94 protein-coding genes and 2 pseudogenes (1 of these 96 only partly in view) are annotated in these 113448 nt (G+C 70.5%); 49 read left to right on the top strand and 47 right to left on the bottom strand.

All coding sequences use genetic code 11. From position 1 onward, the window contains the following. The 9 genes from HNR28_RS11200 to HNR28_RS11160 form a co-directional block, all read left to right on the top strand. Positions 1-116, top strand: partial view of an FAD-dependent oxidoreductase gene (locus HNR28_RS11200; RefSeq protein WP_211369280.1) — the end only. 1018 nt of this gene lie to the left of the window's left edge; 116 of the gene's 1134 nt are visible here — the last part of the coding sequence; its start codon lies off the left edge, out of view; its stop codon occupies positions 114-116. 48 nt (positions 117-164) lie between these two features. Next, positions 165-974, top strand: a complete 810-nt coding sequence (locus HNR28_RS11195; protein WP_151024091.1) for a cyclase family protein — start codon at positions 165-167, stop codon at positions 972-974. Between the two features lie 263 nt (positions 975-1237). After that, positions 1238-2380 (top strand): WD40/YVTN/BNR-like repeat-containing protein, encoded by a 1143-nt coding sequence (locus HNR28_RS11190; RefSeq protein WP_151024092.1) that lies wholly within the window; start codon positions 1238-1240, stop codon positions 2378-2380. A 10-nt stretch (positions 2381-2390) separates the two neighbouring features. Next, positions 2391-4871 (top strand): efflux RND transporter permease subunit, encoded by a 2481-nt coding sequence (locus tag HNR28_RS11185; RefSeq protein WP_151024093.1) that lies wholly within the window; start codon positions 2391-2393, stop codon positions 4869-4871. Beyond that, positions 4868-6148 carry a histidinol dehydrogenase gene (gene hisD, locus HNR28_RS11180; protein WP_151024094.1) on the top strand — a complete coding sequence of 427 codons (1281 nt, stop codon included), beginning with the start codon at positions 4868-4870 and terminating at the stop codon, positions 6146-6148. Before HNR28_RS11185 ends, hisD begins: the two co-directional genes overlap by 4 nt. A gap of 1 nt (position 6149) precedes the next feature. Further along, entirely contained in the window at positions 6150-6905 is a 756-nt protein-coding gene (locus tag HNR28_RS11175) for an SDR family NAD(P)-dependent oxidoreductase (protein ID WP_249043881.1), read from the top strand. 29 nt (positions 6906-6934) lie between these two features. After that, positions 6935-7924 (top strand): fumarylacetoacetate hydrolase family protein, encoded by a 990-nt coding sequence (locus HNR28_RS11170; protein WP_151024095.1) that lies wholly within the window; start codon positions 6935-6937, stop codon positions 7922-7924. 329 nt (positions 7925-8253) lie between these two features. Continuing rightward, the gene (locus HNR28_RS11165) at positions 8254-9303 is read left to right on the top strand and encodes a fumarylacetoacetate hydrolase family protein (protein ID WP_151024096.1); all 1050 of its coding nucleotides are present in this window, start codon (positions 8254-8256) and stop codon (positions 9301-9303) included. Positions 9304-9447: 144 nt separating this feature from the next. Next, positions 9448-9996, top strand: a complete 549-nt coding sequence (locus tag HNR28_RS11160) for a YaeQ family protein (protein ID WP_151024097.1) — start codon at positions 9448-9450, stop codon at positions 9994-9996. Positions 9997-10035: 39 nt separating this feature from the next. Here the strand turns inward: HNR28_RS11160 and HNR28_RS11155 are convergent, their stop codons facing one another. The 12 genes from HNR28_RS11155 to HNR28_RS11100 form a co-directional block, all read right to left on the bottom strand. Further along, the gene (locus HNR28_RS11155) at positions 10036-10899 is read right to left on the bottom strand and encodes an aldo/keto reductase (RefSeq protein ID WP_151024098.1); all 864 of its coding nucleotides are present in this window, start codon (positions 10897-10899) and stop codon (positions 10036-10038) included. 96 nt (positions 10900-10995) lie between these two features. Then, the gene (locus HNR28_RS11150; protein WP_043679271.1) at positions 10996-11361 is read right to left on the bottom strand and encodes a cupin domain-containing protein; all 366 of its coding nucleotides are present in this window, start codon (positions 11359-11361) and stop codon (positions 10996-10998) included. Between the two features lie 35 nt (positions 11362-11396). Further along, on the bottom strand, positions 11397-12695 hold the full coding sequence (locus HNR28_RS11145) for an NAD(P)/FAD-dependent oxidoreductase (protein WP_151024099.1): 1299 nt from the start codon (positions 12693-12695) through the stop codon (positions 11397-11399). Between the two features lie 186 nt (positions 12696-12881). Beyond that, positions 12882-13817, bottom strand: coding sequence for a transcriptional regulator FeaR (gene feaR / locus HNR28_RS11140; protein WP_151024100.1), 936 nt, complete (start codon positions 13815-13817; stop codon positions 12882-12884). A 110-nt stretch (positions 13818-13927) separates the two neighbouring features. Further along, on the bottom strand, positions 13928-14512 hold the full coding sequence (locus HNR28_RS11135; protein ID WP_184142884.1) for a DUF3156 family protein: 585 nt from the start codon (positions 14510-14512) through the stop codon (positions 13928-13930). After that, positions 14487-15986, bottom strand: coding sequence for an APC family permease (locus HNR28_RS11130; RefSeq protein ID WP_151024358.1), 1500 nt, complete (start codon positions 15984-15986; stop codon positions 14487-14489). The genes HNR28_RS11135 and HNR28_RS11130 overlap by 26 nt, the downstream gene beginning before the upstream one ends. Before the next feature lie 252 nt (positions 15987-16238). Beyond that, complete coding sequence (locus tag HNR28_RS11125; protein ID WP_043679279.1) at positions 16239-16988, bottom strand: TSUP family transporter; 750 nt, start codon at positions 16986-16988, stop codon at positions 16239-16241. Between the two features lie 21 nt (positions 16989-17009). Further along, a complete protein-coding gene (locus tag HNR28_RS11120) occupies positions 17010-17807 on the bottom strand; it encodes an alpha/beta fold hydrolase (RefSeq protein WP_043679280.1) in 798 nt (265 codons plus the stop codon). 99 nt (positions 17808-17906) lie between these two features. After that, entirely contained in the window at positions 17907-18932 is a 1026-nt protein-coding gene (locus HNR28_RS11115) for a DctP family TRAP transporter solute-binding subunit (protein WP_043679283.1), read from the bottom strand. Positions 18933-19029: 97 nt separating this feature from the next. Then, positions 19030-20328, bottom strand: a complete 1299-nt coding sequence (locus tag HNR28_RS11110) for a TRAP transporter large permease (protein ID WP_043679285.1) — start codon at positions 20326-20328, stop codon at positions 19030-19032. Then, the gene (locus HNR28_RS11105) at positions 20325-20849 is read right to left on the bottom strand and encodes a TRAP transporter small permease (RefSeq protein ID WP_052355510.1); all 525 of its coding nucleotides are present in this window, start codon (positions 20847-20849) and stop codon (positions 20325-20327) included. The genes HNR28_RS11110 and HNR28_RS11105 overlap by 4 nt, the downstream gene beginning before the upstream one ends. Positions 20850-21018: 169 nt before the next feature. Continuing rightward, positions 21019-21489, bottom strand: coding sequence for an SET domain-containing protein (locus HNR28_RS11100; protein ID WP_043679288.1), 471 nt, complete (start codon positions 21487-21489; stop codon positions 21019-21021). 217 nt (positions 21490-21706) lie between these two features. On the opposite strand from HNR28_RS11100, the gene ilvB reads away from it, so the two are divergent. Continuing rightward, positions 21707-23476: a biosynthetic-type acetolactate synthase large subunit gene (gene ilvB, locus HNR28_RS11095; protein ID WP_052355511.1), complete on the top strand. Its 1770-nt coding sequence runs from the start codon at positions 21707-21709 to the stop codon at positions 23474-23476. 62 nt (positions 23477-23538) lie between these two features. Here the strand turns inward: ilvB and HNR28_RS11090 are convergent, their stop codons facing one another. The 3 genes from HNR28_RS11090 to HNR28_RS11080 form a co-directional block, all read right to left on the bottom strand. Further along, positions 23539-24297 (bottom strand): glucose 1-dehydrogenase, encoded by a 759-nt coding sequence (locus HNR28_RS11090; RefSeq protein WP_043679291.1) that lies wholly within the window; start codon positions 24295-24297, stop codon positions 23539-23541. Between the two features lie 25 nt (positions 24298-24322). After that, complete coding sequence (locus HNR28_RS11085; protein ID WP_043679294.1) at positions 24323-25786, bottom strand: aldehyde dehydrogenase family protein; 1464 nt, start codon at positions 25784-25786, stop codon at positions 24323-24325. Positions 25787-25877: 91 nt separating this feature from the next. Beyond that, a complete protein-coding gene (locus HNR28_RS11080) occupies positions 25878-26960 on the bottom strand; it encodes a tartrate dehydrogenase (protein WP_043679297.1) in 1083 nt (360 codons plus the stop codon). Between the two features lie 440 nt (positions 26961-27400). On the opposite strand from HNR28_RS11080, the gene HNR28_RS11075 reads away from it, so the two are divergent. From HNR28_RS11075 to HNR28_RS11065, 3 genes are read left to right on the top strand one after another with little or no spacing between them, the layout of a single operon-like run. Further along, complete coding sequence (locus HNR28_RS11075; RefSeq protein WP_052355512.1) at positions 27401-28327, top strand: TRAP transporter substrate-binding protein; 927 nt, start codon at positions 27401-27403, stop codon at positions 28325-28327. Between the two features lie 4 nt (positions 28328-28331). Then, a complete protein-coding gene (locus tag HNR28_RS11070; protein ID WP_151024357.1) occupies positions 28332-28820 on the top strand; it encodes a TRAP transporter small permease in 489 nt (162 codons plus the stop codon). 15 nt (positions 28821-28835) lie between these two features. Then, positions 28836-30113, top strand: a complete 1278-nt coding sequence (locus HNR28_RS11065; RefSeq protein WP_151024356.1) for a TRAP transporter large permease — start codon at positions 28836-28838, stop codon at positions 30111-30113. Between the two features lie 59 nt (positions 30114-30172). Here the strand turns inward: HNR28_RS11065 and HNR28_RS11060 are convergent, their stop codons facing one another. The 4 genes from HNR28_RS11060 to HNR28_RS11045 are packed head-to-tail and all read right to left on the bottom strand — an operon-like array spanning position 30173 to position 33562. Then, positions 30173-31201 carry a TRAP transporter substrate-binding protein gene (locus HNR28_RS11060; RefSeq protein WP_043679309.1) on the bottom strand — a complete coding sequence of 343 codons (1029 nt, stop codon included), beginning with the start codon at positions 31199-31201 and terminating at the stop codon, positions 30173-30175. A 52-nt stretch (positions 31202-31253) separates the two neighbouring features. Then, the gene (locus HNR28_RS11055; RefSeq protein ID WP_043679312.1) at positions 31254-32534 is read right to left on the bottom strand and encodes a TRAP transporter large permease; all 1281 of its coding nucleotides are present in this window, start codon (positions 32532-32534) and stop codon (positions 31254-31256) included. 10 nt (positions 32535-32544) lie between these two features. Next, positions 32545-33039, bottom strand: a complete 495-nt coding sequence (locus HNR28_RS11050) for a TRAP transporter small permease (RefSeq protein ID WP_043679315.1) — start codon at positions 33037-33039, stop codon at positions 32545-32547. Then, on the bottom strand, positions 33026-33562 hold the full coding sequence (locus HNR28_RS11045; RefSeq protein ID WP_244978273.1) for a gluconokinase: 537 nt from the start codon (positions 33560-33562) through the stop codon (positions 33026-33028). The genes HNR28_RS11050 and HNR28_RS11045 overlap by 14 nt, the downstream gene beginning before the upstream one ends. A gap of 165 nt (positions 33563-33727) precedes the next feature. On the opposite strand from HNR28_RS11045, the gene gntR reads away from it, so the two are divergent. Next, a complete protein-coding gene (gene gntR, locus HNR28_RS11040; protein WP_151024355.1) occupies positions 33728-34792 on the top strand; it encodes an HTH-type transcriptional regulator GntR in 1065 nt (354 codons plus the stop codon). Positions 34793-34854: 62 nt separating this feature from the next. Here gntR and HNR28_RS11035 read toward each other — a convergent pair whose 3' ends face one another. After that, a complete protein-coding gene (locus HNR28_RS11035; protein ID WP_151024354.1) occupies positions 34855-37575 on the bottom strand; it encodes a DNA topoisomerase III in 2721 nt (906 codons plus the stop codon). A 428-nt stretch (positions 37576-38003) separates the two neighbouring features. Between HNR28_RS11035 and HNR28_RS11030 the strand changes: the two genes are divergently transcribed. The 6 genes from HNR28_RS11030 to HNR28_RS11005 are packed head-to-tail and all read left to right on the top strand — an operon-like array spanning position 38004 to position 43976. Next, positions 38004-39248, top strand: a complete 1245-nt coding sequence (locus HNR28_RS11030) for a branched-chain amino acid ABC transporter substrate-binding protein (protein WP_043679324.1) — start codon at positions 38004-38006, stop codon at positions 39246-39248. A gap of 25 nt (positions 39249-39273) precedes the next feature. Next, entirely contained in the window at positions 39274-40215 is a 942-nt protein-coding gene (locus HNR28_RS11025; protein WP_043679326.1) for a branched-chain amino acid ABC transporter permease, read from the top strand. A gap of 4 nt (positions 40216-40219) precedes the next feature. Continuing rightward, the gene (locus HNR28_RS11020) at positions 40220-41515 is read left to right on the top strand and encodes a branched-chain amino acid ABC transporter permease (RefSeq protein WP_151024353.1); all 1296 of its coding nucleotides are present in this window, start codon (positions 40220-40222) and stop codon (positions 41513-41515) included. Then, on the top strand, positions 41512-42267 hold the full coding sequence (locus HNR28_RS11015) for an ABC transporter ATP-binding protein (RefSeq protein ID WP_151024352.1): 756 nt from the start codon (positions 41512-41514) through the stop codon (positions 42265-42267). Before HNR28_RS11020 ends, HNR28_RS11015 begins: the two co-directional genes overlap by 4 nt. A 2-nt stretch (positions 42268-42269) precedes the next feature. Further along, positions 42270-42989 carry an ABC transporter ATP-binding protein gene (locus HNR28_RS11010; RefSeq protein ID WP_043685443.1) on the top strand — a complete coding sequence of 240 codons (720 nt, stop codon included), beginning with the start codon at positions 42270-42272 and terminating at the stop codon, positions 42987-42989. Positions 42990-43034: 45 nt separating this feature from the next. Then, positions 43035-43976 carry a beta-keto acid cleavage family enzyme gene (locus HNR28_RS11005; protein ID WP_151024351.1) on the top strand — a complete coding sequence of 314 codons (942 nt, stop codon included), beginning with the start codon at positions 43035-43037 and terminating at the stop codon, positions 43974-43976. A gap of 132 nt (positions 43977-44108) precedes the next feature. Here the strand turns inward: HNR28_RS11005 and HNR28_RS11000 are convergent, their stop codons facing one another. Together HNR28_RS11000 and fabG are read right to left on the bottom strand one after the other, a co-directional pair. Next, complete coding sequence (locus HNR28_RS11000; protein WP_043679335.1) at positions 44109-44900, bottom strand: SDR family oxidoreductase; 792 nt, start codon at positions 44898-44900, stop codon at positions 44109-44111. Between the two features lies 1 nt (position 44901). Then, entirely contained in the window at positions 44902-45642 is a 741-nt protein-coding gene (gene fabG, locus HNR28_RS10995) for a 3-oxoacyl-ACP reductase FabG (RefSeq protein WP_151024350.1), read from the bottom strand. 182 nt (positions 45643-45824) lie between these two features. Here fabG and HNR28_RS10990 point away from each other — a divergent pair, with 182 nt between their 5' ends. Further along, the gene (locus HNR28_RS10990; protein WP_151024349.1) at positions 45825-46865 is read left to right on the top strand and encodes an AraC family transcriptional regulator; all 1041 of its coding nucleotides are present in this window, start codon (positions 45825-45827) and stop codon (positions 46863-46865) included. Positions 46866-46890: 25 nt separating this feature from the next. On the opposite strand, the gene HNR28_RS10985 is transcribed toward HNR28_RS10990, so the two are convergent. The 3 genes from HNR28_RS10985 to HNR28_RS10975 all read right to left on the bottom strand — a co-directional run bounded on the left by HNR28_RS10985 (position 46891) and on the right by HNR28_RS10975 (position 49500). Next, a complete protein-coding gene (locus HNR28_RS10985; protein ID WP_151024348.1) occupies positions 46891-47820 on the bottom strand; it encodes a 3-hydroxyacyl-CoA dehydrogenase family protein in 930 nt (309 codons plus the stop codon). 130 nt (positions 47821-47950) lie between these two features. Next, positions 47951-48952, bottom strand: a complete 1002-nt coding sequence (gene gluQRS, locus HNR28_RS10980; RefSeq protein WP_084330440.1) for a tRNA glutamyl-Q(34) synthetase GluQRS — start codon at positions 48950-48952, stop codon at positions 47951-47953. An 80-nt stretch (positions 48953-49032) separates the two neighbouring features. Further along, entirely contained in the window at positions 49033-49500 is a 468-nt protein-coding gene (locus HNR28_RS10975; RefSeq protein ID WP_043679343.1) for a Smg family protein, read from the bottom strand. A gap of 148 nt (positions 49501-49648) precedes the next feature. Here HNR28_RS10975 and HNR28_RS10970 point away from each other — a divergent pair. The 3 genes and pseudogenes from HNR28_RS10970 to HNR28_RS10960 form a co-directional block, all read left to right on the top strand. Beyond that, positions 49649-49960 (top strand): annotated as a pseudogene (locus tag HNR28_RS10970) (carbohydrate ABC transporter permease); the annotation flags it as partial. Between the two features lie 30 nt (positions 49961-49990). Beyond that, the gene (locus HNR28_RS10965) at positions 49991-51037 is read left to right on the top strand and encodes an ABC transporter ATP-binding protein (protein ID WP_151025538.1); all 1047 of its coding nucleotides are present in this window, start codon (positions 49991-49993) and stop codon (positions 51035-51037) included. 6 nt (positions 51038-51043) lie between these two features. Beyond that, positions 51044-53200, top strand: a complete 2157-nt coding sequence (locus HNR28_RS10960) for a glycoside hydrolase family 31 protein (protein WP_151025539.1) — start codon at positions 51044-51046, stop codon at positions 53198-53200. A 40-nt stretch (positions 53201-53240) separates the two neighbouring features. On the opposite strand, the gene HNR28_RS10955 is transcribed toward HNR28_RS10960, so the two are convergent. The 6 genes from HNR28_RS10955 to HNR28_RS10930 all read right to left on the bottom strand — a co-directional run bounded on the left by HNR28_RS10955 (position 53241) and on the right by HNR28_RS10930 (position 61731). Next, positions 53241-55259 carry an acetyl/propionyl/methylcrotonyl-CoA carboxylase subunit alpha gene (locus HNR28_RS10955; RefSeq protein ID WP_184142881.1) on the bottom strand — a complete coding sequence of 673 codons (2019 nt, stop codon included), beginning with the start codon at positions 55257-55259 and terminating at the stop codon, positions 53241-53243. Between the two features lie 10 nt (positions 55260-55269). Further along, entirely contained in the window at positions 55270-56871 is a 1602-nt protein-coding gene (locus HNR28_RS10950; RefSeq protein WP_043679358.1) for a carboxyl transferase domain-containing protein, read from the bottom strand. 186 nt (positions 56872-57057) lie between these two features. Next, on the bottom strand, positions 57058-58239 hold the full coding sequence (locus HNR28_RS10945) for an acetyl-CoA C-acyltransferase (RefSeq protein WP_043679362.1): 1182 nt from the start codon (positions 58237-58239) through the stop codon (positions 57058-57060). Positions 58240-58261: 22 nt separating this feature from the next. Further along, entirely contained in the window at positions 58262-60124 is a 1863-nt protein-coding gene (gene aceK / locus HNR28_RS10940) for a bifunctional isocitrate dehydrogenase kinase/phosphatase (RefSeq protein WP_151025096.1), read from the bottom strand. A 24-nt stretch (positions 60125-60148) separates the two neighbouring features. After that, positions 60149-61327 carry an isovaleryl-CoA dehydrogenase gene (locus tag HNR28_RS10935; RefSeq protein WP_151025095.1) on the bottom strand — a complete coding sequence of 393 codons (1179 nt, stop codon included), beginning with the start codon at positions 61325-61327 and terminating at the stop codon, positions 60149-60151. After that, on the bottom strand, positions 61324-61731 hold the full coding sequence (locus HNR28_RS10930; RefSeq protein ID WP_043679369.1) for a MerR family transcriptional regulator: 408 nt from the start codon (positions 61729-61731) through the stop codon (positions 61324-61326). Before HNR28_RS10930 ends, HNR28_RS10935 begins: the two co-directional genes overlap by 4 nt. A 174-nt stretch (positions 61732-61905) precedes the next feature. Between HNR28_RS10930 and HNR28_RS10925 the strand changes: the two genes are divergently transcribed. Together HNR28_RS10925 and HNR28_RS10920 are read left to right on the top strand one after the other, a co-directional pair. Continuing rightward, positions 61906-62982, top strand: a complete 1077-nt coding sequence (locus tag HNR28_RS10925; RefSeq protein ID WP_151025094.1) for an MBL fold metallo-hydrolase — start codon at positions 61906-61908, stop codon at positions 62980-62982. 4 nt (positions 62983-62986) lie between these two features. Next, positions 62987-64204 (top strand): trans-sulfuration enzyme family protein, encoded by a 1218-nt coding sequence (locus HNR28_RS10920; RefSeq protein WP_151025093.1) that lies wholly within the window; start codon positions 62987-62989, stop codon positions 64202-64204. Between the two features lie 35 nt (positions 64205-64239). Here HNR28_RS10920 and HNR28_RS10915 read toward each other — a convergent pair whose 3' ends face one another. Genes HNR28_RS10915 through HNR28_RS10900 form a run of 4 tightly spaced genes read right to left on the bottom strand, consistent with a single transcriptional unit; the run spans position 64240 to position 71396 of the window. After that, positions 64240-64866 (bottom strand): thiol:disulfide interchange protein DsbA/DsbL, encoded by a 627-nt coding sequence (locus HNR28_RS10915; protein ID WP_043679381.1) that lies wholly within the window; start codon positions 64864-64866, stop codon positions 64240-64242. A gap of 22 nt (positions 64867-64888) precedes the next feature. Beyond that, positions 64889-65590 carry an SPOR domain-containing protein gene (locus HNR28_RS10910; protein ID WP_043679383.1) on the bottom strand — a complete coding sequence of 234 codons (702 nt, stop codon included), beginning with the start codon at positions 65588-65590 and terminating at the stop codon, positions 64889-64891. 4 nt (positions 65591-65594) lie between these two features. Beyond that, a complete protein-coding gene (gene argS / locus HNR28_RS10905; RefSeq protein ID WP_151025092.1) occupies positions 65595-67277 on the bottom strand; it encodes an arginine--tRNA ligase in 1683 nt (560 codons plus the stop codon). A 57-nt stretch (positions 67278-67334) separates the two neighbouring features. Continuing rightward, positions 67335-71396, bottom strand: a complete 4062-nt coding sequence (locus HNR28_RS10900) for a DUF6531 domain-containing protein (protein WP_043679388.1) — start codon at positions 71394-71396, stop codon at positions 67335-67337. A gap of 92 nt (positions 71397-71488) precedes the next feature. On the opposite strand from HNR28_RS10900, the gene HNR28_RS10895 reads away from it, so the two are divergent. Together HNR28_RS10895 and HNR28_RS10890 are read left to right on the top strand one after the other, a co-directional pair. After that, positions 71489-71833 carry a DUF1840 domain-containing protein gene (locus tag HNR28_RS10895; protein WP_043679391.1) on the top strand — a complete coding sequence of 115 codons (345 nt, stop codon included), beginning with the start codon at positions 71489-71491 and terminating at the stop codon, positions 71831-71833. Positions 71834-71863: 30 nt separating this feature from the next. Further along, complete coding sequence (locus HNR28_RS10890) at positions 71864-72181, top strand: hypothetical protein (protein ID WP_043679394.1); 318 nt, start codon at positions 71864-71866, stop codon at positions 72179-72181. Positions 72182-72416: 235 nt separating this feature from the next. Here the strand turns inward: HNR28_RS10890 and leuA are convergent, their stop codons facing one another. The 3 genes from leuA to HNR28_RS10875 form a co-directional block, all read right to left on the bottom strand. Next, on the bottom strand, positions 72417-74120 hold the full coding sequence (gene leuA, locus HNR28_RS10885) for a 2-isopropylmalate synthase (protein WP_151025344.1): 1704 nt from the start codon (positions 74118-74120) through the stop codon (positions 72417-72419). A gap of 464 nt (positions 74121-74584) precedes the next feature. Continuing rightward, positions 74585-76759, bottom strand: a complete 2175-nt coding sequence (locus tag HNR28_RS10880; protein WP_151025343.1) for a TonB-dependent receptor plug domain-containing protein — start codon at positions 76757-76759, stop codon at positions 74585-74587. A gap of 354 nt (positions 76760-77113) precedes the next feature. After that, on the bottom strand, positions 77114-77656 hold the full coding sequence (locus HNR28_RS10875) for a hypothetical protein (RefSeq protein ID WP_043679403.1): 543 nt from the start codon (positions 77654-77656) through the stop codon (positions 77114-77116). Between the two features lie 37 nt (positions 77657-77693). On the opposite strand from HNR28_RS10875, the gene rpoN reads away from it, so the two are divergent. The 3 genes from rpoN to HNR28_RS10860 all read left to right on the top strand — a co-directional run bounded on the left by rpoN (position 77694) and on the right by HNR28_RS10860 (position 82022). Next, on the top strand, positions 77694-79046 hold the full coding sequence (gene rpoN, locus HNR28_RS10870; RefSeq protein WP_043679406.1) for an RNA polymerase factor sigma-54: 1353 nt from the start codon (positions 77694-77696) through the stop codon (positions 79044-79046). 62 nt (positions 79047-79108) lie between these two features. Further along, complete coding sequence (locus HNR28_RS10865; RefSeq protein ID WP_052355515.1) at positions 79109-80503, top strand: DUF2868 domain-containing protein; 1395 nt, start codon at positions 79109-79111, stop codon at positions 80501-80503. Then, on the top strand, positions 80496-82022 hold the full coding sequence (locus HNR28_RS10860; RefSeq protein ID WP_043679409.1) for a GTPase/DUF3482 domain-containing protein: 1527 nt from the start codon (positions 80496-80498) through the stop codon (positions 82020-82022). The genes HNR28_RS10865 and HNR28_RS10860 overlap by 8 nt, the downstream gene beginning before the upstream one ends. A gap of 96 nt (positions 82023-82118) precedes the next feature. Here the strand turns inward: HNR28_RS10860 and HNR28_RS10855 are convergent, their stop codons facing one another. Next, the gene (locus tag HNR28_RS10855) at positions 82119-83216 is read right to left on the bottom strand and encodes a TPM domain-containing protein (protein ID WP_162177834.1); all 1098 of its coding nucleotides are present in this window, start codon (positions 83214-83216) and stop codon (positions 82119-82121) included. A 55-nt stretch (positions 83217-83271) separates the two neighbouring features. After that, on the bottom strand, positions 83272-83886 hold the full coding sequence (locus tag HNR28_RS10850) for a LemA family protein (protein ID WP_043679412.1): 615 nt from the start codon (positions 83884-83886) through the stop codon (positions 83272-83274). Positions 83887-84196: 310 nt separating this feature from the next. Between HNR28_RS10850 and HNR28_RS10845 the strand changes: the two genes are divergently transcribed. The 4 genes from HNR28_RS10845 (at position 84197) to HNR28_RS10830 (ending at position 88751) form a co-directional block, all read left to right on the top strand. Further along, entirely contained in the window at positions 84197-85666 is a 1470-nt protein-coding gene (locus tag HNR28_RS10845; protein ID WP_043679415.1) for a DEAD/DEAH box helicase, read from the top strand. Between the two features lie 46 nt (positions 85667-85712). Beyond that, positions 85713-86345, top strand: a complete 633-nt coding sequence (locus HNR28_RS10840) for a LysE family transporter (RefSeq protein ID WP_043679418.1) — start codon at positions 85713-85715, stop codon at positions 86343-86345. A 36-nt stretch (positions 86346-86381) separates the two neighbouring features. Then, positions 86382-87980, top strand: coding sequence for a peptide chain release factor 3 (locus HNR28_RS10835; protein ID WP_043679421.1), 1599 nt, complete (start codon positions 86382-86384; stop codon positions 87978-87980). A gap of 141 nt (positions 87981-88121) precedes the next feature. Continuing rightward, positions 88122-88751: a hypothetical protein gene (locus HNR28_RS10830; RefSeq protein WP_043679424.1), complete on the top strand. Its 630-nt coding sequence runs from the start codon at positions 88122-88124 to the stop codon at positions 88749-88751. Between the two features lie 60 nt (positions 88752-88811). Here HNR28_RS10830 and bfr read toward each other — a convergent pair whose 3' ends face one another. Both bfr and HNR28_RS10820 read right to left on the bottom strand, forming a co-directional pair. After that, positions 88812-89276: a bacterioferritin gene (gene bfr, locus HNR28_RS10825; protein ID WP_043679427.1), complete on the bottom strand. Its 465-nt coding sequence runs from the start codon at positions 89274-89276 to the stop codon at positions 88812-88814. Between the two features lie 126 nt (positions 89277-89402). Beyond that, positions 89403-89654 carry a (2Fe-2S)-binding protein gene (locus tag HNR28_RS10820; RefSeq protein WP_043679430.1) on the bottom strand — a complete coding sequence of 84 codons (252 nt, stop codon included), beginning with the start codon at positions 89652-89654 and terminating at the stop codon, positions 89403-89405. A gap of 192 nt (positions 89655-89846) precedes the next feature. Between HNR28_RS10820 and cobN the strand changes: the two genes are divergently transcribed. From cobN to HNR28_RS10805, 3 genes are all read left to right on the top strand, one after another. After that, complete coding sequence (cobN, locus tag HNR28_RS10815; protein WP_249043904.1) at positions 89847-93860, top strand: cobaltochelatase subunit CobN; 4014 nt, start codon at positions 89847-89849, stop codon at positions 93858-93860. A 117-nt stretch (positions 93861-93977) separates the two neighbouring features. Continuing rightward, a complete protein-coding gene (locus HNR28_RS10810; RefSeq protein ID WP_151024995.1) occupies positions 93978-94574 on the top strand; it encodes a MotA/TolQ/ExbB proton channel family protein in 597 nt (198 codons plus the stop codon). Beyond that, complete coding sequence (locus HNR28_RS10805; protein WP_151024996.1) at positions 94571-94900, top strand: DUF2149 domain-containing protein; 330 nt, start codon at positions 94571-94573, stop codon at positions 94898-94900. Before HNR28_RS10810 ends, HNR28_RS10805 begins: the two co-directional genes overlap by 4 nt. On the opposite strand, the gene HNR28_RS10800 is transcribed toward HNR28_RS10805, so the two are convergent. The 4 genes from HNR28_RS10800 to HNR28_RS10785 all read right to left on the bottom strand — a co-directional run bounded on the left by HNR28_RS10800 (position 94864) and on the right by HNR28_RS10785 (position 99065). Next, positions 94864-95397 carry a DUF1850 domain-containing protein gene (locus HNR28_RS10800; RefSeq protein ID WP_151024994.1) on the bottom strand — a complete coding sequence of 178 codons (534 nt, stop codon included), beginning with the start codon at positions 95395-95397 and terminating at the stop codon, positions 94864-94866. The two genes, HNR28_RS10805 and HNR28_RS10800, sit on opposite strands and share 37 nt — an antisense overlap. Beyond that, positions 95397-97415 carry a TRAP transporter permease gene (locus HNR28_RS10795; RefSeq protein WP_043679439.1) on the bottom strand — a complete coding sequence of 673 codons (2019 nt, stop codon included), beginning with the start codon at positions 97413-97415 and terminating at the stop codon, positions 95397-95399. The genes HNR28_RS10800 and HNR28_RS10795 overlap by 1 nt, the downstream gene beginning before the upstream one ends. 119 nt (positions 97416-97534) lie before the next feature. Beyond that, the gene (locus HNR28_RS10790) at positions 97535-98494 is read right to left on the bottom strand and encodes a TAXI family TRAP transporter solute-binding subunit (protein ID WP_043679442.1); all 960 of its coding nucleotides are present in this window, start codon (positions 98492-98494) and stop codon (positions 97535-97537) included. A 172-nt stretch (positions 98495-98666) separates the two neighbouring features. Continuing rightward, positions 98667-99065 carry a RidA family protein gene (locus HNR28_RS10785; protein ID WP_043679445.1) on the bottom strand — a complete coding sequence of 133 codons (399 nt, stop codon included), beginning with the start codon at positions 99063-99065 and terminating at the stop codon, positions 98667-98669. A 112-nt stretch (positions 99066-99177) separates the two neighbouring features. Here HNR28_RS10785 and HNR28_RS10780 point away from each other — a divergent pair, with 112 nt between their 5' ends. The 11 genes from HNR28_RS10780 (at position 99178) to thpR (ending at position 112601) form a co-directional block, all read left to right on the top strand. After that, positions 99178-100761 (top strand): ABC transporter substrate-binding protein, encoded by a 1584-nt coding sequence (locus tag HNR28_RS10780; RefSeq protein WP_043679448.1) that lies wholly within the window; start codon positions 99178-99180, stop codon positions 100759-100761. 10 nt (positions 100762-100771) lie between these two features. Beyond that, the gene (locus tag HNR28_RS10775) at positions 100772-101728 is read left to right on the top strand and encodes an ABC transporter permease (RefSeq protein WP_043679451.1); all 957 of its coding nucleotides are present in this window, start codon (positions 100772-100774) and stop codon (positions 101726-101728) included. 95 nt (positions 101729-101823) lie between these two features. Next, positions 101824-102636 (top strand): ABC transporter permease, encoded by an 813-nt coding sequence (locus HNR28_RS10770; RefSeq protein WP_043685459.1) that lies wholly within the window; start codon positions 101824-101826, stop codon positions 102634-102636. After that, a complete protein-coding gene (locus HNR28_RS10765; RefSeq protein WP_043679454.1) occupies positions 102633-103709 on the top strand; it encodes an ABC transporter ATP-binding protein in 1077 nt (358 codons plus the stop codon). The genes HNR28_RS10770 and HNR28_RS10765 overlap by 4 nt, the downstream gene beginning before the upstream one ends. A 53-nt stretch (positions 103710-103762) precedes the next feature. Then, on the top strand, positions 103763-104752 hold the full coding sequence (locus tag HNR28_RS10760) for an ABC transporter ATP-binding protein (RefSeq protein ID WP_052355516.1): 990 nt from the start codon (positions 103763-103765) through the stop codon (positions 104750-104752). Between the two features lie 17 nt (positions 104753-104769). Then, the gene (locus HNR28_RS10755; RefSeq protein ID WP_244978271.1) at positions 104770-106059 is read left to right on the top strand and encodes an amino acid deaminase; all 1290 of its coding nucleotides are present in this window, start codon (positions 104770-104772) and stop codon (positions 106057-106059) included. Between the two features lie 11 nt (positions 106060-106070). Beyond that, positions 106071-106958: a MurR/RpiR family transcriptional regulator gene (locus HNR28_RS10750; RefSeq protein ID WP_043679460.1), complete on the top strand. Its 888-nt coding sequence runs from the start codon at positions 106071-106073 to the stop codon at positions 106956-106958. A gap of 6 nt (positions 106959-106964) precedes the next feature. After that, positions 106965-108464: an N-acyl-D-amino-acid deacylase family protein gene (locus HNR28_RS10745; protein ID WP_151025319.1), complete on the top strand. Its 1500-nt coding sequence runs from the start codon at positions 106965-106967 to the stop codon at positions 108462-108464. A gap of 90 nt (positions 108465-108554) precedes the next feature. After that, positions 108555-110015 (top strand): chloride channel protein, encoded by a 1461-nt coding sequence (locus tag HNR28_RS10740; protein WP_211369340.1) that lies wholly within the window; start codon positions 108555-108557, stop codon positions 110013-110015. Further along, positions 110002-111987 (top strand): cation:proton antiporter, encoded by a 1986-nt coding sequence (locus HNR28_RS10735; protein ID WP_184142879.1) that lies wholly within the window; start codon positions 110002-110004, stop codon positions 111985-111987. Before HNR28_RS10740 ends, HNR28_RS10735 begins: the two co-directional genes overlap by 14 nt. Then, a complete protein-coding gene (gene thpR, locus HNR28_RS10730; RefSeq protein WP_151025678.1) occupies positions 111984-112601 on the top strand; it encodes an RNA 2',3'-cyclic phosphodiesterase in 618 nt (205 codons plus the stop codon). The genes HNR28_RS10735 and thpR overlap by 4 nt, the downstream gene beginning before the upstream one ends. 244 nt (positions 112602-112845) lie before the next feature. Here the strand turns inward: thpR and HNR28_RS10720 are convergent. Further along, positions 112846-113079: pseudogene (locus tag HNR28_RS10720) on the bottom strand (DUF1016 domain-containing protein); the annotation flags it as partial. Positions 113080-113448 lie beyond the last annotated feature (369 nt).

Raw genomic sequence — 113448 nt, 5'->3', positions numbered from 1 at the left:
GGATGGTGATCCACAACTCCGAGCGCCTGTGCCGCATCGAGATGGAGGGCGGCGACAAGGAAGAGCATGGCCGCATCCTGCGGGAATCCATGCAGGCGCTGACGGCGTCCATCTGAGGCGATGGCGCCTTCCGATCGTATGTCCAACACACAGCAGGAGCTGCCATGAGCAGACGTTTCGTCGATCTTTCGATCTTTCTGGAAAACGATGTATTGTCCGATCCGCCGCCGTTGGCGCCCAAGATCACCTACATGACGCACAAGGATACTTTGCACGAATTCCTGGACATGATTCCGGGAACCGTCGCGGAGGACTACCCCGACGGAGAGGCCGCCGCCGCCGAATGGGTGACCCTGACGACGCACAGCGGCACGCACCTGGATGCGCCCTGGCATTTCCATTCGACCCAGGACGCCGCCCTGGGCGAGTGCAAGCCCTCCTGGACGATCGATCAGGTCCCTCTGGAATGGTGCTTTCAGCCGGGGGTCAAGCTGGATTTCCGCCATTTTCCTGATGGCTACGTGGCGACGGCGCAGGACGTGGCCGACGAGCTCGAACGGATCGGCCATGTGCTGCAGCCGCTCGATATCGTCCTGGTCAATACGCGCGCGGGAGAGCGCTATGGCCAGGGAGACTATGTGCAAAGCGGCTGCGGCATGGGCCGCGAGGCGACGATGTACCTGCTGGAGCGCGGCGTGCGCCTGACGGGCATCGACGCCTGGAGCTGGGATGCGCCGTTTTCCCATACGGCGCGCAAGGTGGCGCAGACCGGCGACAAATCGCTCATCTGGGAAGGCCACAAGGCCGGGCGCGACATCGGGTATTGCCACCTGGAAAAACTGCACAACCTCGAATCCTTGCCGCCGGATGGCTTTTTCGTCAGCTGCTTTCCGCACAAGGTGCGCGGCGGGTCCGCTGGCTGGACGCGGGCCGTGGCGATTTTCGACGATGCGCTGATGGCGTTGCCGCGCTAAGCCGGCCCGCCTCCAGTGGGGCAACCCTGCCGCCTTGCGTGGTGGGGTTGCTTTTTTTCGCCGGGCGCAGTGTCCCGCCCGGCATCTCAACCCCGGCACCTCATTGGGCAATCCATCGGTTTGGCGGATTCCTCGAATCTCAAGAAACGATTTTTCGGATACCTGGCAAGCCGCTATCTTGAGCGGGTGCGGCGTACGAAGCGAAAACAGTCTTCGGCGCCGCGGCAGTCCCGGACACGGCTGCCGATTTCTGGAGACAAGTAGTGAAAAGCGGAATATTTCGCGGCCGCAGGCCGGCCGCCCTCATCGCGGCCGGCGCCGCGGGCCGGCGGGTGCTGCCGGGACTGATCCTGATGGGCGCGGCGATTTTCGGCCTGGCTGCGCCGGGCGCTAGCCGGGCCATGCCCGAAGCCGATGAACGCCCCGCCCTGCGGGTCGAGCATCCCGAGCGCGCCGCCCTGCAGGCGATCGCGCGGGCGGGGTCGCGGGTGGTGGCGGTAGGCGAGCGCGGCCTGATCCTGTGGTCCGACGATGCCGGCCGCAGCTGGCGCCAGGCGCAGGTTCCCGTGAGCGTCACGCTGACCGCGGTCACGTTTCCCACACCGCAGGAAGGCTGGGCGGTAGGACATTTCGGTACGGTGCTGCATACCCGCGATGGCGGGCAGACCTGGGAGCGCCAGCTCGATGGCCGCACGGCGGCGCAGCGCATGCTGGATGCGGCACTGGCACTGGACGCGGCTTCCGAAGGGGCCGCGCGGCATCTCGCGGCGGCCCGCCGGATGGTGGCGGATGGGCCCGACAAGCCGTTCCTGGACGTGTATTTCAGCGATGCGCGGCATGGCCTGGTCGTCGGCGCCTACAACCTGATCCTGAGGACCGTGGACGGCGGACGGAGCTGGCACAGCCTGGCGGCGCAGGTGGAAAACCCGATGGCCTTGCACCTGTATGCCATCCAGTCCACGTCCGAGGGGCTTTACCTGGCGGGAGAGCAGGGGCTGGTGCTCCTGTCCCGCGATGGAGGCGCCCATTTCCGCCAGGTGACCACGCCGTATCAGGGCAGCTATTTCACCTTGCGGGCCAGTCCGCGCGGAGATCTGGTCGTCGCCGGGCTGAGGGGGCGGGCGTTTCGCCGGCCGGCGGGCGGCGAGCGCTGGGAGCCGGTGCCCGTGCCGGAGCATGCCTCCGTCATCGCCAGCGCCCTGGACGACCATGGCCGCCTGCTGCTGGCGACGCAGTCCGGGCAGGTATATGCCAGCACGGACATGGGCCGCAGCCTGAGCGCCCTGGATGCGGTCCGGCTGCCGCAGGTGACGAGCCTGACCCTGCTGCCGGAAGGCATCCTGCTGGCGACGACGCTGCAGGGCATCGTCAGGAAGTCCGCCGAATCCCTGATCCTGCGCGATTGAAGGAAACACCATGCATATTCATTCTTCCGCCGAGCAGCCGGTCGTCGCACGCCTGGCTGATTTCGACCGGGCGTCGGGCTCCGGGCTGGAGCGCGTGCTGTTCAATCACCGCCTGCTGGTGGTGGTGTCCTGCCTCCTGGTGTCGATCCTTCTGGGGTGGCAGGCGCTGGGCCTGCGCCTGAATGCCAGTTTTGAAAAGACGATTCCAACGGGACACCCTTACATCGTCAACTACCTGGCGCACAAGCAGGATCTCCAGGGCCTGGGCAATGCGGTGCGGATCGCCGTCGAGCACGAGGGCGCGAGCATCTACGACGCCGCCTACATGGAAACGCTGCGCCAGATCAACGATGCAGTGTTCCTGCTGCCCGGCGTGGACCGGGTTGGCATGAAGTCCCTCTGGACGCCCGGCACCCGCTGGGTCGGCGTCACCGAGGACGGCATGGAGGGCGGCCCGATCATCCCCGACGGCTACGATGGTTCCGCCGCCAGCCTGAGGCAGCTCGAGGCCAATGTGATGCGTTCGGGCGACGCGCAGCAGATCGTGGCCCGCGATCGGCGGTCCAGCGTGATCTTCGTGCCCCTGCTGAGCCGGCTGCCGGATGGCGCCGAGCTCGATTACGACCGCCTGTCGCAGCAGCTCGAGTCCATCCGCACGCGCTTCCAGGGCAATGGGATCGCCATCCACATCACCGGGTTCGCCAAGATCGTGGGCGATCTGATCGCCGGGCTGCAGGAAGTGCTGCTGTTCTTCGCCCTGGCGATACTCATCGCGACAGCAGTGGTCTACTGGTTCACGCGTTGTGTGCGTTCCACGGCGCTGGTGGTGCTCAGTTCGCTGGTGGCGGTGCTGTGGCAACTGGGCCTGGTGGCAGGCCTGGGCTACGACCTGGATCCTTATTCGATGCTGGTGCCGTTCCTGGTCTTCGCCATCGGCATGAGCCATGGTGCGCAGAAGATGAACGGCATCATGCAGGACATCGGCCGGGGGACGCACAAGTACGTCGCCGCGCGCTATACCTTCCGCCGGCTCTTCCTGGCGGGGCTGACCGCGCTGCTGGCCGACGTGGTCGGATTCGCCGTGCTGCTGGTCATCGATATCCGCGTCATCCAGGAACTGGCCATCGCCGCCAGCCTGGGGGTGGCCGTCCTCATCTTCACGAACCTGATCCTCCTGCCGATCCTGCTGTCCTACACCGGCGTGAGTCCGGCCGCCGCGGCCCGCAGCCTGCGGATCGAGCAGCGGGCGGAAATGGGAGAGCGGCACCCCTTCTGGCGGATGCTGGACCGGTTCACGCGCGGCCGCGGCGCGTGGCTGGCGGTATCCGCTGCCGTGGCGTTGGGCGTGCTGGGCGTGCTGGGCAGCCGGCAGCTCAAGATCGGCGACCTGGACCCCGGGGCGCCCGAACTGCGGGCCGATTCCCGCTACAACCGCGACGTGGCCTTCCTGAACGACCATTTCGGGGCCAGCAGCGACGTCTTCGCCATCATGGCGGAGACGCCGAAGGGCGGCAGCGCCAGCTGTGCGAACTATGAGGCCCTGCGCCGGGTGGACACGCTGGAGTGGGAACTGCGCCAGCTGCCGGGGGTGGAATCGACGCAATCGCTCGCGCGTCTGAACCGCTTCATGCTGATGGGGCTCAACGAGGGCCATCCGAAATGGCAGGCGCTGATCCGCAATCAGGAAATGCTCAATTTCGCGACGGCCAGCGCGCCCCGGGGCGTGTACAACGATGCGTGCGATCTGCTGACCGTGTACGTCTATCTGCGGGACCACAAGGCCGACACTTTGACGCGATTGGTGGATCACGTCGAGGCCTTTGCCGCCCGCAACGACGGCGAGGCGGTCCGGTTCAAGCTGGCCGCCGGGACTTCCGGCATCGACGCGGCGACCAATATCGTGGTCGAGCAAGCCTGGCGCCGGATGCTGCTGCTGGTCTATGGCGCGGTGGTCGTGCTGTGCTTCGTCACCTTCCGGTCCTGGCGCGCGGTGCTGGTGGCGGTCCTGCCGCTCATGCTGACCTCGGCCCTGGCCGAAGCCCTGATGGTGTGGCTGGGGATGGGGGTGAAGGTGGCGACCCTGCCGGTGATCGCCCTGGGCGTGGGGATCGGCGTGGACTATGCCCTGTACATCCTTTCGGTCACGCTGGCGCAGATTCGCGCGGGACGCAGCTTGTCGCAGGCGTACTACGAGGCCCTGGCCTTCACCGGCAAGGTTGTCCTGCTCACGGGGCTGACCCTGGCTGCCGGAGTGGCCACCTGGGCTTTCTCGGCCATCAAGTTCCAGGCCGACATGGGCATTCTGCTGGCCTTCATGTTCCTGTGGAACATGGTGGGCGCCCTGGTCCTGCTGCCGGCGCTGGCCTACTTCCTGCTGCCCGAGGCTTCGTCCCGGCAGGCATCCGGCGCGTGGGGACTTCGGGGCCGGCCAAGCTGGTTCCGGCGCAAAAGGCAAACGCATTCATTCAAGCAAGAACGGAGTGTTTCATGATTCATTACATCAAGCGGGGCAAGTCGAAGGCGGTCAAGGCCGAACTCGATGCCCGGGTCCGCGCCACGGTCGAAGCCATTCTGGCCGACGTCGAAGCCCGCGGCGACGCGGCCGTCCGCGAGTATTCCGAAAAATTCGACCAGTGGGCGCCGGAGTCGTTCCGCCTGAGCGAGGCCGAAATCCGGGCGTGCATCGACAGCCTGCCTGCCGGCACGCTGGAGGACATTCGCTTCGCCCAGGCGCAGATCCGCCGCTTCGCCCAGATCCAGCGCAATTCCATGCACGACGTCGAAGTGGAGACGCTGCCGGGGGTGGTGCTGGGGCATCGCAACATCCCGGTCAATTCCGTGGGGTGCTACATACCGGGCGGCAAATATCCGCTGATCGCATCGGCCCACATGAGCGTCCTGACGGCCAAGGTGGCCGGCGTCAAGCGCGTGATCGCCTGCGCGCCTCCGTTCCAGGGCCGGCCGTGCCCCGAAATCGTGGCGGCCATGCACCTGGCGGGGGCGGACGAAATCTACTGCCTGGGCGGGGTGCAGGCCGTTGCCGCCATGGCCCTGGGCACCGGCAGCATCCCGGCGGTGGACATGCTGGTCGGACCCGGCAATGCCTATGTGGCCGAAGCCAAGCGGCAGTTGTTCGGCCGGGTCGGCATCGACCTGCTGGCGGGGCCGACCGAGACGCTGGTCATCTGCGACGATTCGGTGGACGCTGAACTGGTGGCCGTCGACCTGATGGGCCAGGCCGAGCATGGGCCGACCTCGCCGGCGTATTGCATCACCACCAGTCGCAAGATCGCCGACGAATTGCCGGAGGCGATCGAACGGGTCCGCGCTCGCCTGCCGTCGGCCAGCGTGCTGGAAGTCTCCTGGCGGGATTACGGCGAGATCATTCTGTGCGATACCGATGGGGAAGCCCTGCAGGAAGCCGAGCGGCTGTGCTCCGAGCACGTGCAGGTGATGACCCGCGATCCCGACTGGTACTTGCGCAACATGACCTGCTATGGCGCCTTGTTCCTGGGGCATCGAACCAACGTGAGCTATGGCGACAAGGTCATCGGCACCAACCACACCCTGCCGACCCAGGGAGCCGGCCGCTACACCGGCGGGCTGTGGGTGGGCAAGTTCATCAAGACCCATACCTACCAGCGGGTGCTGACGGACGAGGCCAGCGTCATGATCGGCGAGTACTGTTCCCGTCTGTGCGGCTATGAGCAGTTGAGCGGGCACAAGGAGCAGGCGGACATCCGCGTGCGCCGGCTGAAGGCGGCCTGACGTGGCCGGGAGCCTGCTGGGCAAGGTAGCGGTGGTCACGGGCGGTGCCGGCGGCATCGGCGCCGCCATCTGCGAGGCGCTGGCCGCGGCCGGCGCCAGCGTCGTGGTCGGCTATCACCATGGCCGTGCGCGTGCCGATGCGCTGGCGGCCGCCTTGCCGCGCGCCGTTCCGGCGCACAGCGCGCGTCGCGCGCCCGTGACGGACAGCGCCGCCCTGGAGGATCTGGCGCGGCAGGTCCGGCAGCACTACGGACGCTGCGATGTGCTGGTCAATTGCGCAGGAACGACCCGGTTCGTGCCGCATGCGCATCTCGATGAACTGGACGACGCACTGATCGACGAGATACTTGCGACCAACGTGCGCGGCCCCTACGCGGCGATCCGTGCGTTCCGCTCCCTGCTGATGGCGCATGGTTACGGGCTGGTTGTGAACATCTCGTCGATTGCGGCGGTCAGCGCCATGGGCAGCAACGTCATGTACTGCGCCTCCAAGGCCGCGCTTGACAACATGACCCGCTCGCTGGCCCGGGCGCTGGCGCCGCATGTCCGCGTCGTGTCGGTATCGCCCGGCCTGGCGGAGACCGATTTCGTCCGGCAGATGGATCCTGGCTGGCATGCGGAACAGGCGGGACGCACCCCGCTGGGCCGGCTGGCCGAACCCCGGGAGGTCGGCGCCGCCGTGGTGGCGGCGGCCACCAGCCTCGCCTTCACCACGGGAGCCGTCATTCCTGTCGATGGCGGTCGCCAGCTGGGATGATCCGCGAAGAATTTTTCAGGAGTTGCAAGATGAAATTCGCAAGCATCAGAAATGGTGAGCGGGACGGCGCACTTGCGCTGGTTTCCCGGGATTTGAGCCGTGCGGTCATGGCGGTGGACATTGCGCCGACCCTGCAGGCGGCACTGGAGCGGTGGCAGGCGCTGGAACCCGTGTTGCGGCAGCGGTACGAGCTGCTCGATGCAGGGCGGGCTCCCGACAGCTTCGCCTTCGATCCGGCGCGTGCCCTGGCGCCGTTGCCGCGCGCCTACCAGTTCGTGGATGCCTCCGCCTTTCTCAACCATGGCAACATCATGGAGGAGGCCTACCGGCTGACGGTCAAGAAAACACCGGGCGTCCCCATCCTGGTTCAGCGCCAGAGCGATGATTTTCTGGGGGCGCAGGACGATTATCCTTTTCCGCAGGAATCGGACCAGGGCGATTTCGAGGGCGAGGTCGCCGTCGTGCTCGATGATGTTCCGATGGGGGTCGATCCCGGGCGGGCCTTGTCCCATGTTCGTCTGCTGATGCTGTTCAACGACATGAGCATGAGGGCGCACCTGTTCCGCGAGCTGTCCATGGGCTTCGGCTTCATCCAGGCCAAGCCATCCACGGCATTCGCTCCGGTCGCTGTCACGCCCGACGAGCTGGGTGCGGCCTGGTCGGGTGGACGGGTGGCGCTGGACCTGCACGTCAGCCGCAACGGCGAGCCATTCGGCCACCCCAACGGGCGCGAGATGGATTTCGGTTTCGGCGAATTGGTGGCTCACCTGGCGTACAACCGCAACCTGCGGGCGGGCACCATCCTCGGATCGGGCACCTTCTCGAACCGCAATCATCGCGCGGTGGGCTCCGCCTGCCTGGCCGAGCGGCGCGCGGTCGAAGTCATCGATCAGGGCGCGCCCCGGACACCCTTCCTCGCATTCGGGGAACGTTTGCGTTTCGAGATGTTCGGCGAGGATGGACGGAGCGTCTTCGGGGCGATCGACCACCGCATGGTGCCCGCGAAGGCCGCGGCCTGAAGGAGACCGGCTGCGCGACTGATGGTTTTCGTCCGGCCGCCGGTGGCCCTGCCAGCCCGTCGTGCGAGCCGGCCATCAAGGCCGGATGCGGCCGCAGGGCGAGGATCGTCGTAAACTGATCGGCTTTCGGCCTCAGGCCGTCATCGAAGCCCGGTGCGAGAGACGCTCCGAACGGGGGGATGATGCGGCCAGGGCGCCTGGATTCAGACATGACGGAGGCCGGCACGCCGATCCGCCGGGCGCCGCCGGCCCGGACGGGAGGCCGTGCCGCTGGGCGCACGGATCGAGGTCTCGCGGCTTCCGTCGCTTTGCCATAAGGGACTGACACCATGGCCATTGCGGCATCGGGCGCCTATGCGCTGGGAACTTTTTCGCTTGCGGGTTCGCCCGGTTTTCCGGGGCTGGTGATGGACGGCAAGGTGCTGGCATTGGCGGGGCTGCAGCCTTTGTCCCGGCGCCTGGGAACTCCCCTGACGGGCATCGAATCCCTGCTGACGATGCTGGACGACTGGGCCGGCAACGCTCTTGCTCTGTCGCGCCTGGCGGACCATCTCGCCGGCTGCTGGACGCATGGGCAGGGACTGCCCGCCGAACCGGTCGACGTGGGCCGCCTGCGCGTGCATGCGCCCATCGAACGGCCGCGACAGTTCTTCTGTTCGGGCGCCAATTATCGCAAGCACGTGATCGACCTGATCGTGGATCAGCGCGGCGATCCGGCCACCCAGGGCATGTCGGCCGATGAATGCCGGGCCTATGCCGTGCGCTTGATGGACGAGCGTGCCGAGCGCGGCGCCCCCTACATCTTCACCAAACCCTGGTCCGCGATCGCCGGACCGTACGATCCGATCCGGATTCCCGGCCATGTCGAGCAGCCCGACTGGGAGCTCGAACTGGCGGTCGTGATCGGCAAGCCCTGCTACCGGGTGTCGCGGGACGAGGCCCGGGATTGCATTGCTGGCTACACGATCGTCAACGACATCACGAACCGCGCCCGGGTGCATCGCCAGGACCTGAAGGCGCTGGGCACCGACTGGGTGATGGGAAAGGGGCTGCCGGGTTTCAGTCCGATGGGACCGTATCTTGTGCCGGCCTCCCAGGTTCCCGACCCGCAGGATCTGCGCATCACCCTCAAGCTGAACGGCCGGGTCATGCAGGATGAAAGCACGGCCGACATGATCTTCACGATTCCGCGGCTGATCGAATACCTGAGCAGCCAGGTGCAGCTCTGGCCGGGAGACATCCTGATCACCGGTTCGCCGGCGGGCAACGGCACGCACTTCGGGCGTTACCTGAAGCCTGGCGACGTACTGGAAGGCACCATCGGCGGGCTCGGGATGCAGCGCAACGTCTGTATCGCGTCCGAGGCTGGGATGGCCTGAATCGGGCAGGGCGCCCCGGTGCCGGCGTGCGCGCGTCCGTCTGGCGGGGCATTCCGGCGCATCGGATGGCCTGTGTCGGATGGCCTGCCGTGCACGCGGTGGACACGCGGTAGACTATCCCCTTTTTGCTGGCTGTCTCCATCCATGGCCCTGCGCTCCACCGTCTACAAAGCCGAACTCCACGTCGCGGACAACGACCGCGCCTACTACGGCAGCCATGCCGTCACCGTCGCGCGGCACCCGTCCGAGACCGACGAGCGCCTGATGGTGCGGCTGCTGGCCTACGCCCTGTGGGTCGAGGCCGACGAGCGGCTGGTCTTCACGCGGGGGCTGAGCGACACCGACGAGCCCGATCTTTGGAACCTGGACCTGACCGGCGCGGTGCGCCAGTGGATCGAGGTCGGCCTGCCCGACGAGCGCCGCGTGCTGAAGGCCTGCGGCCGGGCGGACCGGGTGATCGTGCTGGCCTACGGGCGCGGCGCGGACGTCTGGTGGTCCGGGGTGCGCGGCAAGCTGGAGCGCGCCGCCAACCTGCAGGTCCATGTGCTGGACACGGAGGCCACGCGCGCCCTGGCGGCGCTGGCCGAACGCAGCATGAGCCTGAGCGTGAACGTCACCGACCGCACGGCCTGGGTGTCGTGCGAGCGTGGCGACGCGAGCCTGGACGTGCGCTGCCTGCGCGAGGCGGAATGAGCCTCCGGCGGGGCGGGCCCGTCCGGCCGGCGCGCCGGATCAGGCGGCCGCCCGGTCCAGCGCGTCGAATTCCTGGTCGCTCAGGCTGACCTGGGCGGCCGCCACGTTCTGGGCCAGGTGGTCGGGATTGGCAGTCCCGGGGATGGGCAGCATCACCGGCGAGCGCTTCAGCAGCCAGGCCAGGGCGATGGCGCTGGTCGTGACGCCGTGGTGCCGGGCGATGTCCTCCAGCTTGGAGCCGGGCCGTGCCAGCTTGCCCGCATTCAGCGGATACCAGGGAATGAAGCCGATGCGGTGTTCGGTGCAGTAGTCCAGCACGGCCTCGCTTTTGCGCTCGCCCAGGTTGTACTGGTTCTGCACGGTGGCGACGGGAAAATACTGCTGGGCTTCCTGGATGTCGGCCGGCTGGACTTCGCTCAGGCCCACGTGGCGGATCAGGCCTTCGCGGCGCATGTCGGCGATCGCCTGCAGCTGGGCCTGGCGCGATGCGCCGGGGTCCAGGCGGTGCAGCTGCCACAGGTCGATGCGCTCCAGCCCCAGCCGGCGCAGGCTCATCAGCACGCACTGGCGCAGGTAGCCGGGATCGCCCAGCGGCACCCATTTGTCGGGGCCGTGGCGCAGCAGCCCGCCCTTGGTGGCGATCAGCAGCCCCGCATAGGGATGCAGGGCTTCGCGGATCAGGTCCTCGCTGACGAACGGCCCGTAGCTGTCGGCCGTGTCGATGAAGTTCACCCCGAGTTCGGGCAGGCGCCGCAGCGTGGCCAGGGCGGCGGCCGGGTCCGCCGGCGGCCCCCAGATGCCGGGGCCGGTGATGCGCATGGCCCCGTAGCCGAGCCGGTGGACGGGGATGTCGCCGCCGATCAGGAACGTGCCGGAGGCGGCCGCATTGGGTGTGGTGGGCATGGGAACCGTCCTGTCATGAGTCGGTGGAAGGAATCATGATAGGACCGCATACGCGGCGGCGCCAGTCAGGCGACCGCGCTCAGGCGACCGCGCCAGTCAGGCGACCGCGTGATAGTGCTTGACGAAGCTGTCGCTGAGGATTTCCCACAGCACCGGCGTGCCCTTGGTGACGAACCAGGAATCGCCGACGCCGAAATGGGTGGACTGGCCGGTGGACTCGTCCGTCAGGCGCACCGCGCCGGTGACGACGGTGGCCTGCTCGTTGAACGGATAGACCATGCGGAACCGGCTTCGGGTGGTGCCGAAGAAGGCGGCGCTGACCGGGGAGTCGGGCGCGCCGTCGGTCATCCGGCCGAAGGCCCGCGGATCGCCTTCGAGGATTTCGGAGCCCAGGTCGGCCACGGTCCCCCAGGGGTCCAGCTGGTCGAGGGTGATGCCTTTGGGGATGGGGGTCAAGCTCATGGGAGGTTCCTGTGTGGAAAAAACGGTGGGTGAAATCAGCGGCGGCCGTTCCAGTAGCCGGAGATCTGGTGCCAGGTCTTGCCGGCGGTCAGCAGCACGGGGCGGAAATGGTCCTTGCCCACGACCCGGATCCGGCGCACCGAGCGGATCAGCTCGTAGCGGTCCGAGCCTTCGTGTATGCCTTCGGCCAGGACCTTGCAGATGATGTGGCTGGGGGTGACGCCGAAGCCCGAATAGCCCTGCACGAAAAACGCGTTGGGGCGGCCCGGCAGGGTGCCGATCTGGGGGAACAGGTTCGGGCTGCAGGCCATCGGCCCGCCCCAGGCGAGGTCGATCTTCACGTCCGCGAGGTAGGGGAAGATCTTCAGCATCAGCCTGCGGTTCCAGGCCTTGAGGTCGAGCGGGATGTGCTCGACGAAGGGGGTGGCCGCGCCGAACAGCAGGCGGTTTTCGTTGGTCACGCGGTAGTAGTCGATGATGGGGCGGATGTCGCTGTAGGCGCCCCGGATCGGGCTGATGCGCCGGATCAGCTCCTCGGACAGGGGCTCGGTCATCAGCTGGAAGGCGTAGGTGTTGATGGTGGTCCGGTGCAGCTCGGGTTCGAGCCGGTTCAGGAAGCTGTCGCAGGCCCAGAGCAGCTTGGCGGCCCGGACGGAGCCCTTGCCGGTGCGCACGGTGATGCGATCGCCGTAGCGCACTTCCAGGGCGGGGCTGTATTCAAAGATCTGCGCGCCGTGGCTCGCCAGCGCCCGGGCCTCGCCCAGCAGCAGGTTCAGCGAGTGGACGTGGCCGCCGCCCATGTGCAGCAGGCCGCAGTGGTAGGCGTCGGTGCCGATGATCTGGCGGACGTCGGCGCCTTCGAGATAGCGGATCTCGTGGCGCGAGCCCAGCGACTTGAATTCCTTCTCCCAGGCCCGCAGGGTCTTCGCCTGGCGGGCGTTGAAGCCCATGTAGCCGTAGCCGTGCTGGAAGTCGGCATCGATGCCGTATTTCCGGATCCGGTCCTTGATGATGTCGGCGCCCATGTCGCTGATCTCGAAGATCCGGCGCAGACCGTCCTCGCCGACGTCCTTGCGGATCTTTTCCAGGTCGTGGCCGATGCCGGCCATGATCTGCCCGCCGTTGCGGCCGGTGCCGCCGAAGCCCAGGTAGCGGCCTTCGAGCACGACGATGTGGGTGACGCCCTTCTCGGCCAGCTCCAGGGCGGTGTTGATGCCGGAGAATCCGCCGCCGATGACCACGACGTCGGCGTCGATGTCGGCCTCCAGCGAGGGAAAGCTCAGGTCGTATTTCCGGGTGGCCGTGTAGTAGGTGGGGGTTTCGATATTGATCATGACAGCGAGGGCGGTGATGACAGCGGGCGTTGGAAACGGCGCGGGGCCGGCGTGGCGCAGGCGCGCGGGCGCCGGTCGAAGGTCGTCGGGCGGCGGGGATATTAGGCGCCGGAAGCGGGGTCGCCGTCTTGCCTGATCGTGCGGCGGGCTTGTCCGGGATTGACAGGCCCCGCCGCCGCGGGCCGGCTACGCCAGCGCGCGCTGGCGGTATTCGCGGGGCGCGAGCGCGTAGTGCTTCTTGAAGGAGCGGCTGAAGTGGGCGGAATCCACGAACCCCCATTTGAAGGCGATGGTGGTGATGGAGTGCGATTTCAGCGCGGGATCGGACAGGTCCTGGGCGCAGCGCTGCAGCCTCCTGTGCTGGATGTAGCGGCAGACGCTGTCGTTCTCGGCCTCGAACAGCCGGTACAGGCGGCGCACCGAGATCTTCATGCGGCGGGCCAGCGCATCGGGGTCGAGCGAGGCCTGGCCCAGGGACTCGTCGATCAGCTGCCGGGCGTATTCCAGCAGGCTGTCGCCCGGCAGGGCCTCCGGGTTCGCCTCGGGCGCATCGTCCGGCGCCAGGGCCGCGGGCAGCAGCTGCAGCAGGGCGTCGCGCAGGGCGTCGGCCTCGGCCTCCGCCGCGCTGGTCAGCGTGCGGCGGCAGAGCTGGTTGACCATCAGGTGCAGCATGCGCCCCGAGGCCCGGCAGGCGGAGATCCTGCCGAAGGGCCGCTGCCCGAGCTTGCGGGTGACCAGGCTGCGCGGCAGCGGCAGGGAGGCGTGCTCGATCAGGCCGATCGGGGTGATCGAGCAGGAGCCCACCGAATCCATCAGCAGCAGTTCGCCCGGCTCCAGCAGGATGCTGCGGTCGTCCTGGGCGATGCGCGCGCGGCCGCTGCGCTGGCTGACCAGGAAGCAGTGCTGGTCGTTGTCGTGGTCCGGCCGGTGGCTGGGGCGGGAAATCAGGCCCGCGTTGGTCTTCAGGTGGGCGACTTCGACGCCCGCGTGGGAGGCCAGGGCGATCCTGCCGATGAACAGCGACGGGTCCAGGGCCGTTCTCGTCTCGAAGTGTCCGCAGATGGCTTGCAGCGCGGCGGTCCAGGTCTCCAGACTGTCGTGAGCCGTCTCTTGCGTGTCCATGGGGATTCCTCCTGCGCGGGGGCCGGGGCTGGCGCACTCTCTATGACTAATATGTTAGTTATACAGAGATCGCCGGCGTCCGGGTATCCGGGCTAATCCGGATCGGCGGCTCAGTGCCGCGCCAGGATGGCCTGCAGGCGCGCCAGGGCGGCCAGCAGGGCGTCGCGCTGCGCCGGGGCGAAGGCGATGTAGCGCCGGAAGGCCGGCATGCGGTTGACGACCTCGCTGCCGGCCATGTGCTCCAGGGTGGCGGTCCAGCCGGCGGCCTGGCGTTCGATGCGCAGGCGCTTGAAGTCCAGCGGCATCAGCGCCGCGCGCAGCGCGGGGTCCTCGCGCAGTTCGGCCAGCAGCGCCTCGGGCGGCGGCGCGCCGCGCCGGGCCGCGTAGCGCAGGCCGGTGCGGCGCCAGGCGCCGGTGTGGCGGACGTCGAGCCGGGCGGGCGCGGGGTGGCGGGCGGGCGCCCGGACGATGAAGTCCGTCAGCACGAGATGCATCAGCAGCTCGGACTGCGTGCGCTCCCGCACCTCGAACACCAGCGCCGCGCCGGGCCGGCCGAAGCGGGCGCCGCGCGCGTCCAGCGGTTCGCAGCGCCAGTCGTGGAAGTCCCGCCGCACGTGCCCCAGCGTGACTCCCGGCCGATAGCCGGCGGGGCCGCGCCGGTCCAGGGCCTCAGACAGCCTTCGCAGCCAGGACATGGGACGGGGCCGGCTGCGCCGCCGCGCGGGCGCGGAATTCCTTTTCGAGGACTTCCTCGACCGGCACGGGGCGGAAGGGATGGACGCGCTGGACGGCCAGGGTCCAGAACAGGGCGTAGGCCGCCGTGCCGCCCAGCATGAGGGCGAAGGACACGTACACGTCCGCGGGATCCATGCCCGGCGGCGTGATGAACCACATGCCCAGCAGCATGCCGGCGCTGGAGACGATCTGCGGCAGGGGGAAGAAGGGCGCGCGGTAGGCGCGCGGCAGGTCGGGGCGGCGGATGCGCAGGATCACGACCGACAGCGTGACCAGCAGGTAGGCGGTGGCCCAGGCGCAGACCGCGGCGAGCACCAGGTTGAGCAGGTGGTCGGCGTTGCCGCCCAGCCAGAGCGCGTGCAGGCAGGGAATCGCCATGGCGACGGCGATGCAGACCACCGGCGTCTTGAAGCGTGGATGCAGGTAGGCGAACAGGCGCGGCAGGGTGCCGTCGACGGCCATGCCGTACATGATGCGCGGGACGCCCGCCATCAGGGTGTTGATGGTGGCGGCGCCGGCGAACAGGAAGCCGATGCCCAGCCAGATGGGGCCGATGTCGCCCATGACCTGGCGCGCGAACTGCGGGATCGCCATCGGCGTGTCGAGCAGGCGGACGCCGAGGGCCGGGTCCAGCAGCACGTTCTCGACCTGGCGCCGCATGGCCGCGCCGTAGATGAACATGCAGGCGGCCACGCCGAACAGGCCCAGGGCCATGGCGCGCGGCAGCACCCGGGCCGAGCGTTTCAGGTCGGGCGCCAGGGGCGTGACGAATTCGGCGCCGACGAACATGAACATGGCCATGCCCACCAGCGACAGGATGGTGAGCGGGTCGGTGCCGATTTCCGAAGCGCCGAACCAGCCGTCGAGCCGGACGGCCGGCGCGGCGAACAGGCCCAGCACGCCGAACGCCATCAGCGTGGTCCACATGCCGAAGGTGAGCACGACTTCGGCCTTGCCGAAGACGCTGACCCCGAAGGCGTTCAGCACGCCGAAGACTAGCACGAAGGCGACCCCCAGCAGCCAGGAGCCGCCGGCCGATTCGGCCAGGGTGTTGAGATGCTCGAAATTGACCAGGGCCATGACGCCCGACAGGATGGTCTCGGCCGTGCCGGCGAAGACGTGCACGATCAGGTAGGCCGAAATGGTGCCGGTGATGGCGAAGAACCGCCCCATGCCGCAGGAAATGTAGTCGTACACGGAGCCGGTCGTGGGCAGGATGGCGGCGGCTTCGGCGAAGGTGGTGGATTGCGCCAGCATCATCACCAGGGCGATCACGATGGCGATGGCGAAGGCGCTGCCGCCCAGGCCGAAGCCCATGGTGGCGGTCAGGATCACGGGGCTGGCCATGATCAGGCCCACGGTGCTGGCCAGGGCCGTGGGAAACCCGATGACGCCCTGGTTCAGGTGGGCGTCGAGTCTTGCGTTGAATGACATGTGCGGACCTCGGCTGTTCGATGGGGCTTCGTCGCGAGCCCCTGCGTCTGCGGCCGGCGGGAAATGGCCGGGCGCTCTCCTTTGCCCTGCGCGCCCGGGATCCGGACGCGGGGATGGTCCACTATTTGCGCATTCCGGTGCGGCGTCTTGACCGGGCCTGCCATGCCGGTTGCCATCCCGGCCCGCGGCCGGGGCGCGGGCTCATTCCCGCGGCACGTTCATTCCAGCAATGCGCTCATTCCAGCAGCGCGCTCATTCCAGCAGCATCTTCACCGACACGATCACCGCCATGATCACCATCAGCACGCGGATCAGCTGGTGGCCGCGCGTGACGGCCAGGCGCGCGCCGATGGTGCCGCCGATCCACTGGCCCGCCAGCATGGGCAGGCCGAAGGCCCAGACGATGTGGCCGCTGGCGGCGAAGAACAGCACCGAGGCGAGGTTGCTGCACAGGTTCAGCAGCTTGGCGTGCGCCGTGGCCTTGACCAGGTTGAAGCCCAGCAGCGTGACGCAGGAGATCGCCAGGAAGGTGCCCGTGCCCGGGCCGAAGAAGCCGTCGTAGAAGCCGATCAGCGGCGCCAGGGTGGCCGCGTACAGGGCGGGCGTGAGGCGCTGGGCGCGGTCCTCGGCGCCGACGCGCGGCGACAGCAGGAAGTACAGGGCGAAGCCGATCAGCAGGAACGGGATCACCTGGCGCAGCACGCCGCCGTCGATGCGGGTCAGGGCGATCCCGCCCGCCAGCGCTCCCAGGAAGGTGGCCAGCATCATTCGGCGGCTGCGTTTCAGGTCGATCTGGCGCATGCGCAGGAAGTGCAGCGTGGCGGCGGCCGAGCCGGCGATGCCGCCGATCTTGTTGGTGGCGATGGCCGCGCCGGGCGGCAGGCCCGCGGCCAGCAGCGCCGGGATGGTGATCAGCCCGCCGCCGCCGGCGATGGCATCGACGATGCCGGCCAGCAGCGCGACGAAGAACAGCAGGACGGCGACGTCGAAGGTGATTTCCATGGGGTGCCGCGGCGGGCGCGTTCAGCCTCGCGGCGCGTCGATGAAGGCGGCGAGCAGGTTCAGGAACGCCTCGGGCTGCTCGAACGGCGCCAGGTGGCCGCTGTCCAGTTCGGCGTAGCGGGCGCCGGGGATGGCGTCGGCCAGGGCGCGCGCGTGCTCCTTGGGCACCATGGCGTCGTGCGCGCAGCCGATGACCAGGGTGGGCGCGGCGATGCGGGGCAGCAGCGGGCGGATGTCCAGGCGCGTGTCGAGCATGATCTGGCGGGTGATGCCTTCCCAGCGGTTGGACACGACGACCGCGTCGGCCCATTGCGCCAGCTGGGCCGCGTCCATGCGCCCGAGGAAGGCGGGGCTGAAGCCGGTGAGCAGGATCAGCCGCGCGAAATCGTGGGGATCGTGGCGGATGAGATTGAGCCAGAGTTCCGACTGCATGCGCATGCGCGGATCCTGGCCGGTGGAGAAGCCGGCGAGCAGGGTCAGGGAGCGGACGCGCCCCGGCTGCGTGGCGGCGATCTGCGCCGCCACGCAGGCGCCCAGCGAGAAGCCGGCCAGGTCGAAGGATTCGGCGCCCGCCGCGTCGGCCGCCCCGAGCACCTGGGCCGCCAGCAGGTCCAGGCTCAGTTCGCCGGCCGGATCGGTGGTCTCGCCCGAGCCGGAATAGTCGGGCCGGATGACGGTGCGGCGGGCAGCCAGGGGCGCCACCAGGTGGCCCCAGTTGCTGTCCAGCGTGCCTCCCGTGCCGGCGACCAGCACCAGCGCCGGGCCCTGGCCATCGACGGCGTAGGAAACGTGTGTATCGAGCACTTCGACGACGGGCATGGAGGACTCCTGCGGAAATGAGGGATGGGGACAAGCGAAGGATGGGGACAAGCAAAGCCCGGCGGACGGCGGCCCGCCGGGCGTGGGGCCGTGCGGGGCTCAGCGCTTGGCGATGTCCGCCTGCGCCTGCTGCACCAGGTCGGGGCCGATCTGCTTGGCCCATTTGTCGAACACCGGCTGGGTGGCCTTGGCGAAGGCGCCGATCTGCTCGGGCGAGAGCACGGTGACCTTGACGCCGTGGCCTTCGATTTCCTTCAGCAGGGAATCGTCGGTGCTGGTCACGCCCTTGCGGGCGATGACGATTTCCTGGCGGCCCGCCTCGACGGCGGCCTCGCGCACGATCTTCTGGTCTTCGGGCGACCAGGAATCCCAGACGTCCTTGTTCACCACGAAGATCAGCGGGTCGGCCACGTAGTTCCACAGGCTCAGGTATTTCTGGCCGACGTCGTAGAGCTTGGCCCCGGCGTAGATGGACAGCGGGTTTTCCTGGCCGTCGACGGCGCCGCTGGCGAGCGCGGGCTGGGCGTCGGCCCAGCTCATCTGCGTCGGGTTGGCGCCCAGGGCGGTGTAGATGTCGATGTACAGCGGCGAGCCGACCACGCGCAGCTTCATGCCCTTGACGTCCTCGGGGGTCTTGACCTCGCGTGCCGAATTGGACAGCTGGCGGTAGCCGTTCTCGCCCCAGGCGAGCGGCACCACGCCCTTCTTGGACAGGATGCCGAACAGCTCCTCGCCGACCTTGCCCTGGGTGAGGGCGTCGATGGCGGGGTAGTCGGGCATGAGGAAGGGCAGGGAGAAGAGGTTCAGCTCCTTGACCTGCGGCGACCAGTTGATGGTCGAGCCGATGGCCATGTCGATCACGCCCTGGCGGATGGCGGTGAATTCGCGCGTCTGGTCGCCCTGGACCAGGGAGGTGCCCGGGTAGACCTTGATGTTGATGCGGCCGTTGGTGCGCTCGCGCACCAGGTCGGACCAGATCACCGCCCCCTGGCCCCAGGGGAAGTTGGTGCCCACCACGATGGACAGCTTGTATTCGGACTTGTAGTCGGCGGCCTGGGCCGGCAGGGCGGCGGCCAGGGCCGTGAAGGCCAGCGCGGCGGCGCCGATGAGTCGTTTGAAGCGCATGTCAGTCTCCTCTTTGAAAAATCTCGTGCACGAACCCGCCGGGCGGGTCGCCCGCGGGCCGGGCCTCGCCGCCTGCCCGCGGGCGCCGGCATGGACGTCAGTATCCCAGATAATGCGGCAGCCAGAGCGCGATCTGCGGGAATATCACGACCAGCACCAGGGTGCAGAGCATGCCGCCCACCAGCCACAGCACCCAGGGCACCGTGCTTTCCATCGGGATCCGGGCGATCTTGCTGGACACCATCAGGTTGACGGCCACCGGCGGGGTGAACTGGCCCACCGCCACCATCAGCGTCAGCACCACGCCCAGCCACACCAGGTCCCAGCCGAAAGCCATGGCGACCGGCTGGATCAGCGGCACGAAGATGAGGAAGATCGAGATTCCGTCGAGGAACATGCCGGCCACGATCAGCAGCAGGATGAGCAGCGTCAGCACGCTGTATTCCCCCAGGCCGGAGTGCACGATGGCGTGGGTGATCGGGTCGATGATCGACAGGGTGGACAGCGACCAGGCGAAGATCCCCGCCAGCGTGACGATCAGCATGATGACGGCGGACAGCTCGCCGGCCTCGCGCAGGATGGGGAACAGGTCGCGCACGCGGATGGTGCGGTGCACCAGCATGCCGATGAGCAGGCCGTAGAACACGGCCACCACGGCGGCCTCGGTGGGCGTGAAATAGCCCATGCGCATGCCGCCCAGGATGATGACGGGGGCGGCCAGGCCCGGGATGGCCTCGAACAGGCTGCGCCAGAAGGGCGGGCGGGGCTCGGCGCGGGCGGCCGCGCCCATCTTGTGGCGCCGCGCCAGCCAGACGGCCGGGATGATCAGCCCGATGCCCGCCAGGATGCCGGGGAACATGCCGGCGGCGAACAGGGCGGGCACCGAGGCCTGCGGCACCAGGACCGAATAGACGATCATGGCGATCGAGGGCGGGATCAGGATGTCGGTGGCCGCGCCCGCCGCCACCACGCTGGCCGAGTAGGCGCGGGGATAGCCGGCGCGGTTCATGGCGCCGATCATGATGGCGCCCACGGCGGCGGCGCAGGCCGGGCCGGAGCCGGAGATCCCGCCCAGGAACATGGCGACGGTGATGGCGACCACGGCCAGCATGCCGGGACCGTTGCCGGTGATGGACTGGGCCAGGCGCACCAGCTTGGCGGCGACGCCCGAGCGGTCGAAGATCGAGCCCACCAGCACGAACATGGGGATGGCGAGCAGGGGGTATTTGGCCAGGCCGGCGTAGAAGCTCTGCGACACCGCCATCAGGCCGAACCAGTGGGTGTCGGGATTGGCCAGGGCGATGGCCAGGGTGCCGGCCGCCCCCAGGGCGATGCCCACGGGCACGCCGATCACCATCAGCACGACGAAGAGCGCGAACAGCAGGGTGGGGATCATGCGCGCTCCCAGGCGCGCCGCAGGATGCCGGCCAGGCGCAGGGTGATGACCGCCGACAGCACGGGCAGCCACATGGAATACCACCAGGTGGGCACGCCGATGGCCGGGGAGGTGTCGCCCCAGTTGTATTCGTCCAGCGCCATGCGGCCCAGCAGGACCGTCAGGCCGGCGAAGAACAGCAGCGAGACGGCGCCCGCGGCCAGGGCGTAGCGCCGCTGCCGCGCGGGGCCGCCGCCGTCGGCCAGCAGTTCGATGCGGATGTGCAGCACGCGGACGAAGGCCGAGGAACTGGCGCTCAGGGTGAGCACGATCAGCAGGAAGATGGAGATTTCCTCGGTCCAGGCGAAGGATTCGGCGGTCAGGTAGCGCACGATCACGTTGGCCAGGGTGATGCAGGCCAGGGCGCCCAGGGTCAGCACGGTCAGCCAGTCCTCGAATCGCAGCGGGACGCGCAGGGGGGGATCGGGGGGCGGGACGTAGGCGGGCAGGTCGGCGGAATCGGCGGCGTGGTCGTCGGGCATGGAACGGACGGAGCGGTGTCGGGCCGGATGGCAACACTGAATCCTACTGCGAAACGGCGCGCTTGCCAGTTGGTATGAGTACGGACGCCGAGCCGTCCCCGCGGGCTGCCCGGTGCCGGACGAATCCGGACCGCTTGCGGGCGGCGAGGTGGGGGGTACGGGCGCCGGTTCAGGAACCGTCCGGCAGCGCCAGCATCGTGCCCCGGCATTCGGGCGCGCCGCAGCGGCAGCGGTAGTGGCGCTTGAGCGTGCGGGTGAGCGGCTCGTCGATCACCAGGCCGTAGTCGTAGAGCAGTTCCGCGCCGGCCGGGATGTCGCGCAGCGCGTAGATCGCCACGCGGGTGCCGGCCTCGTTCTCGCGCGCCTCGCAGTTGGGCGCGCAGCCGTGGTTGATCCAGCGCGCGTCGTTGCCGCGCTGGCCGCCGTCGATCACCCGGCCGCTGCTGAGCGAGAAATAGAAGGTGTGGTAGGGGTCGTCAGGATCGACCGGCCAGCGGGCGTCGGCCTGCTCCGCCGTCAGGCGGCGTCCCGCGTATTCCAGGATGCGGGTGCCGGCGGGGATGTCGCGCGCGGCGAAGACGCCGGTGCCGTGCAGGGGCGAGACGCGCACGGCGTGCCAGATCGGGCGGGGGGTGGCCATGGGATGCGGAGGGAAGGAAGCGGACGGGAAAGGGACGGGAAGGGGACCTGAAGGAAGCGGACGCGAAAGAAGCGGGAGCGAAAAGGGATACACTGGCCCCCATTATCCTTGGGATGCTCCACGCAAGTCCACTCGCCCCGGCGGCGATCCCGCCGGGGGCCGACGCGCGCGAGGGGCCGGCGCGGCATCCCGACCTTTCCCGTCCAGGTGAACGCCCGTGAATGCCCCTACCGCCGCCCATGCCGCCGCAACCGTCCCCGTCCTCGACCGCACCGGCGCCGAGGTCCTGCTGGATACCCTGATCGCCCTGGGCGTGGACACGGTGTTCGGCTATCCGGGCGGCGCGGTGCTGCCGCTGTACGACGCCCTGTACGCCGAGCCGCGCATCCGCCACATCCTGGTGCGCCACGAGCAGGCGGCCATGCACGCCGCCGAGGGCTACGCGCGCTCCACGGGCCGCCCCGGCGTGGTCTTCGTGACGTCGGGCCCGGGCATGGCGAACACCACCACCGGGCTGCTGGACGCGCTCTGCGACTCGATCCCCGTGCTGTGCGTCAGCGGCCAGGTGGCGACCGGCGCCATCGGCACCGACGCCTTCCAGGAATGCGACGCGGTCGGGATCTCGCGCCCGGTCACCAAATGGAACGCCCAGGTGCGCCGTTCGGAAGACATCGCCGACCTGGCGGCCAAGGCCCTGCGCCTGACGCGCGCCGGCCGGCCCGGCCCGGTGCTGCTGGACTTCCCCAAGGACCTGCAGATCGCGCGCGTGCCGCCGGAGCATGCCGTCGCGGCGCTGGAGCCCGAGGCCGCCGCCGCGCCGCTCGCGCCCGTGACCGAGGCCGCGCTCAAGCGCGCCGCCGCGCTGATCGCCCGCGCCCGCCGCCCGGTGTTCTACGGCGGGGGCGGCCTGATCAATTCGGGCATCGACGCCTGCCACGCCTTCCGCGGCCTGGTGCAGGAAACCGGGGCGCCCTGCACCCTGACGCTGATGGGCCTGGGCGCCTATCCCGCGGGCGACGCGCAGTTCCTGGGCATGCTCGGCATGCACGGCACGCTGCAGGCGAACCTGGCGATGCACCACGCGGACCTGATCGTCTGCGTGGGCGCGCGCTTCGACGACCGCATCACCGGCCGGCTGTCGGACTTCTGCCCGCACGCCGACAAGATCCACCTGGACATCGACCCGGCCTCGATCGACAAGGTCGTGCGCGCCGACGTGGCGCTGGTGGGCGACTGCTATCCGCTGCTGCGCGCCCTGCACAAGGAACTGGGCCAGTACCCGCTGGAGCCCGGCCGCCTGGACGAATGGTGGCAGCGCATCGCCGTCTGGCAGGCGCGCGACTGCCTGAAATTCCCGCCCTCGGCCGACACCATCCTGCCGCAGGACCTGATGCGGCGCATCGACCGGCTGCTGGCCGGGCGCGACGCCATCGTCTCCACCGACGTGGGCCAGCACCAGATGTGGGCCGCCCAGTACATCGGCATCGACCGGCCCAACCGCTGGCTGACCTCCGGCGGGGCGGGCACCATGGGCTACGGGCTGCCGGCCGCCATCGGCGCGCAGATCGCGCATCCGGACAAGCCGGTGGTCTGCGTCAGCGGCGACGCCTCCGTGCTGATGAACATCCAGGAACTGGCCACGGCCGCGCAGCACCGCGCCCCGGTCAAGCTGATCCTGTGCAACAACGGCCACATGGGCATGGTGCGCCAGTGGCAGGAACTGATCCACGAGGGCCGCTACAGCCACAGCTACAACGCCTCGATCCCGGATTTCGTGGCGCTGGCCGGGGCTTTCGGCTGGGGGGCGGCGCGCGTCGAGCACCCGCGCGACCTGGACGCGGCGCTGGCCGCCTGCATGGCGCACGACGGGCCGTACTTCCTGGACGTGGCGGTGGTGCCGCTGCAGAACTGCTTCCCCATGATGCCGGCCGGCTACGGGCACCAGCAGGTGATGCTGTCGGAAGATACCTGGTACGTGGAGGAATGATTCTGTCGGCGCCTTGCCTGACACGCCCATGCGTCCGGAATGGGCGGGGTTCCCGAGAAGCGTCAGACGCACCGCCCGCCGTCCACCTCCAGGCAGGCGCCGGTGATGAAGGACGCCTCGTCCGAGGCCAGGTACAGGCAGGCGTGGGCGACGTCCTCCGGGGTGGAAAACCGCCCCAGCGGGATGCCGGCGATGAACTTGGCGCGATTTTCCGGCGTGTCGGGCATGCCCATGAATTCCGTCAGCAGGCCGGTGGCGGCGACCACGGGATTGACGCAGTTGACGCGGATGCGGTCCGGGCCCAGCTCGGCCGCCATCGAGCGGCTGGTGGTCACCACGGCGCCCTTGGTGCCGTTGTACCAGGTCAGGCCGGGGCGCGGCCGGATGGCGGCCGTGGAGGCGATGTTCACGAACACGCCGCCGCCCTGGCGCCGGAAATGCGGCACGAAGGCCTGGGCGCTGAGGTAGATGCTCTTGACGTTGATGGCGTAGATGCGGTCGAATTCGGCCTCGGTGACTTCGAGCATGGGCCGGTTGCGGTGGGTCGCGCCGGCGTTGTTGACCACGATGTCCAGGCCGCCGAAATACTCCAGGGCCTGCGCCAGCAGCCCCTGCATGCTGGCGGCGTTGGCGACGTCCACGTGGGCGAAGGCGGCCCGGCCGCCGGCCGCGCGGATCTGCTCGACGGTCTCGCGGCCGTGCTCGTCGTGGATGTCGGCCACCACCACCCGGGCACCCTCTCGGGCGAAGACCGAGGCGATCCCCCGGCCGAATCCCGAGCCGGCTCCGGTGACGATGGCTATCTTGTCGCGCAGGCGCATGGCGTGTCTCCTCGATGAATGTGGACTAGTTCCGGGCATCCTGGCCGTAGCGGATCGCCACGGTCTTCAGCACGGTGAATCCCAGCAGCGCCTCGAAGCCTTTCTCGCGGCCGTGGCCGCTGGACTTGACCCCGCCGAAGGGCAGCTCGACGCCGCCGCCGGCGCCGTAGTTGTTGACGAAGACCTGGCCGCAGCGCAGGTGGCGGGCCATGCGCAGCTGCCGCGCCCCGTCGCGGGTCCAGACGCCGGCCACCAGGCCGTAGTCGGTGGCGTTGGCCAGCGCCAGGGCGTGCGCCTCGTCGCGGAAGGGCTGCGTGATGAGGACCGGGCCGAAGATTTCCTCGCGCGCCAGAGCGCTGTCGGCGGGCACGTCGCGGAACAGCACGGGCTCCTGGTAGTAGCCGTCCGGCGGCGCGTCGTCCAGGATGCGGCCGCGCGCGGCCTCGGCCAGGCCCTCGTCGCGGGCGGCGTCCAGCATGCGGCGCACGCGCTCGTACTGTTTCTGGTTGACCAGCGGCCCCAGGTCGGCGTCCGAGGCGGGCGGACCGGCGCGCAGCGCGCGGAAGCGTTCGGCGACGCGCGCCACGAAGGCGTCGTGGATGCTTTCGTGGACCAGCAGCCGGCTGCCCGCCGAGCAGGTCTGGCCGCTGTTCTGCACGATGGCGTTGACCACCACCGGCAGGGCGGCGTCCAGGTCGGCGTCCTCGAACACGATCTGCGGCGATTTGCCGCCCAGTTCGAGCACCACCGGGCAGTGATGCCGCGCGGCGGCCTCGGCCACCTGCCGGCCGGTGGCGGTGGAGCCGGTGAAGGAGATGTGCCGCACGCCGGGGTGGGCGCTCAGGGCCGCGCCGGCCTCGGCGCCGAGGCCGGTGACGACGTTCAGCGCGCCGGCCGGGAATCCCACGCGGGCGGCCATCTCGGCCAGGTACAGGGTGGACAGGCTGGCGTCCTCGGCGGGCTTGACCACGCAGGCGTTGCCGGCCGCCAGGGAGGCGCCCACGCTGCGGCCGAAGATCTGGACCGGGTAGTTCCAGGGAATGATGTGGCCGGTGACGCCGTGCGGCTCGCGCACCGTCAGCGCCAGCGTGCCGGCGTCGTAGGGCAGGGTGTCGCCATGCAGCTTGTCGCAGGCGCCGGCATAGTATTCGAGGTAGCGCGCCAGCGCGGCGACGTCGTTGCGCGCGGTGCCCAGCGTCTTGCCGGTGTCGCGCGCCTCCAGGCGGGCCAGCTCGCCGGCCTCGTCCAGCACGGCGCGGCTCCAGGCCGCCAGCAGCCGCCCGCGGTCGCGGGCGCAGGTCATCGCCCAGGGGCCCTCGAAGTGCTCGCCCATGGCCGCCTGGGCGGCCCGCACGGCCGCGTCCACGTCCTCGGCCGAGCCGCGCGCGATGCGGTCGAATTCCCGGCCGTCCGCCGGGTCGATGACGGACAGGGTGCGCTCGCCGGGCACGGGCCGGCGGGCGTTGGCGATGAAGTGGTGGGCGGGCATGGCGGAGTCCTGGCGAATGGCGGTGCGGTGCGAATGGGGCGGTCGATGCGGTCGGCGGGTCCTCGGCGGGCGGCGGCTGGCGGCGGTGCGCTCAGCGGGCGCGGGCGACGTGGTCGGCGATCGCGCGGCCCATGTCGGCGGTGCGCGCCGCGCCGCCCATGTCCGGCGTGCGCGGGCCTTCGGACAGCACGGTCTCGATGGCCCGCAGGACGGCGTCGGCCGCGTCCTGCCAGGCGGGCTCGCCCTGGCCGAGGTGTTCCAGCATCAGGGCCGCCGACCAGATCTGGCCGACCGGGTTGGCGATGCCCCGCCCGGCGATGTCCGGCGCGGAGCCGTGCACGGGCTCGAACAGGGAGGGGTAGCGGCGGTCCGGGTTCAGGTTGGCCGACGGGGCGATGCCGATCGTGCCGGTGCAGGCCGGCCCCAGGTCGGACAGGATGTCGCCGAACAGGTTCGAGGCCACGATCACGTCGAAGCGGTCCGGGTGCTGCACCAGGTGGGCGCAGAGGATGTCGATGTGGAACTTGTCCCAGGTGACCGTGGGGTATTCCCGGGCGATGGCCTTCAGACGCTCGTCCCAGTAGGGCATGGTGATGGAGATGCCGTTGGACTTGGTGGCCGCCGTCAGGTGCCGGCCGGGCCGGCGCGCGGCCAGCTCGAAGGCGAATCGCAGGACCCGGTCCACCCCGGTGCGGGTGAAGACGGATTCCTGGATCACGAATTCGCGCTCCGTGTCCGGGAACATGCGCCCGCCCAGGCTGGAGTATTCGCCCTCGGTGTTCTCGCGCACCACCAGGAAATCGATGTCGCCGGGGCGCCGGTTGGCCAGCGGGCTGGGCACGCCGGGCATCAGCCGGGCCGGGCGCAGGTTGACGTACTGGTCGAATTCGCGGCGGATGGTGATGATGGAATCCCAGATGGCGACGTGGTCCGGCACCCGGTCGGGCGCGCCCACGGCGCCGAACAGGATGGCGTCGTGCCCGCCGATGCGCTCCTTCCAGTCGGCCGGCATCATGCGGCCTTCGCGCAGGTAATGGTCGCAGCCCCAGCCGAAGGACTCGAAGTCCAGGTCCAGGCCGAAGCGCGCGGCGGCGGCTTCCAGGACCCGCAGGCCCTCGGGCATGACTTCCGTGCCGATGCCGTCGCCGGGGATCACTGCGATTTTTCGTGTCATGCGGGTGGCTCCTTGGGCGCGAACGGGCCCGGTCAGGCCGGGCGGGCCTTTTTCATGACTCTAGCGGGTTTTGGGGCGGCGCGATAGCGCCGGGCGGGCCCACGGGCCGCGCCGGCCGGCCGCGCGCCGCGCGCCCCTGTGATAACCCGAACCCGTGCGCGGTTTCCATTGCGACCCGCCCGGACTTCATGTTAGAACACCAAGGCTTCGATGCTTTGCGCGCGGCGCGGTTCCGGCGGATGCGGGCCGCGTCCCGGCCGCGGGCGCGGGCCGGATGGCACCAATAATCGGATTCGGGAGACGACACCATGTTCCAAGGGAAAATACCCCCCACGCTGCACCTTCGGCTTGCTGCCCCCCTGCGGGGGGCGTTTTTTACCTTGGGGCGGCCCGGCGGTAAAAAATTCGCACGATGGCTCGCGGCCGCGGCGCTGGCCGGCATGACGGCGTCCGCGCCGGCGCTGGCGCAGACCACGCTGAAGATGGCCTACGCCCTGTCCGAGAACTCGCACTACGGCGCGGGCGCCGCCGCCTTCGTCAAGACCCTGGAAGCCAGCACGCCGGACTTCAAGATCCAGCAGTTCCCGAACAGTGCGCTGGGCGGCGAGCGCGAGGTGATCGAGGGTCTGCAGCTGGGCACCATCGACCTGGCCATCGTCTCCACGGGCGCCACGCTGAATTTCGTGCCGCAGACCGGGGTGTTCGACATCCCCTTCCTGTTCCGCGACCTGGCCCATGCGCGCAAGGTCCTGGACGGCAAGATCGGCCAGGACATGCTGGCCGAATTCCCCAAGCGCGGCCTGGTGGCCCTGGCCTGGGGCGAGCAGGGCTTCCGCCACCTGACCAACAACGTCCGGCCGGTGAAGGAGCCCGCCGACATCAAGGGCCTGAAGATCCGCACCACGGAAAACCCCATCCACATCGCCGCCTTCCGCGAGCTGGGCGTGCTGGCCACCCCCATGGCCTGGCCCGAAGTCGCCACCGCCCTGCAGCAGGGCACCATCGACGGCCAGGAAAATCCGCTGTCGGTGATCGTGTCGGTGAAGATGTGGCAGCTGCAGAAATACCTGTCGCTGACGGCGCACGTCTACGGTCCGGCACTGATCCTGATGGCGCCTTCCGTGTACGATGGCCTGTCCGACGACGGCAAGGCCAAGTTCAAGGAAGCCGCCGCCGCCAGCGCCAAGGCCATGCGCGACTACGTCGACCAGGTCGAGAAGGATGGCGTGGAAACCCTGAAGTCCAACGGCATGCAGGTCAACGCGGTGGACCACGCCGCCTTCGTCAAGGCGGTCCAGCCGGTCTATCCGCAGTACTACAAGCAGTTCGGCCAGGAACTGGTCGACGCCATCCGCAACACCCAGTAGGCCCATGGGCGTGCTCGGCTCGATCGACCGGGGCCTGACCCGGCTGGTGTCCTGGGTCGCCCAGGGCCTGCTGTGGTCCGCCGTCGCGGCGGGCTTCTACCAGGTCCTGGCGCGCTTCGTCCTCGAATCGCCCTCGGCCTGGTCCGAAGCCTGGACGCGGGCCTCCATCATCTGGGCGGTGATGCTGGGGGTGGCCCTGGCCTTCCGCCAGGGCGCCATGCTGGGCGTGGACCTGCTGCACAACCTGCTCGCGCCGCGCCGGGCGCGGGTGCTGGAGCACGTCGTCCTGCTGATCGTCGTGGGCTTCCTGGGATTCCTGGTGTGGATCGGGGCCGACATGACCTGGCGCGTACGGTTCCAGACCACGCCCAGCCTGGGCGTCTCCATCTCGTGGATCTACCTGTCCATTCCCGTGGGCGCCACGCTGGCGCTGTTCGCCGCGCTGGCCTACTGGGCCGAAGGCCCGCGCCGCCTCCACATCGAAACCGTCTGACCGGGGCACCGCATCATGTCGCAGTTGATGGTCGTTTCCATGCTGCTGTTCTTCGGCCTGACCGTGCCGGTGGCCGTGTCCATCGGCCTGGCCACCATGGCCGGGGTCGGCTTCGACGGCCACATGACCTGGCTGGTGATCGCGCAGCAGCTCTACGCCGCCCTGGACAAGTACCCGCTGGTCGCCGTGCCCTTCTTCATCCTGGCCGGCAACCTGATGGAGGAAGGCGGCATCTCCGAGCGCATGGTCGAGTTTGCCAAAAGCGTGGTGGGCGGCGTGCAGGGCGGGCTCGCCTGCAGTTGTGTGCTGACCTGCATGATCTTCGCGGCGGTGGCCGGCTCCAGCGTGGCCACCACCTTCGCGGTGGGGGCCATCCTGATCCCCGCCATGGTCAAGCACGGCTATCCGGCGCCCTTCGCGGCCTCGCTGCAGGCCTCCGCGGCCGAACTGGGCGTCATCATCCCGCCGTCCATCCCGATGATCCTGTACGCCGTGTCCACCGACACCTCGGTGGGCGAGGTCTTCATCGCCGGCATCGGGCCGGGCCTGCTGATCGTCGTCGCGCTGATGGCCTACGTGTGGCTGTACGCGCGCCGCAACGGCCTGGGCAAGCGTGACGGCGACGGCCGCCTGCCGGTCTGGACCGCGTTCAGGAAGGCCTGGTGGGCGCTGCTGATGCCGGTCATCATCCTGGGGGGGATCTACGGCGGGATCTTCACGCCCACCGAGGCCTCGGCCGTGGCCGTGGTGTATGCGCTGTTCGTTGGCATCTTCGTCTATCGCCGGCTGAATTTCACCACGCTGGGGCGCACCTTCCACCGCTCCGTGGTGTCCACGGCGATCATCATGTTCATCATCGCCAACGCGGGCGTGTTCGGCTTCCTGCTGAACCGCGCCGGGGTGCCGATGATGCTGGGCGAATGGCTTGGCCACCTGTTCGGCAGCGGATTCGGCTTCCTGATGGGGGTGAATGTCGCCCTGTTCTTCATCGGCATGTTCATCGAGACGTCCGCGTCCATCGTGGTGCTGGCGCCCCTGCTGCTGCCCGTGGCGACGCAGTTCGGCGTCGATCCCGCGCACTTCGGGGTGATCATGGTGGTGAACCTGGCCCTGGGGATGGTGACGCCGCCCTTCGGCGTGAACCTGTTCGCCGCCTGCACGGTCGCCAAGGTGCCCATCGAGCGCCTGATCCGGCCGCTGCTGCCCTTCGTCGGCGTGGTGGTGCTCTGCCTGATGGTGATCACCTACTGGCCGGACCTGTCGCTGTATTTCCGCGACCTGGTGTATCGCTGAGCCGCTGGAGGGCGGCGTCCGGGGGGCGTGTGCCCCCCCGGGGGGAACGGCTGGCGGGCTCAGTTGCGCGCCAGGTCCGTACCTTGGCGAATCGCCTTCAGCTGGTTCTGCACCGCCTGCCAGACGGCGGGGCCGACGTTCTGCTTGATCTGCTCGTTGACGGGCTTGATCGTCTCGCGCATGCGCTCGATCTCCGCGGGCGCGACCTCGTTGATCTGCATGCCGTCGGCCTTCAGCTGCGCCAGGGCCTTGTCGGCTTCCGCCCGGGTGTCCTTGCGCTCGAAGTCGCGGCTGACGACGGCGGCCTTGAGCAGCACGTCGCGCTCGTCGGCGCTCAGGCCGTCCCACCACTTCTTGCTGGCCGTGACGATCCAGGGACTGTAGACGTGGTTGGTGATGCTCAGGTATTTCTGGACCTCGTAGAACTTGCTCGACAGGATGGTGTTGTAGGGATTTTCCTGGCCGTCCACCGTCTTCGTCTCCAGCGCGGTGAACAGTTCCGAGAAGGGCAGCGGAATGGCGTTGGCGCCCAGGCGCTGGAAGGTGTCCAGGAACACGGTGTTCTGCATGACGCGCAGCTTCAGGCCGCCGAAGTCCTCCACGCGGGTCACGGGCTTCTGGCTGTTGGTCAGGTTGCGGAAACCGTTCTCCCAGTAGACCAGGCCGACCAGCCCCTTGTCGCTCAGCTTTTCCATCAGCATCTGGCCCGCCCGGCCGTCGAGGATCTTGTCGGCCTCCTCGCCGGAATTGAACAGGAAGGGCGTGTCCCACATCGCCATTTCGGGGGTGATGCCCACCAGGGTGGCGGTGGAGCCCACCATCATTTCCTGGGCGCCGCCGATCAGCGCCTGCTGCATCTGGATGTCCGAGCCCAGCGCGGCCGCGCCGATGGCGCGGATCTTCATCTTGCCGCCCGACAGCTTGGCGACCTCGTCGGCGAACACCTGGACGGCGCGCCCCTGGTTGGAATCCTGGTTCAGGCCGTAGCCGAAGCGGATCAGGCGGGTCTGGATGTCGGCGGCCTGGGCCTGGGGGGCCATTGCGCCGGCCGCCAGGGTGGCGGCCAGGAACAGGGCTTTCAGTTTCATGGGGATTCTCCTTGGTGAAATGTCCGCCGGGTGGAGGCGGGTGTTGTATGCCTCAGCCCAGCCAGCGGACCGGGGCGGTGACGATCTGGGGAAAGGCCACCAGCAGGACCAGCAGCAGCGCATAGACCAGCAGGAAGGGCGCGACGCCCTTGACGACGGATTCCATCTTCACGCCGCCCACGCCGGCGGCGACGTTGAGCACGGTGCCCACGGGCGGCGTGATCAGGCCCAGGCAGCCCGTGAACACGAACATGAAGCCGAAATAGATCGGATCGATGTGCGCCTTCAGCGCCAGGGGCAGGCAGACGGGGGCGAAGATCAGAATGATGGGCGTCAGGTCCATGGACGTGCCCACCAGCAGCAGGAAGACCACCATGCAGGCCATGAACAGCGTGGGGTGCGCCAGGATGGGCTGGAACAGCTCGGCCAACTGGTTGGGCAGGTCGGCCAGGGTGATCATGTAGGCGGCCACGGTCGCGGCGCCGCACAGGAACATGACCACCGCCGTGGTGATGCTGGAGGCCACCAGCACGTCGTAGGTGGCTTGCCAGGAGAGCGCGCGGTAGATGAACTTCGACACCAGGAAGGCGTAGACGGCGGCCACCACCGCGGCCTCGGTGGGGGTGAAGACGCCGAAGCGGATGCCGCCCAGGATGATGACCGGCATGAAGATGGCCCAGGTGCTGTCGGCCACGACGCGGCGGCGTTCGGCCCGCGTGGCGCGCGGGGCCGTAGGCAGCTGGCGGCGGCGCGCGACCACGCGCCAGGCCAGCAGCAGCGCGCCGCCCATCAGGATGCCGGGGACCACGCCGCTGATGAACAGCTTGCTGATCGAGGTGTTGGTGGTCACGCCGTAGATGATGAAGGGCAGCGACGGCGGGATGATGGGACCGATGATGCCGCCCGAGGCCAGCAGGCCCGTGCTGTAGTCCATCGGGTAGTTCTGCTGGCGCATCATGGGCAGCAGGATGGTGGCCAGCGCGGCGGTGTCGGCGATGGCCGAACCGCTCATCGAAGCGAGCAGCACCGAGGCGAATACGGCGACGTAGCCCAGGCCGCCCGGGATGTGGCCGACGAAGGCGCGCGCCATGTCGATGATGCGCTGGCTCAGGCCGCCCACGTTCATCAGTTCGCCCGCCAGGATGAAGAAGGGCACCGCCAGCAGGGGAAAATTGTCGAAGCCGGCCTGCAGGTTCTGCGCCAGCAGCTGGGTGTTGAAGAAGTCCAGGTGCCACATCAGGGCCACGCCCGAGACCAGCAGGGAGACGGCGATGGGGATGCCGATCGCCATGGAGGCGAACAGGACGGCGAGGAAGATCAGGGTGGTGTCCATGCCGGAACTCCTAGGTTCGATTGCGGCGGCGGTCCAGGACGGCCTGCTTGAAGAGCAGGACTTCCATGGCGGCGGCCATGAACAGGGTGGCGGCCGCGGCGATCGCCAGGGGATAGCCGATGACGGGGCTGTAGCTGTGCAAGCCGGCGATCACCTGATCCCAGGCGCCCTTGACGACCATGCCCAGGACGACCGCGGCGACCAGGGTGGCCAGCGCGTCCATCGCGGCGCGCGTGCGCGGCCCCACCCGATCCACCAGCAGGTCGAAGCTCAGATGCCGCTTCTCGTGGGCGGTGACGACGGTGCCCATGCAGACCAGCCAGACGAACAGCAGGCGGGACAACTCCTCGTAGATCACCAGGCCCGTGCCGAAGGCGTAGCGCAGCACGACGTTGCTGAACACGGCGACCACCATGAGGGCCAGGGTGATCGCCATGAAGGCTTCGGCGGCCTTGCGGATCAGGGGCTTGCGCGGCGCGCCGGCGGCGGTGTCAGGAGTGTGCATGGGGATTCCTTTGCAGCCATTCGGCGGCGCGTTCGAGGATTTCTTCCAGGGGGCGTTCGCTGTCCAGGTGCAGCAGGCCGGCCTCGTCGTGGGGCGGCTCCAGCGTGGCGAACTGGCTGTCGATCAGGGTGGCGGGAAAGAAATGGCGGTCGCCGCGGCCGGCGACGCGCCGGTGGGCCGCGTCGCGGCCGACTTCCAGCCAGATGAAGGCCAGGCCGGGCACGTGCGCGCGCAGCCGGCGGCGGTAGGCCCGCTTCAGGGCCGAGCAGCTGAGGACCACGCCGCCGGCGCCCTGGCGCGCCAGTTCCCGCCCCAGCGCTTCCAGCCAGGACGCCCGGTCCTCGTCGGTCAGCGGGACGCCGGCGCGCATCTTCGCGTGGTTGCCTTCGCTGTGGAAGGCATCGCCCTCGACGAAGGCCCAGCCCTGGCGCCGCGCCAGCATCTCGCCGACGGTGGATTTGCCGCTGCCGGAGACGCCCATCACGACCACCGCGCGGGGCGGGCAGGCGGGTGCGTCGGGCATTCCGGCGGGAGAAGATAGCGCTATCTTTTGCATTGAAAAAAAACCGCCCTTACGTACAATGATGCCCGGAACGTCGGGCCGGGCCTGTGCCGGCCGATCTTCCCGAGGCGGGTGAGACGCAAAGATAGCGCTATCTCGTTGCGGCCGACATTAGGGAATTCCTGTATGAAAGATTCTTCCTCCGACGGCGGCCCCGGCGCCCGGACGGCCGGGCCCCGGGGCCGCAGCCGGGCCACCGGCCGGGTGACGCTGGCCGACGTGGCGGCCCTGGCCGGCGTCAGCCCCATCACGGCGTCGCGCGTGGTGGCGGGCAAGACGACCGTGCGCCCGGAACTGGCCGAACGGGTGCGGGCCGCCGTGGAGCGGCTCGGCTACCGCCCCGACCCGTCGGCGCGCGCGCTCGCCTCGGCCAAGAGCAGCCACGTCGTGGTGCTGATCCCGCTGCTGTCCAACACCCTGTTCACCGAACTGCTGGAAGCCGTGCAGGACGTGATGTGGGAAGCCGGCTATCCGATCTTCGTCGGGATCACCCAGTACCGCCCCGAGCGCGAGGCCGCCCTGCTCGACAGCTACCTGTCGCACCGGCCGGCGGGCCTGATCCTGACCGGCTTCGACCGCAGCGAGGCCCAGCGCCGCCTGATCGAGGCCAGCCGCACGCCGTGCGTGCACGTGATGGAACTGAGCGGCGAGCCGGGCGTGCATTGCGTCGGCTTTTCCCAGACCGGGGCGGCGCAGGCCGTGGCCCGCCACCTGCTGGAGCGGGGGCGGCGGCGCATCGCCTTCGTCGGCGCCCAGCTGGACCCGCGCACGCTGGAGCGCGCCGAGGGCTTCCGCGGCGTCCTGCGGGCGGCGGGCTGCCACGATCCCCGGCTGGAGATCCTCGATCCCCGGCCCTCGTCGGCCGCCCTGGGGGCGGAGGCCTTCCGCCGCCTAGTGGAGACGCACCCGGACCTGGACGCGGTGTTCTTCTGCAACGACGACCTGGCCCACGGCGGGCTGCTGGAAGCGCTGCGCCTGGGCGTCCCGGTGCCCGGCCGGGTCAGCGTGGTGGGCTTCAACGATCTGCCGGGCAATGCGCAGATGCTGCCCGCGCTGACGAGCCTGCGCACGCCGCGCCGGGAAGTCGGCGACGCGGCGGCGCGGATGCTGCTGCGGCTGATGCGCGGCGAGCCGGTGGACGCGCCCGTCGTCGACCTGGGCTTCGAGCTGAAGGTCCGCGCCAGCAGCTAGCGCGGCCGGCGTCCCGCCCGCACTGCCCGCCGGGCCGGTGCCCGGCCGCCGGCGCGGGCCATTCAGAAGGCCGGGCCGTCGTCGTCGTGGGCGTCGGCCTGGGCGGCGCGGGGCGCGGCTTTCTTGGCGGCCGTCTTCGCCGCGGTCTTCTTCACGGCGGCTTTCTTGGCCGCCGTTTTCGCGGCCGTCTTCGCCGCGGGCTTGGCGGCGGCCTTGGACGCGGTCTTCGTCGCCGTTTTCGTGGCGGTCTTCGTCGCCGTTTTCGCCGCCGCCTGGGTCGCGGGCGCGGCCTTGGCGGCGGTCTTGCCGGCGGTCTTGGCGCCCGCCTTGGCCGGACGCGGCTCGAACTCGAAGCCGACCTTGCCGTCGGCCTGGCGCACCAGGAAGGCCTTGAACTTGCGGTTGGTGCGGCTGGACACGAAGCCGTCGAGCAGGTCGGTCTTGCCGGTGGCGAGCAGCTTGCTCATCTGCGCGGCGGGGATCTCCTGCTGCAGGATGACCTTGCCGCTGCGGAAGTCGCAGCGCTTGTCCGGCCCCACGGCGTGCTCGCAGACGTAGTTCATGCCGTACTCGAAGACGCGGCCGCCGCACTTCGGGCAGGCGCCCAGCGGGGTGTGGCCGGAGAAGTCCACGGGCTCGGCGTCCTCGTCCTCGCGCTGGCCGAAGTCGAATTCCAGCTTGTATTCGTCGGTGATGCGCAGCACGGCGGCGAAGGGCCGGCCCATCTTGCTGATGAAGCCGGTCAGCGGGCCCAGCGTGCGTTTTTCCAGCAGTTCCTCGACCTCGGCGATCTCGAAGGTGCGCCCGCCCGGGTGCTTGCCGATAGAGAAGTCGCAGGACGTGCAGGCGTAGCGGCGGTAGTTTTCCTTCACCACGCCGCCGCATTTGGGGCAGGGAGTCCGCAGGGTGGCGTAGTCGCCGGGCACGGTGTCGCGTTCGTATTCCTTGGCGCGCTTGACGATCACCTGGGTCATCTGGGCGATCTCGCGCATGAAGGACTCGCGGTCGAGCTTGCGCTGCTCGATGAGCTTGAGCTGGTGCTCCCATTCGCCGGTGAGCTCCGGCGAGGTGAGTTCGTTCACCCCCAGGCCGGCGAGCAGCGTCATCAGCTGGCGGGCCTTGGCGCTGGGGATCAGGTCGCGGCCCTCGCGGCGCAGGTAGCCTTCGTTGAGCAGGCCTTCGATGATGGCCGCGCGCGTGGCCGGGGTGCCCAGGCCGCGCTCGGACATGGCCTCGCGCAGGGCCTCGTCGTCCACCAGCTTGCCGGCGCCTTCCATGGCCGACAGCAGCGTGGCTTCGTTGAAGCGGGCGGGGGGCTTGGTGACCAGCGCGCGCGCCTCGATGTCCTCGGTGCGCACGCGCTCGCCGTCGGCCACGGGCACCAGCGAGGCGTCCTCGCCCTGCGTCTCGCGGCCGTAGATGGCGAGCCAGCCGGGGTGGACCAGCACCTTGCCCTCGGTCTTGAAATGGTGGCCGGAGACCTGGGTGATGCGGGTCGTGACGCGGAATTCGGCCGCCGGGAAGAACACCGCCAGGAAGCGGCGCGTCACCAGCTCGTAGATCTTGAATTCGGCGTCGCTCAGCTCGCGCGGCACCTGCAGGGTGGGGATGATGGCGAAGTGGTCGGAGATCTTCTTGTCGTCGAAGATGCGCCGGTTGGGCTTGACCCAGTCCTGCTTCACGACCTGGGCGGCGTAGGGCTTGACGGAGCGGGCCGCGCCCGATTCGCTGTCGGCCAGCACGCGCATGGTCTGCTGCACGGTGCCGACGTAGTCCTGCGGCAGGTAGCGGGAATCCGTACGCGGGTAGGTCAGGGCCTTGTGGCGCTCGTACAGCGACTGGGCCAGCGACAGCGTGGTCTTGGCGGAAAAGCCGAAGCGCGAGTTGGCCTCGCGCTGCAGGGTGGTCAGGTCGAACAGGGCCGGGGACATCTGCGTGCTGGGCTTGGATTCCTCGGTCACGCTGCCCGGCTGGTCGCGGCAGGCGGCCACGATGGTCTGGGCGGCGGATGCGGACCACAGGCGCGAATCGCGGGCCTCGGTATCCTGTTCGTTTTTCTTGAAAGCCGGGTCGAACCAGCGGCCCTCGTAGAGGCCGGCGGCGGCGACGAAGGTGGCGTGGACTTCCCAGTAGTCGCGCGACACGAAGCCGCGGATGCGGTCCTCGCGCTCCATCACGATCGCCAGGGTGGGGGTCTGGACGCGGCCCACCGGAGTCTTGAAGAAGCCGCCGTCCTTGCTGTTGAAGGCCGTCATGGCGCGGGTGCCGTTGATGCCCACCAGCCAGTCGGCCTCGGCGCGGGAGCGGGCGGCCGCCTCCAGCGGCTTCATGGTCGCGTCGTCGCGCAGGTTGGCGAAGGCCTCGCGGATGGCGGCCTGGGTCATGGACCGGAGCCACAGGCGCTGGATGGGCTTCTTCACCCCGGAATACTGGATGATGTAGCGGAAGATCAGCTCGCCCTCGCGGCCCGCGTCGCAGGCGTTGATGACGGCGCCGACGTCCTTGCGCTTGAGCAGCCGGACCAGCAGCTTCAGCCGCTCGGCGGAGCGCTTGTCGGTCGGGCCCAGCTCGAACTGGGGCGGGATGACCGGCAGGTGGGTGAAACTCCATTTGCCGCGCACCGGGTCGTTGGGCGCCACCAGGCTGAGCAGGTGGCCGACGCTGGAGGACAGCACGTACTGCTCGCTTTCAAAGTAGTCGCCTTCCCGGGTGAAGCCGCCGAGCGCCCGGGAAATGTCCAGGGCGACCGAGGGCTTTTCAGCAATAATCAGAGTTTTGGTCATGAGGTTCCAGTGGCGGCCGTTTTGCGACCACGATAGCGCGGATCATACGAGGGGGCACCTTAGCATGCAAGCGGCGGGCCCGGCCGCGCCCCTCGTCCACCCCTCGTCCACCCCTCGTCCACCCTCCGTCCACTCTCCCATCCACACCCCGCCGCGCCGGTCCGGCGGCGCCGGATTCCTGTCCCGGCACCGGCCCGGACACGGTTTCGCCGATGCCGCGCGGGGCGGCGCCCCCAGGCGCTGGACGAAGCGCTGCAACGGGCGCGCCAAGGTCCTCCGGCATTAGGGTAAGCCATAGGCCTGCATGTCCGGCAAGGATACGGTGATGTCCTGAATGGACCTGTAATGGGTCGGAGGCGGTCTCTAACATGCCTTTCAGCCGGTGCGTACGGACGCGCCGGCCGATCGCTCTCATGGAGGAGACCCTCATGAAATCCCATTCTGTGCTGAAGATGGCGCTGCTGCCCGGCCTGCTGTTCGCGTCGGCGCTGGCGGCGGCCGCACCCGTCAAGATCGCCCTCGTGGAGACGCTGTCCGGCCCGCAGGCCTCGACGGGCCTGAGCTACCGCTCCGCCGTGCGCTACGCGGTGGACCGCATCAACGCCGAGGGCGGCTGGCACGGGCAGCCGCTGGAACTGCTGGAATACGACAACCAGGGCGGCCCGGCGGGCGCGGCCGACAAGCTGAAGGCAGCCATCTCCGACGGCGCGAAGATCGTCGTCCAGGGCGCCTCCTCCGCCATCGGCGGACAGATCACCGAGGACGTCCGCAAGTGGAACCTGCGCAACCGCGGGCGCGAGCTGATCTATCTGAACGTGGGCGCCGAGGCGCAGTCGCTCACCGGCGACAAGTGCCAGTTCTATCACTTCCGCGTCGCCGGCAACGCACCGATGCGGGTCGGGGCGCTGGTGGCCGGCATGAAGCAGGACGGAGCCCTGGGCGCCCGCGTCTATGCGATCGACCAGAACTATTCCTGGGGGCAGGACATGGAGCAGGCCATCGTGGACGCCGCGGCGGCCGGCGGCTATACCGTGGTCGAGAAAACCCTGCACGACGTCGGCAAGATCCAGGATTTTTCCCCCTACGTGAACAAGATCGCGGCCGCGCAGGCGGATACGGTGATGACGGGCAACTGGGGCAGCGACCTGCTGCTGCTCATGAAGGCCGCCAGGGCGGCCGGCCTCAAGGCGCGCTTCGGCACGGTCTACCTGGACCAGCCCGGCAACATCGCCAATGCGGGCGAGGTGGCGCTGGGCGGCTATGTCGCGCAGACCTTCAATGCCGAGGCGGCCGGCGCGGCGGGCGAGGCGTTCGTGCGGGACTACGAGGCCAGGACGGGCCATGCGCCGACCTTCATCGAGCCGCAGACGGTCTTCGGGATGCTGCTGGTGGGCCAGGCGCTGAAGCGCGTGCCGGCCGGCGACGGCACGCTGGACGTGCGCCAGCTGGCGCTGCAGATCGAGCAGGCCTCGGTCGAAACCCCCATGGGCACCCTCAGCATGCGGGCGCAGGATCACCAGGCCCTGCTGCCGCTGGCCGTGTCGGTCGTGTCGCGCGAGGCGCGCTACAAGGCGGACGGCACGGACCTGGGTTTCAAGCCGGTGAAGCGGTTCACCGCGCAGGAGGCCGCCGTGCCCGCCCAGGCCGCGTGCCGGATGCAGCGGCCCGACTGACCGCCGCCGCAACCAGGGGGACGTCATGGAACATCTCGCAACCCCGCTGCTGAATGGCGTCGTCTACGGCCTGCTCCTGTTCATGGTGTCGGCCGGACTGACGCTCATCTTCGGCATGATGGGCATCCTCAACTTCGCACACGCCTCGTTCTACATGCTGGGCGCCTATTTCGCCTATGCCTTGCAGGACCTGACCGGCTTCTGGCCGGCGATCGTCGTGTCGCCCCTGCTGGTCGCGGGCATCGGCATCCTGGTCGAGCGCCACATGCTGCGGCGCGTGCACCGGCACGGGCATGCTCACGAGCTGCTGATCACCTTCGGCCTGTCGTTCATCATCGTGGAGCTGATCAAGCTGTTCTTCGGCAACTATCCCGTGAACTACCGCGTGCCGGCGGCCCTGGATTTCGCGGCCTTCACGCTGGGCGGCCTGGACTACCCGGCCTACCGCCTCTTCATGGGCATCGTGGCCATCGGCATGTTCGCGGTGATCTACCTGCTGCTGTCGCGCACGCGGGTGGGGATCATCGTGCGCTCGGCCATCCACAGGCCGGAGATGGCCGAGGCGCTGGGCCACAACGTGCCGCGCGTCTTCATGGGCGTCTTCGGCGTGGGGGCCGCCATGGCCGGGCTGGCGGGCGCAGTGGCCGGCGCCTTCTACACCACCAGCCCGAACATGGCGCTGGAACTGGGCGTGCTGGTGTTCGTGGTGGTGGTGATCGGCGGCCTCGGCTCGCTGGAGGGCGCGATGCTGGCGTCGCTGCTCATCGGCGTGGTGACCTCGGTGGCGGTGGGCATCGACGCCACGCCCGCCGACCTGCTGGCCTGGGCGGGCCTCGGAGGGTTCGCCCAGGAGGCCGGCGGGCTGCTGGCCCTGAAAGTGTCCAGCCTGGCCGCGAGCCTGCCGTTCGCCCTGATGCTGCTGGTGCTTCTCGTGCGCCCGAGCGGGCTCATGGGCGAGAAGGAGTGAATGCATGGAAACGCACCTGAAAACCCGCGTGATTCTGCTCTGTGCCGGCGTGGCGGCGCTGGCCGCGGTGCCGCTGGCGCTGCCGGACGGCCTGGTGAACGCGGCGATCTCCATGCTGATCGCCGCGCTGTTCGCCTGCGCCTACAACCTGCTGTGCGGCCATGCCGGCATGCTGTCCTTCGGCCATTCCGCCTATTTCGGGGTGGGCGCCTTCGCCACCATCCACGCCATGAACGCGCTGGGGGGAACGGGGCTGCTGCCCACGCCGTGGATGCCGCTGATCGGGGCGGCGGGCGGCCTGCTGGCCGGCCTGGCGGCGGGCTGGTTCTCGACCCAGCGCACGGGGGCGTACTTCGCCATGATCACGCTGGCGATCGCCGAGCTGCTGCACGCCCTCGCGCCGCAGTTGCGGAGCGTCTTCGGCGGCGAGGCCGGCATCTCGTCGATGCGCATGCCGGCCTGGGGCCTCTCGTTCGGCTCGATCGCGGAGGTCTACTACCTGACGCTCGCCTGGGTCCTGGCGAGCCTGGCGCTGCTGTACCTGCTGACCCGCACGCCCCTCGGGCGCCTCGCCCTGGGGCTGCGCGAGAACGGCCATCGCCTGCGCTTCCTCGGCTACGACGTGCACTGCATCGGCGTGCTGGTCTTCGCCCTGTCGGGCATGTTCTCCGGCATCGCCGGCGGCCTCCAGGTCCTGAGCAACGAATCGGCCAACTACGTCGTGTTCGACACCTCGTTGTCGGCCGCCGTCGTGCTGAACACCTACATCGGCGGCGTCCACGCGTTCCTGGGGCCGGCCCTGGGGGCGGCGCTGGTGACCTTCTTCGGCTACGCGGTCTCGGACCTGACGCAGTCCTGGCTGCTGTACCAGGGGGCGCTGTTCGTCCTCGTCATCATGTTCATGCCCACGGGGCTGGCGGGCCTGCTGGAACTGGCCGGCGGCTTTGCGAAGCGCTACGGCCTGCGGGCGGTGGCGCCCGCGGCGGGCCTCTACCTGCTGGCCGGCGCCGGCTGCGCCGCCGCCGCGGTGTTCCTCACGGAACTGCTGCAGCGGCTCTTCTCGCAGGACTACCGCAGCCTGGCCCGGGCGGCGGGCGCCTGGGAATGGCCCGCGATCGCCCTGTTCGGCCGGGAGTGGTCGCCCACGGGCGTGCTGACCTGGCTGGTGCCCGCGGCGCTCGCCGCGCTGGGCTGGCTCTGCTGGCGGGCGGCCTCGGCCGCCGCCGGCCGCCTGCGCGATGCGGCGCCCGCGCAGCAGGATCCGCTGGCCGGCGCCATGGCCGAACGGAGGCCGACATGAATCCTTCCGTCCTCGTCCTCGACGGCGTGCGCAAGTCCTTCGGCCCGGTGGAGATCATCCGCGGCGTCAGCCTGGAGGTGGGCGCGCACGAACGGCATGCGGTCATCGGCCCCAACGGGGCCGGCAAATCGACGCTGTTCCATCTCATTTCCGGCCAGCTGCGCCCGAGCGCGGGCGGAATCCGGCTGGCGGGCCGGTCCATCGCCGGACACAGTCCGCAGGCCGTCAACCGGCTCGGCCTGGCGCGGTCGTTCCAGATCACCAATCTCTTTCCGCAATTGACGGTCTTCGAGAACATCCGCCTGGCGGTGATGCGGTCGCACGGCCTGCAATACTGCTTCTGGCGTCTGATCGACCGCAACGGCCCCGTGCGGGAGCGCAGCGAGTCCCTGCTCGAAAGCGTCCGGCTGTCCCATCGGGCGGCCACCGCGGCGGGGGAGCTGTCCTACTCCGAGCAGCGCTCGCTGGAAATCGCCATGACGCTGGCGTCGGACCCCCGCATCATCCTGCTCGACGAGCCCATGGCGGGCATGTCGCGCGAGGAGACGGGCTACACCACGGCGCTCATCCGCGAGGTGACGGAGGGGCGCGCCCTGCTGATCGTGGAGCACGACATGGAGGTCGTGTTCGCGCTCAGCGACCGCATCAGCGTGCTGGTCTACGGCGAGGTGATCGCCAGCGGCACGCCGGAGGAGATCCGCGCGGATCCCCGGGTCAGGGAAGCCTATCTGGGCGAGGAGGCCACGACATGATCATGACGACGGAAACGCCGCTGCTGAGCGTCCGGGACCTGCATGCGCACTACGGCAAGAGCCACGTCCTGCGCGGCGTGAGCTTCGACGTGCGGCCGCGCGAGGTCGTCGGCCTGGTCGGACGCAACGGTTCGGGCCGGTCCACCACGCTGAAGGCCATCATGGGGCTGCTGCCGCCCTCGTCGGGCGAGGTCGCGCTCGGCGGCCGCGCCCTGGCCGGGCGGCGGCCCTACGAGATCGCGCGCGCCGGGATCGCCTACGTGCCGGAGGCGCGCGAAGTGTTCGCCAACCTGACGGTCGACGAGAACCTGCGCATGGGCGAGCAGCCCTGCCCCGAGGGCGTGCCCGCCTGGACCGTGGCGCAGATGTTCGACTATTTCCCCCGCCTGAAGGAACGGCGCGGCACCCTGGCGGGCAGCCTGTCCGGCGGCGAGCAGCAGATGCTGACGATCTGCCGGTCGCTGCTCGGGAACCCGCGGGTGCTGCTGATCGACGAGCCCACCGAGGGCCTGGCGCCGCAGATCGTCGCCGCGGTCAGCGACTGCATCCAGGACATCCACCGGCGGGGCGTGTCGGTCGTCCTGGTGGAGCAGAAGCTGACCATCGCGCTGCGCGTGTCCACGCGCATGTGCGTGATGGGCCATGGCCGGATCGTGCGCGAGGGCGCGCCGCAGGAGATCGCCGGAAATGACGAACTGCTCGCGCAATGGCTGGCGGTTTGAACCTTGCGGCCCCGCGGGGCCGCGCAGATGCATGGAAACGGAAACATGAAACGCAAGCATGACAAGGTCATCATCACCTGCGCCGTCACCGGCGGCATCCATACGCCGTCGATGTCGCCGCACCTGCCCCTGACGCCGGAACAGATCGAGGCGCAGGCCGTCGAGGCGGCCGAGGCGGGCGCCGCCATCCTGCACCTGCATGCGCGCGACCCGGCCGACGGCCGGCCCACGCCCGACCCGGCGGTCTTCGCGCGTTTCGTGCCGCGGATCAAGGCGGCCACCGACGCCGTCATCAACATCACGACGGGGGGCACGACGCGCATGAGCCTGGCCGAGCGCCTGGCGTATCCGCTGCAGGCCAGGCCCGAGATGTGCTCCCTGAACATGGGCTCGATGAATTTCTCCATCCATCCCGTCGCGCGCCGCATCGGCGAATGGAAGCACGACTGGGAAAAGCCCTACGTCGAGGGCATGGAAGATCAGATCTTCCGCAACTCGTTCAAGGACATCGCGCACATCCTGCGGACCCTGGGACAGGCCCACGGCACGCGCTTCGAGTTCGAGTGCTACGACGTGGGGCATCTCTACAACCTGGCCTACTTCGTGGACGAGGGGCTGGTGCAGGCCCCGCTGTTCATCCAGTTCATCTTCGGCGTGCTGGGCGGCATCGGCGCGGATCCGGCCAACCTGGCGCACATGCGCGGCGTCGCCGACCATCTGTTCGGCCGGGAGAACTACCGCTTTTCCGTCCTGGGCGCGGGCCGGCACCAGATGGCCCTGGCCACGATGTCGGCGGTCATGGGCGGGAACGTCCGCGTGGGGCTGGAGGACAGCCTGTTCCTGTCGCGCGGCGAGCTGGCGCCCTCGAATGCGGAACAGGTGCGCAAGATCCGCCGCATCCTGGAGGAGCTGTCGCTGGAGATCGCCACGCCCCGCGAGGTGCGGGACATGCTGGGGCTGAAGGGGGCCGGCGCCGTGGGTTTCTAGTGCGGGTCCGGGCCGGCTTCCGGGGCCGGGCCGGACGGCGCACTGCGAGGTGGCGCGCGCCCAGGCCCCGGGCCCGCGGGCCCCCGGGCTTGCGGAGGCGGGTTTGCGGAAGCGGATGTCGGCCTGCCGGTATTACAGGTATTCGACGTTGCCGTCCACGCTGATGGCCTGGCCCGTGACGTTCGCGGCCGCCGGCGTGGACAGGAACAGCACCATCGCGGCGATGTCCTCGGCCGACACCATGCGGCGCAGGGAGATCCTGTCGAGATACTGCTGCCGCATGGCCGCCTCGTCCAGGCCCAGGGCCTGGGCGCGCGCCGCGATGACGCGGTCCATGCGCGGGCCGGCGACGACGCCGGGCAGGACGGCATTGACGCGGACGCCTTCGGGGCCGAGCTCCGCCGCCAGGGATTTCATCAGCCCCACGACGGCCCATTTCGTTGCGGCGTAGGGCGTGCGGAAGGGATAGCCCAGGCGGCCCGCCACGGAGGACATGGCGACGATGTGCGGACTGTGTGCGGATCGTTTCAGGTGAGGGACGGCATGGCGCAGGAAATAGAACTGGCTGTTCAGGTTGGTGCCGACCGTGCGCTCCCAGTCGGGGGTGGCCAGCGCGTCGATGCCGCCGGTGGGGCCGGCGATGCCGGCATTGTTCACCAGCACGTCCAGGCCGTCCATCGCCCGCACGGCTTCGTGCACCGCCTGCGCGGCGGCCTCTTCCCGGCCGACGTCGGCGACGGCGCCCAGGGCGGCGGGGTGGCGCCGGCGGAAGCCGTCCAGCGCCTGCGCATCGATGTCGCAGACGTACACGCGGGCGCCCGCTTCCAGGAAGCCTTCCGCGATGGCGGCGCCGATGCCGGCGGCGCCGCCGGTGACCAGGACCTTCAGCCCCGGGGGAACCCGCAATCGTTGGGTGATCGACATGTCAGATCCTCAGTCCGCCGGTGACCTCGATCACCGCGCCGTTGATGTAGCTGGCCTCGTCGCTGGCCAGGAAGGCGTAGAGATGGGCGACTTCTTCGGGCTGGCCGAGGCGGCGCAGCGGGACCTGCTCGCTCATGCGCGTCAGCACGCTGTCCGGCACGCTGTCGAGCATGGGCGTCTGGATGAAGCCGGGCGCCACGGCGTTCACCCGGATGCCCTTGGGGCCCAGTTCGCGGCACCAGGTCCGGGTGAAGCCGATGACGCCGGATTTGGCGGCCACGTAGTTGGTCTGGCCGAAGTTGCCGTAGAGTCCGACCACGGAGCTGGCGTTCAGGATGACGCCGCTGCCCCGTTCGATCATGCCGGGGACGACGGCCTGGGCGGCATTGAAGACGCCTTTCAGGTTGACGTCGATCACGGCGTCGAATTGCGCCTCGGTCATTTTCTCGAAGCGGGCGTCGCGCGTGATGCCGGCGTTGTTCACCAGGATGTCGATCCGGCCGAACCGCGCCAGGATGGCGTCGACCGCTTGTCCCATGCAGGCTCGGTCGGTGACGTCGGCCGCCAGCCCGATGGCGGTCGCCCCGGCGCCGCGGCAGCCGTCGAGGGTGTGCCGCACGGCGTCCTCGTGGACGTCGCACGCGACGACGGCGGCGCCTTCCTGGGCGAACCTGAGTGCGGTTGCCGCGCCGATTCCGCGTGCGGCGCCGGTAATCAGTGCCACCTTGCCTTGTAGTTTCATGCTGATCCTCGTCTCCCGACCTGTGTGGAATGTGCCTGTATGGATGTGCCCGCATGGCCGTGCCTGCCCCGGCCTGCCGGCGCAGGCCGCGCGCGGCCCTCGGGAAAGAGTAATCGACTCCCGGATGGATGATAAGATCGATTCCGGACGCCCGCATATCTTCATCGGAAACACCGTTCACCATGCGAAACCGCCCGCCCGCCTATAACGAACGCATCTACGCGCCCTACAAGATCGCCGCCCTGGTGGAGGTGCTGGCCGAGCAGGGGATTCCGCCGGCGCGCAGCCTGCAGGGCACCGGGGTGGACGAGAACCGCATCTACGACGCCACGGCGCTCACGTCGATCCGGCAGTACGTGGAAGTCTGCGGCAATGCCCTGGCCCTGTCGGCCGACCCCGCCACGCCGTTCCTGACGGGTTCGCGGCTGCATCTCTCCGCCTATGGCATGTACGGCTATGCCCTCATGTCGTGCCTGCAGATGCGCGATTACTTCCTGCTGGGCGTGAAATACCACTCGCTGGCCACGCCGACCCTCACCATCGAGTGGGCGGAGCGGGACGGCCGGGCGGTCTGGACCTTTCCCGATGCGATCGTGTGCAACGAATCGCCGGACATCCGCCGCTTCCTGATCGAGCAGCAGTACACCCAGCACGTGACGCATCTGCAGGACGTGTTCGGCCGGCCCTGCTTTCCCGTCAAGGCGTATTTCTCGTACGCGGCGCCCGCCCATGCCGCGATCTACGAGCGCTTCCTGGGCTGCCCCTGCGAATTCGGCCATGCGCAATGCGAGCTGCACTACGATGCGGCCATCCTGGACCAGCGCCCCCTGCTGGCGCACCGGCTGACGGCGGCCGTGCTGCAGCAGACCTGCGAAGGCCTCATCAGCAACGCCAGGACCCTGGCGGGCATGGCGGGCGAGGTCTACCAGCGCCTGCTGCGCCGGCCCGGGGAGTTCCCCGGCATGGAGGCGATCGCGGCCCAGCTGGGCATGACCTCGCGCAACCTGCGGCGGCACCTGCGCGCGGAAGGCACCTCCTTTTCGGCGATCCTGGACGACGTGCGCTCCTCCCTGGCGGTGGAATACGTGCGCACCACCGAGATGAACGGCGACGACATCGCCCTGCTGCTGGGATTCTCCGAGCCCACCAACTTCCGCCGCGCCTTCAAGCGCTGGACGGGCAAGACGACGCGGGAATACCGGCAGGCCGCGGATCCGGACTAGCGCGGCCGCGCCCTCCGGCCCGGTCTCACGCCGGCCCGGCCTCCGGGTCCGCGGGCGGCGCCGACGCCCGCAGCGCGATCAGGTGCAGCGCCAGCCGCTCCCGCGCCGCCTCGGCCTGCGCGGGCGTCCAGGCGCGCAGGCCCCGGCCGGTCCGCATGCCCAGGTGGCCCCGGCCGAGCAGCTCGCCAAGGAGCGGCGAGGGCTCCTTGCCGCCGTCCAGGTCGGGAAAGAGGATGCGGTGGACCTCGCGGGTCAGTTCGAGCCCCACGAGGTCCGCGTTCTCCATCGGCCCCAGCACGGGCAGCCGCATCCCGAAGCTCTGCTTGACGACCTGGTCGATGGTCTGCGCGTCGCACACCCCGCGCTGGACGAGGGCGATGGCCTCGCGCCACAGCGCGTGCTGCAGGCGGTTGCCGATGAACCCCGGCACGTCCTGCAGGACCTTGACCGGCGATTTCCCGGCCGCCCGCAGGAGCGCGAAGGTGTCCTCGAAGACGGCGTCGGACGTGTGATCGGTGCGCACGACTTCGACGAGCGGGACGAGATGCGGCGGGTTCCACCAGTGCGTGCCCACGAGGCGCGAACGCGCCTGCGGATCGAGGTCCTGCCCGATGCGGGTGATCGGGATGACGGAGGTGTTGCTCGCCAGGATCGCGGACCGCGGGGCCGCGGCGGCGATGTCGGCGAAGAGCCGCTGCTTGAGCTCGATCCGCTCGGGCGCCGCCTCGATGACGATGCCGGCGCCGGCGACGGCCTCGTCCAGCGAGGCGCGCAGGCGCAGCCTGGCGAGGATCGCGCCGGGCTCCTCGCCCATCTGCTCCAGGTTGCGGGCGATGTGCCCGGGCGCCGCCCGCAGCACGTCTCCGTCCGCGTCGCCCAGGGCCGTCTCGTGGCCGGCCGCCGCGAACACCTGGGCGATGCCGCGCCCCATGAGGCCGGCGCCGATGACGGCCACCTGGATTTTCCGTTGCGCGCGTGTCTTCAATGCCGTGTCCCTCCGGTCCGCTTCCGGCCCAATTCCGGTCGTATGGTTGCGGGCCATGCTACGCGGACGGGCGGTGCGCGATAAGATCCCGGGAGGACATTTAGGGGTGCGGAGAGGACATCGCGCCGTGCGGGCCGCCAGCCCCGAAGCGCCGCGCCCATTGCGCGGTGGCCTCGGGCCAGAAGGCCTGCGGCGTGGCGGCGGGCAGCTCGGCGAATCCCAGGGACCGCCAGGCCGTCCGCAGGCAGTCCAGGGGGCGCGACACGTCCAGCGCGGGCGCGTGGTTCTGCTTGGACAGCTTGCGCCCCTGCGCATCCACGACCAGCGGCACGTGCAGCACGCGCGGCGGGGTCAGCCCCAGGGCGCGCGCCAGCTGCCGCTGGCGGGCCGTGGAATCCAGCAGGTCGGCGCCGCGCACCACGTCGGTGACGCCCTGCTCGCCGTCGTCCACCACCACGGCCAGCTGATAGGCCCACAGGCCGTCGGCGCGCCGGACGATGAAGTCCCCGACTTCGGCGGCCACGTCCTGGGACTGCGGGCCCAGCCAGCGGTCCACGAAGGTCTCCACGCCCGGTTCGACGAGAAAGCGCCAGCTGCGGATGGGGCGCTGCGCGGGGTGGGGTGGTGCGCCGGCCGGCAAAGCGGCGTTTGCGGCGGATGCCTGCGGTGTGTCCCGTGGCGCGCCGGCCGGCCGGCAGGTGCCGGGATAGGGGCCGGGCGGCAGCTCGCGCCGCACGCAGGCGCAGCCGTAGACGCGCCCGGCGGCCCGCAGCCGGGCGAACGCGCGCCCGTACAGGGGATGGCGCCGCGTCTGCCACACGGGCTCGCCGTCCCAGCGCAGGCCCAGGGCCTCCAGCTGCCGCAGGATGACGCGGTCGGCGCCGGGCACGGTGCGGGGCTCGTCGATGTCCTCGATGCGCAGCAGCCAGCGGCCGCGGTGCGCGCGGGCGTCCAGGTAGCTGGCCAGGGCCGCGACCAGCGAGCCGGCGTGCAGGGGGCCGCTGGGGCTGGGCGCGAAGCGGCCCACGTACGCGGGCCCGCCCGCCGCCGCGGCGGGCCGCGCCGCGTCCGGCGGGGCGGCGGATTCGTTCGGCTGGGTCATCGGGGGCGGGGGGGCCGGGAGCGGAAGGCCGGCGGCCGGTGGCGCGCGGCAGGGCGCCTGGGCCGTCCGGGACGGAGGGCTCAGTGGGACTGCCGGCCTTCGTCGTCGGTCAGCAGTTCCTCGAACACCAGGTGGTCCACCTCGGCCTCCTGGCTCCAGAGGACCATCAGCGCCAGGACCTTGATCTCGGCCAGGGACAGCGGCGAGTGGTCGGCCGCCTGGGCCGCCTCGATCAGGATCTCGCGCAGCACCGGGGACAGGCTGCCGGAATTCTCCAGGAAGCTGATGAAGCCGATGGCCTCGGTGCCCAGCGCGGCGTATTCCTCGTCGGTGTAGACGCGCGCGGCGTCGCGCTGGGCGTCGCGCATGACGGCCAGCGGCAGGCAGCGCTCGGTGGTGCTGGCCAGGTCGCGCAGCCAGTTCAGCGCGTCGTCGATGTCTTCGTGCTCGAACCCGGCGGCCGCCAGCTTGCTGGCCAGGACCTCGGCGCGCGGGCAGGCCTGCGGCGTGTAGTAGTTCTCGAAGAGATAAACCAGGATGTCGTACATGGCGGATGGCGAGGCGATATTCCCTGATAGTGTACTTGGCTTGGGGCGGATGGGGGCCAGCGGGAATTCACTATGCCATGGAATGACGCGCGTCTTGCCTATCGTCGTACCTTAGGGCGGATTCCAGGCGGCTCCATTCGAGGCCGCGCGCATGGACCATGCCAGCGAATGGCGCATCTACTGGCGCATCATGCTGCCTCTTTCGGCGCCGGCGCTGGCCGTGCTGGCCATCTTCTCCGTGATGTGGCGCTGGAACGACTTTCTTCTGCCCTTGATCGTGCTGTCGAAGAGCGACGTATTCACGCTGCAATTGGCGCTCAACTCCTTCCAGGGAGAGCTCAATACGCAGTGGCATTATCTGCTGGCCATGACCGTCATCACGCTCGTCCCCGTGACGGCGGCGTTCGCCTTCCTGCAGCGCTACATCGCGGCCGGCATCGCAAGCGCCGGCGTCAAGTGATCCGTCCGGCTTTTTTTCAGGAACCTGCGCGTGTCCACTCTTGAACTCCGATCCGTCCGGAAATCGTTCGATCAGACCACGGTGATCCCCGGTGTCGATCTCCAGGTCGACCATGGGGAATTCGTCGTCTTCGTCGGGCCGTCCGGTTGCGGAAAGTCCACCCTGCTGCGCCTGATCGCCGGCCTGGACGCCCCCAGCGGCGGCGAGATCCTGATCGACGGCGAGTCCGTCATCGACGTCGGCGCCGCGGACCGGGGCTGCGCGATGGTCTTCCAGTCCTATGCGCTGTATCCGCACATGACCGTATACGCCAACATGGCGTTCGGCCTGGAGAATGCCCGCGTTCCCCGGGCCGACATCCAGGAAAAGGTGCGGCAGGCCGCCGCCTTGCTGCGCCTGGACCAGCTGCTGGAGCGCAAGCCCACCCAGCTCTCGGGAGGGCAGCGCCAGCGCGTGGCGATCGGCCGCGCGATCGTGCGCAATCCCAAGATATTCCTGTTCGACGAACCCCTGTCCAATCTGGATGCGGAGCTGCGGGTCTCCATGCGCGCCGAATTGCGCGACCTGCATCAACGCCTGCGGGCGACCATGATTTACGTCACGCATGACCAGGTCGAGGCGATGTCCATGGCCGACAAGATCGTCGTGCTGCGCGCCGGCCGCATCGAGCAGGTGGGCATGCCGCAGCAATTGTACGAGCGGCCCTGCAACACGTTCGTGGCGGGCTTCATCGGCAGCCCGCGCATGAATTTCCTGCCGGTCGGGAGCGTGCGGCAGGACCCCGTCCTGGCTTGCCGCGTCCCGCCGGGCGCGCGCCGGGTGGGCATACGCCCCGAGCACTGGGTGCCGGCCCCGGAGGGCGGCGGGCTTCCCATGACGGTGACGGGCCGCGAGTATCTGGGCGCGCAGTGGCTCGTCCGCGCGCGGCTGGGCGACGGCACGCCCGTCGAGGCGCTGATGGCCGGTGGAACCGGCCTGGAGCGGGAGCCGGTGATCCGCCTGAGCGCCGCGCCGGAGCACGTGCATGCGTTCGATGAAAACGACCAACGGATCGACCCACTGATCGAGAGGACCTGAAACCCTATGACCCCACTGAAGACAGCAGGCTGGCAGATGAGCCCGGGCGCGGCGGATGCCGACGCCCGGGCGATATTGGATGACGGAGGAGAGCTGCGGCTGGTGTTCCTCTCGCCCACCATGGCGCGTTTCAGCTGGCGGCCCGCGCAGGGCTTCCGGGAACCGCGCACGTGGGCGATCAGCCCCGTGCCGGGGCGGGATGTGCCCTGGGACGGACGCGAACGCGACAGCCTGGACGGGTTCGAGAGGCCGGCACTCGCCTGCCATGAGCAGGCGCCGCTGCAGCTGTCCGCGGGGCGCCTTGCCGTCCGCCTGCAGGGAGCGGCGCATCGGCCCATCGGGCTGGAGTGGGTGGATCCGCGGACCGGCCGCCTGTACCAGTCGGACCGGGCAACGAGCGCGTACCTGACGGAGACCCGCACCGGGTTGTTGCGCCACTGCGTGGCGCGGCACCCCGAGGACCGGTATTTCGGTCTGGGGGACAAGACGGGGCCGCTCAACCTGCACGGCCGGCGGCTGCGCTGCATGGGCCAGGATTCGCTGGGCTACGACGCCCAGAGCGGCGACCCCTTGTACAAGCACTGGCCGTTCGTCCTGACGCGCACGCCCGATGGACTCTGGACGGGGGTCTATTACGATACGCTTGCGGCCTGCACGTTCGATCTGGGTTGCGAGCACGACAACTATCACGGTTTTTTCCGCACGGTCGAGATCGACGACGGCGATCTCGATTACACCATCATGGTGGGCGATACGCCCGCCGAGGTCGTGGCGCAGTTCGTCCGCCTGATCGGCGGCACGCACCTGCCGCCGCGCTGGTCGCTGGGCTATGCGCAGACGGCCATGGGCCTGCCCGATGCGCCCGATGCGCAGCAGCGCCTGGACGCCTTCATCGATCAGTGCGCCGAGCACCGGATCCCGATTTCAGCCTTTCATTACGGGTCCGGCTATTCGAGCCGCGGCCAGCGGCGGTACGTATTCACCTGGAATCGCAGCAAGTTCCCGGACCCGCGGGCGATCAACGCCAAATTCCACGCCGCGGGGATGCGTCTCGTGGCCAACCTGAAGCCGTGCCTGCTGGACGATCACCCCGCCTACGAGTCCCTGGCGCAGGAAGGCGCGTTCATTCTGCATCGGGGCAGCGGCGAACCGGTTCTGGAGCCCTTCTGGGATGGACAGGGTTCGCATCTGGACTTCACGCGCGCACAGGCCGTGGCCTGGTGGCAGCGGCAGTTGAAGGAACAGATCCTCGACCAGGGGATCGACGTCGGCTGGAACGACAACAACGAATACGCCATCCAGGCCGAGGATGCCTATTCGGCGGGGTGGGGGCGGCCGATCCCGATGCACCGCAGCCGTCCCTTGCACAGCCTGCTGATGACGCGGGCGACGTTCGAGGCCCAGCGGGACCATGCGCGCGCCCAGGGCGACGATCAGCCCGTCTATACCGTGACGCGGGCGGGCCCTCCGGGCTTGCAGCGCTATGCCCAGACGTGGTCGGGCGACAATTCCACCAGCTGGAAGACCTTGAAGTGGAACATCCGGACGGGCCTGCAAATGAGCCTGTCGGGCATGTTCAACATCGGCCATGACGTGGGCGGGTTCTGCGGTCCCGTGCCGGACCCGGAACTGTTGCTGCGATGGGTGCAGGCCTGCAGCCTCAATCCGCGGATGGTGATGAATTCCTGGAAGACGAACGGCGTCACCAACCTGCCCTGGATGCACCCCGAGGTCGAGGATGCCGTGCGCGACGCCATCAATCTGCGCTATCGCCTGATGCCTTATCTTTGGCAGTGCGTCGAGCAGGCGTGCCGGGACGACGTGCCGATCATCCGGCCGACCTTCTTCAACTTTCCCGGCGACGACCGGTGCTTCGAGGATTCCGACGACTTCATGCTCGGCGACTGGCTGTTGATCGCCCCGGTCGTCGAGGAAGGACTGGTGCGGCGGCGCGTCTATCTGCCGGTGCTGCCCGAAGGCGGCCGCTGGTTCGCCCTGGATACCGGAGAGGCGTTTGAGTCGGGGCGGTGCCACGAGGTCGAGGCGCCCCTGGAGCGCCTGCCGATCTTCGCGCGCCAGGGGGCACGCATTCCCGTGTCATCCCCCCGGCCCGGGAAGCTCGCCGCCCACGACGATCCTGTCAGCGATGTGCTGACTTTCTAGCCCTCCGGCGCCGGGTCCGGAACCCGGCGTCCGCGGGGGCTCAATCCGCCCCGGCCTCCAGGTCGATCAGGGTCGCGCCTTCGGTCACCTGGTCGCCGACGGCGTAGAAGACCTCCCGCACCGTGCCGTCGTGCGGCGCTTCGATGGTGTGCTCCATCTTCATGGCCTCCATGACGATCAGCGGCGTGCCGCGCGTCACCACGTCGCCCGCCGCGACCGCGACCGACAGGATCTTGCCCGGCATGGGGGCGCTCAGGCCGCCGGCCGCGTCGTCGGCGGACGCGGCCGCCAGGGCGAGCGGGTCGCGCCATTCCAGCGTCTGGCGCCGGCCCTCGGCGAAGACGTCCAGGCGCGCGCCGTCGCGGTGGACGTCGCCGCGCGCCTCGGCCTCGCCCAGGCGGACGCGGACGCGGGCCGGGTGGCGGCCCTCGGCCTGCCAGTGGAAGTCCTGGGCGGGGCGGTCGTCCACCGCCAGGGTCCAGTCCCGGCCGTCGCGGCGCAGGTGCACGGCGCGTTCGCCGCGCGCGTCCTTCAGGACCAGGATGCGCTCGTAGCGTCCGCCCACGCGCCAGCCGTCGGCCTGGCTCCAGGGGCCGGCGTCCGCCGCCAGAGCGCCGGGGCGGGCGAGGCCGTCGTGGTGCAGCAGCGCGGCGGCGGCCAGGGCCAGCGCGCCGTCCTCGCAGTCCCGCGGCGCGGGGAACAGGCGCTCGTGCTCGCGTTCGATCAGCCCGGTGTCCAGGTCGGCGGCGGCGAAGGCCGGGTCGTCCATCAGGCGGCCCAGGAAGGCGATGTTGGTCTGCACGCCGGTGGCGCGCACCGCGCCCAGCGCGCGCAGCATCCGCTGGCGGGCCTGCTCGCGGTCCTGGCCGTGGACGATCAACTTGGCGATCATCGGGTCGTAGTGCGGCGAGATCGTGTCGCCTTCCCGCACGCCGCCGTCCACGCGCACGGGGCCGGTCTGGAAGACCACGTGCGGCGGCCATTGCAGGGCGTCCAGGCGGCCGATGCTGGGCAGGAAGTCCTTGTCCGGATTCTCGGCGTAGATGCGCGCCTCGATGGCGTGGCCCTGGATGCGCAGCTGGTCCTGGCGCAGCGGCAGCGGCTGGCCGGCGGCCACGCGCAGCTGCCATTCCACCAGGTCCTGGCCGGTGATGGCCTCGGTGACCGGGTGCTCGACCTGCAGCCGGGTGTTCATTTCCATGAAGTAGAAGCGCCCGTCGGGCTCGGCGATGAATTCCACCGTGCCGGCGCCGACGTAGCCGACGGCCTGGGCGGCGGCCACGGCCGCGCGGCCCATGGCCTCGCGCCGCTCGGGCGTCATGCCGGGCGCGGGGGCTTCCTCGATGACCTTCTGGTGGCGCCGCTGCACCGAGCAGTCGCGCTCGAACAGGTGCACGCACTGGCCGTGCGTGTCGGCGAAGACCTGGATCTCGATGTGGCGCGGCTTGGTCAGGTAGCGCTCGATCAGGACCTGGGCGTTGCCGAAGCTGCTGGCCGCCTCGCGCTGGCAGGAGGCGAGGGCCGCCTGGAATTCGGCGTCGGCGTGGACGATGCGCATGCCCTTGCCGCCGCCGCCCGCGCTGGCCTTGATGAGCACGGGGTAGCCGATGGCGCGGGCCTGCTCCTGGAGGAAACCGGCTTCCTGGCGCTCGCCGTGGTAGCCGGGCACCAGGGGCACGTCGGCGCCGGACATCAGGGTCTTGGCGGCGGACTTGCTGCCCATGGCGGCGATCGCGTCCACCGGCGGGCCGACGAAGACCAGGCCGGCCCCGGCGCAGGCGCGGGCGAATTCGGCGTTTTCCGACAGGAAGCCGTAGCCCGGGTGGACGGCCTGGGCGCCGGTGCGGCGGGCGGCGTCCAGGATGGCGTCGGCGCGCAGGTAGCTGGCGGCGGGCTCCGGGCCGCCGATGCGCACGGCGCGGTCGCAGGCGTGGACGTGGCGCGCGTCGGCGTCGGCGTCGGAATAGACGGCGACGGTGCGGATGCCCATGCGGCGGGCGGTGGCGGCGATGCGGCAGGCGATCTCGCCGCGGTTGGCGATGAGGAGGGTGTCGAACACGGCGGTTTCCTTACATTCTGAACACGCCGAAGCGGGTGGCTTCGGCCGGGGCGTGACGGGCGGCGGCCAGGCCCAGGCCCAGCACCCGCCGCGTGTCGGACGGCGCGATGATGCCGTCGTCCCATAGCCGCGCGGTGGAATAGTAGGGATGGCCCTCGCGCTCGTACTGGGCGCGGATGGGCGCCTTGAAGGCGTCTTCCTCGTCGGCGGACCAGGCGCCGCCCTTGCGTTCGATGCTGTCGCGCCGCACGGTGGCCAGGACGCTGGCGGCCTGCTCGCCGCCCATGACCGAGATGCGCGCGTTGGGCCACAGGAACAGCAGGCGCGGGCCGAAGGCGCGGCCGCACATGCCGTAGTTGCCGGCGCCGAAGGAGCCGCCGATCAGCACCGTGAATTTCGGCACCGAGGCGGTGGACACGGCCGTGACCATCTTCGCGCCGTGGCGGGCGATGCCTTCGTTCTCGTATTTGCGGCCCACCATGAAGCCGCTGATGTTCTGCAGGAAGACCAGGGGGATATTGCGCTGGCAGCACAGTTCGATGAAGTGCGTGCCCTTCTGCGCGGCCTCGGAGAACAGGATGCCGTTGTTGGCGATGATGCCCACCGGCATGCCGTAGATGCGCGCGAAGCCCGTGACCAGGGTGGTGCCGAAGCGCGCCTTGAATTCCTCGAAGTCGGAGCCGTCCACGATGCGCGCGATGACCTCGCGCACGTCGTAGGGCTTGCGCGTGTCCTGGGGGATGATGCCGTCCAGCTCGGCCGGGTCGTACAGGGGCTCGGCCCAGGGGCCGGGCGCGGGTGGGGCCGGGCGGTTGAGCCGCGCCACCGCGTCGCGCGCCAGGCGCAGCGCGTGGGTGTCGTTCTCGGCCAGGTGGTCGGCCACGCCCGACAGGCGGGTGTGCACGTCGCCGCCGCCCAGGTCCTCGGCCGAGACTTCCTCGCCGGTGGCGGCCTTGACCAGGGGCGGGCCGCCCAGGAAGATCGTGCCCTGGTTGCGCACGATGATGGATTCGTCGCTCATGGCGGGCACGTAGGCGCCCCCGGCGGTGCAGGAGCCCATCACCACGGCCAGCTGGGCGATGCCCATGGACGACATGACGGCCTGGTTGTAGAAGATGCGGCCGAAGTGGTCGCGGTCGGGAAAGACCTCGTCCTGGTTGGGCAGGTTGGCGCCGCCCGAATCGACCAGGTAGATGCAGGGCAGGTGGTTCTGCTGGGCGATTTCCTGGGCGCGCAGGTGTTTTTTCACCGTGAGCGGGTAGTAGGTGCCGCCCTTGACCGTGGCGTCGTTGCAGACGATCACGCATTCGGTGCCGCCCACCCGGCCGATGCCGGTGATCAGGCCCGCGCCGGGCGAGGCGTTGTCGTAGACGTCGAGCGCCGCCAGCGGCGACAGTTCGAGAAAGGGGGTGCCGGGATCGAGCAGGCGCTCGACCCGCTCGCGCGGCAGCAGCTTGCCGCGCGCCAGGTGCCGGGCGCGGGCCGTTTCGCCGCCGCCCTGCGCCGTGCGGGCGATGCGCTCGCGCAGATCGTCGACCAGCGTCCGCATGACGCGGGCGTTGTCCTGGAATTCCTGGGATCGTGGGTTGATGCGGGACTCGATGACCGGCATGTCGGTTCCTGGAAGTAAAGAAAAATGGCCTGCATGCTGCACGGATTCATCAGACTGTGGGGGCCAGTTTCAAACTTGTGGCATCTCCCCACGTCGCGCCTTGCAAGGCGCTCCGATTCGTCGGGCACCGGGCAGTCCGCAGGGGCTGCCCGGTGCCCGGACTCATCCGCGGGTACTGCGTGGGATTTACAGCATTTCGACGGCCAGGGCCACGGCTTCGCCGCCGCCGATGCACAGCGAGGCGATGCCGCGCTTGCCGCCGGTCTTGCGCAGGGCGCCGATCAGCGTGGTCAGCAGGCGCGCGCCGGAGGCGCCGATGGGATGGCCCAGGGCGGTGGCGCCGCCGTGGATGTTGACCCGGTCGTGCGGGATCTTCAGGTCGGCCATGGCGGCCATGGTCACCACGGCGAAGGCTTCGTTGATCTCGTACAGATCGACGTCGCCGGCCTGCCAGCCGGCCTTGTCCAGCAGCTTCTGGATCGCGCCGACCGGGGCGGTGGTGAACCACTGCGGATCGTGCGAGAACTGGGTGTGGCCGACGATGCGCGCCAGGGGCGCGGCGCCGAGTTCCTTGGCCTTGGCGGCGCTCATCACCACCAGCGCCGAGGCGCCGTCGGAGATCGAGGACGCGTTGGCCGCCGTGATCGTGCCGTCCTTCTTGAAGGCGGGCTTGAGCGTCGGGATCTTTTCCGGCATGGCCTTGGCGGGGGCCTCGTCGGTGTCGATCACGGTGTCGCCCTTGCGGCCCTGGACCGTGACCGGCGCGATTTCCCACTTGAAGCTGCCGTCCTCGGTGGCCTGGCGCGCGCGGCGCAGCGATTCCAGGGAGAAGGCGTCCTGCTGCTCGCGCGTGAAGCTGTACTTGGAGGCGCAGTCCTCGGCGAACACGCCCATGGCGGTGCCGCGCTGGTAGGCGTCTTCCAGGCCGTCCAGGGCCATGTGGTCGTAGACCGTGGAATGGCCGTAGCGGTAGCCCTGGCGGCCCTTGAGCAGCAGATAGGGGGCGTTGCTCATGCTTTCCTGGCCGCCGGCCACCACCACCTCGGCCGAGCCGGCCTTGATGATGTCGTGGGCCAGCATCACGGCCTTCAGGCCCGAGCCGCAGACCTTGTGCAGGGTGCTGCACGCGACGCTTTTGGGCAGGCCCGCGCCCAGGGCGGCCTGGCGGGCGGGGGCCTGGCCCTGGCCGGCCTGCAGGACGTTGCCCATGATGACTTCCTGGACGGCGTCGCCGGCGATGCCCGCGCGCTCGACGGCGGCCTTGATCGCGATGGCGCCCAGTTCATGCGCGGCCAGGCCGGACAGGCTGCCCATCATGCCCCCCATGGGGGTGCGGGCGGCGGATACGATGACGATGGAATCGGACATGGTGAGGCTCCTTTCTCTTGCTCTAGAGGGTATCCGTTGAATCGCTCCGGGGCGGCCGCGAATGGCCGTCCGGCGGCTGCAGCCTGCGCGACTGGTCGTAGGGGAAGATGTCCTCGATGCGACCCTGGGCGGCGCGCGCGCGGCAGTCCTGCCACCATTGTGCATCCAAAAGCGGCGCGTGGTATTTCAGGAAGGCGGCGCGCACCCGGAGGTCGCCCAGCAGGAACCGCTCGAACTCTTCCGGGAAGACGTCGTTGGCGCCCACGGGGTACCAGGGTTCGCCGGACATCTCGGCCTCCTCGTTGGGGGCGGGCGGGATGCGGCGGAACTGCATTTCGGTCATGCGCTGGATCTCGTCGTAGTCGTAGAAGACCACGCGGCCCAGGCGGGTGACGCCGAAGTTCTTGTACAGCATGTCGCCGGGGAAGATGTTGGCGGCGGCCAGCTCGCGGATGGCCTGGCCGTATTGCTGCACGGCGGCTTCCAGGGCGGCGTCGGAGGCGCTGGCGAGGAAGATGTTCAGCGGCGTCATGCGGCGTTCGATGTAGACGTGGCGCAGCACCACCAGGCCGTCGGTCTCCTCCAGCAGGCTGGGGACCTCGCGGCGCAGGCCTTCGAGCAGGCGCGGCGAGAAGCGGCTGCGCGGCAGGGCGACCTGGGAATATTCCCAGGTGTCGGCCATGCGCCCGACGCGGTCGTGCTTCTTCACCATCTGGTACTTGCGCCGCACCGTGGCCTCGTCCATGCCGTCCTTGGCGATGCGGTCGCGGATCAGCTTGAACACGTAGGGATAGGACGGCAGGGTGAACACCGTCATGACCATGCCCTGGATCCCCGGCGCGTAGTCGAAGGCGTCCCGCGAGTGCGACAGGTGGTGCAGGAAGTCGCGGTAGAACAGGGTCTTGCCCTGCTTCTGCAGGCCGATGGTGGTGTAGATCTCGGCCTTGGGCTTGCGCGGGAACAGCGAGGACAGAAAATCGACGTAGGCCGCCGAGGCCTCCATGTCCACCAGGAAATAGGCGCGCGTGAAGCTGAACAGCGTGCTCAGGTCGTCGCTGGTGTGCAGCAGGGCGTCGAACTGGATGTGGCCCGAGGGCGTGTGCAGCAGCGCCACGGCGAAGGGATGGATGGCGGTCTGGTTGATCAGGCGGCCGACGATGTAGGCGCCCTTGTTGCGGAAGAACAGGGTGTTGAGCACCTGGATCTGGCAGTCGGGCGCCAGCCGCTTGCCCAGGCCGCGCGGCAGGGTGCGGCGCAGGTGGCGCAGGCCCATGCGGGCCATGCGCCGCACGTCCGCCGGCAGGTCGTGATAGGGCGCGGCCAGGCCGAAGTCGGCCGCCATGCGGGTCAGGCTGGGCAGCAGGCCCTCGGTCAGCGGATAGTAGGCCCGGTAGGACGGGTGCTCGCCGTCGATGTAGTCGGTCGCCACCGCCGGGCGCACGAACAGGAAGTCGTTGTTGAAGTAGTTGCGGTGCAGGATGCGGCAGGACACCGAGTTGAAGAAGGTCTCGGCGCATTCGGGCTGGCGGTGGCCGGCCAGCAGGGTGATGTAGCTGGTCTTGGCGGCCAGCCAGAATTCGATCTGCTCGCCGGTCAGGGCCGTGTCCGGCGCGGTGTGGGCGCGGGTGGTGCCGCGCAGCGCCTGGCCCAGGGCCGCCGCGCATTCCCGTACGCGGGTATCGTAGTATTCGATGCGCTCGCGCGAGAGCTGCTGGATGCCGTGCCAGTCGCCCGATTCAAACAGCGCCTTGGCGCGCTGCGCGCTGTAGCGGAACAGCGAATAGTGGCGGTCGAATCCGGCCAGGATCATGCGCGCCACGGCCTCCGGGGACTGGCCCCGGGGCGCGACGGGCTCGATGCGGCGGTGGTCGCCGGTGTCGTCCATGGCTGCGCGGCTCCTGGGTCGGGTTCAGGCGGTTTCGCCGAACAGCTCGCGGCCGATCAGCATGCGGCGGATCTCGCTGGTGCCGGCGCCGATCTCGTAGAGCTTGGCGTCGCGCCACAGGCGGCCGGTGGGGTAGTCGTTGATGTAGCCGTTGCCGCCCAGGATCTGGATGCCCTCGCCGGCCATCCAGGTGGCCTTCTCGGCGCAGTACAGGATGACGCCGGCGCAGTCCTTGCGCACCTGGCGCGCGTGGCCGGCGCCCAGCCTGTCGAGGTTCTTGCCGACCGTGTAGCAGAAGGCGCGGCAGGCCTGCAGGGTGGTGTAGAGGTCGGCCAGCTTGCCCTGGATGAGCTGGAATTCGCCGATCGCCTGGCCGAACTGCCTGCGTTCGTGCACGTAGGGCACGACCACGTCCATGACCGCCTGCATGATGCCCAGGGGGCCGGCCGCGAGCACGGCGCGCTCGTAGTCCAGGCCGCTCATCAGCACCTTGACGCCGCCGTCGACCTCGCCCAGCACGTTCTCGGCCGGGACCTCGCAGTCCTGGAACACCAGCTCGCCGGTGTGCGAGCCGCGCATGCCCAGCTTGTCGAGCTTCTGCGCCACCGAGAAGCCGGGGAAGGTCTTCTCGACGATGAAGGCGGTGATGCCGCGCTGGCGGGCCTCGGGCCTGGTCTTGGCGTAGACCACCAGGGTGTCGGCGTCCGGCCCGTTGGTGATCCACATCTTAGTGCCGTTGAGCACGTAGCGGTCGCCGCGCTTCTCGGCGCGCAGCCGCATGCCGACGACGTCCGAACCCGCGCCGGGTTCGCTCATGGCCAGCGCGCCGATCCGTTCGCCGGAGATCAGGCCGGGCAGGTATTTCTGCTTCTGCGCTTCGGTGCCGTTGCGGTGGATCTGGTTGACGCACAGATTGGAGTGCGCGCCGTAGGACAGGGCGATGGACGCGCTGGCGCGCGAGATTTCCTCCATGGCGATCATGTGCGCCAGGTAGCCGAGGTTGGCGCCGCCGTAGGCCTCGGCCACGGTCACGCCCAGCAGGCCCAGGTCGCCGAACTTGCGCCACAGGTCCATGGGGAACTGGTCGTCGCGGTCGGCCGCGGCGGCGCGCGGGGCGATCTCGGCTTGGGCGAAGTCGCGCACCGCCTCGCGCAGCATGTCGAGGTCGGAGCCGAGGTCGAAGTTCAGGCCGGGCAGGTTCATGGGGTGGTCTCCTGGTGTCGTGGGTGGCGCGCCCGCAGCAGCGCTTCGCATTCGGCCTGCTGGCGGCGGATTTCTTTCAGGGTCTCGTCCAGATCGCGCCGCTGCTGTTCGAGCTTGGCGCGGTGGCTGGCGAGGACTTCGGCGTACTGCCGCAGCTGTGCTTCGCTGTTGGCGCCGCCGCGGTCGTACAGGTCGATCAGGGTGACGATTTCGGCCAGCTGCAGCCCCAGCCGCCGCCCGCGCAGGGCGAGCTTGAGCCGCGTGCGGTCGCGCGGGGCATAGACCCGGTTGCGGCCTGCGCGCGCCGGGCTGACGATGCCCTGATCCTCATAGAAGCGGATCGTGCGCGGCGTGATGCCGAATTCGCGGGCAAGCTCGGAAATCGTCCAGGTGGCTTGGCTCATGGGGTGGGATGCGGCGATGGGTGGATCGGCCGGCGGCTCGGTCGGGGAGCGCGCGAAACGGCGGGTCCAGTCAGCGCCCATTATGGATTACGTTTACGTTAACGTAAAGAGGAAATTCTGACATAATGATGCGAGAAAACCCGCAGAAAAACCCGAATCTACTGGAGACGCGGCATGAACCCGCTGGAAAACGAACTCGACTATCCCTGGGGCGACGCCCTGCCCGAATCCGGCCGCGCGCGCGAAGTGGCCGCCGGTGTGCGCTGGATCCGCATGCCGCTGCCCTTCGCCCTGGACCACATCAATCTGTGGCTGCTGCGCGACCGCATCGACGGCCGCGAGGGCTGGACGGTGGTCGATTGCGGCATCGACCGCGCCGAGGTCCGCGACTGCTGGGAAACCGTGTTCGAGCAGGCGCTGGACGGCCTGCCGGTGCTGCGCGTGATGGTCACCCACATGCATCCGGACCACGTCGGCCTGGCCCATTGGCTGTGCGAGCGCTGGCAGGCGCCGCTGTGGATGTCCATGACGGACTACGCGGTGGCCCGGCTGTGGTCGGGATCGTCGGTGGCGGATTCCTCGGTCGAGGGCAGCGGTCCGTCCGGCGTGGGCGCGGCGCGGCACTTCGCCCGCCACGGCCTGGCCGATCCGCAGGCGCTGGACACGATCCGCGCCCGCCACGACTATTACGTGCGCCTGGTGCCCGGCATGCCGTCGCGCTTCCACCGCCTGATGCATGGCCAGGAAGTGTCCATCGGCGGGCACGGCTGGCGCGTCATCGTCGGCTACGGCCATGCGCCCGAGCACGTCTCGCTGTGGTGTCCGGACCTGGGTGCGCTGATCTCGGGCGACATGGTGCTGCCGCGCATTTCCACCAACGTCAGCGTGTTCGACCTGGAGCCCGAGTCCGATCCCCTGCGCCTGTACCTGGATTCGCTCGCCGCCTACGAAGCGCTGCCCGCGGACACCCTGGTGCTGCCGTCCCACGGCCGGCCCTTCCGCGGCCTGCACCGGCGCATCGTCCAGCAGCGGGAGCACCACGCCGAGCGCCTGGCCGAGGTCCTGGCCGCCTGTGGCGAGCCGCGCACCGCCCACGATCTGCTGCCGGTGCTGTTCCACCGCAAGCTGGACCTGCACCAGCTGTCCTTCGCCATGGGCGAATCCATCGCCCACCTGCACGCCCTATACTTCCAGGGATCCCTGCGGCGCACCCTCGGCGAGGACGGGGTGTACCGTTTTCAAAAGATCTGAGTTCATGACATTCCACGATTCCGACCGCATCGACACGCTGCTGCAGCACATCGGCCAGGCTCCCCTGGATCCGGCCACCGGCTCGGGGCCGGTCGCGCTGCCCTCGTACCGCACCAGCACGGTGCGCTTCGCCTCCATGGACGTGCTGGACCGCGCCCAGGCGGCCAAGCAGCGCGGCGAGCGCGTGCCCACCTACGGCCGGGTCGGCCTGCAGACGCACGAGGCCCTGGAGACGCTGCTGTGCGGCCTGGAAGGCGGCGAGCGGGCGTTCCTGGCGCCTTCCGGCATGGCGGCCATCAGCATGGCGCTGATGGCGCTGCTGGGCCAGGGCGACCATGCCCTGGTCGTGGACTGCGTGTACGGGCCGGTGCGCTACCTGCACAAGACCGTCCTGTCGCGCATGGGCGTGGCCATGGATTTCGTGCGCGGCGACCTCGCCGGCCTGCAGGCCGCCCTGCGCCCCGAGACCCGGGTGCTGTACCTGGAATCGCCGGGCTCGCTGCTGATGGAAATGCTGGACCTGCCCGCCCTGGCCAACTGGGCCCACGAGCACGGCCTGGTCGTGGTGGCCGACAACACCTGGGGCTCGGGCTACATCTACCGGCCCCTGCAGCTCGGGGCCGACGTGTCGGTGATCGCCGCCACCAAGTACGTCGGCGGCCATTCCGACCTGATGCTGGGCGCGGCCGTGGCGCGCGCCCCGGCGCTGATCGGCAAGCTGCACGAGACCCATTACGCCCTGGGCAGCACCGTCAGCGCCGACGACGCCTGGCTGGCGCTGCGCGGCGCGCGCACCCTGGGGGTGCGCCTGCGCGCCTGCGCCGAGCACGCGATGGAGGTCTGCCGCTGGCTGGACGCCCAGCCCCGGGTGTCGCGGATCTTCTTCCCCGCCTGGCCGGACGACGCCGGCCATGCGCTGTGGCGGCGCGACGCGACGGGGTCCAACGGCCTGCTGTCCGTGGCCGTCGATTTCGACGAGCGGCAGGTGCGCCGCCTGATCGACGGCCTGCGGCTGTTCGGGATCGGCTATTCCTGGGGCGGCTACGAAAGCCTGGTCACGCAGGTCGAGCCTTCCGCCCTGGCCGCCCACGGCTACTGGGCCTCGGTAGCCGACGCGCGCATGCGCAAGGGCACGGTGCTGCGCCTGCACATCGGCCTGGAAGACCCCGCCGACCTGATCGCCGACCTGGCGCAGGCGTTCGAGGCGGCGTCGCGCGATTGACGTGACCAGGGGCATTGCACCCCCGGCCGCCTGTTTTACTGCTTCCCCGCCAGCAGCTGCTTGACCAGCTTGTCGGCCTCGTCGATGGCGCCCTGGTAGGTGCCGGTGTTCGAGGGCGAGGTCAGGTAGCGGCCGCCAATGGCGATGGTCGGCGTGCCGTCCACGTGGTAGGACTTGGTCAGCTCGTCGGCGCGGGAGACCTTGGTCTGCACGCCGAAGGAATTGAACGTGTCGGTGAAGGTCTGGCGGTCCAGCCCCTGCGAGGCGGCCCAGTCGATGATTTCCTTGGCCTGGGTCAGGTCCTTGCGCTGTTCGTGGATGGCCTTGAAGACCTGCGGATGCAGGTCCAGGCGGTCCAGGGCCTCCAGGGTGTAATAGAGCTTCTGCATGTCGCGCATGCTGGCGTTGAAGGCGACCGGCACGCTCTTGAAGGCCACGCCCTCGGGCAGGGTCTTGCGCCATTTCTCGATCAGGGGTTCGATGGCGTTGCAGTGCGGGCAGGTGTAGAAGAAGAATTCCAGGACTTCGATCTTGCCCGGGGTGTCCGAGGGCTGGACCGGATCGAGCGTATCGTAGGGCGCCGCCTGGGCGGGCGTCATGGCCAGCGCGGCCAGTCCCAGGACCAGGCCCGACACGAGGCGGGAAAACAGGGCGATCTTCATGGTGGGCTCCTTGGGGGGCGGTTCAGGGGCGGACGACGGTCGATTCGATCTTCTCGTCGCCCAGGCGGGCCCGGGCGCGGTTCATTTCGTCGATGCCCTTGAAGGGGCCGACGCGCACGCGGTTGATGGGGGCGCCGTTGGATTCGCCGGTTTCGACGCGCACCGGCAGGCCCAGCAGCACGACCCGGGCCAGCATGGCCTGGGCTTCCTTCTGCGAACGGAAGGCGCCGGTCTGCAGGTAGTAGGTGGTCTGCGTGCCGGGCGCCGGGCGGGCGGCGGGCGGCGGGGGAGGCGGCGGCGGAATGGGCTGGCTGGTCTGCGGCGGGGCCGGCGGATTCACCGGTGCCGCCGCCGGGGCGGGCTTGGCCGCGGGCTTGTCCAGCCCGGCGATGATCTGGCCGATGGCATCGGACAGCGGATTTTCCGGCGAGGCGCCGGGCTCCGGCGCCGGGGCCGGCGGATTGGTGCTGCTGCCGCCCTGGGCGGCCGAGCGCGTGCCCGCCGGGCCGTCCTTGCCGTACAGGGCGATGTTCGGGTCCGGGGCGTTCTTCACGTCCGGCAGCAGGGTGGTCGGGTCGTCGCGGCTGGCCTTGTCCTTGAAGGGCATGGGGGCCTTGGTGACGAACAGGGCGACGGCCACCGCGGCCGCCACCCCGAGCACCATGCCCAGGACCAGGCCGAACCAGGCGCTGCCCGACCGCGAGGATTTCTTGCGGGTGGCCATGGCGCTACATGCGCTCGGGGGCGCCGACCCCCAGCAGGCCCAGGCCGTTGGCGATCACCTGGGCGGTGGCGCGGGCCAGGCGCAGGCGGGCGGCACCCAGGGCGGGGTCGTCCACCAGGATGCGCTCGGCGTTGTACCAGGCGTGGAAATCGGCGGCGCAGTCGCGCAGCCAGAATGCCAGCTGGTGCGGCGCCAGTTCGCGGGCGGCCTGCGTCAGCACGCCGGGGTATTCGGCCAGGCGCTGCAGCAGCGTGATTTCGGTGGGGGCGGTCAGCAGGGATGGGTCCGCCGCCCGCGCCTGGCTGCCGGCGTCGTGCTGGCGCAGCAGCGAGTGGATGCGGGCGTGCGCGTACTGGATGTAGTAGACCGGGTTTTCCTCGCTGCGCGACAGGGCCAGGTCGATGTCGAAGACAAATTCGGAATCGGCGCGGCGCTGGGCCAGGAAGAAGCGCACGGCGTCGCGTCCCACCCAGTCGATCAGGTCGCGCAGCGTGACGTAGCTGCCGGCGCGCTTGGAGATCTTGACCTCGGCGCCGTCGCGCATCACGCGCACCATCTTGTGCAGCACGTAGGCCGGGTAGTCGGCCGGGATGCCCAGGCCCAGGCCCTGCAGGCCCGCGCGCACGCGGGCGATGGTGCCGTGGTGGTCGGTGCCCTGGATGTTGATGGCGTGGTGGAAGCCGCGTTCCCATTTGGCGACGTGGTAGGCCACGTCCGGCACGAAATAGGTATAGCCACCCTCGGACTTGCGCATGACGCGGTCCTTGTCGTCGCCGGTGCCCAGTTCGGTGGTGCGCAGCCACAGCGCGCCGTCCCGTTCGTAGGTGTGGCCCGCGTCGATCAGGGCCTGGACGGTGCGCTCGACGCGGCCGCTGGTGTAGAGCGAGCTTTCCAGGTAGTAGTTGTCGAAGCGCAGGTCGAAGGCCTGCAGGTCCAGGTCCTGCTCGCGGCGCAGGTAGGCCACGGCGAAGCGGCGGATCGCGTCCAGGTCGTCGAGGTCGCCGGACGCCCGGATGGGGTCGCCGTCGCTGGCCTGGACGGTGGCGCCGGCCAGGTAGTCGCGCGCGATGTCCTGGATGTATTCGCCCCGGTAGCCGTCGGCGGGGAAGGCCGGGTCGTCGGGCTCGATGCCGCGCGCGCGCGCCTGCACGCTGATCGCCAGGTTGTGGATCTGGTTGCCGGCGTCGTTGTAGTAGAACTCGCGCGAGACCTGGGCGCCCTGGGTGGCGAACAGGCGGCAGATGGAGTCCCCCAGCGCCGCCTGGCGGGCGTGGCCGACGTGCAGCGGGCCGGTGGGGTTGGCGGAGACGAATTCCACCAGCACGCGCTCGTCGGTGGCGGGCCGGTGGCCGTAGCGTTCGCCCTGGGCCTGGATGGCGTCCAGGACGGCCTGGTGGGCGGCGGACGACAGGCGGAAATTGATGAAACCCGGGCCGGCAACTTCCGCCGAGGCGATCAGGCCGGCCGCGTCCGGGTGGGCCAGGACGCCCGCCGCGACGGCCTGCGCCAGTTCGCGCGGGTTGCGCCGGGCCGCGCGGGCGGCCTGCATGGCGACGTTGCTGGCGACGTCGCCGTGGGCGGCGATTTTCGGGCGTTCGAGGGTGATGTCCAGAGTCTGGCCGGGGATCAGTGTGTCCAGGACGGAGCGCAGGATGGCGATGAGCCGGGTGTGTTGCTCGGGTAGCATGGTGTCCGTATCTGAGGGTATCCCGAAATGATAGCCCGATTTCAGGGGCGCCGTGCCTCAGGGCCGCCGCGCCGGGCCGGCCATCCCCGGCAGGCCCCGTTCCGCCTCCAGCCAGGCGCCGTAGGCCGCCATGTCCACGCTGCCGGCGACGGCGCCGGATTCGTCCGCCGCGGCGTCGGCGCGGCGGATGAAGGCCTCCACGATCCGCCGCTGCGCGTCGCCCAGGCGCGGGTCCGCGCCCTGGGGGCCGAGCGTGCGCGCGGCGGCGTCCTGCAGCGCCCGGTCGCCCGGCGGCAGCCCGCGCAGGGCGGGGCTGCGCTCGTCGTGCAGCAGCGGGCGCGTCACCGCGCGGTCGTCCGGCGCCAGTTCGGCGACGGGCACCAGGGCGGCCAGCGCCTGCCAGCGCATCCAGTTCAGGGCCACGTCCGACAGGTCGCCGCCGGGGACGGGCTGCAGCCGCTCGTCCAGCAGCAGGCCGCCGCCGATGTCGGCGTGGGCGCCGATGAAGGGCGCCTCGACCGTGTTGCCCGCGTCGCCGGCCGCCGAGACCAGGGGAAACAGGGCGCGCAGCTCGTGCAGCGCCACGGCGTGCGCCACCCAGTGCCAGGCGCCGGCGATGCCCAGGTCGAAGCCGGCGTTGGCCGCGCCCAGCAGCCCGAACTGCGCCACGGTGTCGAACAGGCCCAGGAAGCGCAGGTCGACGCACAGGCCGATGGTGCCGCGCAGCGGGTCGTCGTAGGAGAACCAGCCGTCGCGGGTGTGGCGCGCGATGCGGTTGGCGAAGTCGCGCGCCAGGGCCGCCCCGCGCGAATAGCCCAGGATGTCGATGGGCACCGGCGCGGCGGCGCCCCGCGCCCGGTCCAGGGCGTTGAGCAGGGACTGCCACTGGTTGCTCAGGATCTGGCGGCTGCCGGCGGCGACGACCGCGTCCCAGTCGGCGTAGTAGCCGTTCCCCGGCCCGGCGTGATAGTAGGCCGGGCCGTCCTCGTAGGCCTGGGCGAGCTTCCAGACGTTGCCCTGGTTGCGCGGCCCTTGCCGCGTGCCGTCGAAGGCCAGCAGGATCAGGCCCAGGGGATCGACGTGGCGCAGCGGCTGCTGGGCGGCGTAGCCCAGGGCTTGCAGGCCGGGCAGCGGCCCCAGGGGGTCGGGCTCCAGATAGTGGCCGCGCGCGGGCAGGAAGGTGCGAAAGACGTTGTCGTGCCAGCCCGTCGCCGGATCCTCGTCCTGGCCCGGCCGGCGCAGCGGCAGGTCCAGGTCGCCGCGCAGGCGGGTCGCGCGGCCCAGCGCGTCGTAGTCGGCGGCCCAGCGCACCGCGCGGTCCGCGTCGGTCGCCAGGACGGGGGCGCCCAGCAGGTCGGCGTGCAGGTAAACCAGGCGGGTGCGGCCGTCGGCTTCCGTTTGCAGCAGGCCGACGGGGACCTCGCCGGCATACAGGTAGCGCTGGGTGACGCCGAAGGCCGGGAGCCCTGCGGCGGCGCGGGCGGGGACCGGGGCTGCAGCGGAGGCCGCAGGCGTGGCGGCGGCCGTGGCGTCCGGCCCGGCGGCGGACTCCGTGCGGGCGGGCGTTCCGGGGGTCGGCCGGTGCCAGATCGCCGCCAGGCGGTTGTCCACGTAGTAGCGTTCGGTTTCCCGGCCGTCCTGGACGCGGCGGATCCGCTGGCCCCGGGCGTTGTAGGCGTAGCGCACCAGGACCCGCCCGTCCTCCAGGACCTCGGCCGGCCGGCCCTGGGCCTGCAGGCGCAGCGTGCGGCGGCCGACCGCGAGGGGCAGGCCGGCTTCGTTGCGGGCGATCGGGGGCGGGGCGGCATCCCCGTCTTCGGCGTCCGGCGGCGCGGCGGACCGGGACTCGGCGTCCCGGGGACCGGCGCCCTGGAGTCCGGTCGGCGTGCGGGCCGGATGCGCGGCATGCGGCGAACCGCCGGGCCGGCCGAGGCGGGCGGCCAGGCGCCCGATGAGGCGGCCGTCCTCGTCCCAGGCCAGCCAGGTCCGGGTCACGCCGTCCTGGAACCCGGCCAATCGGTCCTGCGCGTCGTGCGCCAGGACCCGATGCCGCCAGGGGGCGGCGGGCAGGGCGGGCGTTGGCTGGCGCGGTGCGGTTCCAAAGGGTGGACGCGCGGCGCCGTCCGGGACGGCGGGTTCGGACGCCGACAGCGTGCTCAGGCGCACGACCCGGCCGCGCGCGTCGTGGCGCCGCCGCTCGCCCCACAGGATGCGCGGCCCGTCGGACAGGACCAGGGTATCGGCCCGCCCGTCCGGCCCCGCGGCCGTCTGCAGCCACAGGCCGTTGCCGTAGCGGTAGCCGGCGCGGCCCGGGACGGAGTCGATGACGGTGCGGCGCGCGCCGTCGGCGGCTTCCCAGTCCAGGCGCATCAGGCGGCCCGCATCCGACCAGGCGTAGTGCAGCGCGCCGCCTTCCGGCAGGTCATGGCGCGTCAGCCGTCCGTGGGCGTCGTAGGCAAAGCGTTCCCGGTAGCCGAGCGCGCCCTGGGCGTGGGGCCGGTGGACGGCGCGGGCCGTGACCCGGCCGTGCGCGTCGTGCTGCAGGTATTCGGTCTCGTCGGGGTGGGTCAGGCGGATCGGCCGGTCGCCCCGCCAATGCAGGCCGATCTCCAGCGGCGGCCGGCCGGGCGCCGTGTGCAGCAGCCGCACGGGTCGGCCGATGGCGTCGCGGCGGACGTCCAGGCGCCCGCCGTCGGCCTCGCGCCTGCCGGTCAGGCGGCCGTGCGGATCGTAGGACAGCCGGGCCGTGCCGGTGAGCCGGCTGGACCAGCGCGCCAGCCGGCCGCCGGGGCCGTACTCCAGGCGCAGGCCGGGCCAGCCGCCCCGCGCCTGCATCAGCGCGCGGATCCGGCCGTCCGGCGCGCGGCGGATGCGCAGATCGCCAAGGGCGCTTGGCCGGCCCTGGGCGTCGTGGTCGATGCGCCGGGTGATCCCGGGGCAGGCGGGACAGGCCGACGAGCGCACCGCGCGCGGCACGATCCGGCCGCCGCGCAGGGCGTGCTCCACCTCGGCCCGCGCGCCTGCCGAGCGCACGCGGGTCGGACCGGCGTCGGGCGGGCCGTCCGGATAGTCCAGGTCCAGGCGGCCCGCCGTCGTGCCGGGGGCGCCCGGGATCGCCTGGACGACGCGGCCGCGCGCGTCGTAAGTCCAGCTGCGGGCGCGCCAGCGCCGGCCGTCTGCGGCTTCCAGCGTGACGCCGGTGAGGGCGGCGGGGTGGCCGGCCTGCCGCCCGGATTCATGGTGATAGCGGCGGCGCATGCCGTCGGGCCGCTGCACGGCGGTCAGCAGGACCGGCTCGGGGGCCGGGCCCTGCCCGGCCAGGGGCGCGTCGGCCGGCATCCCGCCGGCCGGGGCCGCGCTCGTAGGCATCGCCTCGTGTGCGCTCCGGGCGTATTCGTAGCGGAACACCCCCAGCGGCGTGGCCAGCGTCCGCAGGCGGGGGCGCGGTCCCGAGGCGTCGTAATCGAGCCGCAGTACGGCGGCGCCGCGCCGGATTTCCCGCGCCAGGCCGTCCAGCGGGCCGCCCGCGTGGCGGTCGATGACGATGTCCGGCCGTCCGGGGGCGGTGATCGCCCGCAGCCGGCCGTGCGCATCGAAGACCAGCCGGCCGCCGTCGGCGCCCAGCCAGGATAAGGGGACAGCCTCATGAACGGGCGCCAGGACCTGGCCGTCGGCGGGTCCGGCGCCCAGGCCCCGGGTGTCGAAGCGCACGCGGCGGCCGTCGGGCAGGTCCAGCCGCCAGCCGTCCGGGGCGGGCCGCAGGCGGATGTCGTATTCGCTGCTCCAGCCCCGGCCGAGCGGCCCGTCTTCCAGGGATCCCGAGCGGTACAGGCGGACGAAGGACGGGTGGCCGCCCGCGACCGGCTCGGGCAGGTCGGTCTCGCGCAGGAATTTCTCGCCGGTGGCCAGATGCACGGGATTGGCGATGCCCGGATCGGGCGCGGGCTCGGCGGCCGGCCCCCGGACGGAGCCCGCGCCGCAGGGCGCCTGGGCCTGCGGCGCGGGGCAGCTCAGGGCGTTTGCGGCGTGCGCGGGGGCTGGCGTGGACCAGGAGGCGAGCGCCAGCGGCACGCCGGCCAGCCAGGATGGCAAGCGGCGCCAGGCAAGGGTTTCGGGCATGGAAGACCTCCTGTCGGAGCGCTCATTGTGCGGCTTGGCAGGGGGTTGAAGATCGGTTAGTGTATGAATGTATCCATTGCGGGAAGTCCACCATGCTCATTTTGTTCCAATCGAAATCCGCGGCGGAAGTCCTGATGTTCGCCCAGCATGCTCGGCCCATCCTGGTGGCCGCCGGCAAGACCTTCGATGGTCCCGGACTGCCCGAGCGCGGGGTCATCACCCGAGCGCAGCTGGACACCGCCATCGCCGGCATCGAGGCGCTGGTGGCGGCCGATCCCGGCCACGACGACGCCTCCGGCGACCACGACGACACGGTCGAACATCCCATCGCCCAGCCGGTCGGCATGCGCCGCCGGGCCTGGCCGCTGCTGACCATGCTGCGCCTGGCCCGCGAAAAAGGCGAGGACGTCACCTGGGAGCCCGCGCCGGCCTGGTAAATTCACGCATTTCACATCCGGAGAAATCCCATGCAGGGCCATGTGATCGTGATTTTCGATGCCCACCGTTCCCTGGAACTGCCCGTCGACGCGCCGGTGGACCCCGACCGGGCGCACGCCGCCCGCGAATGGTTCGAGCAGACGTGGGAATCCCTGGGCTGCGAGCCCCTGCGCGTGAGCGGCAAGGTCCTGCTGCTGGACAAGATCCTGGGCGTGGCCGACAGCCTGGGCTACAGCCGCCTTTCGGCGCAGCCCGAACTGGCGCGGGAATTCGCCGCCCATGCCGTCCAGGCGCTGGAAAAGCCCCGGGTGACGGTGGACCTGCCGGGCCTGGCCATCGTGTATTGACCGGGCCGCGCGGCCGGCGCGGGCAGAACCCCCGGCCTCTTGCCGGAAGCCCGGGGCCTGGCGGTTTGGGGCCTGGGCGGCGCACAAACGGAAACCCCGTCCTGTGGGACGGGGCTGAACGAGGCGGGCGCTTGTGGTGCCAGGAATATCCCCGGGATGCGGGGGTGGCGCCGCCCGCGGGCGCTGGGATGCCGGATGACGGGCGCTCCGTGCGGAGCGCCCGGGCCGTTCTGGATCAGGCCGCGACCGAGGCGCGCGGACGCACGTCGCCGCCCGCCGCCGCGTGGCGGTTGACCGCGCTCAGGATCGCCAGGAAGGACGAGGTCACGATGTCCTCGTGGATGCCGACGCCGTAGCCGCTGACGTTGTCCTGGATGCGCATCTCGATGTAGGACGCCGCGCGGGTGTCGGTGCCGGTGCCGATGGCGTGTTCCTGGTAGTCCATCACGCGGGCCTCGATGCCCAGCGCGGCGATGAAGGCCGAGATCGCGCCGTCGCCCTGGCCCGACAGATGGCGGACCTGGCCGTCGATTTCCAGCTCGATCTCGATCATGAACTGCTTCTGGCCGGTGGTCTTGGGGCTGCCGGTGATGCGGTGCCGGATCAGCTTCATCGGCGTTTCGCGGTCCAGGTATTCGCTGGAGAAGATGTCGAACACGTCCTGCGGCGTGACTTCGCGGCCCGTTTCGTCGGTGACGCGCTGGATGGCGCGGCTGAATTCGATCTGCAGGCGGCGCGGCAGGACCAGGCCGTGCTCCTGTTCCAGGAGGAAGGACACGCCGCCCTTGCCCGACTGGCTGTTGACGCGGATGACCGCGTCGTAGCTGCGGCCCAGGTCGGCCGGGTCGATGGGCAGGTAGGGGACTTCCCAGACGGCGTCTTCCTGCTGCACCGCGAAGCCCTTCTTGATGGCGTCCTGGTGCGAGCCGGAGAAGGCCGTGAAGACCAGGTCGCCGGCGTAGGGGTGGCGCGGATGCACGGGCAGCTGGTTGCAGTATTCGACGCAGCGGCGGACTTCGTCGATGTCGGAGAAGTCCAGGCCCGGATGGATGCCCTGGGTGTAGAGGTTGAGCGCCAGGGTGACCAGATCGACGTTGCCGGTGCGCTCGCCGTTGCCGAACAGGCAGCCCTCGATGCGGTCGGCGCCGGCCATGACGGCGAATTCGGCGGCGGCCACGGCCGTGCCGCGGTCGTTGTGGGGGTGGACACTGAGGACGATCCTGTCGCGCTGGGCCAGATGGGTGTGCATCCATTCGATCTGGTCGGCGTACAGGTTCGGCGTGGTGGCCTCGATGGTGGCCGGCAGGTTCAGGATGATCTTGTCCTGGACGGTGGGCTGCCAGGTGTCGACCACGGCATTGCAGACTTCCAGCGCGAAATCGGGCTCGGTGGTGCTGAAGACTTCCGGCGAATATTCGTAGCGCCAGTGGGTTTCGGGGTGCTTGGCGACTTCGGTCTTGACGATCCGGGTGCCTTCGACGGCGATGGCGCGGACCTCGTCGCGGCTCATGCGGAAGACGATCTTGCGGAAGGCCGGCGCGCAGGCGTTGTACAGGTGGATGATGGCGTGCCTGGCGCCCGCGCAGGCTTCGACGGTGCGCTGGATCAGGTCTTCGCGGGCCTGGGTCAGGGCGATGATGGTGACGTCGTCGGGGATGCGCTTTTCATCGACCAGCTTGCGCACGAAGTCGAAATCGGTCTGGGACGCGGAGGGGAAGCCGACCTCGATTTCCTTGAAGCCGATCCTGATCAGCTGATCGAAGAAGCGCAGCTTGCGCTCGACGCTCATGGGCTCGATGAGCGCCTGATTGCCGTCGCGCAGGTCGGTGCTCATCCAGATCGGGGGGGCGGAGATGCGGCGGCTGGGCCAGGTGCGTTCGCTGAAGTCGCGCGTGAACGGAGCGAACGGAACGTATTTGTCGGCGGGATTCTTGATCATGTCGGTACCTGTCTGGGCGGGTGCGTCCGGATCACGGGCGCGGAAATGCGAGGGTGTGGCGAAACAGGCTGCCGAACTGCCACGCGGCGCTAGGCCCGGCAACCGATCGCTAGCAGCAGTAGACCCGACAGGGAGAGGGAGGAGAACGACGGACGCGCGCGCCCGGCAGCGGAGAGCTGCGGGATGTCACGGAAGGAAGCGCGCGTGGAGTTCATGTATGGAAGTCAAACATATTTCCGGCTTCCTGGCAAGGGTTCCGTAGGGATCCGTGGGGATCCGCCCGGCCGGCGGGCGGGTTCCAGCCGCCGATGCGGCCTCGGCGCAACGGTACGCTCCGGCCCGCGGGCGCGCGGCGCCCTGCACGATCAGGCGGCTCGCGTGGATGCGAACCTGCCCCGGCCCGGCGGCGGTGTTCGCGGTCCGCCGTCCGGGCCGCGGAACGCGGGCGGCCCGGACCGGCGGGCTCAGAAGGTCGTGCGCAGGGTGACTTCCACGCTGCGGCCGGTGCCCGGCAGGACGTCGAACGCGGAGCGGTATTCCTTGTCCAGGAGGTTGTTGAGCTGCACTCCCACCTGCACCTTGCGGTCCTTGCCGTGGGTGCCGCCGAACGCCAGGTTCAGCGTGCCCCAGCCCGGCAGGCGCTCGGTCGACAGGGCGCCGCCGCTCAGCGTGGTTTCCTTGACCGGCGTGGCGGCGCGCACGAACAGGTCGGCCCAGACCTCGGCGCCGTACAGCGTGGTGTCGTAGCGCACCCCCGCGCGGCCGGAGAAGGCCGGCACGCCGCTGTCCTTGGTCGAGTACGTGGGGTATTTCAGCTCCCGCTGCGTCCAGGCACCGGTCACGTAGGGGGTGAAGCTGGTGCCGGGCAGCGCGTATTCCGCGATCAGTTCGATGCCGTGGGTGTCGGCGCGGTCGGCGTTGACGTAGGTGCGGTCGCTCGCGGCGTAGCCCGCCGGGCAGGTGCCCGCGGCGGCGCAGGAGGTCGTGCCGATGTAGTCCTTGGCCCGGGTGTAGAAGACGGCCGCGTCCAGGACCACGCCGGCGTTCTGGTAGCGCGCGCCCACTTCGTAGTTCTGCGAGGTCTCGGGCTTCAGGCCGGGGTTGGCGCGGGTCAGGGAGCCGCTGCCGGCCGTGGTGTCGGAGTACATCTGCGCCAGGGTCGGCATGGTGTAGCCCTCGGAATACAGGGCGCGCAGGGTGGTGTGCTCCAGGCCGCTCCAGGTCAGGCCCAGGGACTTGACCAGGCGGTTGGTGGTGCTGTCGTCCTGGCCCGCCAGGGCGGCATTGGTGGTGTCGTCCAGGTTCGAGCTCACGTGGTAGTAGCGCAGGCCCGCGGTCAGCTTGAAGTTCCGGGCGAAGGACCATTCGTCCTGGGCGAACACCGAGGCCGTCTGGATCGAGGCGCGGGTATGCGTCGGGCTGGTCGTGGTCCGCGTGCCCGGCATCGGCATGGGCGGCCGGGTGGTCGTGGTGGTGATGCTGTTCTTGCTGGTGTCCAGGTCGTCCATCAGGTACTGCAGGCCGGCGATGGTGTAGTGGTCGGGGTGCAAGGCCAGATCGACCTGCGCGGTGCCGCCGTAGTTCAGGTTGCGATCGTCCGAGGTGGCGGTGTTCTTGACGTTCATGAAGGAAGTCGGCTGCACCTCGACCCGGTTCTCGAACAGGCGGTCCACGGTCTGGCGGTAGGCGTCGACGTGGATCTTCCGCACCACGGGGCTCAGGTCCTTGGCGTCGTAGTACAGGCCGACCTTGCGCAGGTCGCGCTTGGGCAGGTCGATGCTGAAATCGCGGATCGAGCCCTGCACGTAGTCGGGGTCCGTCCAGCTGTCCGTGGCGAGGAGGTGCTGCTCGGCCTTCAGCGCCAGGTAGTGGTTGCGCTTCTGGCCGAAGGTGTAGCCCAGGTGCAGCGCCATGTCGCTGTCGCGGTAGCTGGAGCCGTCCAGGGTGCCGCTCCGGGTGTAGCGCCCTTCGGGCACCTGGCGGTCGTGGTGGCGGTCGGCGCTGCCCGACAGGCGGTAGTCGAAATCGCCCACGGTGCCGGAGACGGCGGCCCAGCCCTGCCAGCCGCGCGTGCCCGAGTAGTAGCTGCCGCCCGCTTCCAGCTGGATGGGCTTGGGCGCGCCGCGCTTGGTGATGATGTTGACCACGCCGCCGATGGCCTTGGCGCCGTACAGCACCGAGGCCGGCCCGCGGATGACCTCGATGCGCTCGACGTTGGCCGGATCCACCAGGATCGGCGTGCCGTAGTCGCTGTGGTCGGTGATTTCCTGGCCGTCGACCAGGATGGTCACGCGGTGCGAGGATTCGCCCCGGATGCGCAGGCGCTTCATGCCTGGCGCGGACGCGTCGACCACCTCGACGCCGGGCACGTCGCGCACCAGGTCGGCGATGCTTTCCGGCGCCTGGCGTTCGAGCTGCTCCTGGCCGACGACGGAGACCGAGGCGGGGTTGTTCCTGACGGAGGTTTCGGTGCGCGTGCCCGTCACGGTGATGGTGTCGAGCCAGGTGGCCTGCTGCGTGCCGCTCGACTGGGCGCAGGCCGCGCCGGCCAGTGGCAGGCTGAAGGCCAGCGCCAGTGCGCGCGCGCCGACGCGCAGCGCGGCGGATGCTTCTCCCCGGCCCATGATCGCATGGTTCATGTTGTGATTTCCCTGTGTGGATCAGTGACAGGACGGGCGGGACGCGATCATGGCTCGTGAGGAGAAAGCGGGAAACACCGGGCGGCGGCAAGGCGGCCCGGACACCCACACACTATAGAGAATGCGATTGCATTAATCAATGATTATGAGAATTATTATCATCATTATCTTGGGCGGGCTTGAGGATCCGCCTCGACACAACCCGATCCAGTTCGATCCGGCTCGGTCCGGAACGATCCGGCCTGAATGCGGCCTGATCCCGGACCTGCGGGCCGGCCGCCGGCCCGCGGCGTGCGGGACATGCGCGGTGTATGCGGGATGTGCGGGACCCGCCGCCCGCCGCAGGGGTGCGGCTCAGCGCCGCTGGCGGGCGTTTTCCAGGATGGCGAGCTGTTCGGCCGCGCGGTGCAGGCGGGCGGCGCGGCCGGCGGACAGTTCGTCGCGCGCCAGCATCAGGTCGCCCACGCGCAGGGGTTCGTCGCGCGTCTGCCAGGCCCACAGCAGGACGTCGAGCGTGGCGCCGGAGAGCTGGTCGGCCAGCTGCTGGAAGGAGGCGGAATCGACGGGCCGCAGGCGGGCGCGCGCCAGGATGGCGCGCACGGCCAGCCAGGTCAGGTAGGCCAGCAGCAGCGAGCCGAGCGTGGCCAGCGCGCCCCAGAAGTAGGGGTTGTAGCGCTGCAGCAGGGCGGTGGCTTCCGCCCCCATGATGTGGTTTCCGGCATAATCGATGCCGTTGCCGAAGGCCAGCAGCCGGTTCAGCACGTCATACCAGATCAGGACGACCGCCACGACCAGGGCGGCCGCGAGGATCCTGGACGTGGCGGTGAGCTTGAGCAGGACCTTGCGCAGCAGGCTGTGGTCCCGGCGGCTGGAGGATTCGTTTCGTTCCGGTTTCATGAGTCGTATTTTAGATTGAACATGCGTTAGATTGAACATGCGCGCGCAACCCTCCCTGGAGCTGGGCCAGCATCAGCATTTGACGCTGACGCCACAGTTGCGCCAGGCGCTGGCCCTGCTGCAATGCTCGTCCCAGGAACTGGACCAGGAGATCGCCCAGGCGCTGGCCGACAATCCGCTGCTGGAGGCCGTCGCGCCGGAGCCCGAATCGGCGGCCCAGGCCGAGCGGCTGGACCGTCTGTGGTCGCAGCCCGCGCGCGCCGCCCTGCCCGACGATCCGCTGGAGCCGAGCCAGCCGCCCAGCCTGATCGATCACCTGCTGCAGCAGCTGCACGCCACCCGCGCCACCGAACGCGACCGTCTGCTGGTGGTGCGGCTGATGGGCGAGCTCGACGAACGCGGCTACCTGGAATTCGATCCGGCGGCGCTGAACGCCGGCCTGCCGCCGGAACTGGCGGTCGAGGACGAGGAATGGCGCGCGGCGCTGTTCCTGCTGCAGTCCTTCGATCCCGCGGGGGTGGGCGCGCGCGATCTGCCCGAATGCCTGCGGCTGCAGCTGCGCGCCCGCGCCGACGAGTGGCCCGCGGACGTGCTGGCCTGCGCCCGCCGCCTGACGGACCACCTGGAAGACCTGGGCGCGGGCCGCTGGGGGCGGCTGTGCGAGGCGCTGGGCTGCGACCGCGCGCTGCTGGACGCCGCCCACCGGGCGCTGCGGCGCCTGGACCCCCGGCCGGCCGGCGCCTGGCAGACCGATCCCGTCCACTACATCGTGCCCGACGTGCTGTTCCATCGCGCGGCGGACGGCTGGCGGGTCAGCCTCAATCCCGCCATCGAGCCGCGTCTGCGCCTGAATCCCGAGCTGGCGGACGCCCTGGCGGGCCAGGACCTGTCGCCCGAACTGCGCGACCGGGTGCGCCAGGCGCGCAGCCTGATCCACAACCTGGACCAGCGCCGCCAGACGATCCTGCGCGTGGCCGAAACCATCGCGCGGCATCAGCGGGCGTTCCTGGAGTCCGGGGTCGCGGCGCTGCGGCCGCTCACGCTGCGGGAAGTCGCCCAGGCGCTGGAACTCCATGAATCCACCATTTCCCGCGCCACGCGGCTGAAATACGCGCAGACGCCCTGGGGCGTGCACGAGCTGAAGTTCTTCTTCGGCACGGGGGTGCAGACCCGCTCGGGCGAGGACACCTCGGCGCTGGCCGTGCAGGCGCTGATGCGCGCGATGCTGGAATCCGAGCCGGCGGGCAAGCCCCTGTCCGACATGCGGCTGGCGCAGATGCTGGCCGAGCAGGACGTGGTGATCGCGCGCCGGACCGTGGCCAAGTACCGCGAGGCCATGGGCGTGCCGCCGGCCAGCGTGCGCAAGGCGCGCGGGCCCGCGGACGCCTGAAGCGGGCCCGCCGGGATCCGGTAAAACTCGGTATCATCCTCTTTTCACCCACCCGCTTCCCCATGTGGAACCGCCCCGCCGCCGCCGATGCCCGCGCCGCCAGTCCGCTGCTCCAGCACTGGCAGGCCGAAGCCATTCGCCTGCGGGAGGCCCATTGGGGGCCGCTGGAAGACCGCGCCGCCTGCCAGGCCGCCCTGCGCCGGCCGCCCGACCTGCAGGAGCGCATCCTGGCGCGGGCCGCCTGGCTGGTCGAACACGGCGAACTGCATGACCGCCTGGTCCAGTGGGCCGTCGGCGCCCGCTGGGCGCTGGCCGCCCTGTGGCTGTGCGCCTGCCTGGCGGGCATCGGCACGGCCGCCGCCGTCCTGGGCCAGGGCCAGGTCAATCTGGCGCTGGCGCTGCTCGGACTGCTGGGCCTGCATGCGCTCACCTTCCTCATCTGGCTGGCCGGCTGGCTGCCGGGGCTGCCCGATTCGACCGCCCTGTCGCGCCTGTGGCTCTGGCTGACGCGGCGCCTGGTCCGGGGCCCGGACGCCGCCCTGGCGGCCCAGGCCTTCCTGTCCCTGCTGGGGCGGGCGCGGGCCTGGAAGACCGCCATCGGGCTGATCAGCCACGGGGCCTGGACGGCCGCCTTCCTGGGGGCGGTGCCCACGCTGATCGTGCTGCTGAGTACGCGCCGCTACACCTTCCATTGGGAAACCACCCTGCTGTCGCCCGAAGCCTTCGTCGGCGCGACCCGCGCACTGGGCCATCTGCCCGGCCTGCTGGGCTTCCCGGCGCCGGACGACGTCCAGATCGCCGCCAGCCTGGGTGCGCAGCCGCTGGCCGCGGGCGTCCAGGCCGACTGGTCCCTGTGGCTGATCGGCTGCATCGTCGTCTGGGGGCTGCTGCCGCGGCTGCTGGCGCTGTCCGCCTGCATCCTGCTCCTGCGGCGGCGCCGCGCCCGGCTGGCGGTGGACCCGAGCCTGCCGGGCTGGCTGGACCTGCGCGAGCGCCTGCTGCCCACTCATGCCAGCCTGGGCATCGACCGTCCCGCCCCGGCTGCGGCCACGGCGGCTTCTCCCGCGGCGCCGGCCGCCGCCGAGGACGGCCGGGCGGCGGTGCTGGCCTACGAGCTGGGGCCCGATCTCGCCTGGCCGCCGGCAGGCCTGCCGGCCGGCGTGGCCGATCTCGGCCGCTGCGACAGCCGCGAGGACCGCGCCCGCATCCGCGCGCTGCTGCGCGCTCCGCCCGCGCACCTGCTGTTCGTCTGCGACGCGCGCCTGACCCCGGACCGGGGCGCCGCCGCCTGGCTCGACGAACTGCGCCGGTCCTGCCCCGATCTGCGCGCCCTGTGCCTGGGCGGCACGCCGCAGCGCGTGCAGGCCTGGCAGGACACCCTGACGCAACAGTCCGTTCCCCGGATCCCCAGCCTGAACGGCTGGCTCGAATACATCGGAAGCCCCCGCCATGACTGACGCCTCGAACCCCATCGACCTGGCGGTTGTCGGCCATACCAATACCGGCAAGACCTCGCTGCTGCGCACGCTGCTGCGCGACGAGTCCTTCGGCGAGGTCGCGGACCGCCCCGGCACCACCCGCCACGTCGAAAGCGCCCAGCTGCTGACCGAGACCGGCCAGGCCATCCTGGTGCTGCGCGACACGCCGGGCCTGGAGGACGCCATGGGCGTGCTGGACTACCTGGACCAGCTGTCCCCGCCCCAGGAAAGGCACGACGGCCCCGAGCGCATCCGGCGGCTGCTCGACAGCCCGGAGGCCGCCGGCCGCTTCGAGCAGGAATGCCGGGTCCTCGCCACGGTGCTGGAAACCGACGCCGCCCTGTACGTGATCGACACCCGCGATCCGGTCCTGCCCAAGCACCGCGACGAGCTCATGCTGCTGGCCGCCTGCGGCCGCCCCATCCTGCCGGTGCTGAACTTCACCCGCACGGCGCTGTCGGACACGACCGCCTGGCGCGACGCGCTGGCCCGCCTGGGGCTGCACGCCACGGTGGATTTCGACACGGTGGCGCCCGCGCTGGACGGCGAGGGCCAGCTGCTGGACCGCCTGGCCCTGATGCTGGACCAGCATGCGGCCGCCCTGCAGACCCTGCGCGCGGACCTGGACCAGCAGCGCCTGCGCCGGCTGCAGGACGCCACGCGCCTGATCGCCGAGCTGCTGGTGGACGCCGCCGCCCTGCGGCTGCCGTGTTCCCAGGACCCGACCGACATGGCGGCCATCACGCTGGGGCTGCGCAAGCGCACCCGCGACCGGGAACAGGATTGCGTGCACGCCCTGCTGAAGCGCTACCGGTTCAGCAAGGCGACCTTTCCCCATCACCCCCTGCCGCTGGAAGGCGAGCGCTGGGGCATGGACCTGTTCAACCCCCAGGCCCTGCGCACCTTCGGCATCCAGGTGGGCAAGGGCATGGCCACCGGCGCGATGGCCGGGGCCACCATCGACGTGCTGACCGGGGGCCTGAGCCTGGGGGCCGCCGCGCTGCTGGGGGCCGCCATCGGCGGCGCGTGGCAGGGCGCCAGCCAGTGGGGCAAGCGCCTGGTGGGCCGGCTGGCGGGCAATACGGAAATGACGGTGGACGATCCGGTGCTGCACCTGCTGGGGCTGCGCCAGCTGGCCCTGGTGCGGGCGCTGGAATGCCGGGGGCACGCCGCCATGCGGCCCATCGACGGCGACCTGCTGGCGCGGCAGGCGCCGCCCGAGCCCGCCGCCGCGGCCGAAGCGGCGGCGGATGCCGGCGCGGGTGCTGGTGCTGGTACGGGTGCTGGTACGGGTACGGGCGTCCCGGCCGCGCCGGAAGACGCGGCGGCCGCGGCGGTGCCCGAGCCCCTGCGCCGCCTGCCGCCCGACGTGCAGCGCATGCTGGACGAGGTGCGCGGCCATCCGGAATGGTCCTCGATCGGCGAGGAGCCCGCGCCCGACGCCCGGCGCGAGGCGCTGGTGGGCGCCATGGCGCAGGCGCTGTTCGCCGCCCTGTAGCGCAGGCCCGGCGGCCGCCGCGGGGCGGGTCGGACGCGCGCCGCGGCGGCCCGCGGTCCCGTCCCGCCGGCTGTCAGCTGCCGGCTGCCACGCCGCTTACCAACTGCCGGACGCGCCGCCGCCGCCCCCGCGTCCGCCGCCTCCGCCGCCGCCCGAGGAGCCGCCGCCGAATCCGCCTCCGCCGCCGAATCCGCCGCCCCCACCAAAGCCGCCGCCGAAACCGCCCCCGCCGCCGCGGCCGCCGCCGCGGCCGCCGCCCCGGCCGCCGCCCCGGCCGCCGCGGCCGCGCGCGAGCCGGTCGGGGATGTGCAGGACCCGGCCCAGGATGCCCAGCGCCAGCCCCGCCAGCGCGCCGAGGGCGGTCCACAGCAGGCTTTCGGTGAGCACGAACACGAAGCCGCCCAGCAGCAGGGCGCCGATCGGGGGCGTCATCACCAGGGCGAAGAACGTCAGGGGCAGGAACATCACGCGCTCGTCGAGCCCGCCGTCCTCGGAGGATTCGGGGGGCGGCAGGGGCTCGCCCGCGATCAGGCCGGACAGGGCCGAGACGCCGGCCTCCAGGCCGCCGAAGACGTCGCCCTCGGCCAGGCGCGGCGTGATGCGTTCGCGGATGATGCGCCCGGCGTCCACGTCGGTGACGGCGCCTTCGAGCCCGTAGCCGACCTCGATGCGCAGGCGGCGGTCCCGCACGGCCACCAGCAGCAGCACGCCGTCGTCGATGCCCTTGCGCCCCACGGCCCACTGGTCGAAGACCCGCCGCGCGTACTGCTCGATCGACTCGTCGCCGGTGGTGGGCACCAGCAGCACGAAGAGCTGGGAGCCGTGCGCCTTTTCCAGCGCCCGGACCTGCGCGGCGAGCGTGCGGACCTGTTCGGCCGTCAGCGCGCCGGCCTGGTCCATGACCGGCCCGGTCCAGGCCGGGACGGCGGCCGGGCCCCCAGTGGCCGGGGAGGCCGGTGCAGCGGTCCGCGCGGTCCGGTCCGGCGCGGCGGCCGCGGCGGCGGGGGCGGTTTCGGCGGCGGCTCCTCGGGCGGCGGCGGAGGCGGCGGGTGCGGCAGTGGGCGCGGGTGCCGAGGCGGCCGCGGTGCCGGCGGCCGAGGCCGGGCTGCCCGCCCCGGCCATGCCGGCCAGCAGCCCCAGCGCCAGCAGGCCGCCCGCGAGCCGGCGGCGCAATGCCGGACGGCCCGGCATCATGGCGCCCCCGCGGCGCCGCGCGCCCGGGAGGCGCGGCGGAAGCGGCCCGGCGCGCTCATTTGCCCTGTCCCTGGGGCAGGTCGAACTTGACCTCGGGGTCGCGCATGACCGCGTCGGCCTTGTCCAGGCCGTACTGGGCCTTGGGCTGGTAGCCGAACACGCGCGCCGTGATCAGCGTGGGGAACTGGCGGATCGTGAGGTTGTAGGACTGCACCGCGCCGACGTAGCGTTCGCGCGCCACCGCGATGCGGTTTTCCGTGCCTTCGAGCTGCGTCATCAGGTCGCGGAACAGGCCGTCGCTTTTCAGCTGGGGATAGTTTTCCGACACCGCCAGCAGGCGCGACAGGCTGGAGGACAGGGCGCCCTGCGCCTGCTCGAAGCGCGCCATCAGGGCCGGGTCGTCGAGGTCGTCCACGCCGATGCGGATCTGGCCGACCCGGGCGCGCGCGTCCGTGACCTGCTGCAGCACGGTGCGCTCGTTCACCATGTAGGCGTTGACCGAGGACACCAGCTTGGGCACCAGGTCGGCGCGGCGTTCGTACTGGTTCAGGACCTGGGACCAGGCCGCCTTGACCTGCTCGTCCTGGCGCTGGATTTCGTTGTAGCCGCAGCCCGAGAGCAGCAGCGTCAGGGCTGCCAGCGCAGCCAGGTTCAGATAACGTCGGAGCATCCGGGCCTCTCGTGTGGCGCCCCGGCCGGGGCGGATGGCTTCATTTTACGGGCGGCCGGGCGCCACGGCCGGGGCGGACCGGAGATTTCTTTCGCCGCGGGACCGTGGTCAGGACGCCACGGCACGGCCGCGCGCGGCGGGAGTCACGCTATAATCGTCAGCTTCGCGCGGCCTACCAGTCGCCGCGCGGCATCCCCGGCCCCGGCGGGCGTTTCGCGCGGCGGCGGCATCTCCCCTGACACTTCTTCATACGTCGGCCTCGATTGGTATCACTCGACTCGAGCGATAGGCGGTCGCTGGAGTCATTTTCTTGGATACTTCGATTACCTTTGCCTCGCTCGGCCTGGCGGAACCCCTGCTGCGCGCCGTCCACGACGCGGGCTACACCCACCCCACGCCAATCCAGGCCCAGGCCATCCCGCGCGTGCTGGAAGGCGGCGACCTGCTGGCCGCCGCGCAGACCGGCACGGGCAAGACCGCCGGCTTCACGCTGCCGATCCTGCACTACCTGCTGAGCCATCCCGCCGCCGCCCAGCGCCCGGGCCGGCCCCGCGTGCTGGTCCTGACCCCGACGCGCGAACTGACTGCCCAGGTCGAGGAATCCGTGCGCCTGTACGGCAAGCACACGGCCGTGCGCTCGATGGTGATGTTCGGCGGGGTCAACATCAATCCCCAGATCGCGGCCCTGAAAAAGCCGCTGGACATCCTGGTGGCCACGCCGGGCCGCCTGCTGGACCACGCCCAGCAGAAGACGCTGGACCTGTCCGGCGTCGAGATCCTGGTGCTGGACGAGGCCGACCGCATGCTGGACATGGGCTTCATCCACGACATCCGCCGCGTGTTGAAGCTGCTCCCGGCCAAGCGCCAGAACCTGCTGTTCTCCGCCACCTTCTCCGACGAGATCCGCGGCCTGGCCCAGGGCATCCTGCGCAATCCCGGCGAAGTCTCCGTCGCCCGGCGCAACACCGCCTCCGAGCTGGTCAGCCAGCGCGTGGTGATGACCGAGCAGGCGCACAAGCGCGACCTGCTCAGCCACATCATCCGCGAGAGCGGCTGGCACCAGGTGCTGGTGTTCACGCGCACCAAGCACGGTGCCAACCGCCTGGCCGAAAAGCTGTCGAAGGACGGCCTGACCGCCGCCGCCATCCACGGCAACAAGAGCCAGGCCGCGCGCACCAAGGCGCTGGCCGGCTTCAAGGACGGCAAGGTGGCCGTGCTGGTGGCCACCGACATCGCCGCCCGCGGCCTGGACATCGACCAGCTGCCGCAGGTCGTCAATTTCGAGCTGCCCAACGTGCCCGAGGACTACGTGCACCGCATCGGCCGCACCGGCCGCGCCGGCAGCACCGGCTCCGCCCTGTCGCTGGTGGATTCGTCCGAGATCAAGCTGCTGCGCGCCATCGAGCGCCTGATCAAGCAGACCATCGAACCGATCACCGTGGAAGGCTGGAACCCGGCCATGGCGACCGCCGATTCCGCGCCCGACGCCCGGGAAAAGCGCGCCCTCGCGCGCCTTCAGAGCGAAGGCTTCGGCGGCCGCAGCGACGGCGGCCGGCGCGGCGACGGCGGGCGGCGCGAATCGTCCGGCCGCGACGGCCGCAGGCCCGCCCCGGCCGCGGCGGCGACCGAGCGGCGCTCCGGCCCGGACGCCCGCCGCACCGGCGGCGGCCGCGCCCCGGGCGGCCGGCCGGCCCGCGAAGGCGGCGCGCCCCAGGCCCCGCGCCGCGAGGCGCGTCCGGCCTCGTCCGGGCGTCCCGCGCTGCTGCACAAGGCCGACTGATCCGGGCCGCCGGCGCACCGGCGCACCGAAGCACTGGAGACCCCGCATGGCCCTGTCCACCTGGTTGGCTTTCTTCGCGGCAGCCTGGGCGATTTCGTTCTCGCCCGGCCCCGGCGCCATCTGCGCCATGGCCTCGGGGCTGAAGTACGGTTTCCGCCACGGCGCCTGGACCATCTTCGGCCTGCAGGCCGGCATCGTCTGCCAGCTGGTCATCGTGGCGCTGGGCGTGGGCGCCCTGCTGGCCACGTCCGAGCTGGCCTTCACGGTCGTCAAGTGGATCGGCGCCGTCTACCTGGTGTACCTGGGGGTGCGGCAGTTCCGCACCGACGCGGCGCCGGTGGCGGTCGAGGCGCGCCCGCCCAAAAGCGCGCACCCGGTGCGCGACCAGATCCTGCGCGGCTACCTGGTGAACATCACCAACCCCAAGGGCACCATGTTCCTGCTGGCCGTGGTGCCGCAGTTCCTGGACCTGGGCCGGCCGCTGCCGCTGCAGTATTTCCTGATCGGCGCCACGCTGTGCTTCACCGACCTGGTGGCCATGAGTTGCTATACTTCGCTGGCTTCGCGGATCCTCCGGATGCTGCGCAAGCCGGGCCACATCCGCTGGCTGAACCGAGGGTTCGGTTCGATGTTCATCCTGGCCGGCACCGTCCTGGCCTCCTTCAGCCACAAGCACTGAAGTGCTTCACGCACCGAAGCCCCACCCGAACTTTCCATGAGCCTGACCGAAGAAGTCGCCCGCCGACGCACTTTCGCCATCATTTCCCACCCCGACGCCGGGAAGACGACCCTGACCGAAAAGCTGCTGCTGTTCGCGGGCGCCATCCAGATCGCCGGCAGCGTCAAGGCACGCAAGGCCAGCCGCCATGCGGCGTCCGACTGGATGGAGATCGAAAAGCAGCGCGGCATTTCTGTGGCGTCCTCGGTGATGCAGATGGAATACCGCGACTGCGTCATCAACCTGCTGGACACCCCGGGCCACCAGGACTTCTCGGAAGACACCTACCGGGTGCTGACCGCCGTGGACGCCGCGCTGATGGTGATCGACGCGGCCAACGGCGTCGAGCCCCAGACCATCCGCCTGCTGCAGGTCTGCCGCGCGCGCAACACGCCCATCATCACCTTCATCAACAAGCTCGACCGCGAGGTGCGCGAGCCGCTGGACCTGCTCTCCGAGATCGAGGGCCACCTGGGCATGGACGCGATCCCGTTTTCCTGGCCGGTGGGCATGGGGCGCCACTTCGGCGGGGTGTTCGACCTGCGCCACGACCGGATGCGGGTCTTCCGCCCGGGCTCGGAGCGCCACCGCGACGACGACGAGACCATCGAAGGGCTGGACAATCCGGAACTGGCGGCGCGCTTCGGCGACGCCCACGCCAAGGCCGCCGAGGAAATCGAGCTGATCACCGGCGCCATGCCGGCCTTCGACCCCGAAGCCTTCCTGGCGGGCCGCCAGACGCCCGTGTTCTTCGGTTCGGCGATCAACAACTTCGGCGTGCGCGAGGTCCTGGACGCCCTGGTGGAACTGGCGCCCGCGCCCGGTCCGCGCGCCGCGCTGGAGCGCAGCGTGCTGCCGGCCGAGCCCAAGTTCACCGGCGTGGTGTTCAAGGTCCAGGCCAACATGGACCCGGCGCACCGCGACCGCGTGGCCTTCGTGCGCGTCAGTTCGGGCAAGTTCGAGCGCGGCATGCGCCTGAAGGTCGCCCGCAACGGCAAGGAAATCCGCCCCAACAACGTCGTGTCCTTCCTGTCGCAGCGGCGCGAGATCGTCGAGGAAGCCTACGCCGGGGACATCATCGGCATCCCCAACCACGGCATCCTGCAGCTGGGCGACGTGCTGACCGAAGGCGAATCGCTGACCTTCACGGGCCTGCCGTTCTTCGCGCCGGAACTGTTCCAGGCGGTCGAGGTCAAGGATCCCCTGCGCACCAAGCAGCTGCGCACCGGCCTGACGCAGCTGGGCGAGGAAGGCGCCATCCAGGTGTTCCGCCCCGAGGCCGCCGGCGGCGCGCTGCTGCTGGGGGCGGTGGGCCAGCTCCAGTTCGAGGTGGTCGCCCACCGCCTGAAGACCGAATACGGCGTGGACGCCCGCCTGATGCCCTCGCGCTACAGCCTGGCGCGCTGGATCACCAGCCCCGATCCCAAGGCGCTGAAGAAATTCATGGACGCCAACGCCGCCAACATCGCCCACGACGTGGTGGACGCGGTCGCCTTCCTGGCCAGCTCGCCCGCCCAGCTGCGGGTCGCGCAGGAGCGCTATCCGGACATCGAATTCCACACCATGCGCGAGCATGCGGGGCGGGTTTTTGCATAGCCTTCCCGCCGCCGGGACGCTCCGGGGAGGACGGCGCCTCCAGGGGGCGCGGTCCCCGGCGGGGACGCGAGGGGCCCCCGGCCACTCCGATCGCATCCTATACAATGCAGAAATCGCATTGATCGACGAGGCGATCCGTCCATGTCCTGGCGTCTGATTTTCGCTTTTCTGCTGCTGGCTGCGGGCGCGTCCGCCTGGGGCGGCCTGCAGCTGGGCGACTGGCTGATCGCTCACGGACCGGCCCAGATCCAGATTCCCAAGCCGCATCCCGAGCTGGACCAGACCGCCGTGCTGGACGCCAACGGCAAGCCCTACGTCGCCTCCGCCCCGCAGGTGCTGCCCGACGGCCGCCTGGGGGTGCCCGAACTGGCGCCGCCCGTCGACTGGAAGGTGCAGCCGGACTCCCTGATGGACGACGGCCGGCCGATCGCCCTGGCGACCACCACGATTTCCATGGACGAGGCCATCGCCCTGGCCTCCCAGAACCAGCTGGGCGACGGCCTGCAGGGCATCGCGCAGTTCGGCGGCCTGGGCGCCAGCCAGGTGGTGCAGCCCATCGACGTCACCACGCCGCCGCCTCCGCCGCCGGCCCAGGCCGCCGCGGCCGACGGCCAGTGGCAGGCCGCCTTCCAGGCCGAACTCAAGGCCTGCGAGGCGCTGGGCTTCTTTTCGCGGCCTTCGTGCGCCTGGGCGGCGCGCAACAAATACTGCGAGCCCCACGACGCCTGGGGCCGCGTCGCCGACTGCCCGGCGAAGAAATCGGGTTTCTGAACGCAGCCGGGGCGCGGCCCGGACCCGCCCCGCAGCGGCCCCATGGGGCCGCCGTGACCATCACATCTGCGATTGCAGGTAGTTCTGCAGGCCGAGCTGCTCGACCAGGCCGATCTGCGTCTCCAGCCAGTCGATGTGTTCCTCGGTGTCGTTCAGGATGGTCAGGAACAGGTCCCGCGAGGCGAAGTCCTGCACGGATTCACAGTAGGCCATGGCTTCCTTGACCGTGGCCTGGGCGGCGGTTTCGAGTTTCAGGTCGCAGGCCAGGATCTCGGGCACGTTCTCGCCCACCAGCAGCTTGTGCAGGTCCTGCAGATTGGGCAGGCCTTCGAGCATGAAGATGCGTTCGATCAGCAGGTCGGCGTGCTTCATCTCGCCGATGGATTCCTTGTATTCGTGTTCGCCCAGCGCCTCGAAGCCCCAGTGGCGCAGCATGCGCGCGTGCAGGAAATACTGGTTGATGGCCGAAAGCTCGTTTTTCAGCTGCTGGTTCAGATAGCGGATGACGGTTTTGTCGCCTTTCATGGCCTGTGCCTCCTTGGTGCGCGGCCCGGCCGGAATCGGACAGGTCGAAATGACAAGGCTAGCACGACCCGCGCGCCCGGGAAACCGGGGGCGGGAAAGGACGGCGCGGTCCGGAGAGGGACGGCTTCAGGCGACGCGGCGGACGGCGGTGCGCGACAGGACGGTGACTTCGACCTGCCCGATCAGCCCGGCCGCGGCGGGGCCCACGTCGGCCGCGTAGCGGCCGCCGGGCAGATATTCCGTCGCGGTCTCGGCGCAATGGCCGCAGCAGGTCGCCACGCCCAGCTGGGCCTGGAGATCGCCCAGATCCGACGCGCCTTGTGCGATGGCGTCCTGGACCTGGCGCTCGCTGATCGCGTTGCATACACAAATATACATGCGAATTATTATCATCCTTTTTATTTGGGATGGCAAGCCCCGCGCGCGGCGTTCCGGCGGTCCTTTGCGTCCGGACAATCCCGGATGTTCGCCCGGATGTCCGCCCCTTGCCGATTGCCGAAATATTGATTGATAATGGTTCTCATTAATAATAGAATCCTCCGCTGATCCGATCCGGAGGAGGAAAATCCCGTGAGATGCAGGCTGTGGAGCGTGTGGGGTTGGCTGTGCCTGAGCCTGCTGTGGGCAGCGGGCTCCGCCCAGGCCGCGTCCGTCCTGTTCCTGGCGACGGGCAACGTCGCGCCGGGGAAATTCCGCACGCTGGCGGAAATCGCGCGGCCGCACGGCGTGACCGTCGAGTCGCGCTTCATGAAGGACATCCCCGAGGGCGCGGACGAGGGCCTGTTCAAGGACTACGACGCGGTCTTCATCGACACCTACCTGCAGGACGCCATGCGCGGCCGGCTGGCGGGCGCGCTGCCGGGCGCGCGGCTGCCCATCGCCTGGCTGTGGGACCAGCGGCCCGACTCGCTCAACATGCCGGCGCCGCTGGCCCGGCGGCTGGCCGTGTACTACTCCAACGGCGGGCGGGCGAATTTCGATCATTTCTTCGCCACGGTGGCCGCCTGGCTGGCGGGCCGGCCGACCGACGGCATCGCCGACCCGGTCGTCTTCCCCACCGCCGCGCTGTACCACCCTGACGCGCCGGATCCCTTCTTCACCGATCCGCTCGCCTACCTGCGCTGGAAGGGGCTGAGCGACGCGCAGATCCACGATCCGGCGCGCCGGCCGCCGGTCGTGGCCATCGCCTTCCACGAGCAGGCCGTCTCGTCGCTGCAGACCCGGCTGATCGACGCGCTGATCCGGCGGGTCGAGTCGCGCGGCGCGATCCCCATGGCCTACTACCATCCGGTGACCGACGACGGGGTGATCGAGCGGCTGCTGAGCGACCAGGGGCGGGCGCTGGCGGACACGGCGATCAGCACGCGCATCATGCTGGAGCCCAACGCGCCGCGCCGCGCCTTCGAGACGCTGGGAATCCCCGTGATCCAGGCGATGCCCTACCGCCAGGGCGGCGAGGCCAAGTGGCGCGCCGATCCGCAGGGCGTGGCGCTCATCGACGTGCCGTTCTACCTGTCCCAGGCGGAATACGCGGGGATCACCGACATCCAGGTGGCCTCGGCCATGGACGAGGCCGAGCAGCAGCTCGTGCCCATCGAGGCGCAGCTCGACACCGTGGTGGGCAAGGCCCTGCGGCTGGCGGCGCTGCGGCGCATGCCGAACGCCGACAAGCGCCTGACGGTGTTCTTCTGGAACTACCCCGCGGGGGAAAAGAACCTGTCGGCCTCGTTTCTGAACGTGCCCGAAAGCCTGTCGGCCACGCTGGCGGCACTGAAGGACGCGGGCTACGACACCTCGGCGCCCGCCCAGGAGGCGCTGCTGCCCCAACTGCAGCCCCTGCTGGAGCCCTACTACCGCGAAGGCCGGCTGGAAGGCCTGCTGGCCGACGGCCTGGCCGAGCGGCTGCCCCTGGCCGACTATCGCGCCTGGCTGGAGACGCTGCCGCCGGCGGTGCGCGCGGCGCTGGATGCGCAATGGGGGCCGCCGGAGTCTTCCGGCATGGTGCTGCGCGAGGGCGGCACGGCCTACTTCGTGGTGCCCCGCCTGATGCTGGGCAAGGTCGCGGTCCTGCCGCAGCCGCCGCGCGGCGAGCGCTCCAGCGACCGGGAACGGGAGCTCTACCACTCCACGACGTCCCTGCCTTCGCATTTCTACCTGGCCGCCTACCTGTGGGCGCGGACCCGCCAGGCGAGCGACGCCTTCGTGCATTTCGGCACGCACGGCTCGCAGGAATGGCTGCCCGGCAAGGAACGCGGCCTGTCGGCGACGGAGGACTATCCGATGCTGACGCTGGGCGACGTGCCGGTGGTGTATCCCTACATCGCCGACAACATCGGCGAGGCCCTGCACGCCCGCCGGCGCGGCCGCGCGGTCATCGTCAGCCACCAGACGCCACCGTTCCGGCCGGCCGGCATGCACGACGAGCTGACGGCCATGCACGACCTGCTGCACCAGTGGCTGAACCAGGACGAGGGCGCCGTGCGCGAGCGGATCCGCGCCGACCTGATCGGGAAGGTGCGCCAGGCGCACATCGAGCGCGACATGGGCTGGACCGGGGACCGGGTGGAGCGGGAATTCCCGGCCTTCCTCGACGCCCTGCACGCGCACCTGCACGAACTGGCGCGGACCGCGCAGCCGCTGGGCCTGCACGCGCTGGGCCGCGCGCCCCAGGAGGCCCACCGCCTGTCCACGGTCCTGATGATGCTGGGCCAGCCGTTCTGGGACGCCGCCGCGGCCCGGGCCGGCGCGGCGCCCAAGGACCTGGACGAGGCGCTGGCCGTCGATTACGAAAAACTGGCGCAATCGGCGCCCTACGCGCTGCTGCGCGCCGCGCTGGTGGAAGGGCGGATGCCGGAGGACGCCTCGCCCGAGCTGCGCGCCCAGCTGGAGCAGGGGCGCGCCTGGTACGAGGCCATCGGCGCCCAGGGCGAGCTGCCGGGGCTGCTGGCCGCGCTGGCCGGGCGCTACGTGTCCACTTCCTACGGCGGCGATCCGATCAAGAATCCGGAGGCCTATCCCACGGGCCGCAATCTGTACGGCTTCGATCCCTCGCGTGTGCCCACGCCGCAGGCCTGGGAGGCCGGCAAGGAGGCCGCCGAGAACCTGATCGCGGCCCACCGGCAGCAGACCGGCGCGGCGCCGAAGAAGATCACCTTCTCGCTGTGGTCGGTGGAGACCATGCGCCACCAGGGCCTGCTGGAAGCCCAGGCCCTGTGGCTGATGGGCGTGGAGCCGGTCTGGGACAAGGGCGGGCGTGTCACCGACGTGCGGCTGGTGCCGCGCGAGACCCTGGGCCGCCCGCGCGTGGACGTGGTGCTGTCGGCCACCGGCCTGTACCGGGATCATTTCCCCAACGCCATGAAGCAGCTCGCGCGCGCCGTGCAGCTGGCCGCCCAGGCCGGCGGCGAACCCGACAACGCCGTGGCGGCCAACACCGGGCGCATCCAGGCGCAGCTGCAGGCCGGCGGGGTGCCCGAGGCGGCGGCCCGCGCGGCGGCCGAGACGCGGCTGTTTTCCTCGGCTTCCGGGCAGTACGCGACCGGCCTGGACGAGGCCGCGCTGGCGACCGACACCTGGGAGGGCAAGGAAGAAGGCGACCGCAAGCTCGCCGACCTGTACCTGTCGAAGATGCAGTACGCCTACGGCCCGGACGCCGCCACCTGGGGCCAGGCGGGCGCGGCGGGCAACGCCGCCGTCAACCTTTACGCCGAGCAGCTGCGCGGCACCGAGGGCGCGGTGCTGTCGCGGTCCTCGAACACCTACGGGATGCTGACCACGGACGATCCCTTCCAGTATCTGGGCGGGATCGGCCTGGCGGTGCGGCGCCTGGACGGCGCGCCGCCGCAGCTCTACATCTCCAACCTGCGCGGCGGCGGCGCGGGGCGGGTGGAAGGCGCGGCGCAATTCCTCGCCAAGGAGCTGGCCACGCGCCAGTTCCATCCCGGCTACATCAAGGGGCTGATGGCCGAAGGCTATTCCGGCACGCTGCAGGTGCTGGACGCGACCAACAACCTGTGGGGCTGGACGGCGGTGGCGCGCGAGGTGGTGCGCGACGACCAGTGGGAGCAGATGGCCGACGTCTACGTGCGCGACAAATACGACCTGGGCCTGAAGGCCTGGTTCGAGAAGGAGAACCCGCACGCCCTGGCCCAGACCATCGAGCGGATGATCGAGGCGGCGCGCCAGGGCTACTGGCAGGCCGAGCCGGGGACGCTCGAATTGCTGAAGGAACGCTACCGCGATCTGGCCGCGCGTTTCGACGTGCGCAGCGACAACGCCCGGTTCCTGGAATACGTGGCCGACGGCCAGGCGGCCGACACCGCCTTCGCCGCGCCGCCCGAGGCGCCCCCGCAGCCGGCGGCCCCGCCCGCCGCGCAGGAGGCCCCGCAGGCGCCGACCGAGCGCGTCGAGGGCATGAAGCTGGAACGCACGCCCGACGCCGCGGACCAGTCCGTCGCCGACCGCGCCCTGGATCTGGCGCGCCTGGCGCTCGCCGCCCTGCTGCTGGCCGTCCTGGGCGCCGGGGCGCTGCGCCAGGCGCGCCGGCCCGCGGGCCCGGGCCGCATGCCGGCCCATCCGTCCTAACCGTGTTCCCGCGTCCCGGATCGCCCGGCTCCGGCTGGATCCGGCCGAAGCCGGCCGCCGCTCCCGGCCGAGGCACCGGAGGCGGCGTCCCCCCATCCATTTCGAGGAAACCCACCCATGAGCCACTTGCTTGAAACCCTGATGTACCAGATCGGCCAGATCTTTCTGATCCCGACCCTGGTGATCATCGCCCTGCTGTTCCTCTACGCCCTCCAGGCGCTGGGCGGCTTCCTGGTCTGCTGGTGGCAGCGGCGCGGCCGCGCGCCGGGCCGCGAGACGCACGACCTGCGCTGCTTCGACCTGCTGCGCTGGGCCGCCGCGCACCCCGCCGCCCAGGGCGACGAGTGGGACGTGGCCGCGCACCGGCTGCTGGAGGTGCCGCGCATCGTGTCCCGCGTGGCCCCCATGATGGGCCTGGTGGCGACCATGATCCCGATGGGGCCCGCTCTGCGCGGCCTGGGCGACGGCGATCTCTCGGCCATGTCGGGCAGCCTGTCGGTGGCGTTCTCCGCCGTGATCGTGGCCCTGATCACGGCCTCGATCACGTTCTGGATCGTGTCGGTGCGCCGCCGCTGGCTGGCCGAGGAACTGGCCTGGCTGCAGTCGCGCGCGCCGCTGTCCGCCTCCGCCTCCGCGCCGGGCCTGGCCGGACCGACGGCCCAGGAGGAGCGGGAATGGGACGAGACCCCGGCGGCGGGCAGGGCGGTCGCATGAAGTTCCTGGCGGAAACCGAGGCCGACGACCCCATCCTCTCGGTCGTCAACCTGATCGACATCTTCCTGGTGGTGATCGCGGCGCTGCTGATCGGCATGGCCAGCAATCCGGTCATGCAGGCCATGACGCGGCAGGACGTGACGGTGGTCACGGATGCCGGCAAGCCGACCATGGAGATGATCGTCAAGCAGGGCGAGCGCATCGAGCGCTTCAAGTCCACCGGCCAGGCGGGCCAGGGCGAGGGCACCAAGGCCGGCGTGGCCTACCGCATGAAGGACGGCAGCGTCGTCTACGTGCCCGAAGCCGGCGCCCCGGCCGGCGACTGAGGCCGGCTGCGGCGCCGGTGCGTGGCCAGGGAAGCTGCCGGACCCGTCCCCGCGCCGCGTGCGGCTGCGGGTCCGGCGGCTTCCCGGGGCGCCCGGCAGGGCCGCAGCAGCGTGACGTCGCCGTCGGTCGGCATGATGCCTCGCATGGGCTCGCAGCGCCCACCGGCGCACCAGTCGTAGTCGGCGGTGTAGGGCGAGCGCGACAGGCGCAGTTCGTCCAGCGGGCCGGTACGGGGCTGGTAGACGTACCAGCCGTCGGGGCGCAGCGTGGCGTCGGGCGGCGGCTCCATGCCCGCGCCGGAGCCCAGGATGCGCGCCTGGCCGGGGACCAGGACCGGGCGGCCGTCCGGACCGGACCGGACCGTGTAGTCCTCTTCCCAGCGGATCTTCTCGATCGAGTGGGTCCAGGCCAGCGTGAAGGCGCGCACCGGCACGAAGCGCGGCGGCACCCCGGGCGCCGCCGCCAGGCTCAGGCAGACCCCCAGGGCGCCCAGCATCAGGCTGCCGTCTGCGCCGCGCGGGCGCGGCGGGTGCGCGCCACGTGCCAGGCCAGGAACAGCGCCGTGGCCGCGAAGCCGATGTCGTCGGTGAGCGGGATGGCCGCCACCAGCAGGATGGCCGCCGCGATGGCGTAGAGCCGCTCGAACCAGCTGATCGGCGTGAGCAGGAAGCCGGTGATGCCGGCCGCCCACAGCGTGATGGCGACCAGCGCCTTGAAGACGATGTAGGCCACGTCCAGCGTGCCGCCGCCCTGCAGCATCAGGGCCGGCGAATAGACCGCCATGTAGGGGACCACGAAGCCCGCCACGGCCACGCGCAGCGCCTGGATGCTGATCTTCAGGCCGTTTTCCCGCGCGATGGGCGCGGCGGCGAAGGCCGCCAGCGCCACCGGCGGGGTCAGGTCGGCCATGATGCCGAAATAGAACACGAACATGTGCGAGATGATCAGCGGCACGCCCAGCTTCAGCAGGATGGGCGCGGCCAGCGAACTGGTGATGATGTAGTTCGGGATCGTCGGGATGCCCATGCCCAGCACCAGGCAGGTGATCATGGTGAGGAACAGCGCCAGGAACAGGCTGTCCTCGCCGATGGCGATCACCTGGCCGCCGAATTCGGCGGCCACGCCGGTGAGGTTGATGATGCCGATGATGACGCCCACCAGCGCGCAGGCCGCCGCGACCGACAGGGCGTTGCGCGCGCCCTCGGCCAGGGAATCGAGCGCCAGCCGCAGCGTGTCGCGCCCGTGCCTGCGCGCCAGCAGCGCCAGGCCCAGAATGGCGATGATGACGAAGAAGTCCGTGACGCCGAACTGGATGAAGCCCGCGCAGGCGATGCCCAGCAGCAGCCAGAAGACGTAGCGCAGGACGGGTTGCGAGGCCCCCTGGATGACGGCGGCGCCGAAGATCAGGATCACCGTCAGGCCCAGGCCGATGGTGCCGGAGAACAGCGGCGTGTAGCCGGAGAACAGCAGCGCCACCAGGCCGATCAGGGGCAGCAGCAGATACCAGCGCGCGCGCACGGCCTTCCAGGGGTCGGGGCAGTCTTCCTTGGCCAGGCCGTGCAGGCCGCGCCGGCCGGCCTCCAGGTGGACGGAGATGAAGGCGGTGGTGAAGTACAGGATGGCCGGGATGAGGGCGGCCTTGACCACTTCCACGTAGGGGATGTTGAGCGTCTCGGCCATGATGAAAGCCACCGCCCCCATCACCGGCGGCATGATCTGCCCGCCCATGCTGGAGGTGGCTTCGACCCCGCCGGCGAAGGCGGGGGAATAGCCGAAGCGCTTCATCAGCGGGATGGTGAACTGGCCGGTGGTGACGACGTTGGCCACGCCCGAGCCATTGATGGTGCCCATCAGGCCGGAACTGACCACGGAGACCTTGGCCGGCCCGCCGCGCGTGTGGCCGACCATGCCCATGGAGAAGTCGCTGAACAGCTGGATCATGCCCGCCTGTTCCAGGAACGCGCCGAACAGGATGAACAGATAGATGTAGGTGGAGGACACGTAGGTGGGCGTGCCGTAGATGCCTTCGACGCCGAAGCCCAGGGTGCTGACGATCTGGTCGAAGCCGTAGCCCCGGTGCACGAAGGGGCCGGGCATGTACTGGCCGAACAGGCCGTAGGCCAGGAACAGGCCGCAGATGATGGGCAGGGCCCAGCCCATCATGCGGCGGGTGGCCTCGAAGACCAGCAGGATGGTGAGGATGCCCACCACCATGTCGGCGTCGGTCATCTGGCCGGCGCGCGCCGTCAGGTCGGACTCGAAGACCCAGTGGTACAGGCTGAGGGCGAAGCCCAGGATGCCCAGGCCCCAGCCCAGCGCCCCGCGGGCGCGGCCGCCGCCGGAATACAGGGAAAAGATCATCAGCAGCACGAAGCCGACGTGGACCGCCCGGACCACCTGGCTGGACAGGGGGCTGTAGGCGGCGGTCCAGATCTGGAAGCAGGAAAAGACGACGGCGATCCAGAAGATGGCGCGCGGCAGGGGCTGCGCGGCGATGTCGTGGGGAGAGCTCATGAGCGGGGATCCGGAGACTGAAAAGGCGGTTCAGACGCAGGTCGGAACCGCCCCGGGGAAGGGAAGGGCGCATCGCGCCCGCGGGCGGGCCCGGCGGCGGCGCGGCGCCCGTGCGCAGATCATTTGATCAGGCCGACTTCCTTGTAGTAGCGCTCTGCGCCCGGGTGCAGCGGCACCGGCATGCCTTTCAGGGCGTTGTCGCGCTGGATGGTCTTGGCGGCGTTGTGGGCGGATTTCAGGGTGTCGAGCTGCTCGTAGAACACCTTCGTCATCTGGTAGACCAGGTCGTCGGGCACCGTCGAGGCGGTCACCAGGAAGTTCGGCACCGCCGCCGTGGGCGTGTCTTCGGTCTGGCCCTCATAGGTGCCGGCCGGGATGGTGGCCGGCTGGTAGGCCGCGTTGCCGATCTTGGCGATGACGTCGGCCGGGATGGGCACGACCACGATCTTCACCGAGGTCGCCAGGTCGCGGATGGAGGACACGCCCAGGCCGGCCGACTGCAGGGTCACGTCCAGCTGGCGGTTCTTCATCAGCTCGACCGATTCGCCGAAGGGCAGGTATTCGACCTTGGAGAAGTCGCCGTAGCTCAGGCCGGCGGCCTTGAGGACGGCGCGGGCGTTGAGTTCCGTGCCGGAGCGGGCGGCGCCCACGGAGATGCGCTTGCCTTTGAGGTCGGCCAGGGTCTTGATGCCGGAATCGCCGTTGGCGACGATCTGGATGTAGTTGTTGTAGGTGGCCGTCATGCCGCGCAGGTTCTTCAGCGGCGCCTTGAAGCCGGCCTCGGCGTTGCCGGTGTAGGCGTCGGACACGGTGTCGGCCAGCGCGAACGCGAGTTCGCCGCGGCCGGCCTGCAGCAGGTTCATGTTTTCGGCCGAGGCCTTGGAGACCTGGGCGGTGGATTTGGCGTCGGGGATGTGCTTGTTGTAGATCTGGGACAGGGCCACGCCCAGGGGATAGTAGACGCCGCTCTGGCCGCCGGTCAGGATGTTGATGAACTGGGTGCCTGCCTGAGCGGGAGCGGCGGCGATGGCGGCGGTGACCGCCACGGCGCACGCGGCCAGCCATTTGTTGATGGGCATGGTGGATTCCTCTTCAGTTGCGATGGGGTGCGAACCTGCATGGTAGCAAGGGTCGCCGCGCGCTCCACTCCGTAATCACCCTAAAAACGAGGGGGGTTTCCGGTGCCGCGGAACGCGGATTTTCCCCGGATCGCCCGGCCCGCCGGGAGGAGGACGGCGGGCCGGGCCGGGCTCAGGCAGCCGCCAGCGGCCGGTATGCCGTCACGTCCATCTCGACCCGGGCGTCGATCATCAGGCGCGACTCGACGGTGGAGCGGGCCGGCCGGTGCGCGCCGAAGCATTCCATGTAGACGCGGTTGAAGGCGCCGAAGTCGCGCGCGTCGTCCAGCCAGACGCCGACCTTGCACACGTCGTCCAGCGTGCAGCCGGCCAGGGTCAGGGCGCGGCGCAGATTCTCGAAGACCTGGCGGGTCTGGGCCTCGATGCCGCCCGCCACCAGTTCGCCGCGCTCGTCGACCGGCACCTGGCCCGAGACGAAGACGAAATCCCCGGCGCGCACGGCGGGGGAGAAGGGGCGGACCTGGCGGTCGGAAGCCTGGGGCTGACCGCCGAGCAGTTGCACGGAAGGCATGGTGTCTCCTATGTAATAAATTTACAGGGAAAACCCTGAACATAGATTCGTTGACAGGGATTCAGGCTGAAAATAGCATGTAAATGTAATTTTATTACTAACGGGGAGACACATGCAATCACGTACTTTTCCGGCCCGGACCTGTTCCGGCCAGCCTTCCGACCCCCGGCGGCGCCAGGTGCTGCTGGCTGGCGCCCTCGGCCTGCCGGCCCTGGGCCTGATGGGCGGCCGGGCCTTCGCCGCGGCCGGCCAGTCGGTCGCCCTGGCCATGATCGGCGAGCCGCAGACGCTCGATCCCATGCTCACCACCGCCGACCTGGTGGGCACCCTCATGCAGCACGTCTACGAACCCCTGTACACCTTCGATTCGCACTGGCGCATCGTGCCGATGCTGGCGGCGGGCATGCCTACGATGCAGGACGGCGGCCGCCGGGTCGATATCCCGGTCCGCCAGGGGGTGGCGTTCCACGACGGCCAGCCGATGAAGATGAGCGACGTGGTGGCCTCGCTGAAGCGCTGGATGGCGGTGTCGCCGCGCGGCAAGTCCGTGGCGGCCGAGGTCGAGGCCGTCGAGGCCGCGTCCGACACCGTCCTGACGCTGCGGATGAAGGCGCCCTACGCGCCGCTGCCGGCCCAGCTCGCGCTGCCCACCAGCATGGCCGCCATCATGCCCGAGCGCACCATCGCCGCGCAGATGACGGAATTCGTCGGCACCGGCCCGTACCGCCTGAAGGAACGCCGCCCGGACCAGTACACCCTGCTGGAAAAATTCGACCGGTACGCCGCGCGCACCGAGGCGCCCGACGGCTACGGCGGCCGCCGCATCGCCCACATCCGCGAACTGCGCTTCATCCCCGTGCCGGACGCCAACACGCGGGTCGAGGGCGTGCTCTCGGGCCAGTTCGCCTACGCCGACCTGCTGCCCGTGGACGCCGCCGGCCGGCTGGAAAAGGGCGGCGACCAGGTCGTGCCCCTGATCGGCAAGAACTTCGGCTTTCCCTATCTGGTGTTCAACACCAAGGGCACGCTGGCCACGGCCGCGCTGCGCCAGGCCGCCCAGGCCGCCATCGGCGCCGAGGAACTGATGGCCGCCGCCTTCGGCGACCCCAAGTTCTTCAGCATCGGCGCCAATTTCTTCCCGCAGGGCACGCCGTACTATTCGCTGGCCGGCGCGCAGCATTACAACGTCAACGACCCCAAGCTCGCCGCCGATCTGGCGAAGAAGGCCGGCTACGCGGGCAAGCCGATCCGCATCCTGGCCAGCCGCCAGTACGAATTCCACTACAACCTGGCGCTGGTGCTGGCGGAGCAGTTCAAGCGCGCCGGGCTGGAGACCGACCTGCAGGTGGTGGACTGGGCCACGCTGCTGCAGCGCCGCAACGATCCCGCGCTCTGGGACATCTACATCACGCACTCCGGCCTGTTCCCGGAGCCCATGCTGTCGCCGCCGCAACTGGGCGCGAACGCGCCGGGCTGGTGGGAAAGCCCGGAAAAGAAGGCCGCGCTCGACGCCTTCAACCAGGAAGTCGATCTGGCCAGGCGCGGGCCGCTGTGGGGCGCGGTGCAGGCGCTGATCTACGAGCAGGTGCCCTTCATCGAGCTGGGCAAGTTCAACAGCCTGTCGGCGCGCTCCGCCCGGCTGCAGGGCTACACGCCCAGCGCCTGGCCCGCCTTCTGGAACGTGAAGCTGGCCTGACGGGGACACGATGCGCGCGGCTCTGAAGGTCCTCGCCTCCCGGCTGCTGGGAGGCTGCGTGGTGCTGCTGATCGTGGCGGTGATGGTGTTCTCGCTGGTGCACCTGGCCTCCGGCGATCCGATCGCCGTGCTGCTGGGCGACCAGGCCACCGCCGCCGACATCGCCCAGGTCCGCGCGCAGTACGGCCTGGACCGCCCCCTGGCGACGCAGTTCTTCCTCTGGATGGGGCAGGTCGTGCAGGGCAACCTGGGCATGTCGATCTTCATGCAGCAGCCGGTGGCCGAGGTGCTCTGGAGCCGCGCCGAGCCCACCCTGATGCTGGCGACGCTGTCGGTGCTGATCGCCACCCTGATCGGCGTGCCCTGCGGGGTGCTGGCGGCGGTCTGGCGCGGCTCGCGCACCGACCAGGCGCTCAGCGCCGTGGCCATGTGCGCGGCCAGCGTGCCCAGCTTCTGGATGGGGCTGATCCTGATCCGCATCTTCGCCGTGCAGCTGGGCTGGCTGCCCGCCTCGGGCTACGGGCCGCCCGACGCGGGCCTGCTGGAAAAGCTGCGCCACATGATCCTGCCCTCGGCGGTGCTGGGCATCCTGAATTCCGCCCTCATCATCCGCTTCACCCGCGCGTCGATGCTCGACACGCTGGGCGAGGACTACGTGCGCACGGCGCGGGCCAAGGGCCTGTCCGAGCCGGCCGTGATCGTGCGCCACGTGCTCAGGAACGCCCTGATCCCCATCGTCACGGTCATCGGCCTGACCATGGCCCTGATGATCGGCGGCACCGTGGTCACCGAGACCGTGTTCAACCTGCCCGGGGTGGGCGGGCTGGTGGTGCGCGCCGTGCTGCGGCGCGACTATCCGGTCATCCAGGGCACGCTGCTGGTGGTCGCCTTCATCTACGTGCTCATCAATTTCATGATCGATTTCCTCTACACCGTGATCGACCCGCGCATCCGGGAGGCGCGGTGAGCGCCCGGCCCGCGGCCGGCGGCGCCGGCGCCCGCGCGGCGTGGGCCGGATCGACGGCGCGCGCCGCCCATCCCTGGCGGGTCTTCGCGCGCCGCCTGTTCGCCCGCCGCGTGGTGGCCCTGGCGGCGCTGGCGCTGCTCGCCGTCGTGGCGCTGGCGCTGGCCGTCTCCTGGGTCTCGGTGGTGGACCCGAACGCCATCGCCATCGCCCGGCGCCTGCGCGCGCCGTCCTGGGAATTCTGGGGCGGCACCGATCACCTGGGGCGCGACGTCATGCTGCGCGTGGCCTACGGCGGGCGCTATTCGCTGATGATCGGCTTTGCCACGGCCATCGGCGCGGTCGTGCTCGGCACCCTGCTGGGCATGCTGGCCGGCTATTTCCGCTGGCTCGACGGGCCGGTCATGCGCGTGGTCGACGCCATGATGGCCTTCCCGGACATCCTGCTGGGCATCGCCCTGGTCGCCATCCTGGGGCCCTCGCTGTGGAACGTGGTGCTGGCCCTGGTCATCGTCTACACTCCGCGCGTGGCCCGGGTGGCGCGCGCATCCACCCTGGTGCTGCGCGACCTGCTGTACGTGGACGCCGCCCGCGCCCTGGGCACGCCCACCTGGCGCATCCTGTGGATGCACGTGCTGCCCGGGCTGGTGTCGCCGGTGCTGGTGCAGCTCACCTTCATCTTCGCCTACGCCATCCTCGCCGAGGCCGGCCTGTCGTTCCTGGGCGTGGGGGTGCCGCCGGCGATCCCCACCTGGGGCACCATGATCGCCGGCAGCCTGAGCTACATGGACAAGGCGTTCTGGACCATCGTCTATCCCGGCCTGGCCATCGTCCTCACCTCGCTGTCGCTGCAGATCGTGGGCGACGGCATCCGCGATTCCCTGGACCCCAAGCTGAGGAAGAACACATGAGCAGCGCACATGCGCCGGCCGCCGCCCCCGCCTCCGCCGGGACCCCGCGGCTGCGGGTGGAGAACCTGTCCACCTCCTTCATGACCGAGCGGGGGCGCGTCCAGAGCGTGGCCGACGTGTCCTTCACCGTGCCGGTGGGCCGCACCCTGGCCCTGGTGGGCGAATCGGGCTCGGGCAAGTCCGTCAGCAACCTCAGCCTGATGAACCTGCACGCGCGCAGCGCGCAGCCGCGCATCGGCGGCAGCGCGCGCTTCCTGCGCCGCAACGGCGAGACGGTCGAGCTGATCGGCCTGGCCGAGCCGGTGTTCCGCACGCTGCGCGGCAACGAGATCGCCATGGTGTTCCAGGAGCCCATGACCAGCCTGAATCCGCTGCTCGCCGTGGGCGAGCAGATCGCCGAATCCGTGCGCCTGCACCAGGGGCTGGGCCGCGCCGCCGCCCTGGCCCAGGCGCAGCGCATGCTGGAGCTGGTCGAGATCCCGGCGGCGGCGCGGCGCCTGCACGAATATCCGCACCAGCTCTCCGGCGGCATGCGCCAGCGCGTGATGATCGCCATCGCCATGGCCTGTTCGCCGACGCTGCTGATCGCCGACGAGCCCACCACCGCGCTGGACGTGACGATCCAGGCGCAGATCCTGGCGCTGATCGGGCGCCTGCAGAAGGAAACCGGCATGAGCGTGCTGTTCGTGACGCACAACCTGGGCGTGGTGGCGCAGTACGCCGACGAGATCGCCGTCATGTACGCCGGCCGCATCGTCGAGCGCGGCGACGTGCGCCGCCTGTTCGACCGGCCCGCGCATCCCTACACCCGCGCCCTGCTGAACTGCCTGCCCGCCATGGCGCGTCGGCGCGGCGCTGTCCGCGCCGACGGCCGCCCGCGCCTGGCCGCCATCGAGGGCCAGGTCTCCAGCCCCTTCGACATGCCGCCGGGCTGCGCCTTCCGGCCGCGCTGCCCGCTGGCCGTGCCGGCCTGCGACCTGGCCGTGCCGCCGATGGTCCGGATCGACGAGCGCCAGGAGGCGCGCTGCATCCGCATCGGGGAGATCGAGCGCATCGGGGAGATCGAGCCATGAGCCGCGCCGCCTCGGTCGCATCCGCAGCCCCTGACGCCTCCGCTGCGTCCGCCATGCCGGTCGCATCCGCCGCTTCTTCCGCCGCCCCCGGTCCGCTGGTCGAGATCGCCGGACTGTGCAAGCAGTTCGGCCCGCCGTCCGCGCCGGTGCGCGCCGTGGTGGACGTGGGTTTCACCATCGCGCGCGGCGAGACCGTCGGCCTGGTGGGCGAATCCGGTTCGGGCAAGACCACCATCGGCCGCATGCTGACGCGCCTGACCGAGCCCAGCGCAGGCCGCGTGCTGTATCGCGGCGGCGACGCGCCGGTGGACCTGGCCGCCATCAGCCTGCGCCGGTACCGGCCGCTGCGCGCCCGCATCCAGATGATCTTCCAGGACCCCTATGCCAGCCTGAACCCGCGCCTGCGCATCCGCCAGATCATCGGCGAGGCCCTGGACACCCACGGCCTGCACCAGGGGGCCGCGCGGCTGCCGCGCATCCACGCGCTGCTGCGCCAGGTCGGCCTGGACGAGGACCACGCCGAACGCTATCCGCACGAGTTCTCCGGCGGCCAGCGCCAGCGCATCGGCATCGCCCGCGCCCTGGCGGTCGAGCCGGAGTTCATCGTCGCCGACGAGCCGCTCTCGGCGCTGGACGTGTCGATCCAGGCGCAGGTCATCAACCTGCTGTCGGACCTGCGCGACCGGCTGGGCCTGACCCTGCTGTTCATTTCCCACGATCTGGATGTGGTGGAATACTTGTGCGACCGGGTGGTGGTGCTGTACCTGGGCCGGGTGGTCGAGATCGCCCCCACGCGGGCGCTGTACGACCGGCCCCGCCACCCCTACACCCGTGCGCTGCTGGCGGCTTCGCCCACGCCGGACCCGGCCCTGCGGCGCGAGATCCCGCTGCTGGAAGGCGATCTGCCCAGCCCCGCCAACCCCCCCTCGGGCTGCGTGTTCCGCACCCGCTGTCCGCTGGCCGAAGCGCGCTGCGCGAGCCACGACATGACCCCGCGGCCGCTGGGCGACGGCCGCTGGAGCGCCTGCTGGCGCGACGAATGACCCCGACAGGAAACACGATGGACGACCACGACATGAACGAATTGAACGCCCGCCTGGACGCCCGCCGCAAGGGCTACCCGCCCGCCGCCGCGCCCTGCGCGCCCGGGCGGATCGGCGAGCGCGGCTGGAACCTGTACCGCGACGACCTGTCCTATCCGGTGGCGGTGCTCGATGCCGGCGCGCTGGAGCACAATCTGCGCTGGATGCAGGCCTTCGCCGAGGCGCGCGGCGTGGTCCTGGCGCCGCACGGCAAGACCACCATGTCGCCGGAAATCTTCCGCCGCCAGCTGCGCGCGGGCGCCTGGGGGCTGACCTTCGCCACGGTGTGCCAGGCGGGCGTGGGCGTCCGCGCGGGCGCGCGCCGCATCGTCATCGCCAACCAGGTCGTGGCCGCCGCCGACCTGGACGGCCTGGCGGCCCTGCTGGCCGCCCACGACGGCCTGCGCATCTGGTTCCTGGTCGATTCCGAGGCCCAGGCGGGCGTGATCGAGGACTGGGCGCGGCGCCGCGGCCGCGCCGCCCCCCTGGACTGCCTGCTGGAGATCGGCGTCCCGGGCCAGCGCACCGGCTGCCGCACGGCCGGGCAGGCCCTGGCGCTGGCGCGCCGCATCCGCGCCAGCGGCGCCCTGCGGCTGGGCGGCATCGAATGCTACGAGGGCGGCCTGGCCCGCGGCGACCTGCGCCGCGACGAGGCCGACGTGGCGGCCTTCCTGGAGCGGGTGGGCGCCATCGCGCGGGACTGCGACCGCGAAGGGCTGTTCGAGGACGCGGAGATCCTGCTGAGCGCGGGCGGCTCGGCGGTCTTCGACGTGGTGGCGCCCGCGCTGCGCGCCGAGCTGTCGCGGCCGGTGCGCGGCGTGCTGCGCTCCGGCTGCTACATCGCCCACGACCACGATTTCTACGCGGGCATGCTGCGCAACGTCGAGGCGCGCCTGGGCCTGGAGACGGGCGGCAGCCTGCGCCCCGCCCTGTCGGTCTGGACGATGGTGCAGTCCGTGCCGGAGCCGGGGCTGGCGCTGCTCGGCTGCGGCAAGCGCGACATTTCCCACGACCTGTCGCTGCCCCAGCCGGTCGGCCACGCGCCGCGCGGCGCGCTGGAGCGCCGGCCGGCGCCGCCGTCCTGGAAGCTGACGGCCCTGAACGACCATCACGCCTACCTGCGCTTCGATCCCGGCCAGGCGCCCGCCGTGGGCGACCGCGTGATCCTGGGCATTTCCCATCCCTGCACGACCTTCGACAAATGGACCTGGATGCCGCTGGCGGACGACCGCGGCGGCGTCGTGGGCGCCGTGACGATCCATTTCTGAGGAGGCCGGACATGAACGACTGGTCTGGAGAAGAAAGCCTGCAGCAGCGGCTGCGCGCCGAGCTGCCGGCCCTGCCCAAGGCCCAGCAGCGGGTGGTGACGGTGCTGCTGGCCGATCCGGGCTCGCGGGTCAACCAGACGGTGGAATCCATCGCCGCCCAGGCGGAAGTCTCCATGCCCTCGGTGGTGCGTACCTGCCGGCGCTTCGGCTTCGACAGCGTGCGCGAATTCATGCTGGCGCTCGCCCAGGACCTGGCGCTGTCGCCGCACCACCTGCACCGCAACGTCTCGCTCAGCGACGAAGGCCCCGACGTGGCGCGCAAGATCATCCAGGGCGCCATCTCCTCGCTGGCGTCGCTGCAGCGCCGCCTGGACACCGAGGTGCTGGACCGGGTGGCGCGCCGCCTGGTCGAGGCCTCCCGGGTGGATGCGTATTCCGTGGGCGCGACCTCGGGCTTCATGGCCCAGGAACTGCAGGCCCGCCTGTTCCGCCTGGGCATTCGCGCGCACGCCTTCAGCGACCCGCACCAGCAGCTGATCTCGGCCAGCTCCCTGGATGCCGCGGGGGTGGCCTTCGTCATTTCGCACGTGGGCAGCATGCCGTTCGCGCTGGAGGCCGCCCGCCTGGCGCGCAGCCGCGGGGCCACCGTGGTGGCGCTGACGCAGCCGCGCACGCCGCTGGCCCAGTGCGCCGACCTGTGCCTGGCGGTGTCCGTGCCGCAGGACACGACCATGCGGGTGGGCACCGAGGCCTACCTGGCCCACCTGCTGGTGATCGAGATCCTGATGGTGCGCGTGGCGCAGGCGCTGGGCCCCGAGACCCTCGAAAAACTCCGGCAGTTCAAGCGCGTGCTGGAGCAGCACGGCGTCGACAGCTCCGTCTACACCGGCCTTTACTGAGATTTCATGGAAGAAGCGCCCCTCACCGTACTGTGCAATGGCCGGGTCCACGACGGCTCCGCCGCCCCGCTGCGCGCGGCCGACGTCTGGCTGCGGGACGACCGGATCGTCGCCGTCCGCGCGGCCGGCGATCCGCTGCCGGCCTCCCCGGCCGCGTGCGCCGCGGCCCGGCGGGTGGACTGCGCCGGGCGGGTCGTGGCGCCGGGTTTCATCGACGTCCATACGCACGACGACGCCATCGTGCTGGAGCAGCCCGACATGCTGCCCAAGCTGTCCCAGGGCATCACCACCGTGATCGGCGGGAACTGCGGCATTTCCCTGGTGCCGCTGGTCACGGACGAGCCCGCCGCGCCGCTGTCGCTGCTGGGCCGGCGCCAGTTCCGCTTCCCGGACGTGGCCTCCTACCGGGCGGCGGTGGACGCCGTCCGCCCGGCGGTCAACGTGGCGCTGCTGGTCGGCCACACGGCCCTGCGCATGCGGACCATGGCCGCGCTGGACCGGCCCGCCGACGACGGCGAACTGGAGCGCATGGCCGCGCTCCTGGACCAGGCGATGCGCGACGGCGCCGTGGGCCTGTCCTCGGGCGTGTTCTACGCCCCCGCCTACGCCGCCGACGTGCGCGAGCTGGCCGCGCTGGTGCGCGTGGTCGCGCCCTACGGCGGGGTCTACGCCACGCACATCCGCGACGAGCTGAAGGGCATCCTGGAGGCCATCGACGAGGCCGCCCTCACGGCGCGCGAGGGCGGCGCCTTCCTGGTGCTGTCGCACCACAAGTGCGCCGGGCCGATGAACTGGGGGCGCACCGGCCAGACCCTGGGCCGCATCGAGGCCCTGGCCCGGCGCCAGCCCATCGGGCTGGACGTCTACCCCTACACGGCCGGCTCGACCGTGCTGCGCGAGGACCTGGTGGACGGGGTGATCGACATCCTCATCACCGGCAGCGTGCCGCACCCCGGCATGGCGGGCCGCCACCTGGCCGACATCGCCGCCGAATGGGGCGTGTCCCAGGTCGAGGCCTGCCGCCGCCTGCAGCCGGGCGGCGCCTGCTATTTCCAGATGCGGCAGGACGACGTGGACCGCATCGTCAGCCACCCCCTGGCCATGATCGGTTCGGACGGCCTGCCGCACGACGAGCGGCCGCACCCGCGCCTGTGGGGGGCGTTCCCCCGCGTGCTGGACCAGTACTGGCGCGAAAAGGGCCTGCTGCCGCTGGAGCAGGCGCTGCACAAGATGACGGGCCTGTCCGCCGGCCGCTTCCACCTGGAGGGCCGGGGCCGCCTGCGGCCCGGCGGCTACGCCGACATCGTCGTGCTGGACCCGGCGCGTGTGCGCGACCGGGCCACCTACGCCGAACCGGCCCGCTTCAGCGAGGGCATCGAGCAGGTCTGGGTCAACGGCCGCCTCAGCTATACTGCCCGGGACCAGGCCTGCATCCGACGCGCCGGGCGCTTCGTGCCGCGCGCGGCGGACGCTTCCTCGCCCGCCGTTCCGCCGGCCGCGTCCTGAAGAGGGGCCTGCCGCTCCGTCCGTCCGTCCGGTGCGTGTGCGTGCGCCGGCCCGGCGGGGCGCCCGCGGCCTCCACGCGCCGTCCGCCCCATGAAACTGCCCTCCGCACCCCGTATCGATCTGCTGGAACCCGCCGTGATGCTGGCGACGGTGCTGCAATGGCTGGTCCTGGCCTCCCTGACCGGGCTGGTGGTCGGCTGCGGCACCAGCCTGTTCCTGCACGCGCTGTTCTTCTCGACCGGCCGCACCCAGTCCATGCCGCTGTGGGCCTACTGGGGCCTGCTGCCCCTGGCGGGGCTGGCCAACGGCCTGCTGATGGAGTACGCGCGCCGCCGCGTGGAAGCGTCGGGCCTGAAGGATTCCATCTTCGCCGCCGTGCACGAGCAGGGCGGCCGCATGCCCTGGCGCACGCTGTGGGTCAAGCCGGTGGCGGCCGTCATCACCCTGGCCAGCGGCGGCTCGGCCGGCAAGGAAGGCCCCTGCTCCCACCTGGGCGCCTCGCTGGGCGCGGCGATCGGCCGGATGTTCCGGCTCAACGCCGAGCTGCGCCAGCGCATCGTGGCCTGCGGCGTGAGCGCCGGCTTCGCCAGCGTGTTCGGCACGCCCATCGCCGGCGCCCTGTACGGCGTGGAGATGCTGATCATCGGCCGCATCCGCCACGATTTCCTGTTTCCCGCGCTGATCGCGGGGGTGACCTCGTACCAGGTCAGCAAGGCCCTGGGCATTCCCTACGAGCACTATGCCATCGACGTGCTGCCGGTGTTTTCCGAGCCGCTGTTCCTGCGCACCCTCCTGGTCGGCATGCTGTGCGGACTGGTGGCGCGCGTGTTCGTGGACCTGATCTACGCCGTGCGCAACGCCTGTCACCGGCTGCAGGCCCGATGGAACGTGTGGCCGCCGCTGATGCCGCTGGGCGGCGGCCTGGCGCTGGCGCTGCTGGTTTCTCTCGCCATCCCGACGGACTACCTGGGCCTGAGCCTGCCGCTCATGGACCGGGCCCTGGCGGGCGAGGCCATGCCTTATGCGGGCTTCCTGTGGAAGACGATCCTGGTGGCGGTGACGCTGGGCTCGGGCTTCTATGGCGGCATCGTCACGCCCCAGTTCGTCATCGGCGCCGTGGCGGGCAATGCCTTCGCGCACCTGTTCGGCATCAGCCCCTCCCTGGGCGCCGCCGTGGGGCTGGTATCGGTGGTGGCCGCCGCGTCGAACACGCCGCTGGCCGCCATCCTGATGGGGGTGGAGCTGTTCGGCGGCGCGGTCGGCACGCTGTATGCGGCCGGCTCGGCCATCGCCGCCTACCTGATCATCGGCCACCGCAGCGTCTATCCGGACCAGCGCCTGGGGTACGCCAAGTCGTCCTGGATGCGGGTGCGGCCCGACATCCCGGTCGGCCAGGAAAAGACCCACCTGTCCTACGGCCTGCTCAAGAGCTGGCGCCAGATGCGGATGCGGGGATGGCGGCTCTGGCCGGGCGCGGACCGGCGCGCGGACCGGCGCGCGGGCGGCGGGCGAAGCGCCGGCGGAGGAGGCCGGAACGATGCGCAATCCTGAACTGATGCTGGCCGGGATCGGCCTCGTGGCCATGGGCGCCCAGTGGCTGGCCTGGCGCCTGCGGGTGCCGGCGATCCTGTTCCTGCTGCTGGCGGGCATCGCCGTGGGGCCGCTGGCCGGCTGGCTCGATCCCGACGCCCTGTTCGGCGAGCTGCTGTTCCCGCTCGTGTCGCTGTCGGTGGCCGTGATCCTGTTCGAGGGCAGCCTGACGCTGGAATTCCACCAGACGCGCGGACTGGAACGGGTGGTGCGGCGGCTGGTGACGGGCGGCACCCTGATTGCCTGGGCGGTGGCGGCCGTGGCGGTGCACGTCTTCCTCGACTTTCCCTGGGACCTGGCGGTGCTGTTCGGCGCGATCACGGCCGTCACGGGGCCGACCGTCATTGCGCCGCTGCTCAAGACCGTGCGCCCCGTGGCGCCGGTGGCCCATGCCCTGCGCTGGGAAGGCATCCTGATCGACCCCATCGGCGCGCTGCTGGCCGTGGTGGCCTACGACCTGATGGTGGCCCTGCGCATGACCCACGAATGGAGCCATGCCCTGTGGGCCTTCGGCGCCACGCTGGCGACGGGGCTGTGCGTCGGCGCGGCGGCGGGCTGGCTGCTGGGCACGCTGCTGCGGCGCGGCTGGGTGCCCGATTCCCTGCTCAATCTGTCGGTGCTGGCGCTGGTGTTCGCCGCCTTCGCCCTGTCCAACGCGGCGCAGCACGAATCCGGCCTGCTGGCCGTGACCATCATGGGCATCTGGCTGGCGAACCGGCCGGGCGTGCCGGTGCGCGACATCCTGGAATTCAAGGAAACCCTCAGCCAGATCCTGCTCTCGGCCCTGTTCATCCTGCTGGCGGCGCGCGTGGCGCCCGGCCAGATCTTCGGCCTGGGCTGGCCCGCCCTGGCCGTGCTGGCGGTGATGCTGTGGGTGGGGCGGCCGCTGAAGGTGCTGTTCTCCACCTGGGGCTCGGGGCTGAACTGGCGCGAGCGCGGCCTGCTGGCCTGGATCGCGCCGCGCGGCATCGTGGCGGCGGCGGTGTCCGCGCTGTTCGCCCTGCGCCTGGAGAAGATGGACGTGCCCCACGCCGACCGGCTGCTGCCGATGACCTTCCTGCTGATCATCGGCACGGTGATCTGGCAGAGCCTGACGGCGCGGCCCATGGCGCGCCTGCTGAAGGCGGCCGAGCCGGACCGGGTGGGCTTCCTGATCGCGGGCGCCAATCCCGTGGCCCGGGCCATCGGCCAGGCGCTGCACGAGCAGGGCGTGCCGGTGCGGCTGTGCGACAGCGACTGGTACAGCCTGTCGCTCGCCCGCATGATGGGCCTGCCCACCTACCACGGCAGCCCGGTGTCGGAGCATGCCCAGCGCAACCTGGACACCACCGGCCTGGGGCGCCTGCTGGCCCTGGGGGTGCGCGACGACGTCAACCAGCTCATCACGGCGCGCGCCCGCGACGAGTTCGGCAAGCGCAAGGTCTTCAGCCTGCCGCGCTCGCAGGACGCCGGCCAGGCCGAGAAGCACCTGCTGGACGCGGCCTATCGCGGCCGCACGCTGTTCGCCCCCGAACTCGGCTACTGGAAGCTGTCCGCCCTGCTGGCGGCCGGCGCCCGGGTCAAGGCCACGCGCCTGTCCGACAGCTTCGATTTCGCGCAGTATCTTGCCGCCCGGCCGGACCATCCCGTGATCCCGCTGTTCGCCCTGAACCCCAAGGGTTACGCGCTGCCGTTCACCCTGGACGAGACGCTGCAGCCCGGCGCGGGCTGGACGATCATCGGGCTGCACGAGGACGAGCCGAATGGGGTCAATGGTGCGAACGGCGGCGGTGGCGGCGTGGCTGGCGTCGCTAGCGCGAATGGCGCGAATGGTGCGAATGGCACGGATGGTGCGAATGGTGCGAATGGTGCGAATGATGCGAAGGACGGGGGCGGCGCGGAAGGCCCGGTCGGCGCGCGGGCGCCGGGCATGCCCGGGGCGGACGGATCATGACGGCCCGCCCGGCCGGATCGCCGTGCCCGGACGCGGCGCGCGCGGCGGGCGGCGAGGGCGCCCCGGGCCGGCGCGTGTTCTTCGCCCTGTGGCCCGACGCCGAGGCCGTCGAAACCTTGTCGGGCTGGGCGCGCCAGGCCCATGCGGCGTTCGGCGGGCGCATCATGCGGCCCGAGACCCTGCACCTGACCCTGGCCTTCCTGGGCACGGTGCCTCTCGACCGGATTGCGGACCTGACGGCCCTGCTGGAGGAAGCCCGCCCGATCGGCGGCACGCTGCGCCTGGACCGCTACGGCCGCTTCCACGGCCCGAAGATCGTCTGGGCCGGCCCGTCGGCGACGCCGCCCTGGCTGGACGCGCTGCACGGCTGGCTGTGGCGGGCGCTGGCGCGCCGGGGCTTCGCGCGGCCGGACGAACCGTTCCGCCCGCACGTGTCGCTGCTGCGCCGCGCGGAGCCGGGCGAGCTGGACACGCTGCCCGCGCCCGCGCCCCTGGACTGGACGCCGCGCCGCTGCGTGCTGGCGGCCTCGGCGCCGAGTCCGGCGGGGTCCTTCTACGAGATCCTGGCCGAACGTGTATTGACCCGGCGGAACCCGCACGGTTCAGGCGGCTAGTGCAAATGCCTCAGCCGGGGTTTTCATCTTCAGCGCCTGGTGCGGGGGGGCGGTGCTTGTAAAAGCCGGTCCAGTCGCCCATCGCGCGGCTGGCATGCGGCAGCGATTCAAATCGGTGCCGGTGGGCACCTTGTTCTTTCAACGTCCGGGCGACACGTTCGGCCATGCCGCTTTGCTGCGGACAGTCCTTGACCGCCGCCGGCGAAGTGAACGATGCACCACGCTGCATCTTGTGTTCGATGGCCTGGCGCACGCTCCAGCCGCCGCGCAGCGCCTCGGTCTCGTAGAGCTGGCGGGTCTGGACATCCTTGACCGACAGCAGCCGGACATAGGCCGACCACGGCAGGGTGAAGGCCTGGGCCAGTTCGGAGAGATCGAATTTCCGAGACACTGTCTGGGAATTCTCGATGAGCAGTCCGTCTCCAGATTTCCGGGACAGTGTCTCGGAGCGACCAATCTCCCAATAGCTGGCCGTCATCAGCGCGTTGACGCTGCGTGCCGACGTGCGGCACGCCGGCAGCTTCGGGACGTGACGGCACGGATTCGTCCCGTCGGGGCGCAGTCCCCACACTTCGGCCAGGTTGAGCATCTTGCGCAGCGAAGCTCTTCGGCAACAGCCAGAAAGCATCCGAGATGCCCAAGGTCCACCAGTTTTGCCTTCCGTTAAAACGCCGCCCGACGCTATCAAGTCCACTCGATGATCATGAGATGGCGCTGAGGAGTTGTTCCGTTTTTTCCCAAAGATTGCGAGCTGTCAGGCGACATGACAAACTGACCCCCTGGCGACATGGAGAACTGACCCCTTCATGATCACATCAGGAGGGATCATCCATGCAAGAAGCCGAGT

It is taken from the genome of Castellaniella defragrans, from assembly GCF_014203015.1.
Taxonomy (GTDB): Bacteria; Pseudomonadota; Gammaproteobacteria; order Burkholderiales; family Burkholderiaceae_B; genus Castellaniella; species Castellaniella defragrans.
The sequence above is the reverse complement of the archived record's forward strand: the minus strand, read 5'-3'. Positions and strand labels throughout refer to the sequence as shown.

Excerpts from the sequence above, each read along its gene's own strand:
- bfr (WP_043679427.1), bottom strand. The coding sequence starts at position 89,276 with ATGAAAGGCGACAAAACCGTCATCCGCTATCTGAACCAGCAGCTGAAA.
- HNR28_RS11150 (WP_043679271.1), bottom strand. The coding sequence starts at position 11,361 with ATGAGCTTGACCCCCATCCCCAAAGGCATCACCCTCGACCAGCTGGAC.
- HNR28_RS10910 (WP_043679383.1), bottom strand. The coding sequence starts at position 65,590 with ATGGCCACCCGCAAGAAATCCTCGCGGTCGGGCAGCGCCTGGTTCGGC.
- feaR (WP_151024100.1), bottom strand. The coding sequence starts at position 13,817 with ATGGACACGCAAGAGACGGCTCACGACAGTCTGGAGACCTGGACCGCC.
- fabG (WP_151024350.1), bottom strand. The coding sequence starts at position 45,642 with ATGAAACTACAAGGCAAGGTGGCACTGATTACCGGCGCCGCACGCGGA.
- HNR28_RS10915 (WP_043679381.1), bottom strand. The coding sequence starts at position 64,866 with ATGAAGATCGCCCTGTTTTCCCGCCTCGTGTCGGGCCTGGTCCTGGGA.
- HNR28_RS10930 (WP_043679369.1), bottom strand. The coding sequence starts at position 61,731 with ATGAGCCAAGCCACCTGGACGATTTCCGAGCTTGCCCGCGAATTCGGC.
- HNR28_RS10765 (WP_043679454.1), top strand. The coding sequence starts at position 102,633 with ATGAGCAGCGCACATGCGCCGGCCGCCGCCCCCGCCTCCGCCGGGACC.
- HNR28_RS11000 (WP_043679335.1), bottom strand. The coding sequence starts at position 44,900 with ATGTCGATCACCCAACGATTGCGGGTTCCCCCGGGGCTGAAGGTCCTG.
- HNR28_RS11055 (WP_043679312.1), bottom strand. The coding sequence starts at position 32,534 with ATGGACACCACCCTGATCTTCCTCGCCGTCCTGTTCGCCTCCATGGCG.
- HNR28_RS10835 (WP_043679421.1), top strand. The coding sequence starts at position 86,382 with ATGAGCCTGACCGAAGAAGTCGCCCGCCGACGCACTTTCGCCATCATT.
- leuA (WP_151025344.1), bottom strand. The coding sequence starts at position 74,120 with ATGATCAAGAATCCCGCCGACAAATACGTTCCGTTCGCTCCGTTCACG.
- argS (WP_151025092.1), bottom strand. The coding sequence starts at position 67,277 with ATGCTACCCGAGCAACACACCCGGCTCATCGCCATCCTGCGCTCCGTC.
- aceK (WP_151025096.1), bottom strand. The coding sequence starts at position 60,124 with ATGGACGACACCGGCGACCACCGCCGCATCGAGCCCGTCGCGCCCCGG.
- HNR28_RS11115 (WP_043679283.1), bottom strand. The coding sequence starts at position 18,932 with ATGCGCTTCAAACGACTCATCGGCGCCGCCGCGCTGGCCTTCACGGCC.
- HNR28_RS11195 (WP_151024091.1), top strand. The coding sequence starts at position 165 with ATGAGCAGACGTTTCGTCGATCTTTCGATCTTTCTGGAAAACGATGTA.
- HNR28_RS10990 (WP_151024349.1), top strand. The coding sequence starts at position 45,825 with ATGCGAAACCGCCCGCCCGCCTATAACGAACGCATCTACGCGCCCTAC.
- HNR28_RS10760 (WP_052355516.1), top strand. The coding sequence starts at position 103,763 with ATGCCGGTCGCATCCGCCGCTTCTTCCGCCGCCCCCGGTCCGCTGGTC.
- HNR28_RS11010 (WP_043685443.1), top strand. The coding sequence starts at position 42,270 with ATGACGACGGAAACGCCGCTGCTGAGCGTCCGGGACCTGCATGCGCAC.
- HNR28_RS10735 (WP_184142879.1), top strand. The coding sequence starts at position 110,002 with ATGCGCAATCCTGAACTGATGCTGGCCGGGATCGGCCTCGTGGCCATG.
- HNR28_RS11110 (WP_043679285.1), bottom strand. The coding sequence starts at position 20,328 with ATGATCCCCACCCTGCTGTTCGCGCTCTTCGTCGTGCTGATGGTGATC.
- HNR28_RS10895 (WP_043679391.1), top strand. The coding sequence starts at position 71,489 with ATGCTCATTTTGTTCCAATCGAAATCCGCGGCGGAAGTCCTGATGTTC.
- HNR28_RS11165 (WP_151024096.1), top strand. The coding sequence starts at position 8,254 with ATGGCCATTGCGGCATCGGGCGCCTATGCGCTGGGAACTTTTTCGCTT.
- hisD (WP_151024094.1), top strand. The coding sequence starts at position 4,868 with ATGATTCATTACATCAAGCGGGGCAAGTCGAAGGCGGTCAAGGCCGAA.
- HNR28_RS11085 (WP_043679294.1), bottom strand. The coding sequence starts at position 25,786 with ATGCCCGCCCACCACTTCATCGCCAACGCCCGCCGGCCCGTGCCCGGC.
- HNR28_RS11155 (WP_151024098.1), bottom strand. The coding sequence starts at position 10,899 with ATGCCCACCACACCCAATGCGGCCGCCTCCGGCACGTTCCTGATCGGC.
- HNR28_RS11020 (WP_151024353.1), top strand. The coding sequence starts at position 40,220 with ATGGAAACGCACCTGAAAACCCGCGTGATTCTGCTCTGTGCCGGCGTG.
- HNR28_RS11005 (WP_151024351.1), top strand. The coding sequence starts at position 43,035 with ATGAAACGCAAGCATGACAAGGTCATCATCACCTGCGCCGTCACCGGC.
- HNR28_RS11130 (WP_151024358.1), bottom strand. The coding sequence starts at position 15,986 with ATGTCATTCAACGCAAGACTCGACGCCCACCTGAACCAGGGCGTCATC.
- rpoN (WP_043679406.1), top strand. The coding sequence starts at position 77,694 with ATGCGCGCGCAACCCTCCCTGGAGCTGGGCCAGCATCAGCATTTGACG.
- HNR28_RS10780 (WP_043679448.1), top strand. The coding sequence starts at position 99,178 with ATGCAATCACGTACTTTTCCGGCCCGGACCTGTTCCGGCCAGCCTTCC.
- HNR28_RS10840 (WP_043679418.1), top strand. The coding sequence starts at position 85,713 with ATGGCCCTGTCCACCTGGTTGGCTTTCTTCGCGGCAGCCTGGGCGATT.
- HNR28_RS10890 (WP_043679394.1), top strand. The coding sequence starts at position 71,864 with ATGCAGGGCCATGTGATCGTGATTTTCGATGCCCACCGTTCCCTGGAA.
- HNR28_RS10740 (WP_211369340.1), top strand. The coding sequence starts at position 108,555 with ATGAAACTGCCCTCCGCACCCCGTATCGATCTGCTGGAACCCGCCGTG.
- HNR28_RS10745 (WP_151025319.1), top strand. The coding sequence starts at position 106,965 with ATGGAAGAAGCGCCCCTCACCGTACTGTGCAATGGCCGGGTCCACGAC.
- HNR28_RS10810 (WP_151024995.1), top strand. The coding sequence starts at position 93,978 with ATGAGCCACTTGCTTGAAACCCTGATGTACCAGATCGGCCAGATCTTT.
- HNR28_RS10945 (WP_043679362.1), bottom strand. The coding sequence starts at position 58,239 with ATGTCCGATTCCATCGTCATCGTATCCGCCGCCCGCACCCCCATGGGG.
- HNR28_RS11170 (WP_151024095.1), top strand. The coding sequence starts at position 6,935 with ATGAAATTCGCAAGCATCAGAAATGGTGAGCGGGACGGCGCACTTGCG.
- HNR28_RS11145 (WP_151024099.1), bottom strand. The coding sequence starts at position 12,695 with ATGATCAATATCGAAACCCCCACCTACTACACGGCCACCCGGAAATAC.
- HNR28_RS11120 (WP_043679280.1), bottom strand. The coding sequence starts at position 17,807 with ATGCCCGTCGTCGAAGTGCTCGATACACACGTTTCCTACGCCGTCGAT.
- HNR28_RS10860 (WP_043679409.1), top strand. The coding sequence starts at position 80,496 with ATGACTGACGCCTCGAACCCCATCGACCTGGCGGTTGTCGGCCATACC.
- HNR28_RS10875 (WP_043679403.1), bottom strand. The coding sequence starts at position 77,656 with ATGAAACCGGAACGAAACGAATCCTCCAGCCGCCGGGACCACAGCCTG.
- HNR28_RS10950 (WP_043679358.1), bottom strand. The coding sequence starts at position 56,871 with ATGCCGGTCATCGAGTCCCGCATCAACCCACGATCCCAGGAATTCCAG.
- gntR (WP_151024355.1), top strand. The coding sequence starts at position 33,728 with ATGAAAGATTCTTCCTCCGACGGCGGCCCCGGCGCCCGGACGGCCGGG.
- HNR28_RS10925 (WP_151025094.1), top strand. The coding sequence starts at position 61,906 with ATGAACCCGCTGGAAAACGAACTCGACTATCCCTGGGGCGACGCCCTG.
- HNR28_RS10790 (WP_043679442.1), bottom strand. The coding sequence starts at position 98,494 with ATGCCCATCAACAAATGGCTGGCCGCGTGCGCCGTGGCGGTCACCGCC.
- HNR28_RS10800 (WP_151024994.1), bottom strand. The coding sequence starts at position 95,397 with ATGCTGGGCGCCCTGGGGGTCTGCCTGAGCCTGGCGGCGGCGCCCGGG.
- HNR28_RS11070 (WP_151024357.1), top strand. The coding sequence starts at position 28,332 with ATGGGCGTGCTCGGCTCGATCGACCGGGGCCTGACCCGGCTGGTGTCC.
- HNR28_RS10880 (WP_151025343.1), bottom strand. The coding sequence starts at position 76,759 with ATGAACCATGCGATCATGGGCCGGGGAGAAGCATCCGCCGCGCTGCGC.
- HNR28_RS11030 (WP_043679324.1), top strand. The coding sequence starts at position 38,004 with ATGAAATCCCATTCTGTGCTGAAGATGGCGCTGCTGCCCGGCCTGCTG.
- HNR28_RS11015 (WP_151024352.1), top strand. The coding sequence starts at position 41,512 with ATGAATCCTTCCGTCCTCGTCCTCGACGGCGTGCGCAAGTCCTTCGGC.
- HNR28_RS11045 (WP_244978273.1), bottom strand. The coding sequence starts at position 33,562 with ATGCCCGACGCACCCGCCTGCCCGCCCCGCGCGGTGGTCGTGATGGGC.
- HNR28_RS11075 (WP_052355512.1), top strand. The coding sequence starts at position 27,401 with ATGACGGCGTCCGCGCCGGCGCTGGCGCAGACCACGCTGAAGATGGCC.
- HNR28_RS11060 (WP_043679309.1), bottom strand. The coding sequence starts at position 31,201 with ATGAAACTGAAAGCCCTGTTCCTGGCCGCCACCCTGGCGGCCGGCGCA.
- HNR28_RS11065 (WP_151024356.1), top strand. The coding sequence starts at position 28,836 with ATGTCGCAGTTGATGGTCGTTTCCATGCTGCTGTTCTTCGGCCTGACC.
- HNR28_RS10960 (WP_151025539.1), top strand. The coding sequence starts at position 51,044 with ATGACCCCACTGAAGACAGCAGGCTGGCAGATGAGCCCGGGCGCGGCG.
- HNR28_RS11125 (WP_043679279.1), bottom strand. The coding sequence starts at position 16,988 with ATGGAAATCACCTTCGACGTCGCCGTCCTGCTGTTCTTCGTCGCGCTG.
- HNR28_RS10755 (WP_244978271.1), top strand. The coding sequence starts at position 104,770 with ATGGACGACCACGACATGAACGAATTGAACGCCCGCCTGGACGCCCGC.
- HNR28_RS11025 (WP_043679326.1), top strand. The coding sequence starts at position 39,274 with ATGGAACATCTCGCAACCCCGCTGCTGAATGGCGTCGTCTACGGCCTG.
- HNR28_RS10830 (WP_043679424.1), top strand. The coding sequence starts at position 88,122 with ATGTCCTGGCGTCTGATTTTCGCTTTTCTGCTGCTGGCTGCGGGCGCG.
- HNR28_RS10785 (WP_043679445.1), bottom strand. The coding sequence starts at position 99,065 with ATGCCTTCCGTGCAACTGCTCGGCGGTCAGCCCCAGGCTTCCGACCGC.
- HNR28_RS11100 (WP_043679288.1), bottom strand. The coding sequence starts at position 21,489 with ATGGCCACCCCCCGCCCGATCTGGCACGCCGTGCGCGTCTCGCCCCTG.
- HNR28_RS10975 (WP_043679343.1), bottom strand. The coding sequence starts at position 49,500 with ATGTACGACATCCTGGTTTATCTCTTCGAGAACTACTACACGCCGCAG.
- HNR28_RS10865 (WP_052355515.1), top strand. The coding sequence starts at position 79,109 with ATGTGGAACCGCCCCGCCGCCGCCGATGCCCGCGCCGCCAGTCCGCTG.
- HNR28_RS10750 (WP_043679460.1), top strand. The coding sequence starts at position 106,071 with ATGAACGACTGGTCTGGAGAAGAAAGCCTGCAGCAGCGGCTGCGCGCC.
- HNR28_RS11105 (WP_052355510.1), bottom strand. The coding sequence starts at position 20,849 with ATGCCCGACGACCACGCCGCCGATTCCGCCGACCTGCCCGCCTACGTC.
- HNR28_RS10920 (WP_151025093.1), top strand. The coding sequence starts at position 62,987 with ATGACATTCCACGATTCCGACCGCATCGACACGCTGCTGCAGCACATC.
- HNR28_RS11160 (WP_151024097.1), top strand. The coding sequence starts at position 9,448 with ATGGCCCTGCGCTCCACCGTCTACAAAGCCGAACTCCACGTCGCGGAC.
- HNR28_RS11050 (WP_043679315.1), bottom strand. The coding sequence starts at position 33,039 with ATGCACACTCCTGACACCGCCGCCGGCGCGCCGCGCAAGCCCCTGATC.
- HNR28_RS10795 (WP_043679439.1), bottom strand. The coding sequence starts at position 97,415 with ATGAGCTCTCCCCACGACATCGCCGCGCAGCCCCTGCCGCGCGCCATC.
- HNR28_RS10855 (WP_162177834.1), bottom strand. The coding sequence starts at position 83,216 with ATGATGCCGGGCCGTCCGGCATTGCGCCGCCGGCTCGCGGGCGGCCTG.
- thpR (WP_151025678.1), top strand. The coding sequence starts at position 111,984 with ATGACGGCCCGCCCGGCCGGATCGCCGTGCCCGGACGCGGCGCGCGCG.
- HNR28_RS11080 (WP_043679297.1), bottom strand. The coding sequence starts at position 26,960 with ATGACACGAAAAATCGCAGTGATCCCCGGCGACGGCATCGGCACGGAA.
- HNR28_RS11090 (WP_043679291.1), bottom strand. The coding sequence starts at position 24,297 with ATGCGCCTGCGCGACAAGATAGCCATCGTCACCGGAGCCGGCTCGGGA.
- HNR28_RS10805 (WP_151024996.1), top strand. The coding sequence starts at position 94,571 with ATGAAGTTCCTGGCGGAAACCGAGGCCGACGACCCCATCCTCTCGGTC.
- HNR28_RS11185 (WP_151024093.1), top strand. The coding sequence starts at position 2,391 with ATGCATATTCATTCTTCCGCCGAGCAGCCGGTCGTCGCACGCCTGGCT.
- HNR28_RS10935 (WP_151025095.1), bottom strand. The coding sequence starts at position 61,327 with ATGAACCTGCCCGGCCTGAACTTCGACCTCGGCTCCGACCTCGACATG.
- gluQRS (WP_084330440.1), bottom strand. The coding sequence starts at position 48,952 with ATGACCCAGCCGAACGAATCCGCCGCCCCGCCGGACGCGGCGCGGCCC.
- HNR28_RS11135 (WP_184142884.1), bottom strand. The coding sequence starts at position 14,512 with ATGTCCTGGCTGCGAAGGCTGTCTGAGGCCCTGGACCGGCGCGGCCCC.
- HNR28_RS10900 (WP_043679388.1), bottom strand. The coding sequence starts at position 71,396 with ATGCCCGAAACCCTTGCCTGGCGCCGCTTGCCATCCTGGCTGGCCGGC.
- HNR28_RS10820 (WP_043679430.1), bottom strand. The coding sequence starts at position 89,654 with ATGTATATTTGTGTATGCAACGCGATCAGCGAGCGCCAGGTCCAGGAC.
- HNR28_RS10775 (WP_043679451.1), top strand. The coding sequence starts at position 100,772 with ATGCGCGCGGCTCTGAAGGTCCTCGCCTCCCGGCTGCTGGGAGGCTGC.
- HNR28_RS10850 (WP_043679412.1), bottom strand. The coding sequence starts at position 83,886 with ATGCTCCGACGTTATCTGAACCTGGCTGCGCTGGCAGCCCTGACGCTG.
- HNR28_RS11035 (WP_151024354.1), bottom strand. The coding sequence starts at position 37,575 with ATGACCAAAACTCTGATTATTGCTGAAAAGCCCTCGGTCGCCCTGGAC.